At 63.3% G+C, this 92722-nt stretch carries 72 protein-coding genes, 2 pseudogenes and 1 riboswitch; of the genes and pseudogenes, 39 read left to right on the top strand and 35 right to left on the bottom strand.

The features are described from left to right. The 7 genes and pseudogenes from ACFSNN_RS20095 to ACFSNN_RS20065 all read right to left on the bottom strand — a co-directional run. Positions 1–262, bottom strand: a pseudogene (locus ACFSNN_RS20095) (MdtA/MuxA family multidrug efflux RND transporter periplasmic adaptor subunit); the annotation flags it as partial. Between the two features lie 367 nt (positions 263–629). Next, positions 630–1466: an IclR family transcriptional regulator gene (locus tag ACFSNN_RS20090; protein WP_134456431.1), complete on the bottom strand. Its 837-nt coding sequence runs from the start codon at positions 1464–1466 to the stop codon at positions 630–632. Positions 1467–2236: 770 nt separating this feature from the next. Beyond that, the gene (locus ACFSNN_RS20085) at positions 2237–2710 is read right to left on the bottom strand and encodes a MarR family winged helix-turn-helix transcriptional regulator (RefSeq protein ID WP_134456429.1); all 474 of its coding nucleotides are present in this window, start codon (positions 2708–2710) and stop codon (positions 2237–2239) included. A 174-nt stretch (positions 2711–2884) separates the two neighbouring features. Further along, the gene (locus tag ACFSNN_RS20080) at positions 2885–3691 is read right to left on the bottom strand and encodes an oxidoreductase (RefSeq protein ID WP_134456428.1); all 807 of its coding nucleotides are present in this window, start codon (positions 3689–3691) and stop codon (positions 2885–2887) included. A 31-nt stretch (positions 3692–3722) separates the two neighbouring features. Continuing rightward, positions 3723–6860, bottom strand: coding sequence for an efflux RND transporter permease subunit (locus ACFSNN_RS20075; RefSeq protein ID WP_134456427.1), 3138 nt, complete (start codon positions 6858–6860; stop codon positions 3723–3725). Beyond that, positions 6857–7972: an efflux RND transporter periplasmic adaptor subunit gene (locus ACFSNN_RS20070; protein ID WP_134456426.1), complete on the bottom strand. Its 1116-nt coding sequence runs from the start codon at positions 7970–7972 to the stop codon at positions 6857–6859. Before ACFSNN_RS20070 ends, ACFSNN_RS20075 begins: the two co-directional genes overlap by 4 nt. 83 nt (positions 7973–8055) lie before the next feature. Continuing rightward, entirely contained in the window at positions 8056–8679 is a 624-nt protein-coding gene (locus ACFSNN_RS20065; RefSeq protein WP_134456425.1) for a TetR/AcrR family transcriptional regulator, read from the bottom strand. Between the two features lie 76 nt (positions 8680–8755). On the opposite strand from ACFSNN_RS20065, the gene ACFSNN_RS20060 reads away from it, so the two are divergent. After that, a complete protein-coding gene (locus ACFSNN_RS20060; protein ID WP_134456424.1) occupies positions 8756–10216 on the top strand; it encodes an efflux transporter outer membrane subunit in 1461 nt (486 codons plus the stop codon). A gap of 190 nt (positions 10217–10406) precedes the next feature. Further along, positions 10407–10679 (top strand): hypothetical protein, encoded by a 273-nt coding sequence (locus ACFSNN_RS20055; protein ID WP_012432609.1) that lies wholly within the window; start codon positions 10407–10409, stop codon positions 10677–10679. Positions 10680–10750: 71 nt separating this feature from the next. Here ACFSNN_RS20055 and catC read toward each other — a convergent pair whose 3' ends face one another. From catC to ACFSNN_RS20040, 3 genes are all read right to left on the bottom strand, one after another. Continuing rightward, on the bottom strand, positions 10751–11053 hold the full coding sequence (gene catC / locus ACFSNN_RS20050; RefSeq protein WP_134456423.1) for a muconolactone Delta-isomerase: 303 nt from the start codon (positions 11051–11053) through the stop codon (positions 10751–10753). A gap of 93 nt (positions 11054–11146) precedes the next feature. After that, entirely contained in the window at positions 11147–12274 is a 1128-nt protein-coding gene (locus ACFSNN_RS20045; RefSeq protein ID WP_134456422.1) for a muconate/chloromuconate family cycloisomerase, read from the bottom strand. Positions 12275–12379: 105 nt separating this feature from the next. After that, positions 12380–13303, bottom strand: coding sequence for a LysR family transcriptional regulator (locus ACFSNN_RS20040; protein WP_134456421.1), 924 nt, complete (start codon positions 13301–13303; stop codon positions 12380–12382). Between the two features lie 174 nt (positions 13304–13477). Here ACFSNN_RS20040 and catA point away from each other — a divergent pair, with 174 nt between their 5' ends. The 5 genes from catA (at position 13478) to benD (ending at position 18203) form a co-directional block, all read left to right on the top strand. Then, positions 13478–14413 (top strand): catechol 1,2-dioxygenase, encoded by a 936-nt coding sequence (catA, locus tag ACFSNN_RS20035; RefSeq protein WP_134456420.1) that lies wholly within the window; start codon positions 13478–13480, stop codon positions 14411–14413. 112 nt (positions 14414–14525) lie between these two features. Next, entirely contained in the window at positions 14526–15884 is a 1359-nt protein-coding gene (locus ACFSNN_RS20030) for a Rieske 2Fe-2S domain-containing protein (protein WP_134456419.1), read from the top strand. Beyond that, positions 15881–16369 (top strand): benzoate 1,2-dioxygenase small subunit, encoded by a 489-nt coding sequence (benB, locus tag ACFSNN_RS20025; protein ID WP_134456418.1) that lies wholly within the window; start codon positions 15881–15883, stop codon positions 16367–16369. The genes ACFSNN_RS20030 and benB overlap by 4 nt, the downstream gene beginning before the upstream one ends. Before the next feature lie 38 nt (positions 16370–16407). Further along, positions 16408–17430 (top strand): benzoate 1,2-dioxygenase electron transfer component BenC, encoded by a 1023-nt coding sequence (gene benC / locus ACFSNN_RS20020; protein WP_134456417.1) that lies wholly within the window; start codon positions 16408–16410, stop codon positions 17428–17430. Continuing rightward, positions 17427–18203: a benzoate diol dehydrogenase BenD gene (gene benD, locus ACFSNN_RS20015; protein WP_134456416.1), complete on the top strand. Its 777-nt coding sequence runs from the start codon at positions 17427–17429 to the stop codon at positions 18201–18203. Before benC ends, benD begins: the two co-directional genes overlap by 4 nt. A 97-nt stretch (positions 18204–18300) precedes the next feature. Here benD and ACFSNN_RS20010 read toward each other — a convergent pair whose 3' ends face one another. Next, entirely contained in the window at positions 18301–20292 is a 1992-nt protein-coding gene (locus tag ACFSNN_RS20010) for an acyl CoA:acetate/3-ketoacid CoA transferase (protein WP_134456415.1), read from the bottom strand. Positions 20293–20754: 462 nt separating this feature from the next. Between ACFSNN_RS20010 and ACFSNN_RS20005 the strand changes: the two genes are divergently transcribed. Further along, on the top strand, positions 20755–21081 hold the full coding sequence (locus ACFSNN_RS20005; RefSeq protein ID WP_244322748.1) for a hypothetical protein: 327 nt from the start codon (positions 20755–20757) through the stop codon (positions 21079–21081). A 1400-nt stretch (positions 21082–22481) separates the two neighbouring features. Here ACFSNN_RS20005 and ACFSNN_RS20000 read toward each other — a convergent pair. Further along, the gene (locus tag ACFSNN_RS20000; RefSeq protein ID WP_134456413.1) at positions 22482–22700 is read right to left on the bottom strand and encodes a hypothetical protein; all 219 of its coding nucleotides are present in this window, start codon (positions 22698–22700) and stop codon (positions 22482–22484) included. Positions 22701–23078: 378 nt separating this feature from the next. Here ACFSNN_RS20000 and ACFSNN_RS19995 point away from each other — a divergent pair, with 378 nt between their 5' ends. The 3 genes from ACFSNN_RS19995 to ACFSNN_RS19985 all read left to right on the top strand — a co-directional run bounded on the left by ACFSNN_RS19995 (position 23079) and on the right by ACFSNN_RS19985 (position 25303). Then, the gene (locus ACFSNN_RS19995; RefSeq protein ID WP_134456412.1) at positions 23079–23360 is read left to right on the top strand and encodes a hypothetical protein; all 282 of its coding nucleotides are present in this window, start codon (positions 23079–23081) and stop codon (positions 23358–23360) included. Between the two features lie 153 nt (positions 23361–23513). Then, positions 23514–24158, top strand: a complete 645-nt coding sequence (locus ACFSNN_RS19990; protein WP_134456411.1) for a lysozyme inhibitor LprI family protein — start codon at positions 23514–23516, stop codon at positions 24156–24158. 239 nt (positions 24159–24397) lie between these two features. After that, positions 24398–25303 carry a LysR family transcriptional regulator gene (locus tag ACFSNN_RS19985; RefSeq protein ID WP_134456410.1) on the top strand — a complete coding sequence of 302 codons (906 nt, stop codon included), beginning with the start codon at positions 24398–24400 and terminating at the stop codon, positions 25301–25303. A gap of 187 nt (positions 25304–25490) precedes the next feature. Here the strand turns inward: ACFSNN_RS19985 and ACFSNN_RS19980 are convergent, their stop codons facing one another. From ACFSNN_RS19980 to ACFSNN_RS19965, 4 genes are all read right to left on the bottom strand, one after another. Then, the gene (locus tag ACFSNN_RS19980; protein WP_134456409.1) at positions 25491–26012 is read right to left on the bottom strand and encodes a cytochrome b/b6 domain-containing protein; all 522 of its coding nucleotides are present in this window, start codon (positions 26010–26012) and stop codon (positions 25491–25493) included. A 15-nt stretch (positions 26013–26027) separates the two neighbouring features. After that, positions 26028–26291 carry a PepSY domain-containing protein gene (locus ACFSNN_RS19975; protein ID WP_134456408.1) on the bottom strand — a complete coding sequence of 88 codons (264 nt, stop codon included), beginning with the start codon at positions 26289–26291 and terminating at the stop codon, positions 26028–26030. Positions 26292–26469: 178 nt separating this feature from the next. Further along, positions 26470–26850, bottom strand: a complete 381-nt coding sequence (gene crcB, locus ACFSNN_RS19970) for a fluoride efflux transporter CrcB (RefSeq protein ID WP_012432623.1) — start codon at positions 26848–26850, stop codon at positions 26470–26472. Between the two features lie 78 nt (positions 26851–26928). Further along, positions 26929–26990: riboswitch (Fluoride riboswitch) on the bottom strand. 255 nt (positions 26991–27245) lie between these two features. Then, positions 27246–28433: an ammonium transporter gene (locus ACFSNN_RS19965; RefSeq protein ID WP_134456407.1), complete on the bottom strand. Its 1188-nt coding sequence runs from the start codon at positions 28431–28433 to the stop codon at positions 27246–27248. 403 nt (positions 28434–28836) lie between these two features. Between ACFSNN_RS19965 and ACFSNN_RS19960 the strand changes: the two genes are divergently transcribed. After that, entirely contained in the window at positions 28837–30585 is a 1749-nt protein-coding gene (locus ACFSNN_RS19960) for a sensor histidine kinase (RefSeq protein WP_134456406.1), read from the top strand. A gap of 3 nt (positions 30586–30588) precedes the next feature. Here ACFSNN_RS19960 and ACFSNN_RS19955 read toward each other — a convergent pair whose 3' ends face one another. Together ACFSNN_RS19955 and ACFSNN_RS19950 are read right to left on the bottom strand one after the other, a co-directional pair. After that, entirely contained in the window at positions 30589–30912 is a 324-nt protein-coding gene (locus ACFSNN_RS19955; RefSeq protein WP_134456405.1) for a hypothetical protein, read from the bottom strand. A gap of 143 nt (positions 30913–31055) precedes the next feature. After that, complete coding sequence (locus ACFSNN_RS19950; protein ID WP_132374971.1) at positions 31056–31637, bottom strand: DJ-1/PfpI family protein; 582 nt, start codon at positions 31635–31637, stop codon at positions 31056–31058. Positions 31638–31940: 303 nt separating this feature from the next. On the opposite strand from ACFSNN_RS19950, the gene ACFSNN_RS19945 reads away from it, so the two are divergent. The 4 genes from ACFSNN_RS19945 to ACFSNN_RS19930 all read left to right on the top strand — a co-directional run bounded on the left by ACFSNN_RS19945 (position 31941) and on the right by ACFSNN_RS19930 (position 36557). Next, on the top strand, positions 31941–32414 hold the full coding sequence (locus tag ACFSNN_RS19945; protein WP_134456404.1) for a hypothetical protein: 474 nt from the start codon (positions 31941–31943) through the stop codon (positions 32412–32414). Between the two features lie 87 nt (positions 32415–32501). After that, complete coding sequence (locus ACFSNN_RS19940) at positions 32502–32957, top strand: Rrf2 family transcriptional regulator (protein WP_134456403.1); 456 nt, start codon at positions 32502–32504, stop codon at positions 32955–32957. Between the two features lie 143 nt (positions 32958–33100). Next, the gene (locus tag ACFSNN_RS19935) at positions 33101–33748 is read left to right on the top strand and encodes an NAD(P)-dependent oxidoreductase (RefSeq protein ID WP_134456402.1); all 648 of its coding nucleotides are present in this window, start codon (positions 33101–33103) and stop codon (positions 33746–33748) included. Positions 33749–33926: 178 nt separating this feature from the next. Continuing rightward, positions 33927–36557 (top strand): mechanosensitive ion channel domain-containing protein, encoded by a 2631-nt coding sequence (locus ACFSNN_RS19930; protein ID WP_377690500.1) that lies wholly within the window; start codon positions 33927–33929, stop codon positions 36555–36557. A gap of 165 nt (positions 36558–36722) precedes the next feature. On the opposite strand, the gene ACFSNN_RS19925 is transcribed toward ACFSNN_RS19930, so the two are convergent. Next, positions 36723–37391 carry a cysteine dioxygenase family protein gene (locus ACFSNN_RS19925; RefSeq protein ID WP_166799230.1) on the bottom strand — a complete coding sequence of 223 codons (669 nt, stop codon included), beginning with the start codon at positions 37389–37391 and terminating at the stop codon, positions 36723–36725. Positions 37392–37529: 138 nt separating this feature from the next. Between ACFSNN_RS19925 and ACFSNN_RS19920 the strand changes: the two genes are divergently transcribed. Together ACFSNN_RS19920 and ACFSNN_RS19915 are read left to right on the top strand one after the other, a co-directional pair. Further along, positions 37530–38003, top strand: coding sequence for an Lrp/AsnC family transcriptional regulator (locus tag ACFSNN_RS19920; protein WP_134458902.1), 474 nt, complete (start codon positions 37530–37532; stop codon positions 38001–38003). A 202-nt stretch (positions 38004–38205) separates the two neighbouring features. After that, positions 38206–38415 carry a hypothetical protein gene (locus ACFSNN_RS19915; RefSeq protein WP_012432634.1) on the top strand — a complete coding sequence of 70 codons (210 nt, stop codon included), beginning with the start codon at positions 38206–38208 and terminating at the stop codon, positions 38413–38415. 28 nt (positions 38416–38443) lie between these two features. Here the strand turns inward: ACFSNN_RS19915 and ACFSNN_RS19910 are convergent, their stop codons facing one another. After that, positions 38444–40981, bottom strand: a complete 2538-nt coding sequence (locus ACFSNN_RS19910; protein WP_134458900.1) for an FUSC family protein — start codon at positions 40979–40981, stop codon at positions 38444–38446. Positions 40982–41219: 238 nt separating this feature from the next. Between ACFSNN_RS19910 and recC the strand changes: the two genes are divergently transcribed. Genes recC through ACFSNN_RS19895 form a run of 3 tightly spaced genes read left to right on the top strand, consistent with a single transcriptional unit; the run spans position 41220 to position 50367 of the window. Beyond that, a complete protein-coding gene (recC, locus tag ACFSNN_RS19905) occupies positions 41220–44594 on the top strand; it encodes an exodeoxyribonuclease V subunit gamma (RefSeq protein ID WP_134458898.1) in 3375 nt (1124 codons plus the stop codon). Next, the gene (recB, locus tag ACFSNN_RS19900; RefSeq protein WP_134456401.1) at positions 44591–48283 is read left to right on the top strand and encodes an exodeoxyribonuclease V subunit beta; all 3693 of its coding nucleotides are present in this window, start codon (positions 44591–44593) and stop codon (positions 48281–48283) included. Before recC ends, recB begins: the two co-directional genes overlap by 4 nt. Beyond that, a complete protein-coding gene (locus ACFSNN_RS19895; protein WP_134456400.1) occupies positions 48280–50367 on the top strand; it encodes an AAA family ATPase in 2088 nt (695 codons plus the stop codon). Before recB ends, ACFSNN_RS19895 begins: the two co-directional genes overlap by 4 nt. A 23-nt stretch (positions 50368–50390) precedes the next feature. Here ACFSNN_RS19895 and ACFSNN_RS19890 read toward each other — a convergent pair whose 3' ends face one another. Next, complete coding sequence (locus ACFSNN_RS19890; protein ID WP_134456399.1) at positions 50391–51032, bottom strand: VC0807 family protein; 642 nt, start codon at positions 51030–51032, stop codon at positions 50391–50393. A gap of 153 nt (positions 51033–51185) precedes the next feature. Here ACFSNN_RS19890 and arfB point away from each other — a divergent pair, with 153 nt between their 5' ends. Further along, entirely contained in the window at positions 51186–51590 is a 405-nt protein-coding gene (gene arfB / locus ACFSNN_RS19885; RefSeq protein WP_012432640.1) for an alternative ribosome rescue aminoacyl-tRNA hydrolase ArfB, read from the top strand. On the opposite strand, the gene ACFSNN_RS19880 is transcribed toward arfB, so the two are convergent. Then, positions 51587–52906, bottom strand: a complete 1320-nt coding sequence (locus ACFSNN_RS19880; protein ID WP_244322747.1) for an EAL domain-containing protein — start codon at positions 52904–52906, stop codon at positions 51587–51589. The two genes, arfB and ACFSNN_RS19880, sit on opposite strands and share 4 nt — an antisense overlap. A 517-nt stretch (positions 52907–53423) precedes the next feature. Between ACFSNN_RS19880 and ACFSNN_RS19875 the strand changes: the two genes are divergently transcribed. Next, positions 53424–53714, top strand: coding sequence for a putative quinol monooxygenase (locus tag ACFSNN_RS19875; RefSeq protein ID WP_134456398.1), 291 nt, complete (start codon positions 53424–53426; stop codon positions 53712–53714). 84 nt (positions 53715–53798) lie between these two features. Here ACFSNN_RS19875 and ACFSNN_RS19870 read toward each other — a convergent pair whose 3' ends face one another. From ACFSNN_RS19870 to ACFSNN_RS19860, 3 genes are all read right to left on the bottom strand, one after another. Then, positions 53799–54056, bottom strand: a complete 258-nt coding sequence (locus tag ACFSNN_RS19870; RefSeq protein WP_007182306.1) for a hypothetical protein — start codon at positions 54054–54056, stop codon at positions 53799–53801. 256 nt (positions 54057–54312) lie between these two features. After that, positions 54313–54552, bottom strand: coding sequence for a hypothetical protein (locus ACFSNN_RS19865; RefSeq protein WP_012432643.1), 240 nt, complete (start codon positions 54550–54552; stop codon positions 54313–54315). Between the two features lie 252 nt (positions 54553–54804). Further along, entirely contained in the window at positions 54805–55524 is a 720-nt protein-coding gene (locus ACFSNN_RS19860) for a YdcF family protein (RefSeq protein ID WP_244322746.1), read from the bottom strand. Positions 55525–55790: 266 nt separating this feature from the next. Between ACFSNN_RS19860 and ACFSNN_RS19855 the strand changes: the two genes are divergently transcribed. Further along, complete coding sequence (locus ACFSNN_RS19855) at positions 55791–56114, top strand: hypothetical protein (RefSeq protein WP_134456396.1); 324 nt, start codon at positions 55791–55793, stop codon at positions 56112–56114. 302 nt (positions 56115–56416) lie between these two features. Here ACFSNN_RS19855 and ACFSNN_RS19850 read toward each other — a convergent pair whose 3' ends face one another. Further along, positions 56417–56671 (bottom strand): hypothetical protein, encoded by a 255-nt coding sequence (locus tag ACFSNN_RS19850; RefSeq protein WP_012432646.1) that lies wholly within the window; start codon positions 56669–56671, stop codon positions 56417–56419. A 294-nt stretch (positions 56672–56965) separates the two neighbouring features. Beyond that, a pseudogene (locus ACFSNN_RS19845) lies at positions 56966–57361 on the bottom strand (transposase); the annotation flags it as partial. A 409-nt stretch (positions 57362–57770) separates the two neighbouring features. On the opposite strand from ACFSNN_RS19845, the gene ACFSNN_RS19840 reads away from it, so the two are divergent. From ACFSNN_RS19840 to truB, 9 genes are all read left to right on the top strand, one after another. Continuing rightward, the gene (locus tag ACFSNN_RS19840) at positions 57771–58673 is read left to right on the top strand and encodes a LysR family transcriptional regulator (protein WP_134456395.1); all 903 of its coding nucleotides are present in this window, start codon (positions 57771–57773) and stop codon (positions 58671–58673) included. 394 nt (positions 58674–59067) lie between these two features. After that, positions 59068–60294, top strand: a complete 1227-nt coding sequence (locus ACFSNN_RS19835; RefSeq protein WP_134456394.1) for a pyridoxal phosphate-dependent aminotransferase — start codon at positions 59068–59070, stop codon at positions 60292–60294. A gap of 369 nt (positions 60295–60663) precedes the next feature. Beyond that, positions 60664–61848, top strand: a complete 1185-nt coding sequence (gene scpB, locus ACFSNN_RS19830) for an SMC-Scp complex subunit ScpB (RefSeq protein ID WP_134456393.1) — start codon at positions 60664–60666, stop codon at positions 61846–61848. Positions 61849–61912: 64 nt separating this feature from the next. Further along, the gene (rluB, locus tag ACFSNN_RS19825) at positions 61913–63766 is read left to right on the top strand and encodes a 23S rRNA pseudouridine(2605) synthase RluB (protein ID WP_134456392.1); all 1854 of its coding nucleotides are present in this window, start codon (positions 61913–61915) and stop codon (positions 63764–63766) included. Between the two features lie 536 nt (positions 63767–64302). Then, entirely contained in the window at positions 64303–64761 is a 459-nt protein-coding gene (gene rimP, locus ACFSNN_RS19820) for a ribosome maturation factor RimP (protein ID WP_012432651.1), read from the top strand. Next, on the top strand, positions 64758–66233 hold the full coding sequence (nusA, locus tag ACFSNN_RS19815) for a transcription termination factor NusA (RefSeq protein WP_012432652.1): 1476 nt from the start codon (positions 64758–64760) through the stop codon (positions 66231–66233). Before rimP ends, nusA begins: the two co-directional genes overlap by 4 nt. Positions 66234–66326: 93 nt before the next feature. Then, the gene (gene infB, locus ACFSNN_RS19810) at positions 66327–69287 is read left to right on the top strand and encodes a translation initiation factor IF-2 (protein ID WP_134456391.1); all 2961 of its coding nucleotides are present in this window, start codon (positions 66327–66329) and stop codon (positions 69285–69287) included. A 215-nt stretch (positions 69288–69502) separates the two neighbouring features. Beyond that, positions 69503–69868, top strand: a complete 366-nt coding sequence (gene rbfA / locus ACFSNN_RS19805) for a 30S ribosome-binding factor RbfA (protein ID WP_042324072.1) — start codon at positions 69503–69505, stop codon at positions 69866–69868. Positions 69869–69960: 92 nt separating this feature from the next. Next, positions 69961–70896 (top strand): tRNA pseudouridine(55) synthase TruB, encoded by a 936-nt coding sequence (gene truB / locus ACFSNN_RS19800; RefSeq protein ID WP_134456390.1) that lies wholly within the window; start codon positions 69961–69963, stop codon positions 70894–70896. A 129-nt stretch (positions 70897–71025) separates the two neighbouring features. Here the strand turns inward: truB and ACFSNN_RS19795 are convergent, their stop codons facing one another. From ACFSNN_RS19795 to ACFSNN_RS19780, 4 genes are all read right to left on the bottom strand, one after another. Continuing rightward, the gene (locus ACFSNN_RS19795; protein ID WP_134456389.1) at positions 71026–72594 is read right to left on the bottom strand and encodes a DHA2 family efflux MFS transporter permease subunit; all 1569 of its coding nucleotides are present in this window, start codon (positions 72592–72594) and stop codon (positions 71026–71028) included. 31 nt (positions 72595–72625) lie between these two features. After that, entirely contained in the window at positions 72626–73888 is a 1263-nt protein-coding gene (locus tag ACFSNN_RS19790) for an EmrA/EmrK family multidrug efflux transporter periplasmic adaptor subunit (RefSeq protein ID WP_134456388.1), read from the bottom strand. 81 nt (positions 73889–73969) lie between these two features. Next, on the bottom strand, positions 73970–75478 hold the full coding sequence (locus ACFSNN_RS19785; RefSeq protein ID WP_134456387.1) for an efflux transporter outer membrane subunit: 1509 nt from the start codon (positions 75476–75478) through the stop codon (positions 73970–73972). A 49-nt stretch (positions 75479–75527) separates the two neighbouring features. Next, on the bottom strand, positions 75528–76043 hold the full coding sequence (locus ACFSNN_RS19780) for a MarR family winged helix-turn-helix transcriptional regulator (protein ID WP_134456386.1): 516 nt from the start codon (positions 76041–76043) through the stop codon (positions 75528–75530). A 319-nt stretch (positions 76044–76362) separates the two neighbouring features. Between ACFSNN_RS19780 and typA the strand changes: the two genes are divergently transcribed. The 6 genes from typA to ACFSNN_RS19750 all read left to right on the top strand — a co-directional run bounded on the left by typA (position 76363) and on the right by ACFSNN_RS19750 (position 86251). Next, complete coding sequence (gene typA / locus ACFSNN_RS19775) at positions 76363–78189, top strand: translational GTPase TypA (RefSeq protein WP_134456385.1); 1827 nt, start codon at positions 76363–76365, stop codon at positions 78187–78189. A 381-nt stretch (positions 78190–78570) separates the two neighbouring features. Then, on the top strand, positions 78571–81432 hold the full coding sequence (locus ACFSNN_RS19770; protein WP_134456384.1) for a 2-oxoglutarate dehydrogenase E1 component: 2862 nt from the start codon (positions 78571–78573) through the stop codon (positions 81430–81432). A 144-nt stretch (positions 81433–81576) separates the two neighbouring features. Then, a complete protein-coding gene (gene odhB, locus ACFSNN_RS19765; RefSeq protein WP_134456383.1) occupies positions 81577–82863 on the top strand; it encodes a 2-oxoglutarate dehydrogenase complex dihydrolipoyllysine-residue succinyltransferase in 1287 nt (428 codons plus the stop codon). A 160-nt stretch (positions 82864–83023) separates the two neighbouring features. Then, a complete protein-coding gene (gene lpdA / locus ACFSNN_RS19760) occupies positions 83024–84454 on the top strand; it encodes a dihydrolipoyl dehydrogenase (protein ID WP_134456382.1) in 1431 nt (476 codons plus the stop codon). 89 nt (positions 84455–84543) lie between these two features. Continuing rightward, positions 84544–85641 carry a cell division protein ZapE gene (gene zapE, locus ACFSNN_RS19755; protein ID WP_134456381.1) on the top strand — a complete coding sequence of 366 codons (1098 nt, stop codon included), beginning with the start codon at positions 84544–84546 and terminating at the stop codon, positions 85639–85641. 160 nt (positions 85642–85801) lie between these two features. Continuing rightward, complete coding sequence (locus tag ACFSNN_RS19750) at positions 85802–86251, top strand: transposase (protein WP_134456380.1); 450 nt, start codon at positions 85802–85804, stop codon at positions 86249–86251. A gap of 111 nt (positions 86252–86362) precedes the next feature. Here the strand turns inward: ACFSNN_RS19750 and ACFSNN_RS19745 are convergent, their stop codons facing one another. The 4 genes from ACFSNN_RS19745 to ACFSNN_RS19730 form a co-directional block, all read right to left on the bottom strand. Further along, entirely contained in the window at positions 86363–86848 is a 486-nt protein-coding gene (locus ACFSNN_RS19745; RefSeq protein WP_134456379.1) for a DUF2147 domain-containing protein, read from the bottom strand. A 257-nt stretch (positions 86849–87105) separates the two neighbouring features. Next, positions 87106–88815 (bottom strand): ShlB/FhaC/HecB family hemolysin secretion/activation protein, encoded by a 1710-nt coding sequence (locus ACFSNN_RS19740; protein WP_134456378.1) that lies wholly within the window; start codon positions 88813–88815, stop codon positions 87106–87108. A 284-nt stretch (positions 88816–89099) separates the two neighbouring features. Beyond that, complete coding sequence (locus ACFSNN_RS19735) at positions 89100–90509, bottom strand: collagen-like triple helix repeat-containing protein (protein WP_134456377.1); 1410 nt, start codon at positions 90507–90509, stop codon at positions 89100–89102. Between the two features lie 178 nt (positions 90510–90687). Continuing rightward, positions 90688–92226, bottom strand: a complete 1539-nt coding sequence (locus tag ACFSNN_RS19730; RefSeq protein ID WP_134456376.1) for a collagen-like triple helix repeat-containing protein — start codon at positions 92224–92226, stop codon at positions 90688–90690. Positions 92227–92722: the final 496 nt, after the last annotated feature.

The raw sequence follows: 92722 nt of genomic DNA, 5'->3' as shown, positions 1-92722 counted from the left end.
GCCCGGCGCGGGCGCCGCTCGCATCGCTGGCGCCGGCCGCGCCGCTCGCGCCGCCGCCGGGACCGCCCCACGGATGCCAGCGCCACAGCACCACGCCGAGGATGACCAGTGCGGCGACGATCAACGCGATATGACGGCCGCGATGCCGCTTCACCATGCCCGGCGGCGGGGTCGATGTGCCGGTGGGGCCGCCGCGCGAGGACGGTTGGGAAGCCGGAGGAACAGGGCGTGTGGTTTCCGAATGCTTTTGTTGTTCGTCCATCGGTTCGGTCAGGTGACTGGCTTGGATGTGAGCCGCTCGCGCGTTCGTGCCGTTCTTCGACAGTTCGGCGGACCGGCACGCGAATGGCATGACAGGCGGTTTCGACAGCGAGTGCACCGCGCTCGTTCAGCGCGATGCTACCCGAGGCGCGGGACAGAGATGTTAACGCAATGCGGCATCGAAACAGGCGGCCGGAAGGTTATCGAAGGGGAAAACGGCAAGCCGGGCGCGCGCGTCCCGCGACAGGAAGGCATGATCCTACGTCGCGGGCTCTGTAACAGTCCACCCGCGTATTTTTCTTTTGATTACGAAGGTTACAGGATTGCTTGCGAAACCTTGGCCGCCCACCGGCGTGCTTGCGTCCGCTTCAGGTATCGAGGCGGCGCCCCGGCGTGCCGCCGATCTCCAGCACGATTCTGGCGACGCACTCGAGGAGCGCTGGCGCCGCGCGCGAGATCAGCCAGTCGCGCGGGCACTGGTCGGCTGAGCCGCCACAATTGACCGCGTAGCGTTCGCCCGACGGTCCTGTGAAACCGAGTGCGATTGCGTTCAGTCCGTCGTACCATTCGCCCGTGGCAATCGCGAAGCCGCGCTCGATGGTTTCCTGTAATGCGCTGTCGAGCCGGCTGCCGACGTGGCCCCAGTCGTCGCCTTCCGCCGCCTGCAGGCCGATCAGCAGTTTTTCCCGCTCCGGCTCTTCGAGCGCGGCAAGATAGGCGCGGCCGATGGCGGTGCGGCTCAGATTCATGCGCGAGCCGATCTCGAGACGCGACACCAGCACCGCCGAACGCGGCCGGATCGCGTCGATCACCACCATGTCGAGGCGGTCGCGCACGGCCAGATGGACGGACAAGGCCGTGCGTTCTGCCAGTTCGATCAGGAATGGCCGCGCGCGAGCGCGGATGTCGAAGTTACGCAGAAAGCCGTTGCTCAGCTCCAGCACCGACGAGGTCAGCACGAACCGCTCGCTGTCGGGCAGGCGAAACAGGAAGCCCGCGCTGACCAGCGTGGCGGTGATTCGCGACACGGTGGGTTTGGGAATGCCGGTCAGTTCGGTCAGTTCACGGTTGCTGAGCGGCGCGTCGGCGGCGGCGACCGAGCGCAGCACGGTCAGGCCGCGCGCGAGGGCGGTCACCTCGTCGCCGGAGCCGTCTTTGTCTCTGGCCGGTTCTGCCGCAGTTCGGGAGGGCGTGGGTCGGTTCATGTGTTTTTTGGAACTTTATTTCAATTTCTTTCTTCGCGGCCCAGCCGACGACCGTCTCTCAAGCGCCGGTCGCGGTCCCAAAATAGGGCGTCGAAGTGATTTTTCATCAGAAGATTCATTGTATCGGAATATTTTTCCGCGACGAATGAAGCTTCTTTAGATTTTGCTTGACTTAGTCAGCATAACCATAAAAAATGGAATCTCATTTCGAAAGACGGTTTCAGGTTCCGCATTTTGAAGTTTCGAACCTGCCGTGGCCCGCACGAATGTCTGTGTCGAGTGTTTTCTCATAGTCCACCGCAACAGTCCATGTCGCGCTCTGCACTCTGTACAGGCGTCGCATCGCAGGCCAAACTTTCGAATACCGTCTCTCAGGTTCTAGCACGGCCCTCGGAATGGCTAGAACTTTTTAAGGCGTCACGGCAACGTGACGCCTTTTTTTTCGGCTATTGGCGTTCCACGTAGTTGGCGCCTTCCGACATGACCTTGCGGAGACATACTCGCACACGGAGGCGGGGAAACGGCCTCAGGTTGCTCGCGACTATTGGAAGACAATGGTGACCCACGTGCCAGAGCTGAGCGAGGATGGGTGTGCCTCTTTCGCCAGCACGCAAACGCCGATTTCAGCGCCTATTTTCCGCGGCCAGGTAGCCTCCGCAGCGAGTAGGTCAACACAACGAATGACGCTCGCATGCCGGCTATGAACTGCAAATGGTCACGGCCGCTTAACCGGCCGGCGTAATCTCCGCGGTTTCGCGCAAAGATCCTGATCAATTGCAATCCTGATTGAATTTGCGAAGGGCGAAGAATAGATCGCGCATCGAACTCAGATCAATTAGCCTCACAAACTCAAACGTGTTCCGATAGGCCCGCAGCCAGGGGAGCATTGCGGAAACGGCAGCTTTTTGTCCCTCGGTCGTCACGACGAGCTGACGTTTGCGTCGATCTTCTTTGTGGGTGATTGATGAGATAAGTTTGCGACGGAACAACGGCGCAAGATTGGCCGACAGATTCGATCGGTCCATTGCCAGTTCTGCTGCCATATCGCCGAAAACCAGCGGTCCGCGGTGATTCAGCAAGGCGAGCATGCAGAACTGGGATGCGTTAATCTCGGCGTCCCGAAGTTCTTCGTCGAAATGAGCCCAGAAAGCGCGCATTGCGCGCTGGGCGAAATAGTGGTTGAGCGCGAGAGCGGAGATCTCTCCGATTGCGGGCATCGACGACTCGCACTGCTGACTTTCCATATCTGCGGTTCCAATGCTTATGGACGAGGGTGCAAAGAGTTCCGTGCTGCCGCGCGCGGATCGTTGCAAGGCACTGAAGCCGTCATGACGGTGGACGCCTGAAACTAGTCGTCCGTCGGCGCGGGGCGGGTCCGCGAACATGGTGCACAGGCCACCTTGCGGCAGGGGAGGACTTCACGCGAGCCCGAACGTTTTCCTCAAGCTTGCGTCGACGGGGCCGGAGGGCATGAAGCGCCGCAATTTGCGCAACAGGGATGCCTCGCCGGCCGGTGTGCGACGCATACGCCAGGTGCCGAGCGCCGCGTCGACTATTGTCTTCGCTACGCCGTCCGGCGCAGGGGCGCCTTTGACACTGTTGACGACTGCGCTCGATGCAAGCACGCGCTCGCGCTCGTAGTCGGCGATTTTCGAGCTTGCGAGAGGGGCGTTGATGTCCAGATTGGTCCGGGTAAAGGACGGTTCGACCAACGTCACGCGAATGCCGAACTGCCGCACCTCATGGTCCAGCGTCTCGGTCAGCCCTTCGACGGCATGCTTGGACGCGGAGTAGAGTCCCATGTAGGGAGCGGGCAAGAACCCAAGCACCGAACTGACATTGATGATCCGTCCGCCGCGTTGTGCCCGCATATGGGGAAGTACTGCCTGCGTCGTGCGCAGAATGCTGAAGACGTTGGTATCGAACAGCGACAATGCCTCGGCAGTCGACGTTTCCTCCACGGCGCCGATCAGGCTCGTTCCCGCATTATTGACGAGTACGTCGATTCGCCCGGCGCGTTCGATGACGGACTGGATTCCGGCCTTGACCGAAGCATCGTCGCGAACATCCATCTCGACAAGCTCGACTCCGGAGACAGGCGCCGCTTTTGCGATGCTGCGCACTGTGCCAAACACGCGGCAGCCTCGCCTCGCGAACTTCTCGGCGGTGGCGCGCCCGATACCCGATGACACGCCGGTCACAACGACAACCGTGGAATTCGACATGAACAGCTCCGTTTGGTGAATTAGTGAAATTTCAACGCGCGTCGAGCGCTTCCTGCGCCATCGGTTCTGCATGCGATGACCGCGGGTCCCGGCTCCTGTGCGAACCTGCGGGGCTGCCGGGGCGGATCCTGAACCAGATTGCGTACATGGCCGGGAGGAACATCAGCGTGAGAATCGTCCCGGCGAGCGTGCCACCGATCAGCGTGTAAGCGAGCGTTCCCCAGAACACCGAATGCGTCAGCGGAATGAAGGCCAGGATCGCCGCCATGGCCGTCAGGATCACCGGGCGCGCCCGCTGGACAGTGGCTTCGACGACGGCATGGAACGGATCGAGACCGGCATTTTCGTTCTGGTGAATCTGCCCGATCAGAATCAGCGTGTTACGCATCAGGATGCCCGAAAGCGCGATGAGCCCGACCAACGCATTGATGCCGAACGGCTGCCTGAACAGGATCAATGTCGGCACCACACCGATGAGGCCGAGCGGACTCGTCAGGAACACCATCACCATCGCTGAAATCGAGCGAACCTGGAGAATGATGATGACCAGCGTGATCGCCAGCATGATTGGGAACAACGGCAACATGGCGGTCGTCGCCTTGGCCGATTCCTCGATCGAGCCCGCCTGCTCGATGCGATAGCCGCTGGGCAGCTTCGCGATGATCGGCTGAAGCTGCCGGGTGATCGCCGTCGAGACGTCCGGTGGCTGCAGGTTGTCGGCAATGTCGCCGCGTACCGTGATCGTCGGCACGCGGTCGCGCCAGCGCATGATCGGCTCCTCCATGCGCACGTCGACCTTGCCGACCTGCGACAGCGGAATGCGCTGCCCGTTGGCGCCGGCCAGCGTGAAGTCGCCGAGCCGGGCAGGGTCGAGACGCACATCGCCAGCCGAACGCGCTACCACCTGCACGCTTCGGATATCCTCGCGCACGGCGGTCACAGGCACGCCGGTGAGCAGGAACTGCAACTGTTGCGCGACGGCGCTGGACGTCAGTCCCACCGCCTGCAAGCGATCCTGCTGCAAGGCGAAGTGCAGCGTCGGCGAGCGCGTGCCCCAGTCGGTGTTGACCGTGCGCATCATCGGACTGGCCTCCATCACCTGCTGGACTTCAGCCGCGATTCCACGCAGCTTGTCCGGGTCCGGACCGGTGACGCGATAGGCGACCGGGAACGGCGAATACGGCCCGAACACGAGTTGCGTGACGCGCACGCGCGCTTCGGGAGCAAGACCGTCGGCGATGGCTTGCCGCAGTCGCGCCTTCAATGCATCGCGTTCCTCCTGACTGTCCGTGCGAATCACGATCTTCGCGAACGACGGATCGGGCAGCTCCGGTCCCATGGCCAGGAAAAAGCGCGGTGCACCTTGCCCGACGTACGCGGTGACGATGCTGGCTTCCTTCTGTTTAGCCAGCCACGCCTCGACCTTTTCGGTAGCGGCGCTGGTTTGGGAAATGGAGGTGCCATAGGGCATCTGCACCTCGACCAGCACTTCGGGACGATCGGAGATCGGGAAGAACTGCTTCTTGACCACGCCCATACCCAGGATGGCCAGGGCGAAGAGGCCAACGACCGAACCGGCAACCAGCCATTTGCGCGCAATGACGCGCGTGAGCAGCTGGCGGAAGCGGTTGTAGCGCGGCGTGTCGTAGATTGCGTCGTGCCCCCCTTCGACCTTTTTGAAGTCGGGCAGCATCTTCACGCCGAGGTAAGGCGTAAAGACCACGGCGACGACCCACGATGCGATCAGCGCAATGCCGACGATCCAGAACATGTTGCTGGTGTATTCGCCCGCAGTGGACCGCGCGAAGCCGTTGGGCATGAAGCCGACGGCCGTCACCAGCGTGCCCGCCAGCATGGGTGCGGCAGTGTGGCTCCAGGCATAGGCAGAAGCGGCCACACGGCTGTAGCCTTCCTCCATTTTCACCACCATCATTTCAATGGCGATGATCGCGTCGTCCACCAGCAGGCCCAACGCCAGGATCAGGGATCCCAAAGTGATGCGGTCGAAGTTCTTGCCGGTCGCGGCCATCACCACGAACACGACAGCCAGCGTCAACGGCACGGCGGCGGCAACCACCAGGCCCGCGCGCCAGCCCATGCTCACGAAGCTCACGAGCATGACCACCAGCAGTGCGACGAAAAACTTGAGCATGAATTCGTCGACCGCCGAATGGATGTTGACGGCCTGATCCGTGACCTTGGTCAGACTCATGCCCAGCGGCAGCCCGGCGTTGATTGCGCCGACCTCGCTGTCCAGTGCCTTGCCGAGATCGAGCCCGTTCCAGCCGTCGCGCATCACGATGCCGAGCACCAGCGCCGGCTCGCCGTTGTTGCGGATCATGAATGTCGCCGGATCTTCATAACCGCGCTCGACAGTAGCGATGTCCGACAGCTTCAGCGTGCGACCTTGCACGACGACGGGCGTATCGCGGATCTTCTGCAGTTTGTCGAAGGCGCCGTCCAGGCGGATCAACACTTCCGGACCTTTGGTCTCCACGGAGCCGGCCGGCGTCAGGGCATTCTGGCCGTTGAGCGCGGCGAACACGTCCTGCGGGCTGACACCGAGGGTTGCCAGCCGGTCATGCGAGAACTGGACGTAGATCCGCTCGGCCTGTTCGCCGATGATGTTGACCTTCTTCACCCCCGGCACGTGCAGCAATCGCTGACGCAGCGACTCCGCATCGCGCACGAGCAGACGTTGCGGTTCGCCACGGGCCTTGAGCGCAAAGAGTGCGAAGGTGACGTCAGCATATTCGTCGTTGACCATCGGCCCGATCACGCCAGACGGAAGATTGGCTGCCTCGTCGCCAATTTTCTTTCGGGCCTGGTAGAACTCCTCCTGCACTTCGGACGGCGGTGTGCTGTCGAGCAAGGTCAGCGTCGTGAAGGCCAGCCCGGGTCGCGTGTATGTCTCGCTGCGGTCGTACCAGCGCAGCTCCTGCATGCGCTTTTCGATTTTCTCGGCGACCTGATCGTGCATCTCCTGCGCGGTGGCGCCAGGCCACGCAGTAACGATGGTCATCACCTTGATGGTGAACGCCGGGTCCTCGGCGCGGCCCAGCTTGAAGAACGACAGGAGCCCGGCCAGCGAGATCAGGCAGATCAGGAACAGGGTGATGGAGCGCTCACGCACGGCGAGCGCCGACAGATTGAATCGGCCTTCGCTCACGGACGTGCTCCTTCGTTCGCCATCGCGACGGCCTGGCCGGACACGCGAACCTGCTCGCCTTCGCGCAGCAACTGGGCGCCGAGGGCAATGATGCGATCGCCTTGCTTCAACGTACCGGACACGCGCGCGCTGTCGTCGCCCAGGTGGAGGACCGTCACCGGGTGCCACGCAACTTTGGCCGGCTCGCCGTTGACGACCCACACGCCGGGCCCTTTGCCCGCGTCGAGCACCGCGCCGATCGGCACCTGCATGCCGTCCTGGAGCACCACGCGTGCGTCCGGTATCTCGATCGTGACGGTCGCGCCCAGCGGCGCGTCGGCCAGCGCACCTTGCAATACATAACGCGCTTCGAAGGTGCGGGTACGCGCATCTGCCGTATCCGAAAGCTGGCGCAGGGTGGCCGGCACGCTGGCGCCGCTGTCGCCGAACAGGTTTGCCTGGGCGACTGAACCAATGACGGGACGCAGGGTTTCCGGAAGCTGGATCACGGCCTCGCGGCGCCCGGCGTGGGCCAGGCGCACCACGGGCTGTCCGGCGCTGACGACCTGGCCCGGTTCGGCCAGGGTTTCCATCACGACGCCATCGCCGTCCGCCACCAGCTCGGCGTAGCCCGTCGCATTGCGCGCCACGCCGGCGTCAGCCTCGGCCGCGCTGAGCTGCGCTTTGGCGGCATCGGCGGCGGCCTTGGCCTGGTCGTACGCCGAAGCCGAAATCGCACCCGTGCCGCGCAGGTCACGATACCGCTCCTCATCCTGCGCGGTCTGCTGCGCCCGTGCTCGCGCGGCGGTGACCGCCTCCTGCCGGGCCTGCGCGGCCAGCTTGAGATCGATGGGGTCGAGGCGCATTAGCAGCTGGCCGCGTTTGACGGTCTGGCCGGCATCAACAAGCCGTTCCAGCACCTTGCCGGACACGCGGAAACCCAAGTCGCTTTGCACCCGTGCCGCAACGGTCCCGGTGAACGAGCGGGACGTGGGGGCGGCGCGCTGAACGATGGCCGTGCGCACCAGTGGCACCTCGGTGCGCGGGTCGGGCGGTGCTTTTTCGCCGCAGGCCGCTAGCGCAAGCGGCAGCGCACAGGCGAGTGCGGAAGTGGCGAGGCGACGCGAGAACATGAAAGTCCCATCGGTGAAGTGATGACGGCTTCCATTATGGTTCTAGTGACTAATTCAGTCAAGCGTCACTAAATGTGTTCGCGTCAGGGCGACAGACTTCGGAGTACCAGGCTGGACAGCTGCGCGGGCGCGACATCGGTGGTGTCCCGGTTGTATTGCAGAAGCAGCGGGTTGAGGTAAGGGCGCAGCACCAGATAGATTGCCATCGCGGTTTCGTCCAGCGGTGTCTTGCGTTCGAAGTCGCCGCTTTGCCGACCTTCCTGCAGAACTTCCTGGAGCAGCTGCTGGACACGTGCTTCATAGGCTTGCACGGCCTGCCAGTTCTCCGTGGCGGCCGACGCTGCGATGTCGTATAGCTTGCGATCCCGGAAAAACAGCCTCAGGCTCGCATCGGTGAAGACCTTGAAGATCCGTCGCAACTTCTCTGGCGGCAGATCGGTCTGCGCGACGGCTGTGCGCACCTCGCTTTCGATCTCTTGCAGGCAGTTGACGCAGATCATCTCGCCAATGGCTTGCTTGGATTCGAAGAACTTGTAGATGTAGGCCTTGGAAAATCCGATCGCCTTGGCAAGGTCGGAGACCGTGGTTTTCTCGTAGCCATACCGGCTGAAGTGGTCGGTGGCGGCGGCAACGATCTGGTCCCGCACTTCGTGATCAGCCGGGCCGCGCGCGGGAACTGCGGAGGGGATGGGAATGTTTTTCTTCATGGACAAAGCATACAGGAATGGACAACTAGTGACTATTTGGTATTATAGTCACGGTTAGAATCTCGCAAAGACGCCCATGCTACCCAAACACCTCCTTGCCGCGGTCATTGCTGCGAGTCTCTTGGCGGGCTGCGCTGTAGGCCCCGACTATAGCCGGCCCGATGTAGCCATGCCGGACCATTTCCTGGGCCAGGCCGCGATCGATCACCGCCAGGCGGCGCAGAATGCAGACTTGATCACATGGTGGACGGGTTTCGGCGATCCGCGACTTGCACGATTCATCACGCTCGCGCTGGAGCAGAACCTGGACCTCGCGCAAGCCGCCGCGCGCGTCGCGCAGGCGCGCGCGGGACTCGGGGCAGCGAATGCCGCGCTACTGCCTTCCGGCGATGTCAGCGGCCAGGCGGCCCGGGTCTATCAGTCGGTTGAAACTCCGCTGGGGCGTATCCTGAATTCAACGCCCGGTTTCGATCGCTACGGCAACGACTATGAGGCCAACTTCAGCGCGAGCTGGGAACTGGATGTGTTTGGCGGCCTGCGTCGGGGGCGGCAAGCGGCACTTGCAGACTATCAGGCTTCGGAGGCCGGCGAGGTGGCCACGCGGCTGGCTGTGACAGCACAGACCGCCGACATCTACATCACCATTCGCGGATTGCAGGCTCGTCTGCAGGTCGCGCGCAAGCAGTTGCAGACGCAGCAGGACCTGCTTTCGACCATCAACCTTTTGTACAGCAAGGGCTTGGCGGCCGACCTTCAGGTAAGCCAGGCCGAAGGTGCGCTGGCCCAGGTGCAGGCATCCGTCCCGGTGCTGGAGGCCGGTCTCGATGCGGCCATGAACGCGCTGGACGTAATGCTGGGCGCGCAGCCCGGCACGCATCGGGCGGAACTCCTCGAGGGCGGCGATATCCCGGCCGCCCCGCGAATCGCGGACACCGGTTCGCCAGGCGAGTTGCTCAGGCGCCGGCCCGATCTGATCGTGGCCGAGCGTCGCCTTGCTGCATCGAATGCGCGTATCGGCGTGGCGGTCGCTGAGTATTACCCCAAGCTGTCGCTCAGTGGACTGATTGGGAGCGCCACCTCGGTGGCCAGCGGCAACCTGTTCAGTAGCGGCGCCAGTCAGGGCGCCGGCGTGCTGGGACTGCGCTGGCGTCTGTTCGATTTCGGCCGCATCAATGCGCAGATCAATGAGGCCAAAGGCCAGCAGGCCGAGATGCTCGCCGCGTACAGGCTTGCCGCCTTGCACGCAACCGAGGACGTCGAGAATTCCTTCTCGGCACTCGTGAAGCGCGAGGAGCAGGCTGCCGTGCTCGCACAGGGTGTGACTTCGCTCGGCCGGGCGCGAGCGGCCTCGTTCGCGGCGTATCAAAAAGGCGTCGTCAGCCTGATCGAGGTGTTGCAGGCCGACGATAACCTGCTGCGCGCGTCGGACGCGCGCGTGCAGGCGCAAACCGAATCGGCGCGCGCGGCGGTCGCCGCGTTCAAGGCACTAGGTGGCGGCTGGCAACCTGACGTGTCTGAAGCGGTCGCCAGTCGATAGCGGCCGTACGCTGGACGAAGCGCCCGCAGCTGGCTGCAGCCGGACAGAAAAGTCCCAAACGCTCAACTTTCCACGCAACCGGACGAGCCATCGCATCTTGCCCACTCTCACGCACTCTGCATTTCATCGCCTGAGGTCGCGGCACGCCTCGCCTGCGCTAGACTGCTCGAACAAGTGGAAGGAGACTCGGATGATACGCAAGACACTCAACGCCTCGCAGCTTCAGCAGGAAGTCAACCGGCGAATTCATCGGCTGCAAGAAATCGTCGAGGATGGCGTGAAGATTCGCGTGCCCCGGCCGCAGTTGCAAGAGCCTGACAAGACAGGCTGCAACTGGAACATGACGCACTTCGGCAACGCGGTCGGCTTCGAGCGCGACATCGAAGGCGTGCTCAAGGCCGTGCGTGCGGAATACAACCTTAATACCGAAGTGAAAGACACCGGCAACCCGTTCGGGGACTAACCGCGAAAGACATCGGTTCGTTGCTGATTTTCGATAGCGTGGGCACTCGTGACGCTTGCCATTGCCCGCTTTTACTTTTCGGCACCGGCGTACTGCCGTTCAATAGACGACGGGTGGCGTGCAAGCGCGGTCACCTTCATCGTCATATACGGAAACAGCGGCAGGCCTGCGAGGATGGTGTGCAGTTCGTCGTGCGAATCGACATCGAAAACGCTGTAGTTCGCATACTCGCCGACAACGCGATGGAGTTGCTGCCACTTGCCCTGGCGCTGAAGCTCCTGTGAGTACGCTTTTTCTCGCGCCTTGATTTCGTCAGCCTGGGCCACGGGCATATCGTGTGGCAGGTGTACGTCCATTCTTACGAGATATAGCATGTGTTTCTCATTCGAAAAAGTTGGGGTCTCTCAGGTTCGCCGGCGCACTAGTTGGAATGGGTTGTCGTGCCCGGTGCTGGACTGACTCTGCACTCAGCTATTTTTGTCGCGACGATAGAAAGCAAGCTTCTCTTCATCGATCTGCAAGCCCAGGCCAGGTCCTTCTGGCAGATGAAGGTCGAAGTCCCGATACTGCGGGCGAGCAGTGACGATGTCGTCCTTCAACAGGAGCGGTCCGAACAGTTCGGTGCCCCAGGCAAGTTGCGGCAGAGCGCTGAATCCATGTGCCGATGCAATCGACCCGATGCTGCCCTCGAGCATCGTGCCGCCATACAGGGACACGCCGGCTGCATCCGCAATGGCCGCCGTACGCATCATTCCGTAGATTCCGCCGGACTTCGCGATCTTCAGCGCAAACACATCCGCACAGGCGCCGCGCACAAGTTCGAGCGCATCTTCGGGACCTGTCACAGCTTCGTCGGCCATGATGGGTACGATGAAACGCGATGCAAGTCTCGCGAGTGCGCCGCGCTGCTCTCGCGGAGTAGGCTGCTCGATGAGGTCGATGCCGGCACCTTCGAGTACTTCGATTCCCAGCGCCGCGTCAGCCTCGTTCCACGCCTGATTGACGTCGACCGTGACTTTGGCGCGGTCGCCGAGCGCCGCTTTGATCTTCGACACGTGCGCTACGTCATCACGAACGCTACGCCGTCCAATCTTCAGCTTGAACGTATTGTGGCGACGTTCGGCGAGCAGCGTTTCCGCTTCATCTATATCGCGTTGGGTATCGCCGCTTGCGAGCGTCCACAGGACCGGAAGCGTCTTGCGGACAGCGCCGCCAAGAAGCGTCGAAACGGAAACGCCCAGGCGCTTGCCCTGAGCATCCAGCAAAGCCGTCTCGATTGCACACTTGGCAAACCGGTTCCCCCGGGCGACCTTGTTCAGCTTGAGCATTGCGTCGTTGATGTTGGTCGCGTCCAACCCAACGATCGCCGGTGCGAGATAGGTGTCGATGGTCAGCTTGATGCCTTCGGGACTCTCGTCGCCGTACGACAGGCCGCCAATCGTAGTCGCTTCGCCAAGACCCTCGATGCCGTCGTTCGAGCGCAGACGGACGATCACCAGGGTTTGTTGCTGCATCGTCGCCATGGCAAGCTGATGCGCGCGGATGGTTGGGAGATCAACCAGAATCGCTTCGACAGAGGTGATGTGGACGTTCATGCCGGGAATGTTGGAGTGGAAGGGTTGCCGAAGTATTGCGTGCGCAATAACCGCCTGTCCAACACCGTCGACGTCTAGTGCGATACCTCCGGGGTATAACGGATCTCACCGCCCCGAATCGTTACGGGGTGCAAAGCTTATTTTTTCCTCATCGTACAGCCGATAGATGAGTTCGAGCATTTCTCGAATGTCGCGCGACTCGTCGAGCGCACGCATGCTCATGATGATGGGCGAAACCAGAGTAGGGTCGTCCAGTTCCTTGTAGCTCACATCGTCTCGCTTCAGGCCGTACACGCTACTCGGGACGACAGAAATGCCTTCGCCCGCTGCCACGAGGCCTAGCGCGATTTGCAACTCGCGTACTTCATAGATGCGGCGAGGCTTGAGACCGCGGTCTTCGAACGCCGCCAGCACCTGGTCTGCATAACTGGGGCGCGGCGCCTTGGGGAAAATGATCAGCGTTTCGTTGACCAGGTCGCTGAGAGCGAGGACGGGCTTGGCCATTGAGAGTGGATGGCCCTCCGGGAATGCAACGATCATCTTCTCCTCGCGAAGAATCACCCGGCGGATGTTAGGGTCCTCGTGCCGAATGCGACCGAACCCGACGTCGATCTGACCGTCCTTGAGTGCTCGAATCTGGTCCATCGTCGACATCTCGTGAAGGCTGAGTTCGACGGTGGTGTTCTCGTCGCGGAAGCGCCGGATGATTTTGGGCAGCATGCCATACAACGTCGAGCCGACAAAACCGACGGAGAGGCTGCGCTCGATGTTGCCCACGCGGCGCGTCATGGATTCGAGTTCGGACGTCTGGGCCAGTAACTGCACGGCGTGAGCATAGAAGAACTTGCCCGTCTCGGTGAGCTTCAACGGACGCGAATCCCGCTGGAATAGCTGCACCTCGAGAATCTCTTCGAGCTGCTGGATCTGACGGCTCAAAGGCGGTTGCGCCATGTTCAGCCGCTGGGCCGCGCGCGTGAAATTGCGTTCCTCGGCCACGGCGACGAAATAGCGAAGATGCCGCAGTTCCATTTCAATACCTCGTGGATATAGGCCGATACTAAATCAGTGTTGGACGAGCCCTTCTGACGTCCATTATTCTGCATTCACACTCTGTTTCAGCACCCATTATACCTCTCAGGCATATTCAAGTGGGCGCTAAACCAAGGGTTTACCCCACCAGAAAATAGAGATTCAGGAGCAGACATGAGCGTCAAAGTGTTCGATACGAAGGAAGTGCAAGACCTGCTGAAGGCTGCTGCCAACGTGGGCGGCCAGGACGGCGAGGCTCGCGCAAAGCAGATCGTCAATCGCCTGCTCGGCGACCTGTTCAAGGCCATCGACGACCTCGACATGACGCCCGACGAAATCTGGGCCGGCGTCCACTACTTCAACAAGCTCGGCCAGGACGGCGAAGCTGCGCTGCTGGCTGCCGGTCTCGGTCTGGAGAAATACCTCGACATCCGCATGGACGCGGAGGACAAAGCGGCTGAAATTACCGGCGGCACGCCGCGTACCATCGAAGGTCCGCTGTATGTCGCCGGTGCGCCGGTGCGCGACGGCGTGTCGAGAATCGATATCGATCCGGACGAGGACGCCGGCCCGCTGGTGATCCGCGGCACGGTGACTGGCCCGGATGGCAAGCCCGTCGCGGGGGCGCTGGTCGAATGCTGGCACGCCAATTCGAAAGGCTTCTATTCGCACTTCGACCCGACCAGCAAGCAGAGCGAGTTCAATCTGCGCGGCGCGGTCAGCACCGGCTCCGACGGCAAGTACGAGTTCCGCACGCTCATGCCGGTAGGCTACGGCTGCCCGCCGCATGGCGCGACCCAGCAACTGCTGGACGTGCTCGGCCGCCATGGCAACCGCCCGGCGCACGTGCACTTCTTCGTCACCTCCGACAAGTCCCGCAAGCTGACGACGCAGATCAACATCGAAGGTGATCCGTTGATCTGGGACGACTTCGCTTACGCCACTCGCGAGGATCTGATTCCCCACGTGGTCGAAAAGACCGGCGGCACCGCGCTGGGAATGAAGACCGATGCGTATAAGGAAATCCAGTTCGACATCGAGTTGACTCCGCTGATTCACGGCAAGGATAACCAGCTCGTGCATCGTCCGCGTGTGTCTGTCAGCGCCTGAGCGCTGAACGCGGCCGCTACGTCGTACCACTGCTGCCGCTCAATCCTTAGCAAGAATCTTTCGACACTGATGCGCGTGCTCCGTGACCCGGAGCACGCGTAGGAGAGCACTCATGTCCGCAACTCTCGACAAAGCCTCGCAACTCGATGAACTGCTGCACACCGCAGTTCAGGACGACAAGCAGAACGGTGTATTCCGTTGCCGCCGCGACATCTTCACGAACGCTGAATTGTTCGAACTCGAAATGAAGCACATCTTCGAGAGCAACTGGGTTTATCTCGCGCATGAAAGCCAGATTCCCAATAACAACGACTACTACACCACCTGGATCGGCCGCCAGCCTGTCGTGGTCACTCGCGACAAAAGCGGCGAACTGCACGCGGTCATCAATGCCTGCGCGCACAAAGGCGCGATGCTGTGTCGTAAAAAGCACGGCAACAAAGGCACTTTCACGTGTCCTTTCCACGGCTGGAGCTTTGCCAACACCGGCAAGCTGCTGAAAGTCAAAGACGTGAAGACCACCGAATACCCGATTCAATTCAATACCAACGGCTCGCATGATCTGAAAAAAGTCGCACGTTTCCAGAGCTATCGCGGCTTCCTGTTCGGCACGCTCAACGCGGACGCGATTCCACTCGAGGACTACCTCGGCGAGACGAAGGTCATCATCGACCAGATCGTCGACCAGGCCCCGGATGGGCTGGAGGTGTTGCGCGGCAATTCATCGTATATCTACGACGGTAACTGGAAGATGCAGATGGAGAACGGTTGCGACGGCTACCACGTCAGCACCGTGCACTGGAATTACGCCGCGACGATGGACCGGCGCAAGGTCGAGGGCACCAAGGCCGTGGATGCGAACAGCTGGAGCAAATCCGTGGCCGGCGTGTATGGCTTCGAGCACGGCCACATCCTGTTGTGGACCAAGACGATGAACCCGGAAGTGCGGCCGGTCTATCAATACCGCGACGAAATCAAGGCACGCGTGGGCGAGGTGAAGGCGGACTTTATCGTCAACCAGACCCGCAATCTTTGTCTGTATCCGAACGTGTTCCTGATGGACCAGTTCAGCACGCAGATTCGCGTCGTACGTCCGATCAGCGTGGACAAGACCGAAGTCAGCATCTTCTGTTTCGCGCCGAAGGGCGAGAGCGCATCCGACCGGGCTACGCGCATTCGCCAGTACGAAGACTTCTTCAACGTCTCCGGCATGGGCACCGCGGATGACCTCGAAGAATTCCGAGCCTGCCAGGCAGGCTATGCCGGCACCACTGCAATGTGGAACGACCTGTCGCGCGGCGCGCCGCTGTGGGTCGAAGGCGCCGACGCGAACGCAAAAAATATGGGCCTTAAGCCACGCATTTCAGGCGAGCGCAGTGAAGACGAGGGCCTGTTCGTCTGTCAGCACGAGTACTGGGTCCATGTGATGCGCGACGCACTCAGAAAAGAACAAGGGGAGGCCGTGGCATGAGCTTCGATCACCAGACAATTTGCGCGGTGCTGTTCCGCGAAGCGCGCCTGCTGGACGACCGTCAATGGGACGAATGGCTCGCCTGCTATACCGAGGACGTCACGTACTGGATGCCGGCGTGGGATGACGATGACCAGCTCACCGACGACCACGAGAGCCAGATTTCGTTGATGTATTACCCGGACCGTGGTGGCCTGGAAGACCGTGTGTTCCGCATCAAGACTGAGCGCAGCAGCGCCTCGATGCCTGAGCCGCGAACCAGTCACAACGTCACCAATGTGGAAGTGCTGGCCGAGCGCGAGAGCGAGGTGGACGTGCGCTACAACTTCAACACGCTCAGCCACCGTTACAGAACCACCGACCAGTTTTTCGGCACGATGTTCGTCACTCTGCGCAAGGTCAACGATGAGCTGTTGATTTGTTACAAGCGCATCGTCTTGAAGGACGATTACATCCGCCAGGTACTCGACGTCTATCACGTTTGAGCGCAAACACCGCGGAATAGAGAAGTACAGGAGGCAAGATGTCCAGCTACAACATTGCACTGAATTTTGAAGACGGCGTGACCCGCTTTGTCACATGCAAGGCGGGCGAGAAAGTACTCGATGCCGCCTTTCGCGCCAAAATCAATCTGCCGATGGATTGCTCGGATGGCGTGTGCGGCACCTGCAAGTGCCGCGCCGAGAGCGGAAGCTACGACCTGGGCGACGACTACATCGAAGATGCGCTGAGCGAGGATGAGAAGGAAAGCGGTCTCGTTCTCACCTGCCAGATGGTGCCGGAAAGCGATTGTGTCATTGCGGTGCCGGCATCGTCCACCGCATGCAAGACTGAGCAAAGCAAGTTCGCCGCGACCGTGACGAAGGTGCAAGCGCACAACGATGCGGCCATCGTGCTCGAACTGGACGTGGACGCGGCCGCGCCGGTCTTCCTGCCGGGCCAGTATGTCAACATCGACGTTCCTGGCAGCGGTCAGCATCGTTCGTATTCCTTTTCGTCGGCACCGGGCGAATCGAAAATCAGTTTTCTGATCAAGAAAATTTCTGGCGGCGTGATGAGCACCTGGCTCGAATCCGCGCAGGCAGGCAACAAGGTGGAACTGACCGGACCGCTCGGCAGCTTCTATCTGCGCGCGGTCGAGCGGCCGTTGTTGTTCCTCGCCGGCGGCACCGGCCTGGCGCCGTTCCTGTCGATGCTTGAAGTGCTGGCTCGCACGAACTCGCAGCAGAAAGTCCATCTGATTTACGGCGTCACGCGCGACCTCGACCTCGTGCAGGTCGATGCAATCGAAACCTACGTAGCGAAGCTGCCGAATTTCACGTACAGCACGGTGGTGGCCGATACGGAGTCGACTCATCCGCGCAAGGGTTGGGTGACGCAGCACATGCCGGCGGAGGCCGTCAACGACGGCGACGTGGACGTGTACCTGTGCGGCCCGCCGCCGATGGTCGATGCCGTGCGCAAGCATTTCGACGACAACGGCGTGAGGCCCAACAGCTTCCACTACGAGAAGTTCACGCCCAACGCAGCGCCGAGGACCGCATGAGCACGCAACGATTCGCCGGCAAGGTCATGGTGGTCACCGGCGCCGCGCAGGGCATCGGTCGTGCGGTAGCGCTTCGCGCAGCCGCCGAAGGCGGCAAGGTGCTGTTCGTGGACCGCGCCGACTTCGTCTCGGAAGTCGCCGCCGAAGCGCACGGCGCACAAACAGCAGGGTTTGTCGCCGACCTTGAAACTTACGAAGGCGCCGCGTCGGCGATGGCCTTCGCCGCGCGCACCTTTGGCGGCATCGATATTCTGGTCAATGGCGTGGGTGGCGCGATTCGCATGCGTCCCTTCGCCGAGTTCGAGCCTGCGCAGATCGATGCGGAAATCCGGCGCTCCCTCATGCCGACGCTGTACGCATGCCATGCAGTCTTGCCGTATCTGCTCAAGCGCGGAGGCGGGACGATCGTGAACGTGTCCTCGAATGCCACGCGCGGGATCCGCCGCGTTCCGTATTCGGCGGCGAAGGGCGGCGTGAACGCGATGACGCAGTCGCTGGCGATGGAATACGCGGAGCACAACATCCGCGTGGTCGCCACCGCGCCGGGCGGCACCGATGCACCTGCGCGACGTGTCCCGCGTAACGCGGCCGGCGATAGCGAGCAGGAAAAAATCTGGATGGGCGAAGCGGTGAAGCAGGTCACCGAATCGACCTTCCTGAAGCGCTACGGCAGCATCGACGAGCAGGCCGCGCCGATTCTGTTTCTCGCTTCGGACGAGGCGGGTTATATCACTGGAACGGTGTTGCCGGTGGCAGGCGGCGACACGGGTTGATTCGTTACGTTCTCCGGACAACTGGCTCACGCGACCAGGAGGACCGGCCTGCGGCCGCGGGCCGCCGCAGGATCAGATGCGAGGCGCGTCCTTCAGGCTAACGCGCCTCGTGAGACGATGCCTCCTCGGGGCTCTCATAGATGTACGTTGCGACGCTGCGCCGCTGCAGCGCGTCCCCCAGTTTCATGCGCAGGAAGCTGCTTGTCGTGTAACGCGTGACGTCCGAATAGTATCGGGCGACGAGGCCATTCACCATTTCAGAATAAGCATCGATGACTTCGGGCGCTATGGAGAAATTGTCGTAGTTGACGATTGCGTGCGGCCGCACCTTGAGGCCGGACAGCACTCGCTCGACCTCCGCTCTGACTGCTTCGACGTCGTCGACGGTCATGACCTTGTGCCCTTCGAAATTGATGAACAACATGTTTTTGTCGGCGTCGTAGCTGAACCGCTCACTGAGCGTCAGCCTTAACAGCATGGCTCGCAAACCCATCGGCTTATTGTCGAAAATGCGGGCGTCCATCAGCCGCGGCGGCGATTTGATGACGGGCGCGAAGCCCATTTGCGCAAGAATGTCGCGCTGGAGATCGACCCCCGGAGCAATCTCGACGAGTTCGAGTCCGTCGGGCGTGAGGGTAAAGACGCATCGCTCGGTAATGTAGAGCACGGGCTGCTGCCGTTCATTAGCGTAACGACCACCGAAGGTTCGGTGTTCCACCGCGTCGACGAATTTTCGACAAAGGCCGTCGTGCAGAATTTGCAGACGCCCGTCCTTGATACTGACGTCCAGCTTGCCGGCGTTGAAGGTTCCGACAAACACCACTTTCTTCGCCGCCTGCGAGATGTTGATGAAGCCACCCGCGCCCGCGAGCTTCGGCCCGAACTTGCTGACGTTGAGGTTGCCTTCCCGGTCCACTTGCGCGAGCCCGAGAAATGCAATGTCAAGACCGCCGCCGTCGTAGAAGTCGAACTGGTAGGGCTGGTCGATGATGGCGTCGGTATTGGTTGCCGCGCCGAAATTCAGGCCCCCGGCCGGAATACCGCCGATGACGCCCGGCTCGGTTGTCATCGTAAAAAGGTCGCACACCTTCTCTTCGTTCGCGACGCTGGCAATCCCTTCCGGCATGCCGATTCCAAGATTGACGACGCTATTGGCCATCAGCTCGAATGAAGCGCGCCGTGCAATGACTTTCCGCTCTGTCAGTGCCATGCCTGGAATCGAACTCGTCGCAATGCGAAGCTCGCTCGCAAAACCGGGGCTGTACGACTCAGCGAAGGTTTGCCAATGGTTTTCCTGTTTCGCGACCACAACGCAGTCGACCAGAATCCCGGGTATTTTGACTTGTCGTGGATTCAGGGTCCCCGCTTCGGCAATGCGCTCCACCTGAACGATCACGATCCCGCCCGAGTTGCGCGCGGCCATTGCGATGGCAAGGGACTCCAGCGTCAGCGCTTCCTTTTCCATCGTCACATTGCCGTTTGCATCGGCAGTGGTGCCCCGCACGATGGCGACGTCGACCGGAAATGTCTTGTACAGAAGGCAGTCGGCGCCGTTGACCGATATCAGGCTAACCAGATCCTCCGTTGTGCGGGCGTTGAGCTTGCCGCCGCCGTTGCGCGGGTCGACGAAGGTATCGAGTCCGACCGTGGACAAATGACCGGGCCGATGCGCCGCGATATCGCGAAACAGCTGGGAGATGACGCCCTGAGGCAGGTTATACGCTTCGATGTGGCCTTCGACGGCCATGCGTTGAAGCCCCGGCACGAGCCCCCAATGACCGCCGATGACCCGTCGAACCAGACCCTGATGGGCAAAGTGATTCAGGCCCTTGCGAGCGCCGTCGCCCTGACCGCCCGCGTAGACCAGCGTCAGATTGCGCGGGGCGTCGCTATCGTCGGCGGCCGAGTCGAGGAACAGTTGTTCCAGTGCGACGGCGATTTCTTCCGCAAAGCCAATGCCGACGAAGCCGCCAGTGGCCACCGTGTTACCCGGACGGATCAGTCTGACCGCCTGCTGGGAGCTGACGATTTTGCCTCGCCCAATGTTGTTTGCGGTGGCGAGAAACGGGTGTTGAAAGCCTGCGCTCATTGATGTCTCCAAACCGCACCGTGGAGCCGGGCTCCGGCGCTATGTAGTTGTTCGGACCTGCCGCGGCGCGACTATGGTTCCCGCGCGTTGGCTGGTGTATCGGCATTCGTCGTCGGCGGGGAGCCGGCTTTGCGAATGAAGTTACGGCTCACTCGTAAGAGTACACGTCTCGCGCGGTCGTCTTTCGAACATCGATGGAGTGGGTTCGCGGATGAGCGAGGACATTGGGTTCCATTTTCGCGGCGCGCTGCCCGGCACGGAACGGGTGCCTCGCTGTTCACTTGCGTGCATCCGGCAAAGTCAATTGCTCCAGAACCAGGCAGACCGCAAATGAAAAATGGGCAAAAGTTCGATTATCGAGCGTTTGATCTGTCCGGCACGCAACTTGCCTATTAGCACGCAGTGTCGTCAAAAATCTGGTCTTCGTCGCCGACTCGGCGGGTTGATGCAAACGTCCCGGCTATGTTCGTTTTCTTCGGGAGAGCCAGTTCACGAGCATCCACTTTTAGCAGTCAGAAATTGCAGGAGGGCTTTATGCTTCGGTCCACGCCAGTCATCGCCAGCAAAACCGTCGGCGGCGAAAAGATTCACGCTGAGTTTCTCAGCGATACGGGACGGTTGCGAATCATCGGCGGCGTGACAGTGCGAGCGGAATGGTTTCCGCCGCATTCCTGGTTCGCCATTGCGTCTGTTGCGGGATACAGCCGATGGGGTACGCGGCCCGATGAAACGGACTTGCTGCGGCTTATCGAAAACTTCATGCGCTTGCCAGGGCAGTTGGCGATTTAAACAGAGCGGTGCGCGCAACCGGCGAGTACGCCTTCCGGTTGGCCCTAAGTAACGTTCTTCTGGCCCAGCAGTGTCGCGGAATGTCGGTATGCGAATCCGACCACGGTAAGCTGAATCTCCACCCGAGGTAGCGAGTCATTGCGGACAAGTTGCCGGGCGCGCAGGCGAATGAACCGTCTCGCGCCGGCAAACTTTCACGCATTCATTGCGCGGTTTTACTCGGGGCAGTGTCGCTCTCGGGAGTCATGCCGGGCATATCCTTATGCATCGTATCCGCGCTCCTGCTCATGTCGCCGGGAACCCGATTCCAGGGGCTAGAGACGGGCTCGCTGTGGTACGTCATGCCCGCGGTCGCGGCACCGTGAGCACCGCCGCCGCCAGACCCACCGTTGCCATTCCCGCCGGCCTGCGCAAGCGTCGCGGCGCACGCGCAGAGTGACACGACAGCAATACGCGCGAACAGAAGTTTCGTCGCCAACTTTTCCATGGTGTTTCTCCTTTGATGCAGGCGCGTGCGTCAGCACGCCGAACTCTCGTATGCCGCTCAAAGATGACTGGTTGCGCAGCGGCGAATCGCAAGCAGCTACTCCAGCGCAATCAGGGCAGATGTTGTGTGGCCCGATGCGAGGCATGCAAGTGAGTCGTGGCCGAACGCCCAAAAATGACAGCGTTACGCCGAATTCGAACGCCTGACGCCGATTGCGTGTCCTGTTACTTCGGCATCGGCATCGGCAGAGAGCGTGTCAGCGACGAACACAGTCCTGTATCTCATGGCGTATTCCTCCAGAGTTGCCACGCTTCATTGCGTGGGTCTGACTGTATATACGAGGAATACTCGTGACTGGATTCGAAAAGAGGTGGGCGCGTGTTCACGCCGCGTTATGGCGTGCCATTCTCCCGAACGGTCGCCGCGCCGCGCGGTGCCCTCTACGCTCGCGCGAGCCGCGTCGAATTGTCGGCGGGACAACGCGATGTATTGTCACATTCAGTTGCTATACAGGATGGGCAATCCGCGAAGGAGGTTGATTTGGACGTTCGAAAGTCAGCGTTACACGTCGAGAGCATAACGAAGCATCCGTTTGAGAGCTGCTTTGTCGACCTCGGTGGGCACTCCGCAGAACGGGCGCTCACGGTGCTTACGGCAGCGGTGCATGCTGCTCAACGCGAAATGAATGCCTTTGACTGGATTACTCACGCACTTCCCGGTGCGACTCTCAAACCTGCCCTGGCATTCGGCACAGTCGGCGAACTGTATCGCTCATACACGAGACCCGCTGAACTGGGGCGTTTGAAAGGCGTACTGCGCTCCTGACCGCTGACTGGGAGCGACATCGCGATAGCTCGCACGGAGACGAGCAGTGCATGGCTGCGGCGTTCTCGCGTGTTGTCCGGCGGGCGGTTCAGTACGCGTTGGCAACACGCTTCACATAAGCGTCGACTTGCATGTCGATCAACGGCGTCACGGTCACCGCGACGGCAACGTCATCCGACTCGGGCAGCAGTCCAACGAATGCTGCGATGCCGGTGCCGCAGAGCACCGCGACAGAGATAGCCGCGGCGGCGACAAGTGAAGACGCACGCAGCGGAATGGAATTAACGAAACCCTGCAAAACGCACATGATGGCAACCTCCGTTGAGGCAGCCATAGTTGCAACGATCGTGCCGACTGAGAGCTAATTTACGGGCGGCCATTCGAGCCGGGCTGCACGCCTTGTCGATGCCGGTTTGAGCGGGCGAGCGCACGACCCGATGTTGGGTTCAGACGAACATTTCAGCTTAGCTGCTGCCGCCAGAGCCAACACTTGCGCGAAGCGCGGGGCTGAGTCAGGTCGCCAATCGTCACTCCAGAGGTGAAGGGATAAGCTCTGGACGGACCACGAACGTGTGCAATGCAACGGGGCCGCGCGCCTCGTCAAGCCCCCGCTGTCGGCGGCGCTGGAAAGTCTTGCGATAAACTCTTCCAACAATCGACCACGGTGACTCATGGGGCAAGTGTCATGGACCGCACTCAATTCCTCCAGGCCACGCGACAGCTGGCTGCAGCCGCCGAGATTCTAGCCACGGCGGGTCCAAAGGATTTGCGTTTGGATGCGTCGCGAATGCTCGAGTTCTTTCGCCGATACGACCGTCCCGGTCCCGAACTGAATGCCGTCGCGACATCTGACGACGATCTGTTCGCGCGCACAGGTCAAGCGGCGCTGACAATGGCGGGACGCAATGAGTTTGCAGCGTCGCACGCGCTTCTTGAACAGGCGAGGTCTCTTTTAATTGCGACATGAAAACGGCGGCTGTGACCCGGATTCGGTAAGCTGCTCCGAGTGCCGCCTCGTGCGGCGGCACTGTCGGCGTCTCGCGACCCTGTCACAGGCATAGAGAATTTCGCTTACGAGCGACCGCACTTTTAGCAAGGCAACGACATTCAAGGAGAGCCGGTGCATCTAAAGCGATTTTGGCCAGTGCTGCTGTCAATGGCGACTTTTGCTCCAACCGGAGCATGGGCAAGCGATATTCAATGCGCAACCACGCGACAACCGGCCGAACGCGTCATATGCGATCACGCCATCCTGAACAATGAGTACGACGATATTTCTGCGCAACAACAGGCTCTGTTGAGCAGCGGCAAGCTTTCGCCCCAACAGGTCGCTCAGTGGCGGCAATCGCGCAACGCGTGCACCGACGTTCACTGCATCGATACGGTGTTCGCAAAGTGGAAGGCGCTGGCCAGGTCTGCCGAAGCGAGTTCTAACGTTGCGCAGGCTCCCGCCATCGCTTCATCCACTGACATGGCTCCAGTTGGTCCGATTTCGGACGCCGTTGCCTCCACCGCCTCGCAGGCCTCCCCGACGTCGGAGGCCTCTCTCGTGCGCCAGGGCAGTGCCGCTGGCGTAGCGCTTCCGAAGCCGGTCGAAACGCCGAGTTCCGCACCTGCTGTCGCCTCCGCCGCTTCCGGTCCGGATGACAGGCGCGGCACGACGGGCATGAGCGCGGGTCTGATAGTGGCCTTGCTTGTCGCGCTGGGATTCGGTGTGCTCTTCAGGCGGCGAGCGAAGGGTGGCGGGACGCCGAAAGACCGCTAGAGAAAAATCGCCAATGTGCAAGTTCCGGGCGGCCTCGATGGTACGCAAGGAGAGCTTTAGCTCGCATGCGATGATCGGGACCGGCATTGCTATGAGCATCGATTGGTCGCCCGAGCCTCGCAGTACTCCGAAAATAGCGACGGGACCTTTGGATTCAGCCCTCGGCCCGACGATCTCGCCGCTCCTCCCGGTACACGTAACGAACTCCCAAATGCAAAGAAGGACGCGACAACAAAACAATGGACAAGATTTCCGCAATGAAGGCGTATGTGAAGGTGGTCGAATCGACCAACTTCACGAGAGCCGCTGAAGTCCTGCATACGTCAACGGTCTATGTCACCCGTATGGTTCAGGCGCTCGAGTCGGATCTGGGCGTGAAGCTTCTGATCCGGACAACGCGTCGAAGCAAGCCGACCGATGCAGGCATTCGCTACTACGAACGTTGCGTCGCGCTTCTGCGGGATCTGGAAGAAATGGACGCCGACGCTCAGGCATCCAAAGGAAGCAATAGCGGAATAGTCCGTGTCAGCATGCCCTCGTTAGTCGCGAAGTCGGTCGTTATACCGGAACTGCCGAAGTTCTTCGCCAGCAATCCAGACATTCAACTGGACATCGGCATTGCCGATCATCATCCCGATCTGATCGAGGAGGGACTGGACTGCGCCGTGCGCGTGGGACCGGTGAGCGAACTCGGCGTGGTCGCCAAGACAGTGGGCAGTTACAAAACGTTGACCTACGCGTCGCCGGACTACATCCGGGCGCATGGCGAGCCGTTATCCCTGGATGACCTCGGCAATCATATCGGCGTGAATTACGCCCTGAAGTCAGGCCGTATCAGAAGTTGGGAGTTTCTCGAGGGAAACGAGGTCCGTTCCGTTGCGCTGAAAAGTTCGATCCTTGTGAACGATGCGGATACCTACGTGGCATGTGGGCTTGCGGGCCTCGGGCTGATACAGGGCGGCACCTTTGTACTCGACCCGCATGTGCGAGCCGGTCGACTGATTAAGGTGTTGAGAGACTATCCGTCGAATCCTCGCCCTGTGTCCGTCGTGTATATGCCGAATCGGACCAAGCCGAGGCGCGTCGACGTTTTTATCGACTGGTTGATCGGTTTGTATTCGGGTCAGCTTGCAGACCAACTGTAGTTTGCGTCGAATCTCTTGTCTCGCGTGGCTGCTTCCTCCAGCGTCTCAATGGTAAAGACCATTGCGCGATCAAAGCCGTCGCTGGGTTTGATCCAGCGTGATTGTGCGAACCCGCGCAGCTGTTGGTCCGAGGTTCGTGGCGAGTCTAGAAGTGGACTGACGCTAGCATCGCCAGCGCTTGCAACTGTCAGCGCTTGTCGGCGGGATCGCGTTTATAGCCGGTGAGCATCGCACGGATCAGGTTGTCGCGTGTCCAGATGCTCATGACGACGGACGCGAGGATATGAACGCACACGCAGGCTTGCAGCGCGATTGACAGATATGTGTGAAGCTCATGCGGCCAGTCTTCGCCCCAGAAGGCGTCAAGGCGCATCAGCCAGCCGCTTGCTGCCAGCGCGAGAATCAGCAGCCAGAGGGCGATGGCCATCAGCCCGCCGAGCGGATTGTGAGACACATGATGCAGCGGCTTGCCGGCCGCCAGCGAGCGCACGTAGGTTCTCAGATGCGCCGGCGTCGGCCACCAGGCGGAGAATCGCGCGTACCGCGTGCCGACAAACCCCCACGCGATGCGACAGGCAACCAGGCCCGCGGCGATATATCCGAGTACCCGGTGCGCTTGATCAGTGGGTCCAAACAGATTCCACACGACGATGCCCGCGACGGTCCAGTGCGTGAACCGCACGCCCATGTCCCAGGTCTTGACGGGCATCGCGCGCACGAGGCGTTAGTCGATCTCGGACTTCACGACGGCAAGCGTCTTGGTGTCGTAGTAGATCTCGACTTTCTTGCCCTCTTTGTTATGGCCGTAGATTTCGTAGCAGTTGCCGTCGACCTTGAACTTCTTGATCTTGTAGCCCTGTGCTTCGAGCTGGGCGCGCGCATCCGACTCCTTCATCCACTCGCTCTTCGGATGGGCCGGGCAATCGGCTTTAGCGAAGGCCGAGCCGGAGGCACCCAATGCGACACATAACGCCAGGAACTTGAACATCCGTCACCTCATGTGCTGGTTTGTCGAGCGCACACTCTACGTCGAGCCTGGTCGGACCGCAAGCTGATTGTAGGTTTCGAGTTGGCGCCGGAGGGACATGCTAGACGTTCGCTACGCGAAGCAAGGCAAGGCAGAAGCGGCAGCGCACACGCCTCAAGCGCTTCAGCTCGCCGCGACTTCAGCGCGACAGCAGCGACACCGTCGCGATGCCGAGCATGGTCATCAGAAGCGAGGCGCCCACGTGAATCACGATTTCGCCGGCCGCCCAGCCGAGCCGGCCGTCCTGCAGGCGCTGCACCACTTCCGCTGAAAAAGTCGAGAAAGTCGACAGGCCGCCCATCAGGCCGGTAATGACGAAGAGCCGCCATTCGGGCGCGATCTGCGGCGCCCGCGCGAAGCCTGCGACCGCGACGCCGATGACGTAGCCGGCAATGACATTGGCGGCGAAAGTGCCGAGAGGCAAGCCGCTGAAGACGCCGTTCAGGCGAATGCCCAGAAACCAGCGGAATAACGAACCGAGCGCGCCGCCGATGCCGACAGCGAGAATAGACCAATACATGGGAGGAAGCCTGGCAAAACCGGAGTGTCGACAAACCGGGCAGAGCGAGGAGTGAGATGCCGCCTCCGCGTTCAGCCGGACGAAGCAGGCATCATCAGCCACGAGGGCGGTTAAGGGAGAATGCCATCTCCAGCGCGCAAGTCTAACATCCGCATGCATGTGGGGACAGGTCTGGGCGCTCGCCGGCGGGGTGCTGGCGCACGCTGTCCGATGGAGGGCCGCATATTCATCCGGCGCTGGCGAGATTCACGCGATCGATCTTCGCGGACCACCGGCGCGACGTTCACGCGACGAGAGTGTCAGAGACGTTCCGGTCCGGACTCAAGCTGGACGGCACGCCGCCGGCGCGACTCGTTCACGCACCGGAAACGTCAGTCGGCGCGCCCGGTCGGACCTCACTCCGAGGTCGCCGAAATCTTATGGATCGACAGGTCGGCGCCGTTGTACTCGTCTTCCTGATCGAGCCTCAGGCCCACCGTCATCCGGATCGCGCCGTACACGAGCGTGCCGCCGAGCGTGGCCACCGCGATTCCGCCCAGCGTGCCCACCAGTTGCGCACCGAACGACACGCCGCCCAGACCGCCGAGCGCGCGCAGGCCGAAGATGCCTGCCGCGATGCCGCCCCACGCGCCGCACAAACCGTGCAGCGGCCACACGCCCAGCACGTCGTCGATGCGCCAGCGGTTCTGCACGCAGGTGAACATATAAACGAACAGCACCCCGGCGATGCCGCCCGTCACCAGCGCGCCGAGCGGATGCATCACGTCGGAGCCCGCGCAGACCGCCACCAGTCCGGCGAGCGGCCCGTTGTATGTGAAGCCGGGATCGTTGCGGCCCGCGAGCCACGCGGTCAACGTGCCGCCGACCATCGCCATCAGCGAATTGACGGCGACGAGGCCGCTGATCTTGTCGATGGTCTGCGCGCTCATCACGTTAAAGCCGAACCAGCCGACCGCCAGCACCCAGGCGCCGAGCGCGAGGAACGGAATATTCGAAGGCGGATGCGCGGCAATACCGCCGTCGCGGTGATAACGGCCGTGACGGGCGCCCAGCAGCAGCACGGCCGGCAGCGCGACCCAGCCGCCGAACGCATGCACGACGACCGAGCCGGCGAAGTCGTGGAACGGCACGCCGAACACATGGGCGAGCCAGTCCTGGATGCCGAACCGGTTATTCCACGCTATCCCTTCGAAGAACGGATAGATGAAGCCGACCAGCACGAACGTCGCGAAGAGTTGCGGGTTGAACTTCGAGCGTTCGGCGATGCCGCCGGACACGATCGCGGGAATCGCGGCGGCGAACGTCAGCAGGAAGAAGAAGCGCACCAGCGCATAGCCGTTGTGCGCTGCCAGCGACTCGGCGCTGCCGAAGAACTGCACGCCGTACGCGATGGCGTACCCGATAAAGAAATACGCGATCGTCGAGACCGAGAAGTCCACCAGAATCTTGACCAGCGCATTGACCTGATTCTTTTTGCGCACCGTCCCGAGTTCGAGAAATGCGAATCCCGCATGCATGGCGAGCACCATCGCGGCGCCGAGCAGAAGAAAGAGGGTGTCGGTGCCGGTTTTCAGACTTTCCATCGATGTGTCTCGCGTATGCCAAAAAAGCGGGCATTGAATGCAAGAAGCGGGCCAAATGTGTGCGCAGGCCGCGCCGACAAGGTGCAAATCGGCACCGGGATGGGATTGGGTGCCCTTTTCGAGTTACACGCTAGCCGTTGCGCGTGCACCTGAACTCGCACTAAAACGCACAATTCATGTGCATGTGTTTGTCGCAGCAGCACGGACGACCCAAATCGAGGCAAATTATTCGATTTTAATTACGTTTAATTCAAAAGCCTGACGTCTCGCGTACGCCTCGTGCGCACGCTGGCGGCGCATGCCTGGTCAATGGCGTGCACTCTTTGTTTTCCTGCCCGATCGCCGACATAATGTGCCGTCCCCGAGCACGATCTGCAGGGCCACCGAACTCCAATGCGCACGCATGAGACTGACCACTAAAGGCCTGTTGCTGATCGCGATTCCGGCTCTCTTCGAGTTGGCGTTATTGTCCGGACTGGTCAAGGCGCAATCGGATGCGGCACAGGCCGAGCGCTGGGCCGTCCATGGCCAGGACGTGCTGCGCCAGACCACCGCGATTCTCGATCCGGTGCTGGGCGAATCGGTCGCGCTGCGCGGTGCGGTGCTTGCCAACGACGCCCGTTTTTCCACGCCGGTGTCGGTTTGGGTGGACGTCGACCGGCGCATCGATCAGCTGGCCGAACTGGTCGCCGACAATCCGGCGCAAGTCGAGCGCGTGGTTCAGGTCCGTCAGTCGGTACAGGCTTACCGGCAATGGTCGGATCGCATCCAGGACATGCTGCATTCGGGCCGGCGGCGCGACGTGCTCGCGCGCTTCCGCGAGCTCGCGCCATCGGACGTGCTCGACCGTTTTCGTCAGCAAATCGCGGCATTCCAGGCGGAAGAGCGGCGTCTCGACACACTGCGCTCGAACGCCGCCGACGCCGCCCGCGAGCGGCAGCAAACGCTCGTGCTCGCGGCCGTGTTGGGCTCCTTGCTGTTCGTCGCGCTGGCCGTCTGGCTGTTCACGCGCGGCGTGCGCGGCCGGCTCGCGGTCCTCGCCGACAACGCCGGACGCCTCGCGGGCAATGAACCGCTGGCGCCGATCGGCCCCGGCCACGACGAGATCGCGCGCCTCGATCTCACCTTGCACGAGACCAGCCGGCGCCTGCTCGAAGCCGAGCGTATCCAGGCGCGCTTCCGGGCCGATCTTGCGCGCCGCACCGGCGAACTGGCGCGCATCAACGAGAACTTGCGTCAGCAGACCCAGGAAAACGAAATGTTCATCTATAGCGTGTCGCACGATCTGCGTGCGCCGCTGGTGAACCTGCAAGGCTTCTCGAAGGAACTGATTCGCTCGTGCGACGAACTGCGCGCCGCCGTGCGCGAGTCGTCGCTCGCGGAGGAAGCGCGGCAGCGCATCGAGCGGGTGGTCGACGAGGACATCGGCGAAGCATTGCACTATCTGCAGACGGCGGTGCTGCGCGCTTCGCACATCATCGACGCGCTGTTGCACCTTTCGCGCGTCGGCCGGGTGGAGTACCGGCAGCAGAAGGTCGAGGTGCGCGATATCGTGCCGCGCGTCATCGACGCAATGCAAGGCTCGATCCGCGCGCGCCGCGCTCTGGTCAGCGTGGACGAATTGCCCGCCGTGTGGGGCGACCCCACCGCGCTGGAACAGGTGTTCGCGAACCTGATCGGCAACGCGGTGAATTATCTGGACCCGTCGCGGGAAGGCCGGATCGAGATCGGCACGACGCCGGCGCCGCCAGGCGTGCACTCGCTGCGGATCTTCTATGTGCGGGACAACGGCTTGGGGATTCCGGCTGTCGCCTTGCCGCGGCTATTCAACGCGTTTCAGCGCTTGCACGGCAATGTGGCGGCGGGCGAAGGTATCGGACTCGCGCTCGTGCGCCGCGTGGTGGAGCGGCACGGCGGACGTGTGTGGGCGGAGTCGAAAGAAGGCGTGGGCACGACGTTCTATCTGTCGCTGCCTGAAGCCGGGGCGCGGATTGCGCAGCAGGCCGTCGGCGCGTCAGCGCCACTGACGGTGACGAGTGTTCAAGCCGTTCGCGATGCCCGCCCCGGCCTGGAAGATCGCGATCGAACGAGTGGAAGTGATGGCGGCGCCGCGCAGGCGGCGGATGCGCGGCCCGGCGTCAGTGCGCCGTAGCCGTTACGCGGTAAAGAGACGGCGTGGCTTGAGCAGTCTGCTGCCGCGAATCGACCAGTAGCAGCCGCAGGTTATCAGGATCGCAACGCCCGTCAGGGCTTGCAGCGGCGCCGGGCGCAGGCCGAGCAGCCCGTCCAGCGCAAAGAGGCCGCGCGCGGCGAGCAGCAGCGCGGCCCATACCGAACACGCGGCCTGAACCAGCATGCGCGTGCCCGCCAGACGGCGCGCGCGGTTTTCGCACGACCAGTTGGCCGGCGTGCGTCCGCAAAAAAAGGCAATTGCCATCAACACGACGGCGAGTGTGACGATCCAGTCGGTCAGTTCCATTGAAAAAGCTCTCCTAAGTCAGCCGGCGACTATAGGGAAAGCCTTCCACTACGAACTATCGGACTACTCTCAATTCAGGCGAATTTTAGCGAGCGCGAGTTGCCGCAAGGACAACGCGCTCGCCGATGGATCAGGCAGACGGGTCAGAGTTCGATGCGCGTGCCGAGCAGCACGAGGAACTGACGCAGCCACTCGGGATGCGCGGGCCACGCAGGCGCGGTGACGAAATTGGCGTCGGTGATCGCGGCGTCGACGGGAATGTCGGCGTATTCGCCGCCCGCGAGCTTCACTTCGGGCGCGCAGGCCGGGTAGGCGGAAATGCGTTTGCCGCGGATCACGTCGGCGGCGGCCAGCAGTTGCGCGGCATGGCAAATGGCCGCGATCGGCTTGCCGGCTTCGGCGAATTGCCGTACGAGTTCGATCACCTTGTGATTGAGCCGCAGATACTCCGGCGCGCGGCCGCCGGCGATCGCGAGCGCGTCGTATTGGCGCGGGTCGGCGTCGTCGAAGGTGGCGTTGAGCGTGAATTGATGGCCGGGCTTTTCGGTGTAAGTCTGATCGCCTTCGAAATCGTGAATCGCGGTCTTGATCCGGTCGCCCGCCTTCTTGTTCGGGCACACCGCGTCGACCACATGGCCGACTGCCTGCAGCGCCTGAAACGGTACCATCGTTTCGTAATCCTCGGCGAAGTCACCGGTCAGAAACAGAATCTTCTTTGCCGCCATCGTATGCCTCCAATTGATCAACGGAACACAGCGAATGCTCTTTGACGCTCACGTCATCGACGTTCATAAGCTCAGGCAGTCTACTCCACAACGTTTGACAGAACCGCGACGGATCATGCAATGGACACGATTGAATGCGTGCCTCGTCGCCGTGGAACTCAGTGCCGGTAAAAGGCCGAGGGCATGCCGCAGTCGAGAGCGAGCGGGCTTCCTGATGCCCGTTAAGACGCGCGCGCAACGCAACGGCGTATCATTGGCGCGTTTTCGCATGCGGAAGCCGCTCGACGCGGCTCATACACCATCATGATTTCATCCATCCGTTCATCCTTGCTGCGCCGTGCCGCGTTCGTTGCCGTCGTGTTCGGCGGCCTCGCCGCCTGTCAGAAGAACGACGCGTCCGCCGGGCAGGTTGCCGGCAAGCTCAACGACGCAGCCCAGGTCGCCGGTCAGAAGCTCGATCAGGCGGCCAGCTATGTCGGCCAACAGGTCGATGCGACCAAGTCCGCCGCGCAGCAGAACCTCGACTCGGCCTCGGCGCCCACGATCAATATCGATCCCAACGCGTTGGCTTCGACCGCGCAAGCGAATCTGCAGAGCGCGGCGAGCGCCACCAATGCGCAGCTCGGCAAGGCCGCGGCGCTGACCGGGCAGGGGCTCGACTCGGCGGGGCGCAAGCTCCAGGAATGGTCGGTGCAAAGCTCGGCGTCGTCGACGAATGCCGCGGCTTCGTCGTCATCGGGCGAGTCGGGCGATGCGCAAAAGCAGATGGACAAGTGACATGCCGGCTGGATCGCCACATCGTTTGACAGCCGGATTAAATGTAATTACTATGGTTACACATTGTCGTCGCCGGGCGGGTTTGTTGTGAACACGAGTAGCCGGTTTGCATTCGCGGTGCATGTGCTCGCGCTGCTGTCGTTGCAGGAGGGCGCGCCGTTATCGTCGGACATGATCGCTGGCAGCGTGAATACGAATCCCGCGCTGATCCGGCGGCTTTTGAGCATGCTGGCGGAAGCGGGCCTCACTACCTCGCAGCTCGGCGCGGGCGGCGGCGCGCTGCTGGCGCGGGCGCCGGAGCAGATCACGCTGCTCGAGGTGTATCGTGCGGTAGACGACGCGCAATTGTTCGCGTTGCATCGCGAGGAGCCGAATCCGGCGTGCATGGTCGGGCGCAACATCCAGGGCGTACTGCGCGGCATCATCGACGAAGCGCAGCAAGCCATGGAAGCCGCGCTCGGCGCGCGCACGCTGGCCGATGCCACGGCCGACGTGGTGCGTGCTGAGAAGCAGCGCGAACGCAAGAAGCGCTCGCACGGGTGACGTAGCAAAAAAGCAGTACGGAAGGGCGCGTGGCGGTCGATCGCAACACGCGCCTCTTAACGAACGGGGGCTCAAGCCCCTCTTTTTTCCTCGCCATATGTAATCAATATAGTTACATATAGCGAGTGACAGGAGCAGTGAAAATGAGCAAACAGTTAAAGATCGCGTTGTTCGGCGCCACCGGCATGATCGGTTCGCGTATCGCCGCCGAAGCCGCCCGCCGCGGCCACCAGGTAACGGCGCTGGCGCGCAATCCTGCGCGTGTGCCGATCGATGTGGCGAACCTGAAAGCGGCGCAAGCCGATCTGCTCGATGCCGCGAGCGTCGGCGCCGCGGTGCGCGGTCACGACGTGGTGGCGAGCGCCTATGCGCCGCCGCAAGACGATCTCGCGGCGCTCGACAAAGCGACTCACGCGCTTATCGAAGGCGTGCGCGCGGCGGGCCTGAAGCGCCTCGTCGTGGTGGGCGGCGCGGGTTCGCTCGAAGTGGCACCGGGCAAGCAACTGGTCGATTCGGAAGGCTTTCCCGACGCCTACAAGCCGATCGCGCTCGCGCATTGGAAGGTACTCGACGACTACCGCCGCGCTACCGACCTCGACTGGACCCTCTTCGCACCGGCCGCGCTCATCGCGCCGGGCGAGCGCACCGGTAAGTTCCGCACGGGCGCGAACACGCTGCTGATCGACACCGAAGGCAATAGCCGCATTTCCGCGGAAGATTACGCCATTGCTTTCGTCGATGAACTGGAGCAGGGCCGTTTCATCCGTCAGATCGCAACGGTCGCTTATTGAGGCTGAAACAAGGCTGAACGGGCCGTGCGCGGGAGCCGCGAACGCGACGTCAGGACTCGTGCGCGGTCCTCACAACGCTTAAGCGCACGCAAGCGTCCTAACATTCGGTTACGCAAGTCCGGTCGCTCCCGATAAAACTACGGATACACTGGCGTCTCCCGTTTTCTTACGGATTGCCATGCAGTCATGCCCGTCGCGGCGTGAGTCCGAGGCTGCGCCGTCCAACGGCGGGCAGCCGGCGACCCACGCCGCCTTTCGTTTTTCTCCTGACAGTAGCGCATGCGGCGCTCGCCACGGCGCGCGCTCGCCGCTCGCCGCGCGGTTCGCCGCATGGGTGGCCGCGGTTTTCGTCGCGCTGATCCTGTGCGTGGGCTTATTGCCCGCGAACGCGCGTGCCGCCGGCGCCGCCACCAGCACGCCCGTCATCCCGGCCTTGCAGAGCTTGATCAACAGCGCGACGGTCTCGGCGACGCCCGCGTCCTCCGCTTCAGGCGCTTCGGCGGCGGAGGCAGCGTCCGCGCCGTCGCCGGCGAGTCAGGCGGAATTGGCGCACTCCCTCGACAGCGTGATCTCCACGCTCGACAACGACCGCCAGCGCAGCGCGCTCGTCGCCCAGCTCAAAAAGTTGCGCGACGTCTCGAAAAACGTCGAGCCACCGGCGCCCGCGCAACCGAGCCCCGGCCTGCTTGGCGCGATCGCGTCGGGCATCGCGTCGTTCGAATCCGACGTGCATCAGGGCCGCACGCCGGTCCGCTATTGGGGCGGCCGCTTCAACGCGGCCGGCAACGAGCTCTACACGATCATTTCGGGGCAGGGGCACGAGAGCTTCGGCCGCATTCTGTTTTCCATGGCGGCAATGCTGGCCGGCTGGGGCGCGTGTGCCGGCGCGCTGATCTATGTGCAGCACCGCCTGTACCGGCGCTTCGGCATCGTCATGGGACTGCAGCCGAATCCCACCACGCGCGAACTGCTGATCTTCGCGCTGCGCCGCGTCGGACCGTGGATCATCGCATTCGTGGCCGCGTTGCTGTTCGTACGCGCCATGCCCGACGCGCTCGGCCGTACGCTCGGCATGGTGGTCGCGTATGCGATCGTCGCGGGCGCGGTGTTTTCGGCGATCTGTCTGATCATGTTTTCGCTGTTCGGCTCGGGGCACCGGCGGATCGCGGTGCGCTTGCTGATCGATCATGCGCGGCGCGTGCTCTTCGTGGTCGGCGTGTGTGGCGCGCTCGGCGACGCCGCCGTCAATTACGACGTCGCGCATCAACTCGGCTCGAACCTCGCCGCGCTGATTTCGACGGCGGCCAATATGACTGCTGCTGTGCTTACCGGCTATTTCGCGCTCGCGTTTCGCCGGCCGGTCGCGCATCTGATCCGCAATCGCCCTTACGAGCAGCGCACCAATCACAAGGCCGCCACCGACGCCTTCGACGTGCTCGCCGCGCTGTGGCACGTGCCCGTGCTGGTGCTGGCCACCGCCTCGGTGGTCGCCACGCTCGGCGGTTCGGGTTCCAGCGAAAACGTGCTGCAGATTTCAGTGGTAACCGCGGCCTTGCTGGTGCTGGCGTTTTTCCTGTCGGCCGTGGTGTTGCGTCTGACGCGTCCGCGCAGCGCGCGCGCGCGTCGCCGCTCGCCGTATCTGACGCGCTTGCTGCGCTTTTTCGGCACGCTGCTGACGCTCTTCATCTGGCTGTTCTTCTTCGAACTCGCGGCACGTTTGTGGGGCGTTTCGCTCGCCGCGGTGGTCGAGGAAAACGTCGCCGCACGCGGTATCGCGCACGCGGTGACGGCGATCGTCGCCACCGTCTTCATTGCCTGGCTGCTGTGGATTCTGGTCGACACCGCGATCACCGAGGCGCTAAATCCCGCCGGCCCGCGCAACAAGGCGCGCGCGCCGAGCATGCGCGCCCGCACGATGCTGCCGCTGGTGCGCAACGTGCTGCTGGTCTCGATCATGACGATCGCCGGCATCGTCACGGCGGCGAATCTCGGCATCAATGTCACGCCGCTGCTGGCGGGCGCCGGCGTGATCGGCCTTGCGATCGGCTTCGGCGCACAGTCGCTCGTGACCGACCTGATCACGGGGCTGTTCATCATCATCGAAGATACGATTTCGGTGGGCGACTGGATCGACGTGGACGGCGGCCATGCCGGCACGGTCGAGCATCTGTCGATCCGTACCGTGCGGCTGCGCGACGGTCAGGGCGCGATTCACGCGATCCCGTTTTCGCAGATCAAGATCGTCAAGAATCTGTCGCGCGACTTCGCGTATGCGGTGTTCGAAGTGCGGATGTCGTTCACAACCGACGTCGATCAGATCACGCAACTGATTCGCGAAGTCGGCGCCGATCTGATGGCCGACTTCCGTTACCGGCGCGAGATGCTTGGACCGATCGAGGTGTGGGGGCTGGACCGTTTCGACCCGAACTGGATGGTGGTGAAAGGGCAGATCAAGACGCGGCCGTTGCAGCAATGGAGCGTGGCGCGCGCCTTCAATCTGCGTCTGAAGCGCAAGATGGACGAAGCGGGCATCGAAATTCCGGTGCCGCAGATGCGCGTGTACACGTCGTCGAAAGATAGCGAAGGCCAGCCTTTGCAGGACGACGAAGTGTCGGGATTCGCTCTCCATCCGCATGAGCATTCGCATGAGCAGGTCGGAGCGGCATCAGCGGCGCGGGCGGTGCATGCGCCGCTCGCCGTGGCGCGCGATGTATCGCATGAACCGCGTCCGGCGCCGCCGCCGACCGGGCAAACCGCGCCGATTCCGCCGCAGATTCCGACGGCAGGCGAAGCGGGCGGGAAGAGTTGATGGCTGCCGGGAGCGGCAAGTTGCTCTTTCGCGGCCGCGTCGTGTGCATGCGAGCGCGTCGAGGGCACACGCTACATCTGGATGTCCGGCTTGCTACGAGGCCCCGCGGCTCACGCTATACGTGAATTTCAGCGGGAGCGCCGGGCGCCCGCTACGCGTGTCGTTTCAGGCCAGCGCCGGCACATTCGCCGTACGGACGATGTCGTTGACGTGCGTCGCGATCTGCGCGCCCGCGACGCCATAAATATGCAGCGAAACGGCCGCTGCCTCGCTGCGATTACCCAACTGATGAATCCCGCCGCGGCCACCGCGCACAAACGACACTGCGCCCGGCTTGCGCGCCTGCGTACGCGTGGCGCTCGCGCAATGCTGCGCGCCGTTCCATTCGAAAACCGTTTCGCTCAGCGTGCCATCCACCACCGCGTAGCCGCACCACGTGTGATGCGCATGGACGGGGCTCGCCTGTTGCGGCAGCCACACCAGCGCGGCGATCGCATAGCGGCCGTGCGGATCGGCAGCCAGCAGATGACGCCGGTACTTCTCGACCGAGCCCTCACGCTGCGCCGCCGTGAGCAAATCGGGGTTCGCGGCGGCATCGGCGAGCGCGATGCGCATGCTGCGCGCGAAGAACGTCGAAGCCGACGGTTCGGGGAAATGGGCGCAGGCGTCGAACATCACATCCAGGGCATCGCAGAGGCGCGCGAGCGGCGCGCTGCGCATGGCGCGCAATGACACGTCCACCTGTTCGCGCGAGCCCGCCTGAGCCGTTTTGACGGGTTGCAAGTGTTGGGCGGGAAGGCGTTCGAGGGATGCGAAGCGGAGGTCTTGGCTCATGTTGATCAGGCAGCGGCTGGGCTGCTCATCGGTTATTTTCGGATAGGGATATTTATACCGGTTTGCCTGGAGAAAGAGTTTCCATATAATTCCCCCTGGAATCCGAAAAGTAGAATAATTTCCTATGGGGGTGTCATGATGGGAATGGATATCATCGACCGGAAGCTGTTGGAGCTGCTGCAGGAAGACGCGACCATGCCGATCGCCGAACTGGCGCAACGCGTGAATCTGTCGCAAACGCCTTGCTGGAAGCGGCTGCAGCGGCTGAAAGAGGCGGGCGTGATTCGCGCGCAGGTCGCCCTTTGCGACGCGCGCAAACTCGGCGTGGGGACGACGGTGTTCGTCGCGGTACGGACCAACCAGCACACGGAGGAGTGGGCGCGAACCTTTACGCATGCGGTGCAGGAGATCCCGGAAGTGGTGGAGGTCTACCGGATGAGCGGCGAGACGGATTACCTGCTGCGCGTGGTGGTATCCGATATCGACGACTACGACCGTGTCTACAAGCACCTGATCGCCGCGGTGCCGCTGTACGACGTGAGTTCGAGTTTTGCGATGGAGCAGATCAAGTATTCGACGGCTCTGCCGGTGCGGCCCGCCGTGGTGAGGTAGATCGAAGGCAGCGGGTGCGTCGTTTGCTGCTGTTCAGACACCGCACCGTACGGCGCGCCTGGCAACGGTTGAAGCGTCCCGGCAAACTCGCAAGTCCACGTCACTGCGCACGCCCATTGCAAGCCGTGTGCAAGCTCAGTGGGCGTAGAATGCCGCCTTCCCAGACACCATCCGCGACTGCCTCGCGAACCGAGCCCGCCTCATGAACAAACCGCCGCGCAAGAAGAATCCGACCTTTGGCATTGCTGTCTTCATCGTGGTCGCGGTGTTGCTGGTGATCGCCACGCTCTTCTATAACGCCATCAAGGAAAAGCACGATTTCGACGCCCAGAATGCAGCGGCGCCGTCGATTTCCTCGGATGCGGCCGCAGCGGCCACTGCCGCCAAACCGGCAAGCGGCGCGGCCCAATAGGGCGACGCGCACACATTCGCGCGCCATTTCACTCGTCCGGCAGACGAATTACGCTCGCATCCTTGCGAATCTGCGCCGCCGCCGACAGCATCTGCTTGCACTGATGCGCGAGCAATTTCATGTCATGCACGGCGTCCGCCGAATAGTCCGGCGACTTCTCCGTTTCCACCACCATCGCATCGAGTTCGCGGCCGAGCAGCTTGATCTGCTCGCTTTGATCGGCGGCCGGCGCGGTGCCGGTTTCAGCCTCGGTGAGATTGTCGCGCACGACGCTCAGCGCGCGTTGCAGCGGCTGTAGCGAGACGCCGTCGACCTGCTGTTGCGCCGAAGTGCGCAACAGCGGCGCGGCCGCGGTGATCTGCGAGGCGAGCACGTGGCTGCGCACCAGCAGCCCATTGAGCTCCGGCACGAACTTCTGCGCGGACTTCGGTTCGAGCATCATGCGCTGAAATGCCTGGCCCAGATTGGCGAACGCCACGTGAACGTTCTTGCGGGCGAGCCGGTAGCGGTAGTCGCGATCGAGCGCGGTCGCCGCCGCTGCGGCGGCCGCGGAGGCGCCTGAGACGGGCTTCGCGGTCGGATTGCTGACGGTGGTCGTGCCCGCGCCGGCGCCGGGGTCGGCAACCGGTTTTGTCGTCGCGTCGGCGGACGCGGTAGCCGCCGCATTAGCGACAGCGTTTGCGCCAGCGTTCGCGCCGCCGTGACCGCTTGCAACGCTGTCGCTGCCACCGCGCGCCCCACCACCAGCCGCCAACACCGGCTTGCCAAAGTCGATCGCCGGATCGGCCATCGCCGCCGCCGGCGCACGCGCCCCGGCCTCGGTCACGGTCGCCACCACCGCGGCGGCCGGCTTGCCGCTCCACCACCAGCTTGCTTCCAGATACTGGCGCGTCGCGTTGATCATGTTGTTGACGAGCTTGCCCATCAAACGATATTCCCAGTACGGGAACAGGTGGCTCGCCGCGATCGCGATCGCGCAGCCCACCACGGTGTCGATCGCGCGTTCGCCGATGATGCGCATGCTGCCCGGCGCCAGCAGATGGAACATGAGCAGCACATACGACGAGGTGAACACCACGCTCGCCGTGTAATTGAACAGCAGCAGGCTGTAGCTCATGACCATCGACGCGAACATCACCACCAGCAGGATGTGCGGCTCCTTGACGAAGATCATCAGCGCGATGCTCGCCGCGCAGCCGATCAGCGTGCCGACGATCCGCTGCCCGTTGCGCTGTTTGGTCAGCGAATAGCCGGGCTTCAGAATGATGACCGTGGTCATCACGATCCAGTAGGCGTTGGTGAGCGGCAGCAGGCGGCCGAGCCAGAAGCCCACGGCGACGGCGATCGTCACGCGCAACGCGTGACGGAAGCTCGGCGAAGCCATAGTCAGGTTCGAGAAGATCTGCCCGAACGGCACGCGCCGGCTCGATACGAAACGCGTGAGCGCCTGGTCGAGCCGCAGTTCGGTCTCGCTCGTGCTGGGCTCGCTCGAAAGACTTTTACGCATCTTGTCGATCAGTCGCGTGGCGCTCCAGACGCGCCGGAAAGTCGACGAGATCGCCGAATAAGCCTCGTGGTTTTTTGCCGGCAGATCCTGCTTGCGCATCAGCTCGATTTCGAACTCGATGGCGCGCAACTCCGCCTTCACGTTGACGCGCCCACGCGGCGCATGGTTCTGCAGCACCGCGAGGCCGATCTCTTCCAGATCGGCAGCCGCCTTGCGAATCAGATCGCGGTAGAACACCAGCAGATCGGAGCCGCCGAACGTGGTGCGCACCAGCGGATAATCGGTATGCGCACCCACGAACAGTTCGTGCAGATCGACCGTATTGATGAAGAGATTGAACAGCATGGCTCGGCGCGGTTCGAGCTTGCCGCTCTTGAACCTCGGCAGATTGCGCAGCACGATATCGCGCGCGGCCTCCTGGCGATCCACTGCGATGATCTGCTTGTCGACCAGGTTGCGATAACACTCGTCGAGATCGTTATCGAGGTCGTAGAACTCGGCGCGCGCCAGCAGATAGTCGGCGCACGCGAACACGCTTTCGGCCAGCGCCTGCTGTTCGATGCGATGCATCATCCAGCGGCTCACGAAGGTCGACCAGTAGGTGTACCAGAGGCCGCCCACCAGAATCCACGACGCATTGACGAGCGCCTGCATGGGCGTGAAGTGCTCTTCCAGCGTCATGATCATCATGAACAGCGTGGCGAAGCTGATCTGCGGCCAGCGGTTGCCGTACACGACGATCAGGGACAGCAGGAAGGTGAGCGGCACGACCGTGCACCACAGCGCCACCGCGTTCACCGTGGCGAGCCCGGTGGCGAGCGCGGACAGGAACCCGATCACCGTGCATGCCAGCATCTCGTTGTGCTTGTACTTGAGCGGGCCCGGCATATCCACCACGCACGCACCGAGCGCGCCGGTCGCGATTGTGAAGCCGAGCTCGCGGTTGTGAAACACGATCAGGCACAGTACCGCTGGTAACGACACGCCAACTGCGATGCGCAGGCCGCCATAAAAATACTGGCTGTAGAGGAATTTTTTTATTTCAACCGAATAGCGCATCGACTGCCTGGATTCCATTCACTGAGAAAACCGCGGTTGATGGGACAGACCCCGGGCAGACTCCGGGACAGACCCGGGGCAGCCCCGAACTGCCGTCGAGTCTAACTGATTTCATGGCTGATCTGACCTCGTCCGTTTGGCCAGGTTCTGCCCTGGGGATGCGTTTGTTATGCTGTCGCTTCAATGTCTGTCGCGGCTCGTGGCGTTCCGCCCGTGCCGCCCGCAAGCCTCGGGATCCATGCTCCAGCTCTTCTACTCGAATCGCTACGAAACCCTTGTCGGCGCGCTGCTCGACGACCTGGCACAAGCGCCGTCCGATCCCTGGACCGCGCAGCCCGTGATCGTCCCGAGCGCGGCGGTGCGGCGCCGGCTCGAACTGGATATCGCCGCGCGCCAGGGCATCTGCGCAAATGTCAACTTTGGTTATCTCGCGCAATGGCTATGGGCGCAGATCGGCGGCGTGATCGAGGTGCCGAAGCATTCGCCGTTCGCGCCGGACCGGCTCGTGTGGCGCTGCTACCGGCTGCTAAGCGACGCTGACGAGGCGCTGCCCTGGAATGCGTCGCCGCGTTTGCGCACGTATCTCGATGCGGCGGACGCGTCGATGCGCTACGAACTCGCGCGGCGCATAGCCACCGTGCTCGACCACTATCTGACCTATCGCCCGGAATGGCTGTTGCAATGGCAGACCGGTGGCTCGATCTTCGCGAGCGGCGCGGCTGACGACACCGGGCCGCGCCTCGTCGGCGCGGGCGAAGCGGCGCGCGAGGACGAGCGCTGGCAAGCGGCGTTGTGGCGCGCGGTGCTCACGGAACTGTCGGGCGACGCGCGAACGCCCGCCGCCGCCTTGCCGCCCGCGTATCGTTTTCTCGACGAAATCGGCACGCTCGATCTCGAGGCGATCTCGAACGCGCAGTGGCCCGAAGCGGTCAGCGTGTTCGCGCTGCCGACCATGCCGCCGTTGCATGTGGCGTTGCTGCGCGCGCTTTCGCGTTGGGTCGACGTGCGGCTGTACGTAATGAATCCGTGCCGCGAGTTCTGGTTCGACGTGGTCAGCGCGGGGCGCGTCGAAGCGCTCGACGCCGCCGGCCAGCTCGACTATCAGGAAGTCGGCCATCCACTGCTCGCCGAGTGGGGCCGCCAGACTCAGGCGCAGTTGCACATGCTGCACGAGTTGACCGAGAGCGCTGCTTCGGGCGAGGTCGGCGATTTCACTGAGAATCCGGAGCCGAGTTGGCTTGCCGCCGTGCAGAACGGCATCCTCAATTTGCAGGACGAAACTGAGGCTGACGAATTGCCGATCGAGAGCGGCATCGAAGTGCACGTCTGCCACAGCCTGTCGCGCCAGCTCGAAGTGCTGCACGATCGTCTGCTCGGCTGGTTCGACGAGTTCGACGACCTGCAGCCGTCCGACGTGCTGGTCGCCGTGTCCGACCTCGCGGCGGCTGGTCCTTTGATCGATGCCGTGTTCGGCACCACGCCGCCCGGCGACACGCGCCGCATTCCGTATCGGATCACCGGCTTGCCGCCGTCGCAGGCCAATCCGGTTGCGCGTTTGCTGCTCGATTGGCTGGCCTTGCCCGAGCGCAGCGTGGGTGCGCCGGATCTGATCGAATGGCTGCGCGTCGACGCGATTGCTGTGCGTTACGGCATCGACGCCAGCTCGCTCGAAGCCGCGCAGGAATGGCTGGCGGCGGCCGGCGCGCGTCGCGGGCTCGCGCCGGTCGAGCCGAGCGGCGAACACGTGCCGATCGCCCGTCACACGTTCGCGGATGCGCTCACGCGTCTTTATCTCGGCTACGCCATGCCGGACGGCGGCGAACCGGTCGATGCGTGGTTGCCAGTCGAAGGCGCCGACGGCTCGGATGCGGAACTGCTCGGCCGCCTGTCGCGTTTCGTCGACGACATCGACAGCTTTGCGACGAATTGCGCGATCGAGCGCACGCCCGCCGAATGGACGCAACTGCTGCTCGAAACGCTGGCGCAGTGTTTCGACGGCGGCGTCGAGTTCGCCGATTCGCTCGCCGCCGTGCGCGATGCGATCGACAAAATGGGCGACGCGATGCAGGCAGGCGCGCAAGAAGTCGCGATGCCCGCCGCAGTGGTGCGCGGCGCACTTACTGAGGCGCTAGACGACCCGGCGCGCGGCGGCGTGCCTTGGGGCAGCGTGACGTTTTCCTCGTTGACGAGCTTGCGCGGCTTGCCATATCGCGTCGTCTGCCTGCTCGGCATGGACGACGGCGTGTTGCCGAGTCTCGCGCGCGCCGACGAGTTCGACCTGATGGCCGCGTTCGGCAAAGCCGGCGACCGTCAGCGGCGCGACGACGAGCGCAATCTGTTCCTCGACTTGCTGCTCGCCGCGCGCGATCGTCTCTTCATCGCTTATACGGGCCGCAGCATTCGCGACAACGCGCCGTTGCCGCCGGCTGCGCTCGTCGACGAATTGCTCGACTATCTCGCGCAGGCGTCGGCGGGCGAGGGCGCGAGTCCCGCGGAAGTCGAGCACGCGCGGCATGCGTTCATTGTCGATCATCCGTTGCAGGCGTTCGCGTCGGACTATTTCTCGTCGCAATCCGGGCTGTTCAGCTACGACGCGGACCGCGCCGAGCTGGCCACGTTGCTGGCCGCGCCTACGCACGCCGCCGCGGCGCCGTTCTTCGACCGGCCGTTGCCCCCGGAAGAACCGGCGCCGATTGCTTTCGACGAATTCGTGCGGTTCTGGCGTCATCCGGCGCGGGCGCTGTTGCGCGACCGTCTGGGCATCGTGTTGTCGGAAGCACAAGGCGAATTGCTCGACACCGAGCCGTTCGACCTGGACTACGCGGGGCGCGACGCATTGGCGGACCGTCTACTGCCCGTGCTGCTCGACGTCGATACGGACGACGACGTCGTGTTCGAGCGCGTGCGCCGCGTGGCCGCAGCGAGCCCGGAATTGCCGGGCGGCGCGACCGGCGCGGTGTGGCGCGCGCGTGAGCTAGGCGCGTTGCGTCAGCTCGCCGACAGCGTGCGCCGCGAGGTGGCTTCAGGTGTCGAGCGCTTGCCGTTCGTGCTCGACATCGCGCCGCGCTGGCCCGAGAGCGAGGAGCTTGCCGGCGCGCTGTTTGGTCCGCATGACGCGCTGCTCCGGCAAGCCGCCGAAACGCCGCTGCAACTGCACGGCAGTCTGAACCTGCTCACCGAAACAGGACAAGTGATTTTCCGCTACGCCAAACCTACCGCACGCGACTACCTGTCGGCATGGCTCGCGCATCTGGTCTATTGCGCCGCGCGGCCGGACGGTCCGCGCCGCACTGTATGGCATGGCAGCGGCGAGAGCTTCGAACTCGCGCCGGTCGCCGCGCCGCTCGACGAACTGGCGCCGCTCGCCGCGTTGTTCAAGGCAGGGCGCATGCTGCCGCTGCGCTTCTTTCCAAAAAGCGCGTGGACCAAAGTCAGCGAAAGCGATTCCGCTGCGCAGGGCGTGTGGATCAACGACCGCGTGCGCGGCGAGTCCGACGACCCCGCCCTGCGCATCGCATTGCGCGGCACGCCGCTCACGCTCGACGAGCCGTTCGGCAGTCTCGCCGCGATCGTGTTCAAGCCGCTCTTGCAACATCTGCGGAGCGCATCATGAGCGGCGCCATGAAGCATCACGCGCTGGTCGCCGAAGAGCTCGACGTCTTCGCCTGTTCGCTCGACGGCGTGAATCAGATCGAGGCGTCGGCGGGCACCGGCAAGACCTGGAATATCTGCGCGCTGTACGTACGGCTGCTGCTGGAAAAGAACCTGAACGCCGATCAGATTCTCGTCGTCACCTTCACGAAGGCGGCGACCGCGGAGTTGCACGAGCGCATTCGCGGCCGTCTCGCGGAACTGGATCGCGCGATCTATATGGATGACGACGGCGGCGATCCGTTCATCCGCCGTCTCTTTGAAACGACGCTGGCGCCGGAGCGGGGCATCGCGCGCGAAGACGCCTTGAAAGTCGTGCGGCGCGCGCTGCGTACCTTCGACCAGGCGGCGATCCACACCATCCACGCATTCTGTCAGCGTGCGTTGCAGGAAGCGCCGTTCGCCGCGGCCATGCCGTTCGCCTTCGAAATGGAAGCCGACGATGCGGCCTTGCGCTTCGAAATGGCGGCCGACTTCTGGCGTGAGCAGGTGGAACCGGTGGCGCATGCGCACCCTGCGTTCGCCGCGTGGCTGGTGGCCAAACGTGCCGGTCCCGCTTCACTCGACGAGCAACTCGCGCGTCGTCTGAAAAAGCCGCTGGCGCAGTTGCGCTGGGGCAGGGTCGACGCAAGCGGCACTGGCGCCGATCAGCAAGCCGGCTTCGACGCCGCGTGCGATCTCTGGCATGCGGAGCGCGATTCGATCGTCCGTTTGTTGGCCGAGGCGCAAGACCGTCTGAGCAAGACGTCTCACAAGCCCGACCATGTGACCGCCGCGATCGCCGCATGGACCGAGTACTTCGCGCAGGGCGATTGTCATGCGCCGCCGCCGAAGGCCGCGTTGAAGCTCACGGCTTCGGCGTTGAAGAAGGCCACTAAGGTCAAGTTCGAGCCGCCCGAACATGCGTTCTTCGAGCATGCCGAAGCGCTGGCGGCAGCCGTGGTCGCAGCGGAAGCCGCGCAACGCGCGCGCTGGCTCTCGCTTGTCCAAACCTGGCTCGACTACGCGCCCGCCGAACTGGTAGCGCGCAAACGCACGCGCCGCGTGGTGTCGTTCGACGATCTGCTGTCCAACCTGTATCGCGCGCTCGCGGCGCATCCCTGGCTTGCCGATGCGTTGCGCACGCGTTATCCCGCCGCGTTGATCGACGAGTTCCAGGACACCGATCCGCTGCAGTTCGCGATCTTCAGCCGCATCTTCGCGCCGGCTGGCCCGCTGTTTCTGGTCGGCGATCCGAAGCAGGCGATCTACAGTTTTCGCGCGGCGGATCTGCATACCTATCTGGCGGCGCGTGAGGCGGCATCGGCGTGCTACACGCTGGCCGTCAATCAGCGCTCGACCGCACCCATCGTCGAGGCGTGCAATCGGCTTTTCGAAGCGAATCCACAGGCATTCGTGCTGGAAGGTCTCGACTATCAGCCGGTGCGCGCGGGCGAACGGCGCAGGCCGCCATTCTCCGATCCGGACGCGAGCGCCGGCGACTTCCGTATCTGGACCTTGCCGCAAGGCGACGCCGCGCTGACCAAACGCGAGGCCCAGCGGGAAGCGAGCGAGGCGTGTGCCGCCGAGATCGTGCGTCTGCTGCGCGGCGCGCGAGAAGGCGCGGTGACGATCGGCGATGAACCGCTCGCGCCGGGCAACATCGCGGTGCTGGTGCAAACGCATAAGCAGGGCAGTCTGATCAAACGCGTGCTGGCCGCCTGGGGTGTCGGCAGCGTGGAGCTGGCGCAGGCGTCCGTGTTCGCGACGCTCGACGCCGAGCAGATCGAGCGCGTGCTGGCCGCCGTCGATACACCCGGCGATCTGCGCCGTCTGCGCGCGGCGCTCGCCACCGATTGGCTGGGCCTCGACGCCGCCGCGTTGTGGCGTCTCGAGCAGGTCGCCGACGCACCATCGGTTGCCGACGATCCCGCGCACGCCGCCGACGCGATGGGCTGGGTCGAGCGTTTCTCGCGCTATCGCACGCTGTGGCACGAGCGCGGCTTCGCGGTGATGTGGCGCACGCTGATACGTGAGCTGCGTGTCGCGCAACGGCTGGTTGCCGCAGCGGATGGCGAACGTCGTCTGACTAACGTGAATCACCTGGCCGAACTCGTGCAGGCGCGCGCCGCCACGCAGCCCGGCATCGCGCCGACCTTGCGCTGGCTCGCCGCGCAACGCACACAGGGCGGTGGCGAAGATGCGCAGTTGCGGCTCGAGTCGGACCGCAACCTCGTGCAGATCGTCACGGTCCACAAATCGAAAGGGCTCGAATACGCGGTGGTGTTCTGTCCGTTCCTGAACGACGGCGGGTTGCGCGAGCCGCCGTCGTCCGGTTTGCCGGATGCGCGCGAGTATCACGACGAAACCGGTGACGCGGTGCTGCACTACGGTTGCGACGACGAAGAAGCCGAGCACGCGTCGCGCTACGCAGTGCGCGAACAGGCGGCGGAACGCGCGCGGCTCGTCTACGTGGCGTTGACGCGCGCGGTGTACCGCTGCTATCTGGTGGCCGGTACGTATCAGTCCTCGCGCTCCACGAAAGAGTCGCGCCGCAGCGTGTTGAACTGGCTGGTGGCCGGCGAGGGCCAAGATTTCGGCGACTGGCTTGCCGAGCCGCCCGACGAAGCCGCCTTGTCGGCGCGGTGGCAGGCGCTGGCGGGCGGCCCGGTCACGCTCGCCGCTATGCCGAAGCCGGAGCGCCGCGTGCCGTTCGAAAGCCTTCAGGATCGCAGCGCGCGGCTGCAGGCGCGGGCCAATCGCAGGCCGCTGCGCGACCAGTGGCGCATGGCGAGTTTCAGCGGCCTGATCGCCGCCGGCAGTAAGAGCGAAGAGACGCAGGCGCCGGTGGAAGAAGTGCGACCCGATCACGACGAGATTGCCGATGCGCTTGTCGTCACGCCCACATTTGTGCCGCAGGCGCCGCCCTACGCCGAGGACGACATTCTCGCGTTTCCGCGCGGCGCCGCTGCGGGCGATTGTCTGCATCGCATGTTCGAACTCGCTGATTTTTCGGAGCCGCATACATGGACCGACGCCATTCGCGGCGCGTTGCGCGAGCGTCCGGCGCCGGCTGTGCCTGAACTCGCCGCACGGCTGCCCGCGATGATGCACAACCTGCTCAGAGACGTGGTCACCTCCGAACTGCAGCCCGGCATGACGCTCGCCGAGCTGAACCCGCGCCGGCGCCTGAACGAACTCGAGTTTCTGTTCGCCGCACCATCGCTGGATTTCCCTGCGTTGCGCGAACTGTTGATCGAGCATGGCTATCCCGACGTCGCACTGGAACCCGGCGCGCTGCATGGGTTCGTCAAAGGATTTATCGACATGATCGTCGAGTACGACGGACGTTTCTGGATCGTCGACTGGAAGTCGAACCATCTGGGCGACACCGCTGCCGACTACGCCGCCGCACCGCTCGAAGCGGCCATGGCGAGTCACGCGTATCACCTGCAGGCGCTGCTTTATACGGTCGCGCTGCATCGTTATCTGAAAACGCGGGTGCGCGATTACTCGTACGACACGCACGTTGGCGGTTATCTGTATCTGTTCGTGCGCGGCGTGCGTCCGCATTGGCGCGACGCCGACGGACCGGCGGGCGTGCACATGCGGCGGCCCGCATTCGAACTGGTTGCGTTGCTCGATGCGGCCATGATCGGGGGTGTTGCATGAGCACGTTCGAACAGAGCGCATCGGCGCCGCCTGAGCTCGACGACATCGGCGTAAGTCTGCCCGCGCCGGCGGATTTCAGTATCGCGCTCGCCGAAGGTTTTGCGCGCCGCATCGATGCGCTGGCGCGGCGCGGCGGCGCGTCGGCCGAGGCGGTCAAGTGGGCGGCGCGCAGCGCGTTCGCCGCGAGCCGCGCGACGGCCGAAGGCCACGTGTGCGTGCCGCTTGCATTGCTGGCGCGACGCTTCGAGGCGTCGAGCGCCGAAGTGCGCGCCGCACTGTTCGCGAGCGGCATGGCGAGCGATGGTTTGCAACGCTCGGCGGCGTTGCGGCCGCTGGTGGTCGATGGGCAAGGGCGGCTGTATCTGGCTCGCTATTACGACTACGAGAGGCGGCTTGCGCGCGCGTTGGTGGCGCATGCGCGCGCGGGTGAGGGTGTCGAGCGATTGGCCGATGTTCAGACGCTCCACGAGCGCCTCCTGCGCTACTTCGGTCCGCCGAAGGACAACGAAGTCGACTGGCAACGCGTCGCGGCGGTCATGGCGCTGTCCGGGCAACTCACCATCGTCAGCGGTGGACCGGGCACCGGCAAGACCACTACCGTGGTCGGCGTGCTTGCCTGCCTGCTCGATGCACGAGCGGATCTGCGCATTGCACTCGCTGCCCCCACCGGCAAAGCCGCGCAGCGCATGCAGGAGGCCTTGCTCGCGCGTGCAGGCGATTTGCCGCCCGAACTCGCCGCGCGTTTGCCGCAGACGTCGTACACCTTGCACCGTTTGCTCGGCTCCGGGCCGGGAGGACGCTTCCGGCATCATCGGGACAATCCACTGCCTTACGACGTGGTCGTGATCGACGAGGCGTCGATGATCGACGTCGCCATGGCCGCGCATCTGCTTGATGCCATCGCACCGCAGACTCGTCTCGTGATGCTCGGCGACAAGGACCAGCTCGCCGCCGTCGAGGCCGGCGCGGTGTTCGCCGAACTCAGCGCGCGGCCGGCTTTTACGCAAGGTGGTTTGCAGCGGATCGCCGATGCGCTCGGCATCGACGAAACGCAACTCACGCAGGCGTTGCCCGGCGCGTCGCGGGGCGTGGGCGAGGAGCCTGCGGATTTTTTCGCTCAGCCTGATGTGCCTGACGACGACCTGTTTGCACATGCGGACTCATCTGGTGCTTTCGACGAACTACCCGTCGGTGACCTTTTCGAAAGCACCGCGCCGCCACCTTCGCACATAGCCACGTCGTCGCCCATGCGGAACCCGCTCGCCGATTGTGTCGTCTGGCTCGAGCGCAACTATCGGTTTGGCCTGGAGTCGCCCATCGGCCGTTTGTCGCTCGCGATTCGCAACGGCTCGGCGAGCGCCGCGCTCGACGTCCTGCGCACCGATCCCACGGAAACATGCGCTGCGGCGCTTTACGAAGATACGCACGCGACGCTTGCCGAGCGCACCGTCGCACGGCTCGCCGCAGGTTTCGCACCGTATGCCGGCGCGCTTGCCACAGCGCTAGCAGCCGAAACACCCGACCCGTTGCCATTGTTCGACGCGTTGAACCGTTTTCGCATTTTGTGCGCGACCCGTTCCGGACCGCGCGGCGTCGATCAGGTGAATGCGGCGATGGCGGCGCAGGTGCGGCGCGCGGCGGGTGTGACGCTGGCAGTTGGTGCGCAGTGGTTCGCTGGGCGTCCTGTGATGGTGACGCGCAACGATTACGCGCTCGGTCTTTTCAACGGCGACATCGGTATTGCGCTGCCGGGCGCGAACGGCGCGTTGCGCGTGTATTTCCGGACCGGCGATGGCGGATTGCGGGCGGTATCGCCGGCGGCGTTGCCGCCGCACGACACTGCGTTCGCGCTCACGGTTCACAAATCGCAGGGCTCGGAGTTCGAGCACGCGGTGCTGATGCTGCCATCGGTATTCAGCCGGGTGTTGTCCCGCGAACTGGTGTACACGGCGATCACTCGCGCGCGTGAACGGGTCGAAGTGATCGGCGCGCGCGCCGTGCTGGCGCAGGCCATTGCGACGCCGACGCAGCGCGACTCGGGGTTAGCCGCGCGGATAGCGGAAGTGTGGCGCCGCATTGAATAGCGCCCATTTCGCGCCAAACCTGCTCAACCGGTCGCGCCGCCCGACTGCACGCCCATCTCGACGCGGCCACGCATGGTTTTCCGATACCAGAACGTCCACAACGTGAGGGCGCCATAAATGCCGTAGCCGATAAACGGCGAGACGACCAGGAAGCGCTCGACCGGCCACGTGAGCGCCATCCACGCACGCAGCGCCGTCTCGCCGGTCAGGCCGACGCCCCACACCAGCGTCATCAACCGCATCGCGCTGACGAGAGCCGGCCGCTCTTGCCACAGAGCCTCGAAGCGTGCCGCGCCGCCTTCCATTTCGCGCGCGACGGTGGCGCGCGCGAGGTAGAAGATCAGCGGGCGGCGCATTGGCAGCGAGAGCAGAAACACCACGCCGATCGCGCCGGATATCAGCGACTCGCGCAACAGCAGCATGCGCGGACTGCCGCCGAGCGCCATCGCGGCGACCGAGAGTACGATGCCGGCCACCACCAGCACGCTGAGCGCGTCGACGCGCCGGAAACGCACGAGTTCGATCAGACTCCAGACGATCGGCGGCACGGCGGACGCGATCAACGCGCCGGTCTCGCCCAGATGCGGCAGCGCAAGCCGGTAGGCGAGCCACGGCAAGAGAAAGTTGACGGCCAATTCCAGCACAAACCCTGGACGGAGCTTCATGTGAATTTACGCTGTAAGCGAAAAACGCAGTATCGATGAACTGGGCGCGTCGACGCAAATAGTTTTTCGCATCGCCAGACGCGCTCGATAGTCCGTAGTCGGTGATCGGTCGCGCGCTGTGTACACTCATGTTTCCCGATTCAAGCTCGCGTCATGACATCCCGCTATCCCATCCCGCCGAACGAAATCGAACTGACCGCAGTGCGCGCGCAAGGAGCGGGCGGCCAGAACGTCAACAAGGTGTCGAGCGCCATTCATCTGCGCTTCGATGTGCAGGCATCTTCGTTGCCGGAAGTGTTGAAGATGCGCCTGCTCGCGCTATCCGATCACCGGCTCACGCGCGACGGCGTGGTGATCATCAAGGCGCAGGAGCATCGGACTCAGGAGATGAACCGGGCGGCGGCGCTGGCGCGGCTCGATGAACTGATCGAAAGCGTCAGCGTGACGCGCAAGCCGCGTGTCGCGACCCGGCCGACGCGCGCGTCGAACCTGCGGCGCCTCGACGGCAAAGCCAAACGCAGCGAGATCAAATCCGGCCGCGGCCGGGTGGACGATTAGCGCTTGCCGCCGCGTCCCGGAGGACGCGCAACGGCGGTCGTGGCTGTCGGCACGAAATCGACGCACAGCACATGCGTGCCGTCACGCTCGAAAGCGAGGGCCGCGGTATAGCAGTCCTGACCGTCGGCGAGCGAATAATGCGGACCCATCATCGCGACGCGCCCCGGCGCGGCGAGCGCGTGCTTGAAATAGGCGCGCCGCGACCAGTTGCTGCGCGTATCGGTATAAAGCGGCGCGAGCCGCAGCGGAGGCGGCGGCACCGAGGCGGCCGTCACCGAGGGCAGACTTTGCTCACCTTGCCCGTCGGTGATGAACACGCGGCGTGCTTCGCGCAGATGCCAGACCTTTTGCGCCGCCTGGCGCAGATCGCCGGTGGCCTTATAGGTCTCGGCGGCGCTCAGGACCGCTTCCGCGAAACCTTCGAAACCGAGCCGCTGGTGGCCGGCATGCTCGCGTTCGTAGTCGGCGAACTTGCTCCACATCGATTCGATTAGTGCCGGCACCTTGGCGCAGGCCGCCTGCACGGAGCTCTTCGGCTGACCGAGCCAGAAACCCTGCACGAAATCGACATCGGCCTCCATCAGGATCATCAGCTCTTCATCGGTTTCGACGCCTTCGGCCAGCACCAGCGTGCCGGACTGATGAAGCATCGAGACCAGATGGCCGATCATCGAATCGTCGCCTTCGCGCCTGCCGGCGCGCGCGACCAGCGAACGGTCGAGTTTGACGATGTCCGGGCGAAAGCGCCACACGCGGTCGAAGTTCGAGAAGCCGGTGCCGAAGTCGTCTATCGCGATCAGGAAGTCGCGCGGCTGCGAGGCGGCGAGCATGCTGGCGACCGCGGATTCGTCGTCGGCGGGCTGCTCCAGCACTTCGATCACGATGCGCTCTTGCGGCAGACCGAAATGCGCCGACAGTTCATCGATGAACGCGCGTTGTGGCCAGCCGGTTTCGAATACCTGCGGGCGCGTGTTCAAAAACAGCCAGCCGGTGCTGATGCCTTGCTCCATGAAATTCGCCACGTGCAGGCAGCGCGCGATGCGATCGAGCTCGCGGGCGTCGGCGGCTGAGCGGGTGCCGGAAAACAGCACGTCGGGCGAGACCGGCAAACCGACTGGATCGAACGCGCGCAACAAGCCTTCATAGCCGACCACGCGCTGGTGCGTCACCGACAGCACCGGCTGGAACACGCTATGCAAAGTCAGCGCGCGCCACGTCGCGGTCCAGCCGGACTCGTCCCGGACCAGATGCGGGAGCAGGCCGCTCAGGGTCAATTCGCTGACTGATGGCATAAAGGCAGGTAGGAGAGCGGACATGGCGACATCGCGGCAAGCGGGTGACGGGACGCGCCAGGCAATTCGGCACGCAACGGATGCACGGCCCGCGCGTGCGCAGGGCAGCTCGGATAAAGCCCGGGAACGCGGAGAGCGATGCCAGCCATGCTGGACTCCGGCGAATTAGTCAAAACCAGTCTAACAGCTTGCAATTCGCGTGAATGTGCGGGTTATCACAGAGGCGGGGTCATATCCGCGGTGCTGCCGATCTCCACGCCAATCGGCCGTCCGGCTTGAGTTTGGCGCCCTTTTGCCGCGCGCCGAACCGAGTGCGCCCTGGCGCAATCAATCGCCTGTATGAAACCGAGCGTAACAGGGCGGCAAGCGGACACCCGCCAAACTCCAGGCGAGGACGGAACTCGGACGGATCGATGCTTGAGCGGGTTATTGGTCAGCGCAGACGACGGCAGTACAGGCACGCCGCTGGTCTGCGCGGGCCGCCTGCAGCTTTGGCAGGCGCCGGGTATGCTGCTGCTTTTCGTGAAAAGGGAGGTCAGGCATGTCGGAAATCGCGGTGGTCGCAATCTCGGTGGCGAAGCCGGGCTATGAAGAGCAACTGCGGCAGGCGCTCGAAGGGCTGGTCGGGCCGACGCGCAAGGAGCAGGGAGCGCTTCAGTACGATCTGCACCGCGACTTGCAGGAGCCGCGCCGATTCGTATTTGTCGAGCGTTGGGAAAGTCAGGAAGCGCTGGCGGTGCATGCGAAATCGGCACACATCGAGGCGTACAGGAAGGCGGTGGCGGACTGGGTGGAACACGCGGAGATTCGCGTCCTGTCGAAAATCGCCTGAACCCGCGGGCGAATTGCACAGCTTGTACAGCGGCGAGCGCGGTGCCGGACACGATCAGCCCGGCACCGCGCTCGCCGTTTGTTTTTAATGCGTGGCTTGCGGAACGTCGAGAATCAGGATGATCGTCCAGTCGGCGTCGCCGTCATGGTGATACTGGCGTTCCGCGACGATGAACGGCTGCTGCTTGCCGTCCGGGCCAAGAAACAGCACGTCGCCTTCCATCGGCAGGCATTCGACGGGCGGCAGCGCCAGAAACGCTTCCTGACCGCCGCGCGGCATCAGTTTTTCGATTTTGCGAGATGCGGCTTCAGTCCATTCGATATCAAGCTGGATGTTGCTCATGCTGTCCTCCGCACCAAGGTGCGCACGGGTTAGGGGATTCCGGCCAGGCGCCGGTTGGTGCGCGACTTTAGCACACCGCCAGCCGGGCGCCGCGAGGCCTCGGGCCGCCGGCGCGGGCCAACTCGGCGCGCCGCGCTACCCGGCGACTGGCTGGTCCTTCGCCAAGCCATTAAACAACAAAAAAGCCGAAGCCGGCGGTGCCGGCTTCGGCTTTTCACCTTCGCGGCGCGGCCGCAGGTGAGTCGGGTAATTGCGCTCAGGAGCCGGCGTCGGCCTTGGGAGCTTTCTTGTGATGCATGCCTCCCTTGTGGTGTTTCATCGGCGCAGCCGGTGCGCTGTCCATTGCTTGCTGCCGGTTTTGCAAATCTTGCGCACGCTGCTCGACGTCGGCGGCCTTGGCCGGATCGGTGCTCATCATGACGCCGTTGTCCTGCGCATAGGCCGCGCCCGTTACGGCACTGAGGGAAACCAGGATCGCCAGGGACACTTTCTTCATTGCTACCTCCGCAGAGTGGTTGTGGACCCGAGTACTTGCCTGTCCAAACGGAAAGACAATGCATTCTAGTCAGCAATATCCGCTCCAACAGAGGGTTTTGTAACTGCAATGACAATTCGTTACATCTGGTTACGCCCAAGGGCGCCAATTCCGATGCGCGGTGACTTGGCGCGGGAGAGTCACGATGACATATCGGCGCTCAAGCGCATTGTTTGCATCTCTAAATAATCGTTCTGTAATGCGGCTTGAATTTCAGAACCAGCCGATCGCGCGATAGACATGAAATTGCGCGATGCCAATCAATTCGTGCAGCGCGATCTCCGCACTCGCCAGATTGTCATATCGCGGTAGTACACCGAGACGTGCGCCTATCGCGTTCGAGATCATCGGCTGCGGCGCGAGGCCGAAGCGGTGGAAATCGAGCAGGGCGCGCGGCATCTGATAGGCGGAGGTGATGAGGATCAACGAATCGTAACGCGAGCCCTGCAGAATGCCGGAGACGTTGCGCGCGTTTTCGTAGGTCGTGAGGCTTCTGTTTTCCAGCACGATGTCAGCGCGCGGCACCTGTCGGCGCAGCAGGTAAGGCAGATACGTGTCGGCTTCGGTCGCGCGATGGCGCTGCGGATTGCCGCCGCTCACGATCACATGGCAGGTATCCGCCGCGCGTTTGCAGGCAGCGTAGTACTCGGCGCTCGTCGCAATGCGCGCGAGTACGTCGCGCGGGGGCATGAGGACCCGATCGTCGCCGTAAATCGTGCCGCCGCCCAGCATGATGATCGCGGTGCGCGGCGCGAACGTGGCGGGCGTCTCCGTCCGCCAGTGCGGCTGCGCCAACCGCAGCAAGGGTGCGGTGAGCCAGCCGGCGGCGAGCAGCCAGAAGAAGGCGACCGTAAAGATGGCGAGCGGGCGGCGGGCGCCTTTCCATAGCAGGATTGCTGCAAAAAAAAGCGCTAATAAAGTGAATAGAATCAATTTAAATGGGGTAACGTATGTCTTTCGGGACAAATCCACGGGCTTGCTATCGCGCCGCAGCGGTTGCATCGCCGGCTCTTGGACAGAACGCTAACATGCCGTTCAGACGGGGGTTCCGAAAACGAGACCAGGCAGCACCTGGCGGAATTCGACTGCATACGTTGCAGTCAGCTTCCAGCCAAGGGCGGGTGCTACGCGCGTCACTGGTGGCGCGGTGACGTGTTGGGCATAAATGTGTCATAGCTGCACTTTAAGAAAGAAGTGAGATGACCACGTATTCCAACGAAGCGGTACTTGAAGCGCTGCGGCGGGCGCAATATCGCCAGGTCCCATGGGCTAGAAGGCCGGGTGTTTTCCAATATCTTCGCTCACTAGGCTTGATGGACACCGTTCGGCAGCGCACTGTCGCGCCGGCTCCGGGCTTCCACGCACCTGTCGATATCGCCGTGCTCACGGAGCGCGGCAGAGCCGAGTTCGCGCGGCTCGCCCATGACGAACGTCTGCTCACCTGGACAGCGCAGCGCATGAACGACTATGTCGTCGCCAGCGCCGAGACGCGGGCTACCGCCGCGCTCGAGGTTCGGCCTTAGGTCCAGCGCGCCGGCAGCCGTTGTTTCCCGGCCGCTTCGAGCGGCTGGCGGCGTCCCATTCCTGCGTCCTCCACCTCACTACTACGCTTGCATCGCGCCCTGTCGTGCGAACGCCGACCGTCCAGTTGCGCAACGACACCGCAAAAAAAAGCCCGTATCGCGAGGATACGGGCGTACCGGAATTACTACTGCCACGCTGTGCTAATGGCGTTAAATCAGACTGGTGCGACGCGCGGTGGTTCCCCCAATTAGTTGAAATGCGCTACGGAGTTGCACGAGCACAGCGCATGGCCCAACTCCGCCTAACGCCGGCGCGTCGGATCCTGCCGCGGCGCGTCCGGCCGCGTACGCACATTGCTGGCGATATCGCCGCGCAAGTCTCCGCGCGGCGCCGGCGGGGTGAAGTCCCGGGCGCGCGTATCGCTTTGCTGCCAGGCCTCGATGGTGGCCGGACGATCCGGCCTCCAGTTCCAAGCCTGTTGGCGCTGCTGGGCAAGCGCCGGTGCGGCCATCGATGAAACGACAATGCCGCACAGAAGCAGTGACATTGGTTTCATGCTGAGCTCCCGTCAAGCCGGTCGACAAGGCTTGTTTGCATACACATAAGGTATGCCCAGGCGCGAAAGCACGCTGTAAGTAATAGTAAATGGATGTTTCACCAGCAACGATCGCGCTGCTTCAGATGTCTGGAGCAGCGTGCAGGCAGGCTGGGCGTAGCGGGAGGGGACGACTGAGTTGGGCGCGCCGAAGAGCGGTGCCCATGACAGGTACGGCGTGCATGAAGACGCGTCGACCTGGGTTTGATGCATGCCGGGCGCCCGCAGGCGCCCGGAGAAAAGCAGTTTGCGTCAGGCCATCTTGACCGGCGCGCGCCACGATTCCGGATTGGTCCAGAATGCGCCACGCAGGCGGTCACGGCTCGGCGGTGCCGGCGGTTTCGCGGCGGTCGCGCCAATCCGGCCGCGCAGCGAAATTTCACGGCCGCTCGTGCCGAGTCGCTTAACTATTTCGGCGAGCGTACCATCTGCCTGCCACTCGTCGAAACGACGGCGGCAAGTCGGCGGCGACGGATAGCGGCCCGGCAGTTTGGACCAGCCTTCGCCTGTCGATAGCACCCACAGCACGGCGTTGACAACCGCGCGCGCTTCCACGCGTGGCCGACCGCGCCGTTCGCTCCGTGCGGGCTCCGCACAGAACAACGCCTCGACCAGCGCCCACTCGTTGTCTCTCAAATCGTCGAACAGCATCATGTTTCACCTCAGCGAAGCTAACTCCGGTGCGCTGCCCCGCGCCGCGCACTCTCCATGCACTCGATAGGCGAGTGCCAAGGAGGGTCGGGCTTGCCACGGTCTGCTATGCAGTCAGAATCATGGCGCCGACCCTTGTCTGCATCTAAATGCAGGAAGTGTGCCAATTTGAGTCCGACCGCCTGAAAGCCCTGTGACAGCGGGCCAGCGCGGGCGCTAGCTAGGGGCGTATAAGAATCCAAAAAACCCATCTCGCAAATCGGGACAATCACCAATCTTGTGCAATCAGGCCCGGCCGGCGTGCGTTTGCGCCTTATTGCTGCATCGCAGCGAAACTGCAAAAAGCGAACGTGGTGTTGTCCTTAGCCTTACAATACGCATTAAATGATGCAATTGATGAGGTTGGTAAATGAATGTCACGCTGCGCCAGCTAAGGGTTTTCATCGAGGTCGCCCGTCTGCAGAGCTTCAGCCGCGCCGGCGATGAAATCGGCCTGACGCAGTCGGCGGTCAGCCGTTGCGTGCGGGAACTGGAGAGCGAGATCGGGCTCAAGCTGATCGATCGCACCACCCGGGAGGTGCAACTCACGGACGTCGGCGGCAACCTGGTGTCGAGCGTGTCGCGTCTGCTGACGGACCTCGACGACGCGCTGCGCGAGATCCGCGAAATCGGCGAACAGCGCCGCGGACGCGTGGTGGTCGCCGCCAGCCCGACAGTGGCTTGCCGGCTCATGCCGCGCGTGGTGGCCGCGTGCGGGCAGCAGTTCCCCTATATCGCGCTCGGCTTGCGCGACGACGTGCAGAGCGACGTGGTGCGCAAGGTCAAGTCGGGCGAGGTCGACTTCGGCGTGATCATCGGCCCGTTTTCCGCCGATGACCTGCTGAGCGAATCGCTGATGACGGATTCGTTCTGCGTGGTCTCGCGCGACGATCACCCGTTAGCGGCGCAGGAGCGGGTGGCCTGGACGGACCTGGACGGCCAGCAACTGGTTATGCTCGATTACGCGTCGGGCAGCCGGCCGATCATCGATGCCGCGATGCAGGAATACGGCGTGAGCGCCACGGTGATGCAGGAGCTGGGGCATTCCGCGACCGTTTTCGGGCTGGTCGAGGCGGGCGTCGGCGTGAGCGTGCTACCCTGGCTGGCCTTGCCCCTGCCGGCGGGCGCCGCGCTGGTGGCCCGGCCGCTCGTGCCGCGCGCGGAGCGTACGGTCGAGCTGGTGCGGCGGCGCGACCGCTCGCTGTCGCCGGCCGCGGAGGCGGTGTGGGGGCTGATTCGCCAGTTGCCGGGCAGGGCGGAGGATTTGAACTAGCTTGTGATCGTCGGACGTGCGCGATGCTCCTGCGGGTGGCAGATGCGCGAGCGGGGTGGGGAGTGCGAGATTCCCATGGTTGGCAGATGTGCCGACTGCGCAGCAGGCCGATATTCTCGCGGGCAGCAATGGTCCGGCCGCGCAATGCATGCGACGCCCTCCAGCTCGGACTCTGCGACGGAACAATCGGGCGCGGCTCTCGAGCGTACGTTGCTTCCAGGGCGAACGAGACCAGCTGCCAGCGGCACGGCACCCGGCCGCAGCCCATCCGCGCCCGATCGCCTCGCCATGCATTCTCATCCGCCGACTTCGCGGTCGGGAAAAGAGACTCCGAGCTAAACTATCACCCTCCGCTGAATTTCAGCCCATGCCCTTCACCCGTCTGGAAGCCTCGATGAGCGAATCGGACCTGCCCGTGCCATCCATCCCGAACGCTCGCGATGCCGTGCGCGCGCTGCGTCCTTCGCAGATCCGCGAAGTGGCCAACGCCGGTTTCGGCGTCGCCGACGTGCTGCCGTTCTGGTTCGGCGAATCCGACCGCGTCACGCCCGCCTTCATCCGCGATGCCGCTAGCGCGTCGCTCGCGGCCGGCGCGACGTTTTACACGCACAATCTCGGCATCGCACCGCTGCGCGCGGCCCTGGCGGGCTATGTCAGCGAACTGCACGGCGCGACGTCGGCCGGGCACATCGCGGTGACGAGCGCCGGCGTCAATGCGCTGATGCTCGCGGCGCAACTCGTGGTGGGCGCGGGCGACCGCGTCGTCGCGGTGACGCCGCTCTGGCCGAATCTGGTCGAGATTCCGAAAATTCTCGGCGCGCATGTCGAAACGGTCGCACTGGGCTACGGCGAGCGCGGCTGGCAACTCGACCTGGAGCAACTGCTGGCAGCGCTGACGCCCGGCACGAAAATGCTGCTGATCAACTCGCCGAACAACCCGACCGGCTGGGTGATGAGCCGCGACGAGCAGCGGGCCGTGCTGGCGCATTGCCGGCGCCACGGCATCTGGATCGTTGCGGACGAAGTCTACGAGCGCCTTTACTATGCGGACGCGGAGCCCGGCGCGGTCGCCGCACCTTCGCGCACGGCGCCGTCGTTCCTCGATCTGGCCAGCCGCGACGAACGCGTGATCTGCGTCAATTCGTTTTCGAAGGCATGGCTGATGACAGGCTGGCGGCTCGGCTGGATCGTCGCGCCCGCCTCGTTGATGGACGATCTGGGCAAACTCGTCGAGTACAACACTTCGTGCGCGCCGGCCTTCGTGCAGCAGGCGGGCATCGCGGCCATCGAGCAGGGCGAGCGCTTTACGCGGGAACTGGTGCGCGACCTGAAGGCGTCGCGCGACCATCTGGTGCGCGCACTCGCCACAGTGCCCGGCGTCGACGTCAAGGTGCCGCCCGGCGCGATGTACCTGTTTTTCTCGATGCCGGGCGCCTCGCGCAGCCTGGAGCTCTGCAAGGCGATGGTGCGTGACGTCGGGCTCGGCGTGGCGCCGGGCAGCGCGTTCGGTCCGCAAGGAGAGGGTTTCGTGCGCTGGTGCTACGCCTGCGACACAGCACGGCTGGACGCGGGCGTCGAGCGCCTGAAGCGCTTCATGGCGCAGCACGCAACGGCCCAATGAATGCGTGGTGGAAAGGTGGCTGCGTAAAGCTATTGAACCAACCAGGCGAGGAACAGCCGAAGAAAGCGGGTTTTTATCGGATTAAGCCCGCTTTTTCACTAAAGCACGTCCGCGAGAGCATGTTTGGAAAATGCGCGGGGGATTTCGTCTTTACGCACTGATTGTTTTTGCGTAATATGGCGCTCAGTCACGCGGTTCCCTTCAGGAATTTCGCTGCTCCGTCCGGCTGGGTTTGGCTCGATTGTCTGTTTCGCCTCCCCCCGGTGCGTGCTCCCATCAATATGACCGATCAGAATCGGGCGAGCGCGTCTTCAGTTCCACATCGTCTGTTTGATCCGGTTCTTTGACCACAGGGTCTGACCTAGCTGCATGAATACCCAAGAGGCGAAGATCGTCCTCGAGACTGCCTTGATCTGCGCGCAGGAGCCGTTAAAGCTCGGCGAGTTGCGCAAGCTCTTTGCCGACGGCGTGTCGGCAGACACCGTTCGGACGTTGCTCGAAGACCTCAAGCAGGACTGGTCTGGGCGCGGTGTGGAGTTGGTCGGGCTGGCGTCGGGCTGGCGGTTTCAAAGCAAGCCCGCGATGCGTTCGTATCTGGATCGTTTGCATCCTGAGAAACCGCCGAAATATTCGCGCGCGGTACTCGAAACGCTCGCGATCATTGCATACCGGCAACCGGTGACGCGTGGCGATATTGAAGAGATTCGCGGTGTCACGGTGAATACGCAGGTCGTCAAGCAGCTCGAAGATCGCGGCTGGATCGAAGTGATCGGCCATCGTGACGTGCCGGGTCGCCCGGCACTGTACGCGACCACGCGGCAGTTCCTCGACGACCTCGGGCTGACGGCGTTGGACGAATTGCCGCCGCTCGCGGATCCGTCGGCTCAGTTGAACGCGGATCTGCTTGGTCAGCACGCAATCGAGTTCGCCGACGCCGATGCCGTACAGGCTTTGGCTGCGGAAGAAGAGCAGGCGGACGCCAGCGTGGTGGTTGAAGCAGGCGAATTTGTAAGCGCAACCGCGGATGGCGAATCGGAGAATATTCCGCAAGCCACGAACGAAGCGCCGCAATCCGACTCCGCTGAAGCAGCCGGTCATGCCGCAGACAGCACGCTTGAAGCAGTGGGCGAGGCGTCAGGAACAGAAATCGCTGACGAACTCGCTGAAGAGCATCAGACGCAGCACGCTGAGCCAGTGAAATCGGCGCAGTCGGCCGACAGCGTAGTGGAAGTCGCGTCGCAAAACGCATCGGCATCATCTGAAGCGCATGCGGACGCCGCTGCCACGCCGGCCGCGCAGGAACACGCTGAAACGGCAAACCCGGCGAACGTTGTACCGCAGACCGGCGTCGCCGAGTCCGCAGAGAATCACGATCCGGTCTCCCAGGCCGATCCGGCAATACCCGCGCACGACTCGGGCGTACTCCGCAATACGGAGCACGCCGCCGAGCCGAACCCGACCAAGGCGGCGCACGGCGATCCTCTGGATCGCCGCGATGCGGCGCAGGACGCAGGCATTCTGACCGACGACGAACCCGAGTCGCGCAGCGCCTGACGTAACCGAACTTTTTTTGCCACGCCCGCAACGGGCGTGCGCGACCTGACATTTTGAGGTTGTTTTGACACATACCCACGACACCGATTCGTCCGAATCCGAGCGCGCCGTGCCGTCGGCGCGCGCTGACGAAACGCGCACCACGCAAGCGTCGGCAGGCGAGGGCGAGCGCCCGGCGCAGACCACGGAAGCAGACGGCGAAGACCGTCCGCGCCGCGGCCTGCGTCGCGGCCCGCGCAGCCTGATCGCGCGGCGCCGCGCCGGCGCGAAGACGAAGGGCGCCGAAGGCGCGCCCGCGCAAGGGGCGCCGGTCGTCACCGAGGCGCCGCCGGACGGCGAAGTCGTCGCGCAAGTGCGTATGCCGCGCAAGGATGCGGGCGCCAAGGGTCAGGGGCCGCGCCGCAATGCAGCCGGTGCGAAGCGCGAGGGCGCGCCGCGTGAAGGTCAACGCGAGCGTCAGCCGCGCGAAGGCGGTCAGCGCCAAAACAACCGCCGCGGCGGTGAAGCGCCGGCGGCCGCGGCAGTCGCGGGTCAGGACGATCTGTTCTCGTACGTCACATCGCCCGCGTTCGACGCGGACAACAGCGCCACCGGCGGCGTGCGCGCGCCGATGCTGCGCCGTGGCAAGCCGGCCGCGCCCAAGCGTGTGCTCGCGGCCGACGACGATGCGCCCAAGCTGCACAAGGTGCTGGCCGAAGCCGGTATGGGTTCGCGCCGCGACATGGAAGAACTGATTGTCGCCGGCCGCGTGTCGGTGAACGGCGAGCCGGCTCACATCGGCCAGCGCATCATGCCGACCGACCAGGTCCGCATCAACGGCAAGCCGGTTAAGCGCAAGCTGGCCAACAAGCCTCCGCGCGTGCTGCTGTATCACAAGCCGACCGGCGAGATCGTCAGTCACGCGGATCCGGAAGGCCGTCCGTCGGTGTTCGACAATCTGCCGCCGATGAAAACCGCCAAGTGGCTCGCGGTCGGCCGTCTCGACTTCAACACTGAAGGTCTGCTGATGCTGACCACGTCGGGCGATCTGGCGAACCGTTTCATGCACCCGCGTTATAGCGTCGAGCGTGAGTATGCGGTGCGCGTGGTTGGCGAACTGGCCGAAGGCATGCGTCAGAAGCTGCTGAACGGCGTCGAGCTGGAAGACGGCCCGGCGAATTTCCTGCGTATCCGCGATGGCGGTGGCGAAGGCACGAATCATTGGTATCACGTCGCGCTCGCCGAAGGGCGTAACCGCGAAGTGCGTCGTATGTTCGAAGCAGCGGGCCTGATGGTCAGCCGCCTGATCCGCACCCGTCACGGCCCGATCTCGCTGCCGAAGGGGCTCAAGCGCGGCCGCTGGGAAGAGCTCGAAGACAATCAGGTGCGCGCGCTGATGGCGTCGGTCGGCCTGAAGGCGCCGACTGAAGAAAAGGGCGGTCGCCGGGAAGCGCCGGAGCGCAAGCAGCCGGATCCGATGCAGACGTCGATGGGCTTCATTGGCCGCGAACCCGTGCTGATGTCGCACAGCCGCTTCGATCAGCAGCAACCACGTGGCCAGGGCCAAGGTCGGCGCGGCGCGGCGGGCGGTGGCTTCGGTGGCGGCGCGGGCGCCGGTTTCGGTGGCGGTTACGGCAATCGCGGCGCTGGACGCGGCGCCGGCGGTTTCAGCGGCCCGATGGGCGGCGGTGCGGGCGGCCCGCGTGGCGGCCGTGAAGTCGATGGCAACCGCGCGCCGTCGGGCAATGGCAACCGTGCGGCTGGCGGCGGCAAGCGCGCCGGCGGCAGCGGCGGCCCGAATCCAGGTAGCGGCGGTGGCAACCGCGGGCCGGGTGGCAATCGCGGCGGCGCCGGCAACCGTGCGGGTGGCGGCAACGCCAACGTCGGCGGCGCCAATCGTGGCGGTGGCGCACCTCGCGGCCGTTCGCGCGGCCGCTGAGCATCGCGCCATTCAAATATGGCGGTCAGCCGCGAATCTTTTTTTATCGATCTTTTGCCGGCGACCGTCAGAGTCGATCGACGAAACGCAATTGGTTTAGCGCCCGCTCACATTTCATGTGACGCATAAAACCGCGGCGTAAATGGAAGTGGGGGCGGATTTCATTCGCCCCGCGTGTCGGATCCGCATTCGGGGCGGCGTGAGCCGCCTTGCAAAAGACGAAGGCGCCGTCATATCGTTGCAAGATTCCCATGAAATCAAGCGGAAAAGCGCGTTGGGCGGCGTTCTGCGGTTTGCGTTTGTCCTGAAAAATGGCTACAATCGCGGAGTCGCTGGGCGTGCGGCTTTTTATGTGCGGCTCAGGTGCGACCACCGGTAATAAGATGATGGGCGTTTAGCCCATTTTTTTTTGCCGCGCAGTTCTCAGTGGTTCGGCATCTCGGGTAGCACGAACGTGCGCCGGCTTAGGCGCGGCCCGCATTGGTTGTTTGCAAAACAAGCGGCAGGCTCGCTGCGCGAACATCTAAGAGGGCACTGTGCAACTGACGGAACTGATTGAAACCACGGTCGTGGGACTCGGCTACGAGCTCGTCGATCTCGAGCGCACCGGGCGCGGCATGTTGTGTATCTATATCGACCAGCCGGCCGGCATCGCAATCGAAGACTGCGAGAAAGTCACGCGTCAGCTCCAGCACGTTTTGACGGTCGAAAATATCGATTACGAGCGGCTTGAAGTATCGTCGCCGGGGCTCGACCGCCCGCTGAAAAAACTGGCGGATTTTGAACGCTTCGCAGGCAGCGAAGTGGTAATCACATTGAAAAAGCCATTGGACGGACGGAAATCGTACCGGGGCATCCTGCATGCTCCGCAAGGCGAGACGATCGGTCTGGAATTTGAAGGGAAGGAAGGCGCCGCGATGCTCGATTTCACGCTCGCGGATATCGATAAGGCACGCCTCGTTCCGAAGTTTGACTTTAGGAGCCGCAAACAATGAGTCGCGAAGTGTTGATGCTGGTGGATGCGCTGGCACGCGAGAAGAACGTCGACAAAGACGTGGTATTTGCCGCGCTCGAGGCGGCCCTCGCTTCGGCCTCCAAGAAACTCTTCGAAGAAGACGCGGATATTCGCGTCCAGATCGATCGTGAAAGCGGCGAACACGAAACGTTTCGACGCTGGAAAGTGGTGCCGGACGAAGCCGGTTTGCAGGAGCCGGATCAGGAAATCCTGCTGTTCGAAGCACGCGAACAGAAACCCGAGATTCAACTCGACGAGTTCATCGAGGAACCGGTGCCGTCGATCGAATTCGGCCGTATCGGCGCGCAGGCCGCCAAGCAGGTGATCTTGCAGAAGGTGCGCGACGCTGAACGCGAACAGATTCTGAACGACTTCCTCGAGCGCGGCGAGCACATCATGACCGGCTCGGTAAAGCGTCTCGACAAGGGCAATTTCATTGTCGAAACCGGCCGTGTCGAAGCGCTGTTGCGCCGCGACCAGCTGATTCCGAAAGAAAACCTGCGCGTGGGCGACCGCGTGCGCGCCTACATCGCAAAGGTCGATCGCACCGCGCGCGGTCCGCAGATCGAACTGTCGCGTACGGCGCCCGAATTCCTGATGAAGCTGTTCGAGATGGAAGTGCCGGAAATCGAACAAGGCCTGCTGGAAATCAAGGCGGCCGCGCGCGATCCAGGCGTGCGTGCAAAGATCGGCGTGGTCGCGTACGACAAGCGCATCGATCCGATCGGCACGTGCGTGGGTATTCGCGGTTCGCGCGTGCAGGCGGTGCGTAATGAGCTTGGTGGCGAAAACGTCGACATCGTGCTATGGTCGGAAGATCCCGCACAGTTTGTGATCGGCGCGCTCGCGCCGGCAGCCGTCCAGTCGATCGTCGTCGATGAAGAAAAACATTCGATGGACGTCGTCGTAGACGAAAACGAACTGGCGGTCGCGATCGGCCGCAGCGGCCAGAACGTGCGTCTTGCCAGCGAACTCACCGGCTGGCAGATCAACATCATGACGCCGGACGAATCTGCGCAAAAGCAGAATCAGGAGCGCGGTGTATTGCGTGACCTGTTCATGGCGCGTCTCGATGTCGACGAAGAAGTCGCCGACATCCTGATCGACGAAGGCTTTACGAGCCTCGAAGAGATCGCTTATGTGCCGCTCAACGAAATGCTCGAAATCGAAGCTTTCGACGAAGACACCGTTCACGAATTGCGTAACCGCTCGCGCGACGCGCTGTTGACGCAGGCAATTGCGAATGAAGAAAAGGTCGAAAATGTAGCACTCGACCTGAAGAGCCTGGACGGCATGGACGCCGACCTGCTCGCCAAGCTGGCCGAACATCAGATCCAGACGCGCGACGAACTCGCCGAGCTGGCTGTGGATGAACTGGTCGAGATGACCGGAATGGAAGAGGATGCCGCTAAGGCGTTGATCATGAAAGCACGTGAACACTGGTTCCAGTGAGAAATGACCATGGCGCACTAAATTGAAGCGGCCGTCAGGCCGCATGACCCGATGCTAACCGCAAGGAATCGGTCCTTGCATTAAGAGGAATGAATGGCGAGTAACAACGTAGCCCAATTTGCCGCGGAACTGAAAATGCCTGCAGGCGTGCTGCTTGAGCAGCTGCAGGCGGCGGGCGTCACAAAAGCGAGCGAGGACGACAGCTTGTCCGAAACGGACAAGGCGCGTCTGCTCGACCACTTGCGCAAGTCTCACGGCTCGACTGATGCTGACAAGCGCAAGATTACGCTGACGAAACGGCATACGTCGGAAATCAAGCAATCCGATGCGACGGGCAAAGCTCGCACCATTCAGGTCGAGGTGCGCAAGAAGCGTACTTTCGTCCGCCGCGACGAAACCTCCGCTGAAAACGGAGATGCATCGAATCATGTGGCCGAGGCCGACGTCGACGATCTGGAACTCCAGCGTCGTGAAGAGGAGGCTCGTCACGAAGCCGAGCTGCTCGAAAAGCAGGCTCAGGAGCTGAAGGCGCGTCAGGAACAGCTCGAACGCGAAGAGGCGGAACGTCAGGCGCGCGAAGCGGCTGCTGAAGCCGAGCGTCGCCGCGCCGAAGAAGAAGCCGCGAAGAAGCGTGCTGCGGCCGAGGCGGCAGCTCGCGAGCAGGCACAGGCTGCCAAGCCGGCGCAAGCTGCGCAACCCGCGGCCGCGAAGGCTGAACCGGTTGCTGCCAAGGCAGCGGAGCCGGCGGTTGCCAAGCAAAGCGAGCAGGACGATGAGCGCGCCGCAGCAGAGCGCGCCGCGCAACGCGAAGCCGCGAAGAAAGCGGAAGACGCCGCGCGTCAGGCTGCTGAAAAAGCGCGTGCCGAGCAGGAACAGATCGCCAAGCGCCGTGCCGCGGCTGAAGCCGAAGCGCGCGCGATTCGCGAAATGATGAACACGCCGCGCAAGGCGCAGGTCAAGGCGCCGGAACCGGCACCGAAGCCCGCTGAGCCGGCCAAGGCCGCGGAAGCCAAGGGCACGCTGCACAAGCCGGCGCGTCCGGCGGGTGAAGCACCGGCGCGTCCGGCAGCCAAGAAGCCGGCTGCTGCGGCTCCGGCTGCCACGACCACGCCTTCCGCCGGCGACAAGAAGAAGCCCGGCGGCGGCAAGGGCGGCTGGCAGGACGACGCCGCGAAGCGCCGCGGTATCAAGACGCGCGGCGATACGAGCGGCGGTGTGGATCGCGGCTGGCGCGGTGGCCCGAAGGGTCGCGGCAAGCATCAGGACCAGAACACCACGTTCCAGGCGCCGACCGAACCGATCGTGCGTGAAGTGCACGTGCCGGAAACCATCACGGTCGCCGATCTGGCGCACAAGATGGCGGTGAAGGCGTCGGAAGTCATCAAGTCGATGATGAAGCTCGGCCAGATGGTCACGATCAACCAGATGCTGGACCAGGAAACGGCGATGATCATCGTCGAGGAACTGGGTCACCACGCGGTGGCGGCCAAGCTGGACGATCCGGAAGCCATGCTGGTCGAAGGCGAAATTTCCGATGCGGAATCGTTGCCGCGTCCGCCGGTCGTCACGGTCATGGGTCACGTCGACCACGGCAAGACCTCGCTGCTCGACTACATCCGCCGCGCCAAGGTCGCAGCGGGCGAAGCGGGCGGGATTACGCAGCACATCGGCGCTTACCACGTCGAAACGCCGCGCGGCGTCATCACGTTCCTCGACACGCCGGGTCACGAGGCCTTTACGGCCATGCGTGCTCGCGGTGCCAAGGCAACGGACATCGTGATTCTGGTGGTCGCAGCCGACGACGGCGTGATGCCGCAGACGAAGGAAGCGATCGCTCACGCGAAGGCCGGCGGCGTGCCGCTCGTCGTCGCGATCAACAAGATCGACAAGCCGGATGCGAATCCGGACCGCGTGAAGCAGGAACTCGTCGCTGAAGGCGTCGTGCCGGAAGAATACGGTGGCGATTCGCCGTTCGTGTCGGTGTCGGCCAAGACCGGCGCGGGCATCGACGATCTGCTCGAAAACGTATTGCTGCAAGCCGAAGTGCTGGAACTGAAGGCACCGGTCGAAGCGCCGGCCAAGGGTCTCGTCATCGAAGCGAAGCTCGACAAGGGTAAGGGTCCGGTCGCAACGATCCTGGTCCAGTCGGGTACGCTGAACCGCGGCGACGTGGTGCTGGCAGGCAGCGCCTACGGTCGCGTGCGAGCCATGCTCGACGAAACCGGCAAGCCGACCAAGTCGGCGGGTCCGTCGATCCCGGTCGAAATTCAGGGTCTTTCGGAAGTGCCGCAGGCTGGCGAAGAAGTCATCGTCATGCCGGACGACCGCAAGGCGCGTGAAGTCGCACTGTTCCGTCAAGGCAAGTTCCGCGACGTCAAGCTGGCCAAGCAACAGGCCGCGAAGCTCGAGAACATGCTGGAACAGATGGGCGAAGGCGAAGTGGCGTACATGCCGCTCATCGTCAAGGCCGACGTGCAAGGTTCGCAGGAAGCGTTGGTGCAGTCGCTGCTCAAGCTTTCCACCGACGAAGTGCGCGTGCAGATCGTGCACGGCGCCGTGGGCGGCATCAGCGAGTCCGACGTCAATCTGGCCACGGCTTCGAAGGCGGTCATCATCGGCTTCAACACCCGTGCGGATGCGCAGGCTCGCAAGCTGGCGGAAGCCAACGGCGTCGACATTCGCTACTACAACATCATTTACGACGCAGTAGATGAGGTGAAGGCCGCGATGTCGGGCATGCTGGCACCGGAGAAGCGCGAAATCGTCACGGGTACGGTCGAAGTGCGTCAGGTCTTCAAGGTACCGAAGATCGGCGCGGTGGCCGGCTGTATGGTCACGGACGGCTTCGTCAAGCGCTCGTCGTCGGTGCGCGTGCTGCGCAACAACGTCGTCATCTTCACCGGCGAGCTCGATTCGCTCAAGCGCTTCAAGGACGACGTGAAGGAAGTCCGTCAGGGCTTCGAGTGCGGTATGTCGATCAAGAACTTCAACGATATCGTCGAAGGCGATCAGTTCGAAGTCTTCGAGATTACCGAAGTCGCGCGTACGCTGTAATTCACGCGGCACGGCTCTAGGGGCGGAGCGGGCTTTAACGCCCGCTCCGCCCGTTGTTTTTGGGGCCACGCGGTTTGTTCGCGTCCGTCGCGCAGAGCGCCCGCGGCCGAGTTTCGCCTGGTCATCCGCCCAGTTTGAATGCCGCAAGGATAAAAGCCCAAAACGCGGCAGCGCGAACCACTTTTTGCATCCGTCAGAACGGATCACATCACACCATGCCTAAAAAACGTTCTTCTCCCAATCGCAATGTGCAGATCGCCGATCAGATCCAGCGCGATCTGTCCGAGCTGCTGCGCGAGGTCAAGGATCCGCGCATCGGCATCGTCACGATTCAAAGCGTCGAGCTGACGCCTGACTATGCGCACGCGAAGGTCTATTTCACGACGCTCACCGGCGATCCGCAGCAGACTCTCGAAGCGCTCACGCATGCGGCCGGCCATCTGCACAATCAGTTGTTCAAGCGCCTGCATATCCATACCGTGCCGACGCTGCATTTCCATTACGACAAGACGATCGAGCGCGCCGTCGAGATGTCGCGTTTGATCGACGAAGCCAACGCCAATCGCGCGAAAGAAGACTGAGCGCGCTGTTTGTCGTGGCGTCGCTGCCATGCCTGAGTCGCGATGCGCTCAGTGCTGTTTCCCGTACCTTCGAAGACTTTCGTCTTTTTGACATGACCGCACCTCAACGCCCCCGCGTGCCGCGTCGCGCGCTCGACGGCGTGCTGCTGCTCGACAAGCCGCTCGGCCTGTCGAGCAACGACGCGCTGATTCGCGCGAAGCGTCTCTATCTGGCGAAAAAGGCGGGCCATACCGGCACGCTCGATCCCTTGGCCACAGGCTTGCTGCCGCTCTGTTTCGGCGAAGCCACCAAGTTTTCGCAGGACCTGCTCGAAGCCGACAAGACGTACGAGGCCACCATGCGTCTCGGTGTCCGCACGACCACCGGCGACGCTGAAGGCGAAGCGATCGATACCCGCGAAGTGACCTGCGACGAGGCCGCGATTCTGGCGGTTTTGCCGACATTCCTCGGCGAAATCACGCAGGTTCCGCCGATGTATTCGGCGCTCAAACGTGACGGCAAACCGCTGTACGAATACGCGCGCGCGGGCCAGACGGTGGAGCGGGAAGGGCGTCAGGTGACGATCCTCGCGCTCGAAATGCTCGCCTGCGTGCTGCCGGACGTAACCTTTCGCGTGACGTGCAGCAAGGGCACGTATGTGCGCACGCTGGCCGAGGATATCGGCGAAGCGTTGGGTTGCGGCGCGCATCTGGTGGCGCTGCGGCGCACCGGTGTGGGTGCACTGACGCTCGACAATTCGGTCACGCTCGACGCGTTGTCCGACGCGGCCGAAAGCGAACGCGATGCATGGCTGCAACCGGTGGATGCGTTGCTGTCGACATTCCCGCTCGTGCGCTTGAATGAAGACGCCACGCGCCGCTTCCTGCACGGCCAGCGGTTGAAGCTGTCCGAATTGACCATCACGGGCGATGCAGTGAATGCGCCGCGCGTCCGGGTATACGCGGCGCAAGGGCGTCTGCTTGGCGTCGCCAAACAAGGCGAGGGTGTGCTGGCGCCCGAGCGGCTGGTCGTCACGACGGAGAGCTGAACGTCCTATACGCCCTGTAGATGGCGCAACGCGCGACAAACGCGCTGCAAGGAAAAAGGCGGGACCGCTCAAGAAGCGGTCCCGCCTTTTTCATATCGTATCTGCTGGATACGGACTTGAGCCGGAAACTCAGTGCGCCGCTGCAGCCGCCGCACCCGCGTCGCCACCGGCACGTTCTGGCTTCGTGATCCAGATCAACGCGATCAACGCGATAAAGATGCCGGCGGACACGAAGAACAGATCGTTCACACCGAGTTGCGCGGCCTGCTGCGTCGCCATCGTGTTGAACAGGCCGTATGCCTGGGGTTGACTGAAGCCCGCCGCGCCCATCTGCCGGATCGACTGGTCGAACACCGGGCTGTACGCGTTAGCCTGTTCGGCCAGTTGCGCGTGATGCATGATCGTGCGGTGATCCCACGCCGTCTGGAAAATCGACGTGCCGATGCCGCCGCACATGATCCGGACGAAATTCGACAGGCCCGACGCCGCCGGAATCCGGTTGCCCGGCAGTCCCGACAGCGTGATCGACACCAGCGGGATGAAAAACCCCGCCATGCCGATCCCTTGAATCAAGGTCGGCACCAGCAGCGAAAACGTATCGACGCCGGTCGTATAACGCGAGCGCATCCAGAAACACAGCGCGAACACGAGGAACGACAGAGTTGCGATATAGCGCGGATCGGTGCGCGGCAAAACCTTGCCCGTGATCGGCGACAGCAGCACGGCGAACAGCCCGACCGGCGCCATCACCAGACCGGCTTCGGTCGCGGTGTAACCGATATCGGTTTGCAGCCACAACGGCAGCAACACCAGATTGCCGAAGTAGAGGCCGTAGCCGATCGACAGCGCGACGGTGCCGCCCGTGAAATTGCGCCGGCTGAATAGCGACAGGTCCACGACCGGGTGCTCGGCCGTCAATTCCCACACGATAAAGAACGCGAGCGCGATCACCGCGACCAGCGCCAGTACGACGACGGTCGTCGACGAAAACCAGTCGAGATCCTTGCCTTTGTCGAGCATGACTTGCAGCGAGCCCACCCAGACGATCAGCAGGCCGAGACCGACGCCGTCGATCGGCGCTTTTCTGATGACCGAATCGCGATTGCGGAAGATCATCCACGTCGCCGCGGCGGCGATCGCGCCGACCGGAATGTTGACGTAGAAAATCCACGGCCACGAGATGTTGTCCGAGATCCAGCCGCCGAGAATCGGGCCGGCCACCGGCGCGATCAGCGTGGTCATCGCCCACATGGATAACGCCATGGGCGCCTTGGCGCGTGGATAGCTCGCCAGCAGCAGCGTTTGCGACAGCGGAATCATCGGACCGGCCACCGCGCCCTGGAACACGCGCGAAGCGAGCAGAAAGGGCAGGGTCGGCGCGAGGCCGCACATCCACGACGAGATCACGAACAGGATGATCGACGCCATGAAGAGCCGCACCTGGCCGATACGATCGGTCAGCCAGCCGGTGAGCGGCACGGAGATCGCGTTGGCGACCGCGAACGAGGTGATGACCCACGTGCCCTGGTCGGACGACACACCGAGGTCGCCGGAAATCGAGGGAATCGACACGTTGGCGATCGACGTGTCGAGCACGTTCATGAAAACGGCGAGCGACACCGCGATGGTGCCGATCACCAGTTGCGCGCCCTCGAGTGGCGGATGAGGAACTTGCGCCTGAGCCTGAGCCTGAGCCATTAAAGAAGCCTTGTCTGAATCGTCGCGTGCCTTACATCACCTTCGCTGCGACAGGCTTCGCGCCGTCCGCCTGAGACGACTTTTGCGAGCCGCCGTTCGGACCTGCGTTTTGCGAAATGATGCGGGCGATTTCCGCATCGGCTTCGTCACCGTACTTCTCGAACACGGCGGTCTGGTAGACCGTGTTCGGCGCCTGGCCGAGCTGGCCGCCGTTGTCGTCCTTGATGCTGACGTCGGCTTGCATGGACAGGCCGATACGCAGCGGATGCTGTTCCAGTTCCTTCGGATCGAGCGCGATCCGCACCGGCAGACGCTGCACCACCTTGATCCAGTTGCCGGTCGCGTTTTGCGCGGGCAGCAGCGAGAACGCAGAACCCGTGCCCGCCGAGAAGCCGACCACCTTGCCGTGGTACACCACCGACGAACCGTACACGTCGGCCGTCAGTTCGACTGGCTGGCCGATGCGCATGTGCTTGAGTTGCACTTCCTTGAAGTTCGCGTCGACCCACACGCCGCCGAGCGGCACGATCGCCATCAGCGGGGTGCCCGGCGAGACGCGCTGGCCGACCTGCACCGAGCGCTTCGCCACGTAGCCGGTGACCGGCGCCGGCAGGTTGTTACGCGCGTTGTTCAGGTACGCGTCACGGACCTTCGCGGCGGCGGCCTGCACGTTCGGGTGATTCGCGATCGTGGTGTTGGCGGTCAGCGCGCGGTTCGAGTTCAATTGCTGCTGGGCGGCGTCGACGGCGGCTTGCGCGCTCTTCACGGCGTCGCGGGCGTGGGAGATTTCTTCTTGCGACACGGCGCCGGTTTGCGCGACCGTCATGCGGCGCTTCAGGTCGTCCTGAGCGCGCGACAGATCGGCCTGGCGCTGGGCCACTTGCGCCTGGTATTGATTGTCGTCGGCGAACAGGCCGCGCACCTGGCGCACCGTCTGCGCGAGGTTCGCTTCGGCCTGTTCCAGCGCGACGCGGGCGTCGGCCGGATCGAGCACGACGAGCGGGTCGCCCACCTTCACCGTTTGCGTGTCGTCCGCGTTCACGGCGACGACCGTGCCGGTGACTTGCGGCGTGATCTGCACGACGTTGCCGTTCACGTACGCGTCGTCGGTGTCTTCATGGAAGCGCGCGACGAGGAAGTAGTACAGGCCATAAGCGATCGCGGCGATCAGGATCACGATGACGAGCAGCGTCATCATGCGCTTGCGTTTGCCGTTGTTCGCCGGCGGCTGCGTCGGCTGCGGGGCCGATTGAGTCGGCTGGGTGGTAGCCGCGGGCTGTTGGGTGGTGCTCATTGATGTGCTCCGGGTTCTTTCAGACGTCGTCGTTTATTCGGATGTTCGTGCGTGTGTTCGATCTGGCCGGGGTTCGCGCCCTCAGTTGACCGCGGCGGTCGCGGCGGTGGCCGATGCAGGAGCATCGGTCGGCACCACGAGGCCGGTCTGTGTCGCGTCGAAACCGCCGCCGAGCGCCTTGATGAGGCCGATCTGCATGTCGCGGCGGCGCATCTTCAGGCCGGTCACCGTCTGGTCGGCGGCAAGGCGGTTCTGGTCGGCGGTCAGCACCTGCAACTGCGGCGACAAACCAGCTTTGTAGCGAATCACTGCCAACTGGTATGCCTTGGTCGATGCGTCGAGCGCGCGTTGTGCGTCGCCTTGCTGCTGGTCGATCGAACGGATCGACGACACTTGCGTCGCGACGTCCGAGAGGGCGCTGATCAGCGTCTGGTTGTAGTTCGCCACATCCAGATCGAAGTCGGCGTAGCGGCCTTTCAGTTGCGAGCGCAGCGCGCCGGCGTCGAAGATCGGCAGATGAATGGCCGGACCGAATTGCATCTGACGGCTGCCGGCCTTCAGGAAACGGCCCCAGCCGAACGCGTCGAAACCGAAGCCGGCCGCGAGGTTCACGTCCGGGAAAAACTCCGCTTTGGCTTCCTTCACGTCGTGCATCGCGGCTTCGACTTGCCAACGCGCGGCGACGATATCCGCGCGGCGCGCGACGAGGTCGGCCGGCAGGTTGTTCGGCAATGCCACGACGTTGCCGTTGGTCAGCGTGGGCTGCGCGATTTGCAGGCCGCGATCCGGACCCTTGCCGAGCAGCGCGCCCAATTGATAGCGCACGACGGTGATCTGGCCGTCGAGGTCGGTCAAATTGGACTGGCTGGTCGCGATGTTGCCGTTCGCGGTTTGCCGCTCGACATTGGTGTCGAGGCCGGCGGTCACGCGGCCGTTGGTGATGCGGCCGATATCCTGGCGGTTGGCGATTTCGCGCGCGGCGATGTCGCGGAATGCGTAGAGCTGCGCGAGCTGGTTATACGTGCTGGCCACCGACGCCGCGAGCGTCACACGCGCCTGCTGCATGTCGGCCTCAGCGGCCTTTTCCTGCGACACGGCCTGACCCAGACGCTGGCGGTTCTTGCCCCACAGGTCCAGATCCCACGAGGCACTGGCGAGCACGTTATTCTCGCTATACCAGGTGCCGCCGTACGGAGGCGGGTAGAGCGCGTTCCCCGAGAAGAGTTCGCGGGTCCACGAATAGCTGCCGTTGACCTTCGGGTAGAGCGCCGAGCGCGAGCTCTCGATATACGACGAAGCCTTGGCGAGACGCGCCTGCGCCTGCGCGATCGACGGGCTGCCTTCCAGCGCTTCGGCGATCAGCTTGGGCAATTGCGGGTCGCCGAACTGGTTGGCCCAGTCGAGCGACGGCCACTGGCCGCCCTGACCGGTGAGGCTCTGGGTGGACTCGTACTGAGCGGGCGACGAGATCTGCTTGTCGCTTTTCATACCGAAGTAGTTCGCGCATCCCGTAAGGGCGAGCGCCGTCACCGCGGCGGCGACAGCGGCCCGGCTCGAAAACGCGGGCGCGGACAGGGAAAGGGATTTCATCGCTCGACTCTTTGAGTGGAATGTAATGATGGACACTGCAAGCAATTTCTTACGATTTACTGTCAAAATTGCTTGCTGCATCACGGGTTAGTCCCGTTTGTTCGCCGGAATTGATGAGCACGCGACGCAGCATGCTCTTCAGAAAACCCACTTCTTCCGGAGTGAAGCCGCCTAGCAGGCTATCCAGCACGCCGTTGAAAATAGCCGGCATTCTGGCGGCGATGGCATGACCTTCCGGCGTGAGCGCGAGGCGCACGACCCGCCGGTCTTCGCTGCTGCGCACCCGGGTCAGCAGGCCGCGTTTCTCCAACCGGTCTATCAGACGCGTGACGGCGCTTGCGTCGATACCGTATTCGCGGGCCAGTTCGGCCGCCAGCAGGCATTTGCCGCTCGCCACCATGAACAGGATGCTGCCCTGCTGGCTGGTGATGCCGAGCTCGGCCATGCTGCGCTGGGTGACCAGGTTGGACAGCGTCGATTTAACTCGCGAGATCAGGTAGCCGACGCTCTCGCCTAGCTGATATTCGCTGAGGTCCGGCGTGGGTGTAGCGGACGGCTCCGTCATGATTCTCGTGCGAATGCAATGGTTGACTAGGCAGGATTATAGAGGCCGGTTGGTTGACGCGGCAAGTGTTATTACAGCTTAGGCAAGGAACTTTCCCCGCTCAAGTCATAATCCGCGTGATTTTGCGTAGGATTTCGCCCGCCTGCTTGCGTTTCATTTCTGCCATTCCGTCGCGTCGCCGACTGCGGCCTATCAGGGAATACCAGAAAGCTTCATTCGCACGTGCTACAATATTGGGTTCCCAAAAGTGCGCTTTGGGCTTTGTTGGTTTCGTTCACACAATGCTGCTGCTGGCGCACTCAACTGTCTCCAGGTTCCTATGACTCGCGCCCTACGCAACATCGCCATCATTGCTCACGTCGACCACGGCAAGACCACGCTCGTCGACCAGCTTCTCCGCCAGACCGCCACGTTCCGTGACAACCAGCAGATCGCTGAGCGCGTGATGGACTCGAACGACATCGAAAAAGAACGTGGCATCACGATTCTTTCGAAGAACTGCGCGGTCGAATACGAAGGCACGCACATCAACATCGTCGACACGCCGGGCCACGCCGACTTCGGCGGCGAAGTGGAGCGCGTGCTGTCGATGGTCGACTCGGTGCTGCTGCTGGTCGACGCCGTCGAAGGTCCGATGCCGCAAACGCGCTTCGTGACCAAGAAGGCGCTGGCGCTCGGTCTGAAGCCGATCGTCGTGATCAACAAGGTGGACCGTCCGGGCGCGCGGATCGACTGGGTGATCAACCAGACGTTCGACCTGTTCGACAAGCTGGGCGCAACCGACGAACAGCTCGACTTCCCGATCGTCTACGCGTCGGGTCTGAACGGCTACGCAGGCTTGACGCCGGACGTGCGCGAAGGCGATATGCGCCCGCTGTTCGAAGCCGTGCTGGAACACGTGCCGGTTCGCCCGGCCGATCCGTCGGCCCCGTTGCAACTGCAGATCACGTCGCTCGACTACTCGTCGTATGTCGGCCGTATCGGCGTGGGCCGCATCACGCGCGGCACCATCAAGCCGGGCATGTCCGTCGCCGTGCGTTCGGGTCCTGACGGCGCGATTCTGAACCGCAAGATCAACCAGGTGTTGTCGTTCAAGGGCCTGGAGCGCGTGCAGGTCGACTCGGCTGAAGCCGGCGACATCGTGCTGATCAACGGCATCGAAGAAATCGGCATTGGCGTGACCATCTGCGCACCGGAACAACCGGAAGCGCTGCCCATGATCACCGTCGACGAACCGACGCTGACCATGAACTTCCTCGTCAATTCGTCGCCGCTGGCCGGCCGCGAAGGCAAGTTCGTCACGAGCCGTCAGATCCGTGACCGCCTGATGAAGGAACTGAACCACAACGTCGCGCTGCGCGTGAAGGAAACCGGCGACGAAACCACCTTCGAAGTGGCGGGCCGCGGTGAACTGCACCTGACCATTCTGGTGGAAAACATGCGTCGCGAAGGCTATGAGCTGGCCGTGTCGCGTCCGCGCGTGGTGATGACGGAAGTCGACGGCGTGAAGCACGAGCCGTACGAAAACCTGACCGTCGACATGGAAGACGGCCACCAGGGCGGCGTGATGGAAGAGCTGGGTCGCCGTAAGGGCGAAATGCTCGACATGGCGTCGGACGGCCGTGGCCGTACGCGTCTCGAGTACCGTATTTCTGCGCGTGGCCTGATCGGCTTCCAGTCGGAATTCCTCACGCTCACGCGCGGCACGGGCCTGATGAGCCACACATTCGACTCGTATCAGCCGGTCAAGGAAGGCGCGGTCGGCGAGCGTCGCAACGGCGTGCTGATTTCGCAAGATGACGGCGCCGCTGTCGCGTACGCACTGTGGAAGCTGCAGGATCGCGGCCGTATGTTCGTGTCGCCGGGCGAGCCGCTGTACGAAGGCATGATCATCGGCATTCACAGCCGTGACAACGACCTGGTCGTGAACCCGATCAAGGGCAAGCAACTGACCAACGTGCGTTCGTCGGGTACGGACGAAGCCGTGCGCCTCGTGCCGCCGATCCAGATGTCGCTGGAATACGCGGTCGAATTCATCGACGACGACGAACTGGTCGAAGTCACGCCGCAATCCATCCGCCTGCGTAAGCGCTACCTGAAGGAACACGAGCGTCGCAGCGCGAGCCGCAAGGGCGCGGTGGACTAAGCGAGCGGGCATTATCGGCTGCGGCCGGTACGATGCTTTAGCAGCGCAGTCAGGCAAAAGCCACCTCCGGGTGGCTTTTGCCGTTTCTGGGCTTCGGTAACTGGATAACCGCTGCGGGCGCTGCGCGATATCTTGTTTTCATTTCATGCAGAAGACCGTTGCGAACCGAGAGAATCGCCCGAAAGCCCGTCGCGACGGGCTTGAGCGGCAATCCATCTGCTATCTGCACTATCCGTTCTGTGATATGCTCCCCGGGTGCAAAGTTTTAGGTCCTTCCAAGCAAGACTTGATTCGCGCAATCCGCTAAACGGTCAGGCCGTGTCGCGGAAGGTTCTGTAACCCGCTATTTCTCGAGAAACTCGAAGAAAGGTGAGCGTAAAAATGATGAAGCAATTCCAGTCGAACTCTTATCTGTTCGGCGGCAATGCTCCGTACGTAGAAGAAATGTACGAAGCGTATCTCGATAATCCGGCGTCAGTGCCCGAGAACTGGCGCAGCTATTTCGACGCGTTGCAGAACGTCCCTGCATCGGATGGCAGCAATGCCAACGACGTGGCCCATGGCCCGATCGTCGAATCGTTTGCACAACGTGCCAAGGCCAATGCCTTCATCCCGCGCACGGCGGCCGGCGGCGAAGATCTCGCTACCGCGCGCAAGCAGGTCTATGTGCAGTCCCTCATCGGCGCGTATCGCTTCCTCGGCTCGCAATGGGCCAATCTCGATCCCCTGAAGCGCCGCGAACGTCCCGCTATTCCCGAACTCGAACCCGCGTTCTACGACTTCACCGAAGCCGACATGGACCAGGAGTTCAGCGCCACGAATCTGTATTTCGGATTCGAGAAAGCGTCGCTGCGCGAGATCGTCAAGGCATTGCGCGACACGTACTGCGGCACGATCGGCGCCGAGTACATGTACATCAGCGATCCGGAACAGAAGCGCTGGTGGAAAGAGAAGCTCGAGTCGATTCGCTCCACGCCGAACTTCTCGAACGAAAAGAAAAAGCACATCCTGAATCGCCTGACGGCCGCTGAAGGCCTCGAGCGCTTCCTGCACACCAAGTACGTCGGCCAGAAACGCTTCTCGCTCGAAGGCGGCGAAAGCTTCATCGCGTCGATGGACGAAGTCGTGCGCCACGGTGGCGCCAACGGCGTACAGGAAATCGTCATCGGCATGGCTCACCGCGGCCGTCTGAACGTGCTGGTCAATACGCTCGGCAAGATGCCGGCTGACCTGTTCGCCGAATTCGAAGGCAAGCACCACGACGACCTGCCGGCCGGCGACGTGAAGTACCACAAAGGTTTCTCGTCGGACGTCTCGACCGAAGGCGGCCCGGTTCACCTGTCGCTCGCGTTCAACCCGTCGCACCTCGAAATCGTCAACCCGGTGGTCGAAGGTTCGGCGAAAGCTCGTATGGACCGTCGCGGCGACGACAGCGGCCTGCAAGTGCTGCCGGTGCAGATCCACGGCGACGCGGCTTTCGCGGGCCAGGGCGTCGTGATGGAAACGCTGAACCTCGCGCAAACGCGCGGTTACGGCACGCACGGCACGCTGCACATCGTCATCAACAACCAGATCGGCTTCACGACGTCGGACCCGCGCGACTCGCGCTCCACGCTGTACTGCTCGGACGTGGTCAAGATGATCGAAGCGCCGGTGCTGCACGTGAACGGCGACGATCCCGAAGCAGTCGTGCTGGCTACGCAGCTGGCCATCGACTTCCGGATGCAGTTCCACAAGGACGTCGTCGTCGACATCGTCTGCTTCCGCAAGCTGGGTCACAACGAGCAGGACACGCCGGCCGTCACGCAGCCGCTGATGTACAAGACGATCGCCAAGCACCCGGGCACGCGCGCACTGTACGCTGAAAAGCTGGTGCAGCAAGGCGTGATCACCGCCGAAGAAGGCGAGGAGTTCGTCAAGAACTACCGTAAGGCGATGGACGAAGGCCATCACACGGTCGACCCGGTGCTCTCGAACTACAAGAGCAAGTACGCGGTGGACTGGGTTCCGTTCCTGAACCGCAAGTGGACCGACGCTGCGGACACCGCAGTGCCGCTCGCGGAACTGAAGCGTCTGGCCGAGCGCGTCACCACGGTGCCGGAAAACTTCAAGGTTCACCCGCTGGTCGAGCGCGTTCTCAACGACCGTCGCGCGATGGGCCGCGGTGAAGCGAAGCTCGACTGGGGCATGGGCGAGCACCTGGCCTTCGCGTCGCTGGTCGCGTCGGGTTACGCAGTGCGCCTGACCGGTCAAGACTCGGGCCGTGGCACGTTCACGCATCGTCACGCAGTGCTGCACGATCAGAACCGCGAACGCTGGAACGACGGCACGTATGTGCCGCTGCAGAACATCGCCGATGGTCAGGCGAAGTTTACGGTGATCGACTCGGTGCTGTCGGAAGAAGCGGTGCTCGGTTTTGAGTACGGTTACTCGACCGCTGAACCGAATACGTTCGTCGCGTGGGAAGCCCAGTTCGGCGACTTCGTGAACGGCGCGCAAGTCGTGATCGACCAGTTCATCTCGTCGGGCGAAGTGAAGTGGGGCCGTGTCTCGGGTCTCACGATGCTGCTGCCGCACGGCTATGAAGGTCAGGGTCCGGAGCACTCGTCGGCACGTATTGAGCGTTTCCTGCAACTGTGCGCGGACCACAACATGCAGGTCGTTCAACCGACTACGCCAGCGCAGATTTTCCACCTGTTGCGCCGTCAGATGATCCGCCTGTTCCGCAAGCCGCTGATCGTTGCTACGCCGAAGTCGCTGCTGCGCCACAAGGAAGCCGTCTCCGATCTGTCGGAACTGGCCAAGGGCGCGTTCCAGCCGATCCTCGGCGAAGTCGACGAAGCCATCGACGCGAAAAAGGTCAAGCGCGTGATCGCCTGCTCGGGTCGCGTGTATTACGACCTGCTGGCACATCGCCGCGAATCGAAGTCGAACGACGTCGCGATCATCCGTATCGAACAGCTCTATCCGTTCGCGCACAAGCAGTTCGAAGCGGAAATGAAGAAGTACGACAACGCGACCGAAGTGGTCTGGGTGCAGGACGAGCCGCAGAATCAAGGCCCGTGGTTCTACATCGAGCACCACCTGAAGGACGGCATGAAGGAAGGGCAAAAGCTGGCATACAGCGGACGTCCGGCTTCGGCCTCGCCGGCGGTCGGCTACTACGCGAAGCACTACGAGCAGCAGAAGGCGCTGGTCGAAGGCGCTTTCGGCCGCCTCAAGAGCTCGTCGATCGCTAAATAATCATTAAAACCGAACCGGGAAAGCGCAACGCGCTTTCCCGTGCCGCATCCGAACAGATCAGTTGTGGCATTCGAGGTTCGCAGGCGGTCGTCGGATCCATGGATCGCGCGCCGTCACCCGATACGTATTCAGGATATTCACAAAATGGCTATTGTTGAAGTCAAGGTCCCCCAGCTCTCCGAGTCGGTCTCGGAAGCCACCATGCTGCAGTGGAAAAAGAAGCCGGGCGAGGCTGTTGCTCAAGACGAAATTCTCATCGAAATCGAGACCGACAAGGTCGTGCTCGAAGTGCCGGCACCCTCGGCCGGCGTGCTCGCGCAAGTCATCGCGAACGACGGCGACACCGTCACGGCCGATCAGGTGATCGCCAAGATCGACACCGAAGGCAAGGCGGGTGCCGCTGCCGTCGAAGCCGAAGTGAAGCCCGCTCCGGAAGCCGCGCCGGCACCCGCCGCCGCAGCGGCTCCGGCGGCTCAAGCCGCATCCGCAACGGGTGCGAACACCGCAGCTTCGCCGGCTGCCGGCAAGCTGATGGCCGAGAAGGGTCTGGGCGCGGGCGACGTGTCCGGCACGGGCCGCGACGGCCGCATCACCAAGGGCGACGTGCTGACCGCGGGCGCTCCTGCTGCCAAGGCAGCACCGGCTCCGGCACCGGCCGCCGCACCGAAGGCTGCCAAGCCGTCGCTGCCGGACGTCAAGGCGCCGGCTTCGGCCGATCAATGGCTGAAGGACCGCCCGGAACAACGCGTGCCGATGTCGCGTCTGCGCGCGCGTATCGCCGAGCGTCTGCTCGAGTCGCAGCAAACCAACGCCATCCTGACCACGTTCAACGAAGTGAACATGGCCCCGGTGATGGACCTGCGCAACAAGTACAAAGACCGCTTCGAGAAAGAACATGGCGTGAAGCTCGGCTTCATGTCGTTCTTCGTGAAAGCGGCGGTTCATGCGCTGAAGAAGTTCCCGCTGGTGAACGCGTCGATCGACGGTAACGACATCGTCTATCACGGCTACTTCGACATCGGTATCGCGGTCGGTTCGCCGCGCGGTCTGGTGGTGCCGATCCTGCGCAATGCCGATCAGCTGAGCCTCGCCGACATCGAGAAGAAGATCGCTGAATTCGGTCAGAAGGCCAAGGACGGCAAGCTGTCGATCGAAGAAATGACCGGCGGCACGTTCTCGATCTCGAACGGCGGTGTGTTCGGTTCGATGCTGTCCACGCCGATCATCAACCCGCCGCAATCCGCGATTCTGGGCGTGCACGCCACCAAGGAACGCGCTGTGGTCGAGAACGGCCAGATCGTGATCCGCCCGATGAACTACCTGGCGCTGTCGTACGACCACCGTATCATCGACGGCCGCGAAGCGGTGCTGTCGCTGGTCGCTATGAAGGACGCGCTGGAAGACCCGGCGCGCCTGCTGCTCGACCTGTAATCGCGGGTTCGGCTGCCGGCTTGTCATTGCGCAAGCCGGCGCCATATATGCAGCAAGCAGTCAGCATGTCTTTCGCATTCCGCAGTACAGGAACGCCGCGCGCCACGAATTGTGACCAATAAGCGTGGCCGCGTGCCGTTCCGCCATCAAAAGGATTGTCATGTCCAAAGAATTTGACGTCGTCGTGATCGGCGCAGGCCCTGGCGGTTATATCGCCGCCATCCGCGCAGCGCAGCTCGGCAAGACCGTCGCATGTATCGAAAAATGGAAGAACCCGGCCGGCGCGCTGAAGCTCGGTGGTACGTGCCTGAACGTGGGTTGCATTCCGTCGAAGGCGCTGCTCGCGTCGTCGGAAGAATTTGAAAACGCGTCGCATCATCTCGCCGACCACGGCATTTCCGTGGAAAACGTGTCGGTCGATATCACGAAGATGATGGCCCGCAAAGAAGGCATCGTCGAAAAGATGACCAAAGGCATCGAATTCCTGTTCCGCAAGAACAAGATCACGTGGCTCAAGGGTCACGGCAAGTTCACCGGCAAGACGGACGCCGGCGTGCAGATCGAAGTGAGCGGCGAAGGTGAAACGGAAACGGTCACGGCGAAGAACGTGATCATCGCCACGGGTTCGAAGGCGCGCCATTTGCCGAACATTCCGGTCGACAACAAGATCGTCGCCGACAACGAAGGCGCACTGAGCTTCGACACGGCACCGAAGAAACTCGCCGTGATCGGCGCGGGCGTGATCGGTCTGGAACTGGGTTCGGTGTGGCGCCGTCTGGGCGCGGACGTGACCGTGCTCGAAGCGCTGCCGGAATTCCTCGGCGCGGCTGACCAGGCGCTCGCCAAAGAAGCGGCCAAGCAGTTCAAGAAGCAAGGTCTGGATATCCACGTCGGCGTGAAGGTCGGCGAAGTGACGACGACCGACAAGAGCGTGACGATCAATTACACGGACAAGGACGGCAACGCGCAGAAGCTCGAAGCGGACCGCCTGATCGTGTCGATCGGCCGCGTGCCGAACACCGATAACCTCGGTCTCGAAGCAATCGGCCTGAAGGCCAACGAGCGTGGTTTCATCGACGTCGACGACCACTGCGCGACGGCGGTGCCGAACGTGTACGCGATCGGCGACGTGGTGCGTGGCCCGATGCTCGCGCACAAGGCGGAAGACGAAGGCGTGCTGGTCGCGGAAATCATCGACGGTCAGAAGCCGCATATCGACTACAACTGCGTGCCGTGGGTGATCTACACCGAACCGGAAATCGCGTGGGTCGGCAAGACGGAACAGCAGCTGAAAGCAGAAGGCCGCGAGATCAAGACGGGCCAGTTCCCGTTCATGGCCAATGGTCGCGCACTCGGCATCAACAAGGCGGATGGTTTCGTCAAGATGATCGCCGACGCGAAGACCGACGAACTGCTCGGCGTGCACATCATCTCGGCCAACGCATCGGACCTGATCGCGGAAGCCGTGGTGGCGATGGAATTCAAGGCGGCGTCGGAAGACCTCGGCCGCATTTGCCATCCGCACCCGTCGCTGTCGGAAGTGATGCGCGAAGCGGCTCTCGCCGTCGACAAGCGCGCGCTGAACATGTAATTCCGCGCACGCCTGACTGACAGTACTCCGGCATTACCACGAAGGCGGGCGGGTTCACTCCCTCCCGCCTTTCTATTTGCAGCAACACGATGAACGTCACCGAATACTACGAAAAAGAACTGCAGACGCGGGGTTACCAATCGGACCCGGCGCAACGCGCGGCGGTCGACCGTCTGCAGCGGTGCTTTGAAGAGTGGACCGCCTACAAATCGCGCCGCTCGAACGCGTTCAAGAAACTGCTGATCCATCCGGATCTGCCGCGTGGCGTGTACATGTGGGGTGGCGTAGGGCGCGGCAAAAGCTTCCTGATGGACAGCTTCTACATGATCGTGCCGTTGCACCGCAAAACGCGCCTGCATTTCCACGAGTTCATGCGCGAAGTGCACCGCGAGCTGGAAGATCTGAAAGGTCAGGCCGATCCGCTCGACGAACTCGCGCGCCGCATTGCCAAACGCTACCGGCTGATCTGTTTCGACGAATTCCACGTGTCGGATATCGCCGACGCGATGATCCTTTATCGTCTGCTCGATAAGCTTTTCGAAAACGGTGTGCAGTTCGTGATGACCTCCAACTACGATCCGGACACGCTGTATCCGGACGGGCTGCATCGCGACCGGATGCTGCCGGCAATCGAACTCATCAAGCAGAAGCTCGACGTGATCAATGTCGATGCGGGCATCGACTACCGGCAACGTACGCTCGCGCAGGTCGAGATGTACCACACGCCGCTCGGCGCCGCCGCCGATAAGGCGTTGCGCGACGCATTCGCGCGTCTTGCCGCCGTGCCCGATGAAAGCCCGATCCTGCGCATCGAAAAGCGCGAGTTGAAGGCGTTGCGCCGCGCCGACGGGGTCGTGTGGTTCGACTTCGCCACCTTGTGCGGCGGTCCGCGCTCGCAGAACGACTATCTGGAACTGGCGAGCCGCTTTCACGCGGTGGTTCTTTCCAGCGTCCCGCAGATGTCCATACGCATGGCCTCGGAAGCGCGCCGCTTCACCTGGCTGATCGACGTCTTCTACGACCACAAGGTGAAGCTGCTGATGTCCGCCGCGGTGCCGCCCGAAGAACTGTACACGGACGGTCCCATGGCCAACGAGTTCACGCGCACGGTGTCGCGCATCGTCGAAATGCAATCGAAGGAGTATCTCGATACGCCGCGGCGGATCGTCGATACGTCGCTGACCTGAGGCATCGCGCGGCACGGCCGGCGCCGCTTTTGCGATAGATCACGTTCGGATTGCCGATGACGCGCAGGCGTCCGGCGTATTTTCAAGATTCGGATTGGTCTTATATTCCGTCCGCGGACGACTGGATATCTTTTGTCGAGGTTTAGACAAAGGAGAAACCATGAATCCCTACCGTGATATCAACGACGAAGAATGGCAACGTGTCGCACCGTTGCTTCCCGAACTGCGGCCGCGCTCAGAACTGCGTGGCAGGCCGCTTGCCAATACACGCTCAGTGCTCAACGGCGTGCTGTGGGTCATGTATAGCGGCGCCACCTGGTCCGCCATGCCGCGCAAGTACCCGTCATACCAGACCTGCCATCGCCGCTTCAAGGCGTGGTACGAGTCCGGCGTGCTGCACCGGGTCATGGAGCAACTGTTCGGCGCGGCGAGCGAAGAGCTTTGCGGCCTGATGGAAGCGCGCATGCGTACACACGTGAACGAGAAACCGAAGAGCGTCGAAGCCGAAAAGGCTCCGGTTGTCGCGCCTGCGGTATACAGCCCGCCTGCGAGCCAGCCACTGCCGTCCTCGCCGTTCGCGTTCCATTCGCCCTTCAAACACGCTGCATGATCCCTACAACCCAGCGTCCTCCAATAAAAGAAACGGCCGAACGATTGCGATCGCCGGCCGTTTCTCGTCGTTTCACGCGGGCTCTGTAACGAGCCCCGATCTACCCGCGCATCATTGCTGGCGAATCCACGTCTGCGAGCGGCCCAGCAGCGACACGCCGATATAGCCTCGCACGACCAGTTTGTTCCCACCGTCTTCCAGGTGCATCTTGCACTTGTACAGCTTGCCGTTTTCCGGGTCGAGAATCTGCCCGTGATCCCAGGCGTCGCCGTCCTTCTTCAGATCGCTGATGATCGTCATGCCGAGAATCGGCTGATCCTTGCGCGCGTCGGTACAGGCCGTGCAGCGGCGATCCGGCTGGTCGTTCGCACCGAGCCCCTTGATGACCTTGCCGCTGAGCGCGCCGCTGCCGTCCTGCGAGATCTGCACGAGCGCCTTGGGCTGGCCGGTATGATCGTCGATGGTTTGCCACGTGCCGACCGGACTGTCGGCCTGCGCCATGGCCGTCACGGCGCTGACGAGCAAGACGCCGGCAAGCGCGGCATGTTTGGCTGTACGAAGCGCGACTGCACGCGCGCGGTGGGTGAATTGCATCATTGTCTTCCTCCTTGATTAAAGACGGCGCGATCATGGTCGCGCGGCGTTATTGGCATCTCGGGCGGTCTTCAGGCGACGGCCGCCGTGATGCCTTGCGTGGCCCCTCAGGTTCGACTTCTGCTGCCCTCGTGTGCCACGCGCGACGGGTGGATTGCTGCTTGCCCGCCGCCGGCGGCACATCGTCAGCGCAGAATACGTGAAAGTGCGCGCGTCGTTTGATAGTGGACCCTCTAATCAGGACGCGGCACTTCTACCAATCAATTCAGCTGATACGAGAACGTCGCGTTGATGCGCGGACTACGCGACGCGCTTTCCACTGGCGCGTCGCCGATGGCTTTGGCCACGGAGAGATCCAGGCTGTAATACTTCGCATCCGAGATGCGAAAGCCGAACGCAATCGACGAAAGCTTCGAAGGCGAGGGCGTACCTGCATGCAAATACACGCGCGCCATATCGAACGAAACGTAAGGTGTGAGCGTGCGCAGATAAGTGAAGCCCGGTGTGAACGCGCGGTTGACTTCCAGTATCGCGCCCCAGCCCGAATCGCCCGAGGCTTCGCCCGGCTGATAGCCCTGCGCGAAACGCTGCGCGCCGAACGAGATCTGCTCGGAGGTCGGCAGCGACACGCCGCTGTATTGGCCTGTCAGCGAGACCGCCGTGCCGATCTTCAACGGCCATTCGTTGGTTTGCGAGAAGGTGGCGCCGGTGCGCACGAAGTTGATCGACGCCGGATTGGTGACCGGCGAGCCCGGCACGTTCGAGTCGCCGGATTTGGACGCGCCCAGGATGTCGAACGCCTTCGCCACGTTGACGCTCGCACGGCGCACCTGGCCCGTCTGCACGCTGGTGTAATCGGCCTGCAACTGCATGACCCGCACTTGCGAGCGGAAGCCGATCTGTGCGCCGGTGTCGTGATTGTTGTAGCGATCCTCGTCGTGCGACGCATAGACCGACGCTGTGCCGATCACGCTTTGCGTGTTGCTCAGCAGGATCGGATACGCCAGCGAACCGCCGATCTTGTCGTTGATGACCGTGCGTTCGATGCTGGAGGGCAAGCCGGGATTGTCGGTCGGATTGCCGCGATAGTGCGAGGCGTCGATCTTCGCGACCAGTCCGTTGCTGCCGATCGGCACGGCGCCGTGGGCGGCGAGATAGGTGACGTTGTCACGCCCCTTCGGCAGCAGCGCCGACACGCTCAATTGTTCTCCGAATGAAGTCAGCCCGTTTTCGGTGGCGGTCAGAAGCCCCTGCACGCCGGGGTGATTGAAATCGATCCCGGTGCTGACGTCGAACGGCTTGCGCTCCACGTTCAGTTCGAGCGTGGTGGCGCCGTCGGTGTTCTGCGGCGGCGGCACGTTGGCCGCGACCTTCACGCCCGGCAGCAGGCCGAGCACGTTGACGTAGCGCTCGAACGTAGCGCGTCGCAGCGGCCGGTCGGCCGTGATGTGATCGGCGATCGCGCGGATCTTGTCTTCCACGGCACCGGCCTTGCCCGTCACCTTGACGGCGGACACGTAGCCTTCCACCACCGTCACGCGCACCACGCCGTCTTGGAATGTCTGCGCCGGAATGAAGGCGAACGAGAGCGCGAAGCCGCGGTCCTGATAGAGCTTCGTGACGCTGTTGGCGACCTGGATCAGATCGCCGATCGTCGTGTCCTTGCCGACGAGCGGCGTGAAGCGTTGCGCGACATCGTCGAAGGGAATGGACTTCACGCCCTCCACCTGCACGCGCGACGGCGTGATGTGGCGGGCAAGCAATTCTTCGAGTTGGGGGGCTTGCGGCGCGACCTGCACGGTCACGTTCGGACCTTTGTCGGGCGCCTTGATCTGCGGCAGCGAATCCAGCGGATTGCCGCCCACCGCCGAACCGCCTGGGCGGGACTGCGCATGCGCTTGCATGGGCAGGGTACTCGCCGCAAGCGCGGCGAGTACGACGGTACCTATGTTGCTATACCCGAGTTTCATCGGATTTCCCTCGTATATCGTTCTTGTGTCGCGGACGCACCGCCTGGCCGGGCGGTGCGCGAGCGCTTATGTGCGGCTCGACGCGTATTGCGATGCTTGCATGTATTACGTCACGTGCTCCGCGGGGCTTGAGCGCTCGCCGCAAAAGCGCGCAGCACGTGATGAGTCGGACCGGTCATGCGCATTACCTGATTCGCTGCGGCTTGCATGATTCGATGAACAGCCGCGCGGCAAGTCTCAGCGGATGGCTGATGCAAGCCGCGGCGATTGAATAGTTAGACTAACTACTTATGGTTCGACGGAGTCAGGCCACCGAGCAGGGTCGTCAAGCCGTTGGTCGCCGTGCCCGAGCCGCTCGTCGAACCTGCGGCCGAGCCGAGCGTGCCGGTCAACTGGCCGACCAGCGCGGTCACCGGCGCGAGCGCCTGGCCGCTGCCGCCCGAGCCGCCGCCCAAGCCGCCGCTCGTGACGCCGGACAGTGCGCCCGTCAGCGTCGACAACGGATTCGATGCGCTACCCGAGCCGCCTAACGCCGACGTCAGCGAACTCAGCGGCGAGCCGCTCAAACCCGAGGAAGTCAGCGATCCCAGCGGCGTGCCGCCGAGCGTCGAGCTCAGGCCGGCCAGCGGTGTGCCGCCGAGCAGCGTCGACAGTGAGCCGACCGGATTGCTGCCGAGCCCGAGACTCGCCAGCGAGCTTTGCAGCGGGCCGAACGGGTTGCTGCTGGCGGGCGGCCCATCGGCGACGCCCACGCTCGTCGCGCCGACGAGGCTCGTGATCAGTCCGGGAAGCGGCATCGCGCCATTCGGGCCGTTCGGATTGACCAGGCCGCCCGCTTTGGTCACGGTGTTGCCGAGCGAGCCGACCAGCGTGCCGAGATCGGCGCCAAGCGGATTTTGCGTGGCGTCGCCCACTTGCGAGCCCGCGGAACTCAATGCACCGCCCACTTTCGCGAGCACGCCGCCGAGCGGCGCGCCGAGGCCGGTCTGCGTACCGACCGTTTGCGTGACGAGTCCGGCCGTCGTCACGATCGGCGTGATGGCGGTGCTGACTGGTTGAGTGATCTGCTGCACGGGCACAGAGCCGAGCGCGTTGCCGAGCGTCGCGCCACCGGCGTTGAGTGCGCCCGCAGCGGTGGAGAGCGCGCTGGCCAAAGGTGTCGTGAGCGGCGCCAGTGGCGCGAGTTTGCCGCTGCCGAGGCCGCCGACGGCAGTGCTCAGCCCTTGCACGACGCCGCTCGTCGAACCGACCACCGAGCCGAGTCCGGCGACCGTGGTGCCGACCGGATTGGCCGTCGTGCCGGTCTGGCCGACGCCGTTGCTTACGGCATCGGCCAGCGAGTTCAGCGTGCTGCTCGTGCTCGACACCGCGTTGCCGAGCCCTTGCGTGACTTGCGGGCTGAGGCCCGGAATGGTCTGCGAGGCGATCGCCGTGCCTAGGTCGCCGGTGGTCTGCCCGGCCGCGGTGGCGACGCCGGTCGTGCCCGTCTTCGCGGTGGTGCCGCTGCCGCTGCCGGTGTTGGTCGAACCCGAGCCGCTGCCGCTACCGGTATTCGAGGTGGTGGGCGGCGCGCTGACGGTGCTGCCGCCACACGCCGCGAGCAGGCCGGCGACCGCCACGGCAATCAATGGCGCACGCAACGACGACACGGTCGCGCACGTCGCATGGAGAGAAAAAAAACGTTGTGTGGACATGTGTGCTCCTCTGTGTCTTCTGGATGTCGTGTGCGTTGGTTTCAGTGCGCCGTTGCAACGGATGTCTGAGCGGCGCGGCCCAGTTCAGCCAGGTTTCGGGAAGCGCCGGGACGCGGCTGGTGGGCCGCGCTCGGGCTGGGTCTCGCTCGACGTTTTTCGCTGTTCCCGAGAGGGCTGCTTACTTCTTGCCCAAGCCGCCGAGCAGGCCGCCCACGAGCGACGTCACCGGTGCGAGCGGATTGTTCGAGGCGCCTTTGCCCGTGCCGGTCGACAGCGACAGGCCGGCGCCTGAGCTGGTGGAAGCGGCGGCGGTCGTGGTGGTCGGCGCGGCGCCTGCCGTGGTGGCCACGCCGCCGAGCGCGCCGGTGACGCCCGACAGCAAGCCGGTGACCGGTGCGAGCGGGCCGCTGCTGCCGCCGGCCGCGCCGGAGAGGCTGCCTGTCACGGTGGAGAGCAAGCCGGTGACGGGCGCGAGCGGGCTGCCGCCGCTCGATGCGCCGCTGGCGGCGCCAGTCAAGCCACCGAGTGCGCTGGTGAGCGGCGCAAGCGGGCCGCTGCCGGTACCGCCGGTCAAGCCGCCGAGTGCGCTAGTGAGCGGCGCAAGCGGGCCGCTGCCGGTGCCGCCGGTCAAGCCGCCGAGCGCGCCGGTAAGCGGCGCAAGCGGGCCGCTGCCGGTACCGCCGGTCAAGCCACCGAGCGCGCTGGTGAGCGGCGCAAGCGGATTGCCGCCGCTGCCGCCCGTGAGCAAGCCGCCGACTGAAGCGACCGTCGCGCCGGTGTCGGTGACTGTATGGCCGAGTGCGGCCGTAACCGGGTTGCCGCCGGTCGCGCTCAACAGCACGCCCGCCTTGCCGAGTCCGCCGCCGGCCGTCGAGAGCAGGCCGTTGAGCGGCGCGCCGAGACCCGTGGTGTTGCCGACCGTTTGCGTGGTCGCGGCGACCATCGACGTGATCGGCGTGATCGCCGTGCTGAGGGTTTGCGTGACTTGCTGGACCGGGCCCGTCGAGAGGGCGGTGGTGAGCGTGCTGCCGCCGTTGGTGACCGCGCCGCCGAGCGTGTTGATGACGCCGCCGAGCGGCGTGGTGATCGCCGACAGCGGAGCGAGGGGGCCGCTGCCGAGACTCGTCACGAGGTTGCCCGCGTCCGTCACTGCGCCGCCGACATGGCTCACGACACCGCCCACGCTCGACACCGTCGTGCCGACAGCGTTGCCGCCGGTGCCGAGCTGACCGAGCCCTTGCGACACGCCGTTGCCGAGCGTCGACACGGCCGAACCGACTTGCTGGACGATGCCGCCGGCGGACTGCGTGGTTTGCGAGCTGACGCCAGGCAGCGTCTGCGAACCGATCACGGTACCGATGCCGGTGACCGCCGAGCCGGCGTCGCTCACCACACCGCCCGTGTTGCCGACCACCGTGCCGAGCGCATTGGCGACGGGCGTCTTACCCGTACCTGTACCCGTGCCTGTGCCTGTTCCCGAACCGTTGCTACCCGTGGTCGTGTTCGCACCTGCGCCCGCACCGGACCCAGAGCCGCCCGAGCCCGTCGAGCCGCTGCCGCTCGTGGAAAGTGTGCCGCCGGCGGAGCCGCTGCCGCTGCTGCCGGTGCCGGAACTCAGGCTGCCGGAGCCTCCGCAAGCACCAAGAGAAAGCATCGCGGCCACGCTGGCTGCAATCAGGGTTGCCCGTAATGTCGTGGTGGTCGTTTGAATGTTCATGTCGCCCTCGCATCGCATGTGTTGTTGGATGTTGCTGGTGCCTGTCTCTGCACGAGCCGTGCCATTTCGACTGAACAATGCGGAGGATTTTTTCGACGCGAGCGGCAGCGCCACGCGTGACAAGGCTTTGCGAGGAACTGACGGAGCGTGCGCTAAACCAGACTGCGCTCGCGTAACGCGATGTGCGGCGCATTCGCACGGCCGGCGTAACGTAACGAGCCGCGCGCGCCGTTACGACGTACGGCGTAACGCAGCCGCACGAAACCGGTCCGCGCGCTTGAAACGTTCTGTTGAAACAAATAATTAGTGGAGCGAATCTAACTTATGGTTATTCCTATGTGCTGCAACGCACGAACTGCCGTTAACTAGAGTGAGTGGTAAAAATGCATACGGGATGAGGATCGGCGCAGCGGACAATTGCTTAAAAATGATTGTTCGGCTATAAAACCCGAAAGCACTGAAGATTGATGACGGAGGTGGGTTATCGAACAGACAA

The sequence above is a fragment of the Paraburkholderia dipogonis genome (assembly GCF_042680985.1).
GTDB classification, from domain to species: Bacteria; Pseudomonadota; Gammaproteobacteria; order Burkholderiales; family Burkholderiaceae; genus Paraburkholderia; species Paraburkholderia phytofirmans.
Note: the sequence above shows the minus strand (reverse complement) of the source record. Positions and strands in the feature narration are given on the sequence as shown.

Excerpts from the sequence above, each read along its gene's own strand:
- catA (WP_134456420.1), top strand. The coding sequence starts at position 13,478 with ATGAGCGTCAAAGTGTTCGATACGAAGGAAGTGCAAGACCTGCTGAAG.
- ACFSNN_RS19770 (WP_134456384.1), top strand. The coding sequence starts at position 78,571 with ATGATGAAGCAATTCCAGTCGAACTCTTATCTGTTCGGCGGCAATGCT.
- ACFSNN_RS19865 (WP_012432643.1), bottom strand. The coding sequence starts at position 54,552 with ATGAAGAAAGTGTCCCTGGCGATCCTGGTTTCCCTCAGTGCCGTAACG.
- ACFSNN_RS20000 (WP_134456413.1), bottom strand. The coding sequence starts at position 22,700 with ATGTGCGTTTTGCAGGGTTTCGTTAATTCCATTCCGCTGCGTGCGTCT.
- ACFSNN_RS19870 (WP_007182306.1), bottom strand. The coding sequence starts at position 54,056 with ATGAGCAACATCCAGCTTGATATCGAATGGACTGAAGCCGCATCTCGC.
- ACFSNN_RS19850 (WP_012432646.1), bottom strand. The coding sequence starts at position 56,671 with ATGAAACCAATGTCACTGCTTCTGTGCGGCATTGTCGTTTCATCGATG.
- ACFSNN_RS19925 (WP_166799230.1), bottom strand. The coding sequence starts at position 37,391 with ATGAGCCAAGACCTCCGCTTCGCATCCCTCGAACGCCTTCCCGCCCAA.
- ACFSNN_RS19780 (WP_134456386.1), bottom strand. The coding sequence starts at position 76,043 with ATGACGGAGCCGTCCGCTACACCCACGCCGGACCTCAGCGAATATCAG.
- ACFSNN_RS19895 (WP_134456400.1), top strand. The coding sequence starts at position 48,280 with ATGAGCACGTTCGAACAGAGCGCATCGGCGCCGCCTGAGCTCGACGAC.
- ACFSNN_RS19985 (WP_134456410.1), top strand. The coding sequence starts at position 24,398 with ATGGACAAGATTTCCGCAATGAAGGCGTATGTGAAGGTGGTCGAATCG.
- ACFSNN_RS19965 (WP_134456407.1), bottom strand. The coding sequence starts at position 28,433 with ATGGAAAGTCTGAAAACCGGCACCGACACCCTCTTTCTTCTGCTCGGC.
- benC (WP_134456417.1), top strand. The coding sequence starts at position 16,408 with ATGTCCAGCTACAACATTGCACTGAATTTTGAAGACGGCGTGACCCGC.
- ACFSNN_RS19790 (WP_134456388.1), bottom strand. The coding sequence starts at position 73,888 with ATGAGCACCACCCAACAGCCCGCGGCTACCACCCAGCCGACTCAATCG.
- ACFSNN_RS19920 (WP_134458902.1), top strand. The coding sequence starts at position 37,530 with ATGGGAATGGATATCATCGACCGGAAGCTGTTGGAGCTGCTGCAGGAA.
- ACFSNN_RS19880 (WP_244322747.1), bottom strand. The coding sequence starts at position 52,906 with ATGTCCGCTCTCCTACCTGCCTTTATGCCATCAGTCAGCGAATTGACC.
- ACFSNN_RS20040 (WP_134456421.1), bottom strand. The coding sequence starts at position 13,303 with ATGGAACTGCGGCATCTTCGCTATTTCGTCGCCGTGGCCGAGGAACGC.
- typA (WP_134456385.1), top strand. The coding sequence starts at position 76,363 with ATGACTCGCGCCCTACGCAACATCGCCATCATTGCTCACGTCGACCAC.
- ACFSNN_RS19855 (WP_134456396.1), top strand. The coding sequence starts at position 55,791 with ATGACCACGTATTCCAACGAAGCGGTACTTGAAGCGCTGCGGCGGGCG.
- arfB (WP_012432640.1), top strand. The coding sequence starts at position 51,186 with ATGACATCCCGCTATCCCATCCCGCCGAACGAAATCGAACTGACCGCA.
- catC (WP_134456423.1), bottom strand. The coding sequence starts at position 11,053 with ATGCTATATCTCGTAAGAATGGACGTACACCTGCCACACGATATGCCC.
- benD (WP_134456416.1), top strand. The coding sequence starts at position 17,427 with ATGAGCACGCAACGATTCGCCGGCAAGGTCATGGTGGTCACCGGCGCC.
- ACFSNN_RS19950 (WP_132374971.1), bottom strand. The coding sequence starts at position 31,637 with ATGGCGGCAAAGAAGATTCTGTTTCTGACCGGTGACTTCGCCGAGGAT.
- ACFSNN_RS19980 (WP_134456409.1), bottom strand. The coding sequence starts at position 26,012 with ATGCCCGTCAAGACCTGGGACATGGGCGTGCGGTTCACGCACTGGACC.
- ACFSNN_RS20080 (WP_134456428.1), bottom strand. The coding sequence starts at position 3,691 with ATGTCGAATTCCACGGTTGTCGTTGTGACCGGCGTGTCATCGGGTATC.
- infB (WP_134456391.1), top strand. The coding sequence starts at position 66,327 with ATGGCGAGTAACAACGTAGCCCAATTTGCCGCGGAACTGAAAATGCCT.
- ACFSNN_RS20010 (WP_134456415.1), bottom strand. The coding sequence starts at position 20,292 with ATGAGCGCAGGCTTTCAACACCCGTTTCTCGCCACCGCAAACAACATT.
- ACFSNN_RS19735 (WP_134456377.1), bottom strand. The coding sequence starts at position 90,509 with ATGTCCACACAACGTTTTTTTTCTCTCCATGCGACGTGCGCGACCGTG.
- ACFSNN_RS20060 (WP_134456424.1), top strand. The coding sequence starts at position 8,756 with ATGCTACCCAAACACCTCCTTGCCGCGGTCATTGCTGCGAGTCTCTTG.
- ACFSNN_RS20005 (WP_244322748.1), top strand. The coding sequence starts at position 20,755 with ATGTTCGTTTTCTTCGGGAGAGCCAGTTCACGAGCATCCACTTTTAGC.
- nusA (WP_012432652.1), top strand. The coding sequence starts at position 64,758 with ATGAGTCGCGAAGTGTTGATGCTGGTGGATGCGCTGGCACGCGAGAAG.
- ACFSNN_RS20045 (WP_134456422.1), bottom strand. The coding sequence starts at position 12,274 with ATGAACGTCCACATCACCTCTGTCGAAGCGATTCTGGTTGATCTCCCA.
- ACFSNN_RS20030 (WP_134456419.1), top strand. The coding sequence starts at position 14,526 with ATGTCCGCAACTCTCGACAAAGCCTCGCAACTCGATGAACTGCTGCAC.
- scpB (WP_134456393.1), top strand. The coding sequence starts at position 60,664 with ATGAATACCCAAGAGGCGAAGATCGTCCTCGAGACTGCCTTGATCTGC.
- recC (WP_134458898.1), top strand. The coding sequence starts at position 41,220 with ATGCTCCAGCTCTTCTACTCGAATCGCTACGAAACCCTTGTCGGCGCG.
- ACFSNN_RS19960 (WP_134456406.1), top strand. The coding sequence starts at position 28,837 with ATGAGACTGACCACTAAAGGCCTGTTGCTGATCGCGATTCCGGCTCTC.
- ACFSNN_RS19915 (WP_012432634.1), top strand. The coding sequence starts at position 38,206 with ATGAACAAACCGCCGCGCAAGAAGAATCCGACCTTTGGCATTGCTGTC.
- lpdA (WP_134456382.1), top strand. The coding sequence starts at position 83,024 with ATGTCCAAAGAATTTGACGTCGTCGTGATCGGCGCAGGCCCTGGCGGT.
- ACFSNN_RS20055 (WP_012432609.1), top strand. The coding sequence starts at position 10,407 with ATGATACGCAAGACACTCAACGCCTCGCAGCTTCAGCAGGAAGTCAAC.
- ACFSNN_RS19910 (WP_134458900.1), bottom strand. The coding sequence starts at position 40,981 with ATGCGCTATTCGGTTGAAATAAAAAAATTCCTCTACAGCCAGTATTTT.
- rbfA (WP_042324072.1), top strand. The coding sequence starts at position 69,503 with ATGCCTAAAAAACGTTCTTCTCCCAATCGCAATGTGCAGATCGCCGAT.
- ACFSNN_RS20065 (WP_134456425.1), bottom strand. The coding sequence starts at position 8,679 with ATGAAGAAAAACATTCCCATCCCCTCCGCAGTTCCCGCGCGCGGCCCG.
- ACFSNN_RS19750 (WP_134456380.1), top strand. The coding sequence starts at position 85,802 with ATGAATCCCTACCGTGATATCAACGACGAAGAATGGCAACGTGTCGCA.
- ACFSNN_RS19875 (WP_134456398.1), top strand. The coding sequence starts at position 53,424 with ATGTCGGAAATCGCGGTGGTCGCAATCTCGGTGGCGAAGCCGGGCTAT.
- ACFSNN_RS20085 (WP_134456429.1), bottom strand. The coding sequence starts at position 2,710 with ATGGAAAGTCAGCAGTGCGAGTCGTCGATGCCCGCAATCGGAGAGATC.
- ACFSNN_RS19795 (WP_134456389.1), bottom strand. The coding sequence starts at position 72,594 with ATGGCTCAGGCTCAGGCTCAGGCGCAAGTTCCTCATCCGCCACTCGAG.
- ACFSNN_RS19840 (WP_134456395.1), top strand. The coding sequence starts at position 57,771 with ATGAATGTCACGCTGCGCCAGCTAAGGGTTTTCATCGAGGTCGCCCGT.
- ACFSNN_RS19945 (WP_134456404.1), top strand. The coding sequence starts at position 31,941 with ATGATTTCATCCATCCGTTCATCCTTGCTGCGCCGTGCCGCGTTCGTT.
- ACFSNN_RS19730 (WP_134456376.1), bottom strand. The coding sequence starts at position 92,226 with ATGAACATTCAAACGACCACCACGACATTACGGGCAACCCTGATTGCA.
- truB (WP_134456390.1), top strand. The coding sequence starts at position 69,961 with ATGACCGCACCTCAACGCCCCCGCGTGCCGCGTCGCGCGCTCGACGGC.
- zapE (WP_134456381.1), top strand. The coding sequence starts at position 84,544 with ATGAACGTCACCGAATACTACGAAAAAGAACTGCAGACGCGGGGTTAC.
- ACFSNN_RS19995 (WP_134456412.1), top strand. The coding sequence starts at position 23,079 with ATGGACCGCACTCAATTCCTCCAGGCCACGCGACAGCTGGCTGCAGCC.
- ACFSNN_RS19745 (WP_134456379.1), bottom strand. The coding sequence starts at position 86,848 with ATGATGCAATTCACCCACCGCGCGCGTGCAGTCGCGCTTCGTACAGCC.
- odhB (WP_134456383.1), top strand. The coding sequence starts at position 81,577 with ATGGCTATTGTTGAAGTCAAGGTCCCCCAGCTCTCCGAGTCGGTCTCG.
- ACFSNN_RS19930 (WP_377690500.1), top strand. The coding sequence starts at position 33,927 with ATGCAGTCATGCCCGTCGCGGCGTGAGTCCGAGGCTGCGCCGTCCAAC.
- ACFSNN_RS19955 (WP_134456405.1), bottom strand. The coding sequence starts at position 30,912 with ATGGAACTGACCGACTGGATCGTCACACTCGCCGTCGTGTTGATGGCA.
- recB (WP_134456401.1), top strand. The coding sequence starts at position 44,591 with ATGAGCGGCGCCATGAAGCATCACGCGCTGGTCGCCGAAGAGCTCGAC.
- ACFSNN_RS19785 (WP_134456387.1), bottom strand. The coding sequence starts at position 75,478 with ATGAAATCCCTTTCCCTGTCCGCGCCCGCGTTTTCGAGCCGGGCCGCT.
- ACFSNN_RS19740 (WP_134456378.1), bottom strand. The coding sequence starts at position 88,815 with ATGAAACTCGGGTATAGCAACATAGGTACCGTCGTACTCGCCGCGCTT.
- ACFSNN_RS20090 (WP_134456431.1), bottom strand. The coding sequence starts at position 1,466 with ATGAACCGACCCACGCCCTCCCGAACTGCGGCAGAACCGGCCAGAGAC.
- ACFSNN_RS19975 (WP_134456408.1), bottom strand. The coding sequence starts at position 26,291 with ATGTTCAAGTTCCTGGCGTTATGTGTCGCATTGGGTGCCTCCGGCTCG.
- ACFSNN_RS19835 (WP_134456394.1), top strand. The coding sequence starts at position 59,068 with ATGAGCGAATCGGACCTGCCCGTGCCATCCATCCCGAACGCTCGCGAT.
- ACFSNN_RS19890 (WP_134456399.1), bottom strand. The coding sequence starts at position 51,032 with ATGAAGCTCCGTCCAGGGTTTGTGCTGGAATTGGCCGTCAACTTTCTC.
- benB (WP_134456418.1), top strand. The coding sequence starts at position 15,881 with ATGAGCTTCGATCACCAGACAATTTGCGCGGTGCTGTTCCGCGAAGCG.
- ACFSNN_RS19935 (WP_134456402.1), top strand. The coding sequence starts at position 33,101 with ATGAGCAAACAGTTAAAGATCGCGTTGTTCGGCGCCACCGGCATGATC.
- crcB (WP_012432623.1), bottom strand. The coding sequence starts at position 26,850 with ATGTATTGGTCTATTCTCGCTGTCGGCATCGGCGGCGCGCTCGGTTCG.
- ACFSNN_RS20070 (WP_134456426.1), bottom strand. The coding sequence starts at position 7,972 with ATGTTCTCGCGTCGCCTCGCCACTTCCGCACTCGCCTGTGCGCTGCCG.